This window comes from Myroides sp. 1354, from assembly GCF_030324495.1.
Classification (GTDB): domain Bacteria; phylum Bacteroidota; class Bacteroidia; order Flavobacteriales; family Flavobacteriaceae; genus Flavobacterium.
In genome coordinates, this window is record NZ_JACAGN010000004.1 from 1 (window position 1) to 115,343 (window position 115,343).

The 115,343-nt window shown below is 35.6% G+C and carries 98 protein-coding genes and 1 pseudogene; 75 read left to right on the forward strand and 24 right to left on the reverse strand.

The window, feature by feature from the left end; all coding sequences use genetic code 11:
• Positions 1–957: putative adhesin (locus HX004_RS05670; RefSeq protein ID WP_286441371.1), on the forward strand; the 957-nt coding region annotated here is incomplete at its 5' end.
• Positions 958–1,254: 297 nt separating this feature from the next.
• Here HX004_RS05670 and HX004_RS05675 read toward each other — a convergent pair.
• Positions 1,255–2,076 carry a DUF4197 domain-containing protein gene (locus tag HX004_RS05675; RefSeq protein WP_286441372.1) on the reverse strand — a complete coding sequence of 274 codons (822 nt, stop codon included), beginning with the start codon at positions 2,074–2,076 and terminating at the stop codon, positions 1,255–1,257.
• 27 nt (positions 2,077–2,103) lie between these two features.
• Complete coding sequence (locus tag HX004_RS05680) at positions 2,104–2,640, reverse strand: DUF7935 family protein (RefSeq protein ID WP_286441373.1); 537 nt, start codon at positions 2,638–2,640, stop codon at positions 2,104–2,106.
• Positions 2,641–2,760: 120 nt separating this feature from the next.
• Between HX004_RS05680 and HX004_RS05685 the strand changes: the two genes are divergently transcribed.
• From HX004_RS05685 to sucC, 3 genes are all read left to right on the forward strand, one after another.
• Complete coding sequence (locus HX004_RS05685) at positions 2,761–5,100, forward strand: ATP-dependent helicase (protein WP_286441374.1); 2,340 nt, start codon at positions 2,761–2,763, stop codon at positions 5,098–5,100.
• A 28-nt stretch (positions 5,101–5,128) separates the two neighbouring features.
• Positions 5,129–5,749 (forward strand): L-threonylcarbamoyladenylate synthase, encoded by a 621-nt coding sequence (locus HX004_RS05690; RefSeq protein ID WP_286441375.1) that lies wholly within the window; start codon positions 5,129–5,131, stop codon positions 5,747–5,749.
• A gap of 147 nt (positions 5,750–5,896) precedes the next feature.
• A complete protein-coding gene (gene sucC / locus HX004_RS05695) occupies positions 5,897–7,090 on the forward strand; it encodes an ADP-forming succinate--CoA ligase subunit beta (RefSeq protein WP_286441376.1) in 1,194 nt (397 codons plus the stop codon).
• Between the two features lie 399 nt (positions 7,091–7,489).
• On the opposite strand, the gene clpB is transcribed toward sucC, so the two are convergent.
• Positions 7,490–10,075, reverse strand: coding sequence for an ATP-dependent chaperone ClpB (gene clpB, locus HX004_RS05700; RefSeq protein WP_286441377.1), 2,586 nt, complete (start codon positions 10,073–10,075; stop codon positions 7,490–7,492).
• 159 nt (positions 10,076–10,234) lie between these two features.
• Between clpB and ytxJ the strand changes: the two genes are divergently transcribed.
• On the forward strand, positions 10,235–10,576 hold the full coding sequence (gene ytxJ, locus HX004_RS05705; protein WP_286441378.1) for a bacillithiol system redox-active protein YtxJ: 342 nt from the start codon (positions 10,235–10,237) through the stop codon (positions 10,574–10,576).
• Positions 10,577–10,777: 201 nt separating this feature from the next.
• Here the strand turns inward: ytxJ and HX004_RS05710 are convergent, their stop codons facing one another.
• Together HX004_RS05710 and HX004_RS05715 are read right to left on the reverse strand one after the other, a co-directional pair.
• The gene (locus HX004_RS05710; RefSeq protein ID WP_286441379.1) at positions 10,778–11,860 is read right to left on the reverse strand and encodes an alpha/beta hydrolase; all 1,083 of its coding nucleotides are present in this window, start codon (positions 11,858–11,860) and stop codon (positions 10,778–10,780) included.
• 72 nt (positions 11,861–11,932) lie between these two features.
• Positions 11,933–12,397, reverse strand: a complete 465-nt coding sequence (locus HX004_RS05715) for a GNAT family N-acetyltransferase (protein ID WP_286441380.1) — start codon at positions 12,395–12,397, stop codon at positions 11,933–11,935.
• Positions 12,398–12,508: 111 nt separating this feature from the next.
• Between HX004_RS05715 and HX004_RS05720 the strand changes: the two genes are divergently transcribed.
• The 7 genes from HX004_RS05720 (at position 12,509) to HX004_RS05750 (ending at position 24,598) form a co-directional block, all read left to right on the forward strand.
• Positions 12,509–14,284: an ABC transporter ATP-binding protein gene (locus HX004_RS05720; protein WP_286441381.1), complete on the forward strand. Its 1,776-nt coding sequence runs from the start codon at positions 12,509–12,511 to the stop codon at positions 14,282–14,284.
• A gap of 408 nt (positions 14,285–14,692) precedes the next feature.
• A complete protein-coding gene (locus HX004_RS05725) occupies positions 14,693–14,914 on the forward strand; it encodes a DUF2798 domain-containing protein (protein ID WP_286441382.1) in 222 nt (73 codons plus the stop codon).
• Between the two features lies 1 nt (position 14,915).
• Positions 14,916–15,563, forward strand: coding sequence for a 3,4-dihydroxy-2-butanone-4-phosphate synthase (ribB, locus tag HX004_RS05730; protein WP_286441383.1), 648 nt, complete (start codon positions 14,916–14,918; stop codon positions 15,561–15,563).
• A 5-nt stretch (positions 15,564–15,568) separates the two neighbouring features.
• Positions 15,569–16,132, forward strand: coding sequence for a Crp/Fnr family transcriptional regulator (locus tag HX004_RS05735; RefSeq protein WP_286441384.1), 564 nt, complete (start codon positions 15,569–15,571; stop codon positions 16,130–16,132).
• Positions 16,133–16,874: 742 nt separating this feature from the next.
• The gene (locus tag HX004_RS05740) at positions 16,875–21,254 is read left to right on the forward strand and encodes a phage tail-like protein (RefSeq protein ID WP_286441386.1); all 4,380 of its coding nucleotides are present in this window, start codon (positions 16,875–16,877) and stop codon (positions 21,252–21,254) included.
• Between the two features lie 67 nt (positions 21,255–21,321).
• Complete coding sequence (locus HX004_RS05745) at positions 21,322–22,968, forward strand: hypothetical protein (RefSeq protein ID WP_286441387.1); 1,647 nt, start codon at positions 21,322–21,324, stop codon at positions 22,966–22,968.
• Positions 22,969–23,044: 76 nt separating this feature from the next.
• Positions 23,045–24,598, forward strand: a complete 1,554-nt coding sequence (locus HX004_RS05750) for an L-type lectin family protein (RefSeq protein ID WP_286441388.1) — start codon at positions 23,045–23,047, stop codon at positions 24,596–24,598.
• A 120-nt stretch (positions 24,599–24,718) separates the two neighbouring features.
• Here HX004_RS05750 and HX004_RS05755 read toward each other — a convergent pair whose 3' ends face one another.
• On the reverse strand, positions 24,719–24,937 hold the full coding sequence (locus tag HX004_RS05755) for a putative signal transducing protein (RefSeq protein WP_286441389.1): 219 nt from the start codon (positions 24,935–24,937) through the stop codon (positions 24,719–24,721).
• Positions 24,938–25,076: 139 nt separating this feature from the next.
• On the opposite strand from HX004_RS05755, the gene HX004_RS05760 reads away from it, so the two are divergent.
• The 3 genes from HX004_RS05760 to HX004_RS05770 all read left to right on the forward strand — a co-directional run bounded on the left by HX004_RS05760 (position 25,077) and on the right by HX004_RS05770 (position 28,090).
• Complete coding sequence (locus HX004_RS05760; protein ID WP_286441390.1) at positions 25,077–26,099, forward strand: threonine aldolase family protein; 1,023 nt, start codon at positions 25,077–25,079, stop codon at positions 26,097–26,099.
• A 5-nt stretch (positions 26,100–26,104) separates the two neighbouring features.
• Positions 26,105–26,959: an HAD hydrolase family protein gene (locus HX004_RS05765; protein WP_286441391.1), complete on the forward strand. Its 855-nt coding sequence runs from the start codon at positions 26,105–26,107 to the stop codon at positions 26,957–26,959.
• A gap of 144 nt (positions 26,960–27,103) precedes the next feature.
• The gene (locus HX004_RS05770; RefSeq protein WP_286441392.1) at positions 27,104–28,090 is read left to right on the forward strand and encodes a fumarylacetoacetate hydrolase family protein; all 987 of its coding nucleotides are present in this window, start codon (positions 27,104–27,106) and stop codon (positions 28,088–28,090) included.
• Positions 28,091–28,267: 177 nt separating this feature from the next.
• Here the strand turns inward: HX004_RS05770 and HX004_RS05775 are convergent, their stop codons facing one another.
• Entirely contained in the window at positions 28,268–28,459 is a 192-nt protein-coding gene (locus tag HX004_RS05775; RefSeq protein ID WP_286441393.1) for a hypothetical protein, read from the reverse strand.
• 307 nt (positions 28,460–28,766) lie between these two features.
• Between HX004_RS05775 and HX004_RS05780 the strand changes: the two genes are divergently transcribed.
• The 7 genes from HX004_RS05780 (at position 28,767) to HX004_RS05810 (ending at position 33,074) form a co-directional block, all read left to right on the forward strand.
• Complete coding sequence (locus HX004_RS05780) at positions 28,767–29,342, forward strand: ATPase (protein WP_286441394.1); 576 nt, start codon at positions 28,767–28,769, stop codon at positions 29,340–29,342.
• A complete protein-coding gene (locus tag HX004_RS05785) occupies positions 29,339–29,524 on the forward strand; it encodes a hypothetical protein (protein ID WP_286441395.1) in 186 nt (61 codons plus the stop codon). Before HX004_RS05780 ends, HX004_RS05785 begins: the two co-directional genes overlap by 4 nt.
• 135 nt (positions 29,525–29,659) lie before the next feature.
• Positions 29,660–30,241, forward strand: a complete 582-nt coding sequence (locus tag HX004_RS05790; RefSeq protein WP_286441396.1) for a non-canonical purine NTP diphosphatase — start codon at positions 29,660–29,662, stop codon at positions 30,239–30,241.
• A gap of 250 nt (positions 30,242–30,491) precedes the next feature.
• Positions 30,492–31,079 (forward strand): peptide deformylase, encoded by a 588-nt coding sequence (gene def, locus HX004_RS05795; RefSeq protein ID WP_286441397.1) that lies wholly within the window; start codon positions 30,492–30,494, stop codon positions 31,077–31,079.
• 57 nt (positions 31,080–31,136) lie between these two features.
• Complete coding sequence (locus HX004_RS05800) at positions 31,137–31,550, forward strand: DUF5606 family protein (protein ID WP_286441398.1); 414 nt, start codon at positions 31,137–31,139, stop codon at positions 31,548–31,550.
• 71 nt (positions 31,551–31,621) lie between these two features.
• Positions 31,622–32,404, forward strand: coding sequence for a nucleoside triphosphate pyrophosphohydrolase (mazG, locus tag HX004_RS05805; protein WP_286441399.1), 783 nt, complete (start codon positions 31,622–31,624; stop codon positions 32,402–32,404).
• Between the two features lie 10 nt (positions 32,405–32,414).
• Complete coding sequence (locus tag HX004_RS05810) at positions 32,415–33,074, forward strand: hypothetical protein (protein ID WP_286441400.1); 660 nt, start codon at positions 32,415–32,417, stop codon at positions 33,072–33,074.
• A gap of 377 nt (positions 33,075–33,451) precedes the next feature.
• On the opposite strand, the gene HX004_RS05815 is transcribed toward HX004_RS05810, so the two are convergent.
• A complete protein-coding gene (locus tag HX004_RS05815; RefSeq protein ID WP_286441401.1) occupies positions 33,452–35,569 on the reverse strand; it encodes a TonB-dependent receptor domain-containing protein in 2,118 nt (705 codons plus the stop codon).
• Positions 35,570–35,854: 285 nt separating this feature from the next.
• Between HX004_RS05815 and bcp the strand changes: the two genes are divergently transcribed.
• The 8 genes from bcp to HX004_RS05855 all read left to right on the forward strand — a co-directional run bounded on the left by bcp (position 35,855) and on the right by HX004_RS05855 (position 43,326).
• Positions 35,855–36,310 carry a thioredoxin-dependent thiol peroxidase gene (gene bcp, locus HX004_RS05820; protein ID WP_286441402.1) on the forward strand — a complete coding sequence of 152 codons (456 nt, stop codon included), beginning with the start codon at positions 35,855–35,857 and terminating at the stop codon, positions 36,308–36,310.
• A 52-nt stretch (positions 36,311–36,362) separates the two neighbouring features.
• On the forward strand, positions 36,363–37,352 hold the full coding sequence (locus HX004_RS05825) for a DUF2157 domain-containing protein (RefSeq protein ID WP_286441403.1): 990 nt from the start codon (positions 36,363–36,365) through the stop codon (positions 37,350–37,352).
• A complete protein-coding gene (locus HX004_RS05830) occupies positions 37,342–38,445 on the forward strand; it encodes a DUF4401 domain-containing protein (protein WP_286441404.1) in 1,104 nt (367 codons plus the stop codon). Before HX004_RS05825 ends, HX004_RS05830 begins: the two co-directional genes overlap by 11 nt.
• A complete protein-coding gene (locus HX004_RS05835) occupies positions 38,435–38,941 on the forward strand; it encodes a GDYXXLXY domain-containing protein (protein ID WP_286441405.1) in 507 nt (168 codons plus the stop codon). The genes HX004_RS05830 and HX004_RS05835 overlap by 11 nt, the downstream gene beginning before the upstream one ends.
• A 185-nt stretch (positions 38,942–39,126) precedes the next feature.
• Entirely contained in the window at positions 39,127–39,588 is a 462-nt protein-coding gene (locus HX004_RS05840) for a copper resistance protein NlpE (RefSeq protein ID WP_286441406.1), read from the forward strand.
• Positions 39,589–40,683: 1,095 nt separating this feature from the next.
• Positions 40,684–41,595 carry a 1,4-dihydroxy-2-naphthoate octaprenyltransferase gene (gene menA, locus HX004_RS05845; protein WP_286441407.1) on the forward strand — a complete coding sequence of 304 codons (912 nt, stop codon included), beginning with the start codon at positions 40,684–40,686 and terminating at the stop codon, positions 41,593–41,595.
• A gap of 10 nt (positions 41,596–41,605) precedes the next feature.
• Positions 41,606–42,292, forward strand: coding sequence for a metal-dependent hydrolase (locus HX004_RS05850; protein ID WP_286441408.1), 687 nt, complete (start codon positions 41,606–41,608; stop codon positions 42,290–42,292).
• 5 nt (positions 42,293–42,297) lie between these two features.
• Complete coding sequence (locus HX004_RS05855; protein ID WP_286441409.1) at positions 42,298–43,326, forward strand: o-succinylbenzoate synthase; 1,029 nt, start codon at positions 42,298–42,300, stop codon at positions 43,324–43,326.
• A 69-nt stretch (positions 43,327–43,395) separates the two neighbouring features.
• On the opposite strand, the gene HX004_RS05860 is transcribed toward HX004_RS05855, so the two are convergent.
• From HX004_RS05860 to HX004_RS05880, 5 genes are all read right to left on the reverse strand, one after another.
• Positions 43,396–44,268: a helix-turn-helix domain-containing protein gene (locus tag HX004_RS05860; protein ID WP_286441410.1), complete on the reverse strand. Its 873-nt coding sequence runs from the start codon at positions 44,266–44,268 to the stop codon at positions 43,396–43,398.
• A 248-nt stretch (positions 44,269–44,516) separates the two neighbouring features.
• The gene (locus HX004_RS05865) at positions 44,517–46,310 is read right to left on the reverse strand and encodes an acyl-CoA dehydrogenase FadE (RefSeq protein WP_286441411.1); all 1,794 of its coding nucleotides are present in this window, start codon (positions 46,308–46,310) and stop codon (positions 44,517–44,519) included.
• Between the two features lie 28 nt (positions 46,311–46,338).
• Complete coding sequence (locus tag HX004_RS05870; protein WP_286441412.1) at positions 46,339–47,520, reverse strand: acetyl-CoA C-acyltransferase; 1,182 nt, start codon at positions 47,518–47,520, stop codon at positions 46,339–46,341.
• Between the two features lie 22 nt (positions 47,521–47,542).
• Positions 47,543–49,948, reverse strand: a complete 2,406-nt coding sequence (locus tag HX004_RS05875) for a 3-hydroxyacyl-CoA dehydrogenase/enoyl-CoA hydratase family protein (RefSeq protein ID WP_286441413.1) — start codon at positions 49,946–49,948, stop codon at positions 47,543–47,545.
• 42 nt (positions 49,949–49,990) lie between these two features.
• On the reverse strand, positions 49,991–50,431 hold the full coding sequence (locus HX004_RS05880; RefSeq protein ID WP_286441414.1) for a MarR family winged helix-turn-helix transcriptional regulator: 441 nt from the start codon (positions 50,429–50,431) through the stop codon (positions 49,991–49,993).
• A 277-nt stretch (positions 50,432–50,708) separates the two neighbouring features.
• Here HX004_RS05880 and HX004_RS05885 point away from each other — a divergent pair, with 277 nt between their 5' ends.
• From HX004_RS05885 to HX004_RS05935, 11 genes and pseudogenes are all read left to right on the forward strand, one after another.
• A complete protein-coding gene (locus HX004_RS05885) occupies positions 50,709–51,479 on the forward strand; it encodes a GNAT family N-acetyltransferase (protein WP_286441415.1) in 771 nt (256 codons plus the stop codon).
• 335 nt (positions 51,480–51,814) lie between these two features.
• Positions 51,815–53,155: a peptide-N-glycosidase F-related protein gene (locus tag HX004_RS05890; protein WP_286441416.1), complete on the forward strand. Its 1,341-nt coding sequence runs from the start codon at positions 51,815–51,817 to the stop codon at positions 53,153–53,155.
• 83 nt (positions 53,156–53,238) lie between these two features.
• The gene (locus HX004_RS05895; RefSeq protein WP_286441417.1) at positions 53,239–53,859 is read left to right on the forward strand and encodes an SCO family protein; all 621 of its coding nucleotides are present in this window, start codon (positions 53,239–53,241) and stop codon (positions 53,857–53,859) included.
• Position 53,860: 1 nt separating this feature from the next.
• Positions 53,861–54,238, forward strand: a complete 378-nt coding sequence (locus tag HX004_RS05900; RefSeq protein WP_286441418.1) for a hypothetical protein — start codon at positions 53,861–53,863, stop codon at positions 54,236–54,238.
• Between the two features lie 118 nt (positions 54,239–54,356).
• Entirely contained in the window at positions 54,357–55,223 is an 867-nt protein-coding gene (locus HX004_RS05905; RefSeq protein ID WP_286441419.1) for an AraC family transcriptional regulator, read from the forward strand.
• A gap of 226 nt (positions 55,224–55,449) precedes the next feature.
• Positions 55,450–56,868: a serine hydrolase domain-containing protein gene (locus HX004_RS05910; RefSeq protein WP_286441420.1), complete on the forward strand. Its 1,419-nt coding sequence runs from the start codon at positions 55,450–55,452 to the stop codon at positions 56,866–56,868.
• A gap of 222 nt (positions 56,869–57,090) precedes the next feature.
• On the forward strand, positions 57,091–57,876 hold the full coding sequence (locus HX004_RS05915; protein WP_286441421.1) for a hypothetical protein: 786 nt from the start codon (positions 57,091–57,093) through the stop codon (positions 57,874–57,876).
• Positions 57,864–58,832 (forward strand): hypothetical protein, encoded by a 969-nt coding sequence (locus tag HX004_RS05920; RefSeq protein WP_286441422.1) that lies wholly within the window; start codon positions 57,864–57,866, stop codon positions 58,830–58,832. The genes HX004_RS05915 and HX004_RS05920 overlap by 13 nt, the downstream gene beginning before the upstream one ends.
• Before the next feature lie 259 nt (positions 58,833–59,091).
• Entirely contained in the window at positions 59,092–60,045 is a 954-nt protein-coding gene (locus HX004_RS05925) for a Fic family protein (protein ID WP_286441423.1), read from the forward strand.
• 354 nt (positions 60,046–60,399) lie between these two features.
• The gene (locus tag HX004_RS05930; RefSeq protein ID WP_286441424.1) at positions 60,400–61,821 is read left to right on the forward strand and encodes a hypothetical protein; all 1,422 of its coding nucleotides are present in this window, start codon (positions 60,400–60,402) and stop codon (positions 61,819–61,821) included.
• Between the two features lie 18 nt (positions 61,822–61,839).
• Positions 61,840–61,992: pseudogene (locus tag HX004_RS05935) on the forward strand (REP-associated tyrosine transposase); the annotation flags it as partial.
• Positions 61,993–62,316: 324 nt separating this feature from the next.
• Here the strand turns inward: HX004_RS05935 and HX004_RS05940 are convergent.
• On the reverse strand, positions 62,317–62,421 hold the full coding sequence (locus HX004_RS05940; protein WP_286441425.1) for a 30S ribosomal protein THX: 105 nt from the start codon (positions 62,419–62,421) through the stop codon (positions 62,317–62,319).
• Between the two features lie 256 nt (positions 62,422–62,677).
• Between HX004_RS05940 and HX004_RS05945 the strand changes: the two genes are divergently transcribed.
• From HX004_RS05945 to capB, 5 genes are all read left to right on the forward strand, one after another.
• The gene (locus HX004_RS05945) at positions 62,678–64,663 is read left to right on the forward strand and encodes an alpha-ketoacid dehydrogenase subunit alpha/beta (protein WP_286441426.1); all 1,986 of its coding nucleotides are present in this window, start codon (positions 62,678–62,680) and stop codon (positions 64,661–64,663) included.
• A gap of 27 nt (positions 64,664–64,690) precedes the next feature.
• Positions 64,691–65,644 carry a phosphoribosylaminoimidazolesuccinocarboxamide synthase gene (locus tag HX004_RS05950; protein ID WP_286441427.1) on the forward strand — a complete coding sequence of 318 codons (954 nt, stop codon included), beginning with the start codon at positions 64,691–64,693 and terminating at the stop codon, positions 65,642–65,644.
• 14 nt (positions 65,645–65,658) lie between these two features.
• Complete coding sequence (locus HX004_RS05955; protein WP_286441428.1) at positions 65,659–66,294, forward strand: nitroreductase family protein; 636 nt, start codon at positions 65,659–65,661, stop codon at positions 66,292–66,294.
• 234 nt (positions 66,295–66,528) lie between these two features.
• Positions 66,529–68,934: an alpha-ketoacid dehydrogenase subunit alpha/beta gene (locus HX004_RS05960; protein ID WP_286441429.1), complete on the forward strand. Its 2,406-nt coding sequence runs from the start codon at positions 66,529–66,531 to the stop codon at positions 68,932–68,934.
• 233 nt (positions 68,935–69,167) lie between these two features.
• Entirely contained in the window at positions 69,168–70,427 is a 1,260-nt protein-coding gene (capB, locus tag HX004_RS05965; RefSeq protein ID WP_286441430.1) for a cysteate-C-fatty acyltransferase, read from the forward strand.
• 137 nt (positions 70,428–70,564) lie between these two features.
• On the opposite strand, the gene HX004_RS05970 is transcribed toward capB, so the two are convergent.
• Positions 70,565–71,095: a hypothetical protein gene (locus HX004_RS05970; protein ID WP_286441431.1), complete on the reverse strand. Its 531-nt coding sequence runs from the start codon at positions 71,093–71,095 to the stop codon at positions 70,565–70,567.
• A gap of 288 nt (positions 71,096–71,383) precedes the next feature.
• On the opposite strand from HX004_RS05970, the gene HX004_RS05975 reads away from it, so the two are divergent.
• Positions 71,384–71,872: a hypothetical protein gene (locus tag HX004_RS05975; protein WP_286441432.1), complete on the forward strand. Its 489-nt coding sequence runs from the start codon at positions 71,384–71,386 to the stop codon at positions 71,870–71,872.
• Between the two features lie 94 nt (positions 71,873–71,966).
• Here HX004_RS05975 and punC read toward each other — a convergent pair whose 3' ends face one another.
• Both punC and HX004_RS05985 read right to left on the reverse strand, forming a co-directional pair.
• A complete protein-coding gene (punC, locus tag HX004_RS05980; protein WP_286441434.1) occupies positions 71,967–73,142 on the reverse strand; it encodes a purine nucleoside transporter PunC in 1,176 nt (391 codons plus the stop codon).
• A 267-nt stretch (positions 73,143–73,409) separates the two neighbouring features.
• Entirely contained in the window at positions 73,410–74,501 is a 1,092-nt protein-coding gene (locus HX004_RS05985) for a M42 family metallopeptidase (RefSeq protein ID WP_286441435.1), read from the reverse strand.
• Positions 74,502–74,580: 79 nt separating this feature from the next.
• On the opposite strand from HX004_RS05985, the gene HX004_RS05990 reads away from it, so the two are divergent.
• The 12 genes from HX004_RS05990 to HX004_RS06045 all read left to right on the forward strand — a co-directional run bounded on the left by HX004_RS05990 (position 74,581) and on the right by HX004_RS06045 (position 87,831).
• Complete coding sequence (locus HX004_RS05990) at positions 74,581–75,276, forward strand: DUF4294 domain-containing protein (RefSeq protein WP_286441436.1); 696 nt, start codon at positions 74,581–74,583, stop codon at positions 75,274–75,276.
• A 47-nt stretch (positions 75,277–75,323) separates the two neighbouring features.
• Entirely contained in the window at positions 75,324–76,409 is a 1,086-nt protein-coding gene (gene dnaX, locus HX004_RS05995) for a DNA polymerase III subunit gamma/tau (protein ID WP_286441437.1), read from the forward strand.
• A 32-nt stretch (positions 76,410–76,441) separates the two neighbouring features.
• Entirely contained in the window at positions 76,442–77,251 is an 810-nt protein-coding gene (locus tag HX004_RS06000) for a DUF8439 domain-containing protein (protein ID WP_286441438.1), read from the forward strand.
• A 17-nt stretch (positions 77,252–77,268) separates the two neighbouring features.
• Entirely contained in the window at positions 77,269–78,099 is an 831-nt protein-coding gene (locus HX004_RS06005; protein WP_286441439.1) for a CvfB family protein, read from the forward strand.
• A gap of 663 nt (positions 78,100–78,762) precedes the next feature.
• A complete protein-coding gene (gene prpB / locus HX004_RS06010) occupies positions 78,763–79,656 on the forward strand; it encodes a methylisocitrate lyase (RefSeq protein ID WP_286441440.1) in 894 nt (297 codons plus the stop codon).
• A gap of 2 nt (positions 79,657–79,658) precedes the next feature.
• A complete protein-coding gene (gene prpC, locus HX004_RS06015) occupies positions 79,659–80,810 on the forward strand; it encodes a bifunctional 2-methylcitrate synthase/citrate synthase (RefSeq protein WP_286441441.1) in 1,152 nt (383 codons plus the stop codon).
• 28 nt (positions 80,811–80,838) lie between these two features.
• Positions 80,839–82,290 (forward strand): bifunctional 2-methylcitrate dehydratase/aconitate hydratase, encoded by a 1,452-nt coding sequence (locus HX004_RS06020; protein ID WP_286441442.1) that lies wholly within the window; start codon positions 80,839–80,841, stop codon positions 82,288–82,290.
• 85 nt (positions 82,291–82,375) lie between these two features.
• Positions 82,376–83,872 (forward strand): CoA-acylating methylmalonate-semialdehyde dehydrogenase, encoded by a 1,497-nt coding sequence (locus tag HX004_RS06025; RefSeq protein ID WP_286441443.1) that lies wholly within the window; start codon positions 82,376–82,378, stop codon positions 83,870–83,872.
• 12 nt (positions 83,873–83,884) lie between these two features.
• Positions 83,885–85,045 (forward strand): acyl-CoA dehydrogenase family protein, encoded by a 1,161-nt coding sequence (locus tag HX004_RS06030; RefSeq protein WP_286441444.1) that lies wholly within the window; start codon positions 83,885–83,887, stop codon positions 85,043–85,045.
• 6 nt (positions 85,046–85,051) lie between these two features.
• On the forward strand, positions 85,052–86,158 hold the full coding sequence (locus HX004_RS06035) for an enoyl-CoA hydratase/isomerase family protein (protein ID WP_286441445.1): 1,107 nt from the start codon (positions 85,052–85,054) through the stop codon (positions 86,156–86,158).
• A 6-nt stretch (positions 86,159–86,164) separates the two neighbouring features.
• Positions 86,165–87,046 carry a 3-hydroxyisobutyrate dehydrogenase gene (mmsB, locus tag HX004_RS06040; RefSeq protein ID WP_286441447.1) on the forward strand — a complete coding sequence of 294 codons (882 nt, stop codon included), beginning with the start codon at positions 86,165–86,167 and terminating at the stop codon, positions 87,044–87,046.
• The gene (locus HX004_RS06045; RefSeq protein ID WP_286441448.1) at positions 87,046–87,831 is read left to right on the forward strand and encodes an enoyl-CoA hydratase/isomerase family protein; all 786 of its coding nucleotides are present in this window, start codon (positions 87,046–87,048) and stop codon (positions 87,829–87,831) included. Before mmsB ends, HX004_RS06045 begins: the two co-directional genes overlap by 1 nt.
• 64 nt (positions 87,832–87,895) lie before the next feature.
• Here HX004_RS06045 and HX004_RS06050 read toward each other — a convergent pair whose 3' ends face one another.
• Entirely contained in the window at positions 87,896–88,882 is a 987-nt protein-coding gene (locus HX004_RS06050; RefSeq protein WP_286441449.1) for a diaminopimelate dehydrogenase, read from the reverse strand.
• Between the two features lie 381 nt (positions 88,883–89,263).
• Between HX004_RS06050 and HX004_RS06055 the strand changes: the two genes are divergently transcribed.
• The 3 genes from HX004_RS06055 to HX004_RS06065 all read left to right on the forward strand — a co-directional run bounded on the left by HX004_RS06055 (position 89,264) and on the right by HX004_RS06065 (position 92,052).
• Entirely contained in the window at positions 89,264–90,724 is a 1,461-nt protein-coding gene (locus HX004_RS06055) for a S41 family peptidase (RefSeq protein ID WP_286441450.1), read from the forward strand.
• Positions 90,725–90,829: 105 nt separating this feature from the next.
• Positions 90,830–91,396, forward strand: coding sequence for a Crp/Fnr family transcriptional regulator (locus HX004_RS06060; protein ID WP_286441451.1), 567 nt, complete (start codon positions 90,830–90,832; stop codon positions 91,394–91,396).
• A gap of 83 nt (positions 91,397–91,479) precedes the next feature.
• Positions 91,480–92,052 carry an NAD(P)H-dependent oxidoreductase gene (locus tag HX004_RS06065; protein ID WP_286441452.1) on the forward strand — a complete coding sequence of 191 codons (573 nt, stop codon included), beginning with the start codon at positions 91,480–91,482 and terminating at the stop codon, positions 92,050–92,052.
• Positions 92,053–92,374: 322 nt separating this feature from the next.
• Here the strand turns inward: HX004_RS06065 and HX004_RS06070 are convergent, their stop codons facing one another.
• The 4 genes from HX004_RS06070 to HX004_RS06085 form a co-directional block, all read right to left on the reverse strand.
• Positions 92,375–92,896 (reverse strand): DUF2589 domain-containing protein, encoded by a 522-nt coding sequence (locus HX004_RS06070; RefSeq protein ID WP_286441453.1) that lies wholly within the window; start codon positions 92,894–92,896, stop codon positions 92,375–92,377.
• Positions 92,893–93,090, reverse strand: coding sequence for a hypothetical protein (locus tag HX004_RS06075; RefSeq protein ID WP_286441454.1), 198 nt, complete (start codon positions 93,088–93,090; stop codon positions 92,893–92,895). Before HX004_RS06075 ends, HX004_RS06070 begins: the two co-directional genes overlap by 4 nt.
• Before the next feature lie 2 nt (positions 93,091–93,092).
• A complete protein-coding gene (locus HX004_RS06080; RefSeq protein ID WP_286441455.1) occupies positions 93,093–93,689 on the reverse strand; it encodes a DUF2589 domain-containing protein in 597 nt (198 codons plus the stop codon).
• Between the two features lie 116 nt (positions 93,690–93,805).
• Complete coding sequence (locus tag HX004_RS06085) at positions 93,806–94,453, reverse strand: DUF2589 domain-containing protein (protein WP_286441456.1); 648 nt, start codon at positions 94,451–94,453, stop codon at positions 93,806–93,808.
• Between the two features lie 397 nt (positions 94,454–94,850).
• On the opposite strand from HX004_RS06085, the gene HX004_RS06090 reads away from it, so the two are divergent.
• The 5 genes from HX004_RS06090 to HX004_RS06110 all read left to right on the forward strand — a co-directional run bounded on the left by HX004_RS06090 (position 94,851) and on the right by HX004_RS06110 (position 99,143).
• The gene (locus HX004_RS06090) at positions 94,851–95,507 is read left to right on the forward strand and encodes a response regulator transcription factor (RefSeq protein ID WP_286441457.1); all 657 of its coding nucleotides are present in this window, start codon (positions 94,851–94,853) and stop codon (positions 95,505–95,507) included.
• Positions 95,508–95,650: 143 nt separating this feature from the next.
• The gene (locus tag HX004_RS06095) at positions 95,651–96,193 is read left to right on the forward strand and encodes a chromate transporter (RefSeq protein WP_286441458.1); all 543 of its coding nucleotides are present in this window, start codon (positions 95,651–95,653) and stop codon (positions 96,191–96,193) included.
• A complete protein-coding gene (locus HX004_RS06100) occupies positions 96,190–96,738 on the forward strand; it encodes a chromate transporter (RefSeq protein ID WP_286441459.1) in 549 nt (182 codons plus the stop codon). The genes HX004_RS06095 and HX004_RS06100 overlap by 4 nt, the downstream gene beginning before the upstream one ends.
• A 245-nt stretch (positions 96,739–96,983) precedes the next feature.
• The gene (locus tag HX004_RS06105; RefSeq protein WP_286441460.1) at positions 96,984–97,796 is read left to right on the forward strand and encodes a helix-turn-helix domain-containing protein; all 813 of its coding nucleotides are present in this window, start codon (positions 96,984–96,986) and stop codon (positions 97,794–97,796) included.
• A 123-nt stretch (positions 97,797–97,919) separates the two neighbouring features.
• Positions 97,920–99,143: an NADH:flavin oxidoreductase gene (locus HX004_RS06110; RefSeq protein ID WP_286441461.1), complete on the forward strand. Its 1,224-nt coding sequence runs from the start codon at positions 97,920–97,922 to the stop codon at positions 99,141–99,143.
• A gap of 64 nt (positions 99,144–99,207) precedes the next feature.
• Here HX004_RS06110 and HX004_RS06115 read toward each other — a convergent pair whose 3' ends face one another.
• Positions 99,208–100,032 (reverse strand): helix-turn-helix domain-containing protein, encoded by an 825-nt coding sequence (locus HX004_RS06115; protein ID WP_286441462.1) that lies wholly within the window; start codon positions 100,030–100,032, stop codon positions 99,208–99,210.
• Positions 100,033–100,119: 87 nt separating this feature from the next.
• On the opposite strand from HX004_RS06115, the gene HX004_RS06120 reads away from it, so the two are divergent.
• The 5 genes from HX004_RS06120 to HX004_RS06140 all read left to right on the forward strand — a co-directional run bounded on the left by HX004_RS06120 (position 100,120) and on the right by HX004_RS06140 (position 104,344).
• A complete protein-coding gene (locus HX004_RS06120) occupies positions 100,120–100,725 on the forward strand; it encodes a GNAT family N-acetyltransferase (RefSeq protein WP_286441463.1) in 606 nt (201 codons plus the stop codon).
• Positions 100,726–100,822: 97 nt separating this feature from the next.
• Positions 100,823–102,718, forward strand: a complete 1,896-nt coding sequence (locus HX004_RS06125; protein ID WP_286441464.1) for an endonuclease MutS2 — start codon at positions 100,823–100,825, stop codon at positions 102,716–102,718.
• The gene (locus tag HX004_RS06130; RefSeq protein WP_286441465.1) at positions 102,708–103,232 is read left to right on the forward strand and encodes a GNAT family N-acetyltransferase; all 525 of its coding nucleotides are present in this window, start codon (positions 102,708–102,710) and stop codon (positions 103,230–103,232) included. The genes HX004_RS06125 and HX004_RS06130 overlap by 11 nt, the downstream gene beginning before the upstream one ends.
• 52 nt (positions 103,233–103,284) lie before the next feature.
• On the forward strand, positions 103,285–103,863 hold the full coding sequence (locus tag HX004_RS06135; RefSeq protein WP_286441466.1) for a Crp/Fnr family transcriptional regulator: 579 nt from the start codon (positions 103,285–103,287) through the stop codon (positions 103,861–103,863).
• A 58-nt stretch (positions 103,864–103,921) separates the two neighbouring features.
• Positions 103,922–104,344 (forward strand): GNAT family N-acetyltransferase, encoded by a 423-nt coding sequence (locus tag HX004_RS06140; RefSeq protein WP_286441467.1) that lies wholly within the window; start codon positions 103,922–103,924, stop codon positions 104,342–104,344.
• 45 nt (positions 104,345–104,389) lie between these two features.
• Here HX004_RS06140 and HX004_RS06145 read toward each other — a convergent pair whose 3' ends face one another.
• Positions 104,390–105,112 (reverse strand): FAD-binding oxidoreductase, encoded by a 723-nt coding sequence (locus tag HX004_RS06145; protein ID WP_286441468.1) that lies wholly within the window; start codon positions 105,110–105,112, stop codon positions 104,390–104,392.
• Positions 105,113–105,504: 392 nt separating this feature from the next.
• Between HX004_RS06145 and HX004_RS06150 the strand changes: the two genes are divergently transcribed.
• The 3 genes from HX004_RS06150 (at position 105,505) to HX004_RS06160 (ending at position 115,158) form a co-directional block, all read left to right on the forward strand.
• A complete protein-coding gene (locus tag HX004_RS06150) occupies positions 105,505–113,574 on the forward strand; it encodes a GEVED domain-containing protein (RefSeq protein ID WP_286441469.1) in 8,070 nt (2,689 codons plus the stop codon).
• 76 nt (positions 113,575–113,650) lie between these two features.
• Complete coding sequence (locus HX004_RS06155; protein ID WP_286441470.1) at positions 113,651–114,511, forward strand: outer membrane beta-barrel protein; 861 nt, start codon at positions 113,651–113,653, stop codon at positions 114,509–114,511.
• Positions 114,512–114,672: 161 nt separating this feature from the next.
• A complete protein-coding gene (locus tag HX004_RS06160; protein ID WP_286441471.1) occupies positions 114,673–115,158 on the forward strand; it encodes a lipocalin family protein in 486 nt (161 codons plus the stop codon).
• Positions 115,159–115,343 lie beyond the last annotated feature (185 nt).

Sequence of the window (115,343 nt, forward strand, 5' to 3'; positions counted from 1 at the left end):
TTGATGCGCTTTACCTGTCCTGATACGATGAGTCCCTTTGGAGCGGGTGGAATCAATGCTTACGCCTACTGTGTGGGAGATCCAATCAACTTAATTGATCCGACGGGACACTATGTCACTGGAGGCGTGTCTAGTATGGCCCTTGGTCGATATGGAGGAGCAACAGGGGGAATCATATTGGGATTGGTGGGAATTGTCACTTCTATTGCCACTTTTGGAGCTTCTGTGGCCGCCATGGGAGCGGTTGCTGCTAGTGTTGCTTTAACTCTTAGTTTAGCTGCAGAAGCAACGGGAATCGCGAGTCTTGCAATAGGAGATAAAGATCCAGAATTATCGGCGAATTTAGGTTGGGCTTCACTGGGATTGGGAATTGCGGGTAGTATAGGTGGCGCATATAAAAAGCCAGTAAAAGGATCATATAATTTGCCGAAGAACACGGATAAACTAGGTAATATTGCAGATAACCAAGTTCTTGGTTTTGAAAGTAAAGCAATGCTTTCCAATAATCAAAAAGTGTACATATTAGAAGCAAAAAAAAACTTGCATAATGATCAGGCAATAATTATGGGACATGGTGAAACTATAGTAGGTGATCACTTTACATCTACATCAACTGTTCATTTTTATGCAGATGTTGGTGAAGATCTTGTTACAAGCGATTTTTATAGATCTATAACAAATGCAAATGCTCCAATGATTTACCATACTTATTTACCGAATCAACCAATACCAAATATGAATATAGGTGGTTTTAGAATGTCGAATAATGAAGGATCTCTTTATTCTATGGATATGTCTAGGCTTTTAATAAAAAATATGATGGATTCTAATCTTAAAAAAGATTTATATTTATTAGAGTCGATGAATACTGTGACTCTTAGTCAGATGATGAGTAGTTTAGAACCAAATTATACGGATATATTTATTGCAGCTTGTCGTAGACCAGGAGTTGTTTAAATTTGTATTTTATCCTATTGTACATAGTGTGTATATTCAATTTTCTATAAGAATAGAAAAGTTTAGTGAAGAATAAAAAAAAGCGCATGGATTTGTTCCATGCACTTTTTTTTATCAACTAACCTTAACTATTTCTTTTATGAAATCAAATATTTATGAAGCAAATATCCTATTTCTTTGTGAATGATAAATTAAGACTAGGTTATGTTTATGTTGCTTTTTTACGACCTGATTTTTTTTCGTTTTATTCTTTTGTCAGAGTAGGACTACTCCTTAGCGAAAAAACAAATCTCAAGTTTATTTTCCAAAAAGATCCAAGATACTTTTTTTCTTTTCTGTCGTTTTTTCTGTTTTTTTCGTAGAATCGGTAGTGGTTTTCTTAGATGAGTTCGTAGAAGTTGTCGCTGTATTATCTTGTTTGCCGAAAACCTCTTTCAATAAGTTAGTTGAGCGAGAATTGTCTTCGTTTCCTCGAATTTTATTCTCTTCTACGGCAATCATTGTGAATACCCCATCCATTGTTTTTTCCGTTACATAATTGGTCAAATTCGGTTCAACAGGTGAAACTAAGGGCAGGCTGTTGTATTTGGTAAAAATACCTTCCCATACCTTAGTTGCTCCCACTTGAGATAAAGATTCCTCAATAATTGGAGCGAATTTACCCGCTAATTGTTTAGATGTCTTTTCTTTTAAGTATGTAGTCGCCGAGGATTGACCTCCTAATAGGATATTTTTTGCATCGTTAAACGTCAATTCTTTAATTGCTTGTACAAAGATAGGTGTAGCCTCTTTAACTGCGTCTTCTGCTGCTCTGTTTAATAGCTGTAATCCTTGATCTGCTACACTGCCCATCCCCATTGAGCGAAGTGTCTTATCTACCTTTTGTAATTCTTCGGGTAACATGATTTTTACCATTTCATTCTTAAAGAATCCATCGGGTTTTGCCAATTGACTTACTTGTTCTTGAATTCCCTTATCCAAAGCTTCTTTAAGCCCTTTTCCAATCTGATCTTGGGATAGATTTCCCAATACATTTCCCAATTTACTTTGTGCGTGAACCGTATATTGGGTTCCTAATACCCCTACCAATAAGCAGGCGCTAATTAAAATTCTTCTCATACCTTTTTAATTTGTTATTGAACTGATTTACTGTAAATTAGCTTTTGTCTCTTCTTTAATTGCTCGAAGTAAAATTTCCACTTTATTTTGGATTTTTACCGATTCATTCAACAAGAGGTTTTGATACAACATAGCTGAAGTTGCTTCTGGCAATTTAGCTGTTTGTTGAATCGTTGTGATAAGGGCGTTTTTGGTATGTACAACAATAGCCCATAGTTCGGGGGAAACATAGAGTTGTTGTGTTACATTGTATTCGTATTCTTGCTCCAAATGTTGGACCAACAAATGAGCATAAGCTTGAGCATCGGTGCTAAGAGGTTGAACCCTCAAAATTAATTTCTTTAAATCACTGCGTTCTGCATAGATAATCAATCGTTCACAGGCTTGTAATTTTAGCGCTTTGGTATCAATACCTGTTTCTTTATTTGAGAGCTGTGCGATGATGAAACGATCTCTTTGGGCTTGTTTTTCCAAGATCTTTTGAAAAAAGACATAAGCCAGTCCCGCTACGATAAACGCTGGGAGTACATACTGAAGTGAAGTAAGTAGAAAGTTGAGATTCATGTGAAATAAATTTCAACAAAAGTAAGAATTATTGCGAAAGATAAAAATGCTTTAATGACAACAAAACTTGCTATAAACTAATAGTAGTTGTAATTTTGGCTTTTTACGGTTTTAGACACTATGCAAAGTTATATTGATCAACTTAATGAAGCTCAAAGAGCACCTGTACTGCAGAAAGACGGTCCCATGATTGTGATTGCTGGAGCAGGTTCGGGAAAAACAAGAGTATTAACCTTGAGAATTGCTTATTTAATGCATCAAGGAGTGGATGCTTTTAATATTTTATCCTTAACTTTTACCAATAAAGCAGCGCGAGAAATGAAAAATCGCATCGCTCAGATTGTGGGAAGTAGTGAGGCTAAAAACCTTTGGATGGGAACGTTTCACTCAGTTTTCGCCCGCATATTGCGTTCCGAAGCAGATCATTTAGGGTATCCGAGTAACTTTTCTATTTACGATTCTCAAGATAGTCAGCGCTTAATTGGTCAAATTATCAAAGAGTTGCAATTAGATAAGGATATCTATAAACCCAAAGAAGTAGCGAGCCGTATTTCTACCTATAAGAATAACTTAGTTACAGTAAAGGCATATTTTAATGATGCCGAACTTCAAGAGGCAGATGCTATGAGTAAAAGACCGCGCATAGGGGAAATTTACGAGCATTATGTAGAACGTTGCTTTAAAGCGGGCGCGATGGATTTTGATGATTTGTTGTTGAAAACTAACGAATTATTAACTCGTTTTCCTGATGTGCTTGCTAAATACCAAGACCGATTCCGCTATATTTTAGTAGATGAGTATCAAGATACGAATAACTCTCAGTATCTAATTGTACGCGCTTTGTCAGATCGCTTTCAAAATATTTGTGTAGTAGGAGATGATGCCCAAAGTATTTACGCGTTCCGAGGAGCCAACATCAACAATATCTTAAACTTCCAAAAGGATTTTGACAATGTGCAAACCTATCGTTTGGAACAGAACTACCGCTCTTCTAAAAATATTGTAGAAGCTGCGAATACCATTATTGACAAGAATAAAGTCAAGCTAGAAAAAGTGGTTTGGACAGATAATGATTTTGGCCCCAAGATTAAAGTACACCGCTCACTAACGGATGGAGAAGAAGGACGTTTTGTAGCGTCAACTATTTTTGAAGAAAAAATGCAAAATCAAAAAAACAACAGTGATTTTGCTATTTTATACCGTACCAATGCACAATCACGTGCCATGGAGGATGCCTTGAGAAAAAGAGATATTCCCTACCGTATTTATGGGGGACTTTCTTTCTATCAACGCAAGGAAATTAAAGATGTATTGAGCTATTTGCGCTTGATTATCAATCCCAAAGATGAAGAAGCTTTGGTACGTGTAATTAATTACCCCGCTCGCGGAATTGGTGCAACTACACTAGATAAATTGACGATTGCCGCTAATCACTATAAGCGTTCAATCTTTGAAGTGATGAGTCATATTGATAAAATTGACTTGAAAATCACGGCAGGGACCAAGAATAAACTGACTGATTTTGTCAATATGGTCAAGGCTTTTCAAGCGTTGGAAGAAACCAAAGATGCCTATGAAATGGTGGAACACGTAGTGAAAAAGACGGGATTGGTACAAGAGCTACGCAAGGATACTACACCAGAGGGAATCACACGTATGGAAAATATTGAGGAGTTGCTCAATGGTATCAAAGATTTTATCGAAGGACAACGCGAAATTGACGGTGCTAGAGGTGCTTTATCTGAATTCTTAGAGGATGTGGCCTTGGCAACGGACTTAGATAAAGATACAGGAGATGATGATCGCGTGGCTTTGATGACGATTCACTTAGCTAAAGGGTTAGAGTTTCCTACAGTTTTCTGTGTGGGAATGGAAGAGGACTTGTTTCCAAGTGCGATGAGTAGTAGTACGCGAACAGAGTTAGAAGAGGAAAGAAGATTGTTTTATGTTGCCCTAACGCGTGCAGAACATCAAGCTTATTTGACTTATGCCCAATCGAGATACCGCTGGGGAAAACTTATCGACTGTGATCCATCTCGATTTATTCAAGAAATTGACGATCAATATCTTGAATTCTTGACGCCTGTAGAAACGAATTACCGTTATACACCCAAAATTGACGCTGATATCTTTGGCGATGTAGATAAAAGCAAATTGAGATTAGCAAAACCTGTCAATGGTACTCCGCCTGCTTATTTGAAAAACAATGAAGAACCCGTTTTAGATCGAAATATCCGAAAATTAAAACCTGTTAACTCAACTTCTACATCCAGTGGGAACGCAGATGCATCAAACAGTGGATTGGTCATTGGTCAACGCGTAATGCATGAGCGATTTGGACAGGGAGTTATCTTAAACCTTGAAGGAGTAGGGGCAGATCGCAAGGCGGAAATCAATTTCGATGTAGGGGGAATAAAAAAATTATTATTGCGATTTGCGAAGCTTCAAGTTTTAGCGTAAATTGTATAAAACAATAAAAACCAATACTATGGCACAGTTTGTAAAGATTTATCCAGAAAATCCAAATGAAAAAGAGATTAATAAGGTAGTGGATGTACTACGCGATGGAGGATTGATTATCTATCCAACTGATACCGTATATGGATTAGGTTGTGATATTACCAATACAAAAGCATTAGAGCGAATTGCTCGATTAAAAGGAATTAAATTAGATAAAGCGAACTTCTCTTTTATTTGCCATGATTTGAGTAATATCTCAGATTATATCAAGCAAATTGATACCGCTACATTTAAAATTCTCAAAAAAGCATTACCAGGTCCTTATACCTTTATTTTGCCTGGAAATAACAATCTTCCCAAAGAATTTAGAAAGAAAAAAACAGTGGGTATTCGCGTGCCGGACAATAATATTGCAAGAGAAATTGTGCGTAAACTCGGCAACCCTATCGTTTCCACTTCCATTTATGATGAAGATGAGATTTTAGAATATACAACAGATCCTGAATTGATTTTAGAGAAATGGAACAATACCGTAGATTTGATAATTGACGGGGGGTATGGTGATAATCAAGCATCTACCGTAATTGATTTGTCTGGATTTGAACCAGAAATCATCAGAGAAGGAAAAGGATCAATTGATATTTTCTAAATTATAGGAACAAAAATCAAATATTTTTTAAATTTAATAAAGTCAAATTCAAGAATAAATAGGACATATGTAGAATTAAATTAGGGAAATTAAAACCTAATTATTATTTTTGTATCTGTTTATTTTTAAAGCTAAACGTATTACACTATGAATTTACATGAATTTCAAGGTAAAGAAATATTAGCTAGCTACGGAGTTAGAGTACAACGTGGTTTAGTAGCTAACAACGCAGATGAAGCTGTTGAAAAAGCAAAACAACTTACAGAAGAAACTGGTACAAGTTGGTATGTAGTAAAAGCTCAAATCCATGCTGGGGGAAGAGGTAAAGGAGGAGGAGTAAAGTTAGCTAAGAACTTAGATGAAGTAAAAGAGCTAGCTGGAAAAATCATCGGAATGGACTTAATTACTCCACAAACTCCACCAGAGGGAAAAAGAGTAAATAGAGTATTAATCGCAGAAGATGTGTACTACCCAGGTGAAAGCGAAGTTAGCGAGTTCTACATGTCTGTATTATTAGACCGTGCTAAAGGTAGAAATATGATTATGTATTCTACTGAAGGTGGGATGGATATTGAAGAAGTTGCTGAGAAAACTCCACACTTAATCTTTAAAGAAGAAATCGATCCAGCTGTTGGATTGCAAGGTTTCCAAGCAAGAAGAATTGCATTCAACTTAGGTTTATCAGGAAATGCATTCAAAGAAATGGTTAAATTCGTTGACGCATTGTACAACGCTTACATGGGAAGTGATTCTTCTATGTTCGAAATTAACCCGGTATTAAAAACATCTGATGATAAAATTTTAGCTGTTGATGCTAAAGTAACAATCGATGACAACGCATTGTACAGACAAAAAGTATATGCTGAGTATAGAGATACAACAGAAGAGCGTCCAATCGAAGTTGAAGCTAAAGAAGCAGGATTAAACTATGTAGATTTAGATGGAACTGTTGGATGTATGGTTAACGGTGCTGGTTTAGCAATGGCTACGATGGACTTAATTAAATATGCAGGTTATGAACCGGCAAACTTCTTAGACGTAGGAGGAACAGCTGATGCTAAACGTGTTGAAATCGCGTTCCGTATCATCTTAAAAGATCCAAACGTAAAAGCTATCTTAATTAACATCTTCGGAGGAATCGTTCGTTGTGACCGTGTTGCTCAAGGGGTTGTAGATGCATACAAAAACATGGGAGACGATATTAAAGTGCCTATCATCGTTCGTTTACAAGGAACAAACGCTGAATTAGCAAAAGAATTAATCGACCAATCAGGTATGCCAATCTTATCAGCTGTAGCTTTCCAAGAAGCAGCAGATCAAGTGAAAGCAGCTTTATCATAAATGGTTAAGAGTGATGAGAAAAGAGTGAATTTTCTGATGAAAGAAATTTACATTCATTCATAAAAATTCTTACACTATCACAATACTATATAAAAAGCAGTAAACTTTCGTTTACTGCTTTTTTTGTTTTCAGTTATCGATAGATTTTCTTATTTAAGGACATTTGTTCTTCAATCGATCATCTGGCGAAAAAGCAATTGGCAAAAAAGCAATTTTTCCATCCATCGATATTTAATCATGCCATGGACCAATTGCCATTGGTCCCTACGTATCTCACCAAACAAACAAACAAACAAACAAACAACAAGCAGTCAAAAAAAAACCACCCCTACAAAGGAATGGTTTTTCTTCTATCGATAATTTACTGTCAACTGTTTACTGTTAACCGTTAACCCAATCTTACTTGTTTCTGAAAACTAACTCATCATTGAAAGAGTCAAGTAAAATCATACTTTCCGCTTTGACAGTACCTCCTAAGATTTCTTTCGATAATTTGTTTAGTACTTCTCGCTGAACGACTCTTTTTACAGGGCGTGCACCAAATTGTGGGTCAAATCCCTTGCGCGCTAAGAATTCTTTCGCTTCCTTCGTAGCTTCCAAGTGGATGTTTTGCTCATTTAGCATCTTCATAACTCCTTGCAATTGAATGTCTACAATTTGAAGGATGTTGTCTTGCGTCAATGGTGTAAACATGACCACTTCATCAATACGGTTTAAGAATTCTGGGCGAACGCTTTGTTTTAATACGTTCAGTACTTCTTCTTTTGCTTCTTCTGATGCTTGTTCAATATCGTTAATCTGTTCAAACTTTTCTTGGATAATGTGACTACCCATGTTAGACGTCATGATGATAATTGTATTTTTAAAGTCAGCCAAACGTCCTTTATTGTCAGTTAAACGTCCTTCATCCAATACTTGAAGAAGGATATTAAAGGTATCTGGATGCGCTTTTTCAATCTCATCTAAGAGTACTACTGAATACGGTTTTCTACGTACGGCTTCAGTCAATTGACCACCTTCGTCATAACCTACATATCCTGGAGGCGCTCCAACTAATCTGCTTACACTATGACGCTCAGAATACTCACTCATATCAATACGCGTCATTGCATTTTCATCGTCAAAGAGGTAAGTAGCTAATGCTTTAGCTAGCTCCGTTTTACCAACTCCAGTTGTTCCTAAGAACAAGAAGGAGCCAATCGGTTTCTTCGGATCTTGTAATCCAGCGCGACTTCTACGTACGGCGTCACTAATGGCTTCAATCGCTTCTTCTTGACCTACTACGCGTTTGTGTAGCTCGTCTTCTAAGTGCAAGAGTTTTTCTCTTTCACTTTGCAGCATTTTCGTTACAGGAACACCTGTCCATTTGGCAACTACTTCAGCAATATCATCACTGGTCACTTCCTCTTTAATTAAAGAATGCCCTTTTTGATTTTCCTCTAATTGAGCTTGCGCTTTTTCAAGTTCTTCTTGCGCTTGTTTGATTTTACCATAGCGCAACTCAGCAACTTTTCCATAATCTCCTTCGCGTTCTGCTTTTTCTGCTTCTAGTTTAAAGGTTTCGATCTCCTGTTTACAAGCCTGAACACGATCAACAACCTCTTTTTCCGATTGCCATTTGGTGAAAATTTCGTTTCGTTCTTCTTTTAAATTCGCTAATTCAAGCCCAAGAAGTTTTAATTTATCTTCGTCATTTTCGCGTTTAATCGCTTCAATTTCAATTTCTAATTGCATGATTCGACGATCTAAAACATCCAATTCCTCAGGTTTAGAGTTGATCTCCATGCGCAATTTAGCTGCAGCCTCGTCCATTAAATCAATCGCTTTATCTGGTAAGAAACGATTGGTAATATAGCGTTCAGATAAATTTACAGCTGCAATAATCGCCTCGTCTTTGATGCGTACTTTGTGGTGTGCTTCGTATTTTTCTTTAATACCACGCAAAATTGAAATCGCGCTTTCTGTATCTGGTTCGTCGACAATTACCTTTTGGAAACGGCGTTCGAGTGCTTTATCTTTTTCAAAATACTTTTGATATTCATCTAGGGTTGTTGCTCCAATAGAACGCAGCTCACCACGGGCTAGGGCTGGTTTTAAGATGTTAGCTGCATCCATAGCACCCTCACCACCACCAGCACCAACTAAGGTGTGAATCTCATCGATAAACAAGATAATTTGCCCTTCTGAAGTGGTTACTTCTTTTACTACCGACTTTAATCGCTCTTCAAATTCCCCTTTGTATTTGGCTCCCGCAATTAGCGCTCCCATGTCCAAAGAAAAGATTTGTTTGTCCTTTAGATTTTCCGGAACGTCTTGTTGTACAATACGATGGGCTAATCCCTCTGCAATTGCAGTTTTACCAACTCCAGGTTCTCCAATTAACATAGGGTTGTTTTTGGTGCGTCGACTCAAAATTTGCAACACACGTCGAATCTCTTCATCTCGACCAATAACCGGATCTAGTTTTCCTTCATAGGCCAATTTCGTTAGGTTGTTGGCGTATTTATTCAGTGAATTATAAGTTTCTTCCGCTGAAGCTGATGTTACACGAGCTCCATTGCGAATCTCTTGAATAGCCGCTTCCAATTGCTTTTCAGTCGCTCCTTGATCTTTCAACATTTGAGCTACTGTGCTTTTTGATTTGAAAATAGCTAATAGTAAATGCTCGATGGAAACATATTCATCTTTCATTTTGGTTGCAATAGCTTGAGCCTCTGTTAAAGCTGTAGCTGCATCTCTAGACAAGCCAATCTGTCCACCTTCTACTTTGGCAAAACGACTAATCGTTGCATCTAAAGCAGATTCAAAAGCAGATACATTGATGTTTAACTTCTTTAAAATAAATGGAGTAACGTTTTCGTCTACTTCCAAAATAGCTTTGAAGAGATGTTCGTTCTCTATTTGTTGTTGACCCAAACCTTGCACAATAACTTGTGCACGCTGTAGGGCCTCTTGTGATTTTATTGTAAAATTGTTCAAGTTCATTTTCTATTTTTTTTTGCGTTGTACTATACTTTTTACAAGATGTATTCCAATCTTAAATTTACGACTTTTTGTCCAAAATTATTTCTATATTTGTATGTAATGATGACAAAACGTCATTTATTGTAAGAAAATGATTCTTTTTAACTGAAAAAATGTCTTATGAATTGGATTGAATTAACAGAAACGTCAACTTTATCGGAGTTGGTTGCAAATACGTCAACTAAACCTTGTGTAATTTTTAAAAATAGTACCACTTGTTATATTAGCAAAATGGCCTTAAAAAATTTCGAACGCTCGTTTACGAATCCAACACAAGTAGACTGTTATATTGTGGATGTGAAAAAGGATCGCCTAGTTTCTTTAGATATTGCCGATCGATTTCAAGTACAACATGAGTCTCCTCAATTATTGATTGTGGCTGATGGCAAAGTGGTATTTCACACTTCACATGAGGGAATTGACGGTACTGAAACAGAAAAACTACTATTGAGATTATCCTAATAATACATAAAAAAAGTCTACATCAACGTGTAGACTTTTTTTGATACTTTGCTTATTAATTAGGAAACAACATTTTTATGAAAATAAGCAGTGGTGGGGACTTACTGTATCTCGTATATAAAAAGTAAATAACTCAAATCTAATAGGACTTTACAATATTTATTGGGTGAATCTCCTCAATCTTTGAGGGAATGTAACACACTAGCTGTTGGATATTTCTTGACGAATGTTACTTGTGGGGTATAGTTCCAAACAGTAGGCAATAAAGTACTCAACAAGAGCTGTATTCTTTTGTTTGGCATAGTAAGAAATGATGTATTTTAAATAAGCTTCATTCGGTTGAAAATCAAAGTGTAAGGATTTACTTAGCTTATCGTAAGTCGAGCGTACTAAGTCTGGATTTTGTTGAATTGTCTTGAAATTCAATGGATACTCCTCAAAAATATAACGCAACCCATCCAGGTTTCCTTTCATGGGAATGCTACCGTGATTTTCACCTTCGTATTGTTGAAAGCGATAATTTAAATTTTTTGAAATATGTTGAGTGAGATAGGTGTTAAATGATTGAATCGCACTGAAATGATCTTCTAAATGCCCTTTATTCTCGCTATTGCCAACTTGAGTTAGGAAGAGTTTTCGATGTAGAAAATCTTTATTTGGTTGAGCTTGATACGATTTTAGGATATAAGTATCATCCCACCAAATACTTGGGTCATGCACAATATAGGCTTGAAACATCGCAGTATAGTTCAATAAATTATTTAAAGCTGTAATCCCTCCAAAGGAATGTCCAATGAGAATAGCATAGTCGTTGGCTCTAAACGATTGATGCACAAATGGTTTTACTTCTTGTTCTAAGAATTGAAAAAAAGTGTCATTCCCACCAGATTCTCCTTTTATTTTCGCTTTTTGTTCCGCTGTCATGACCTTTTCATTACGCGTGGTGGGAGTTAAGTCTCTCGTGCGATTGGTATTGACAATACCTACGACTATCATCTCAGGAATAGCAGGATAAGGGTATTTGGACAGTTTTTCAATATAAGCCGTTAGATAATGGAAGTTACTTTCGCTATCCAAGAGGTAAATAACAGGATAGTATTGTGGTGTTAAACTACTATCAGTATAGGTGTTAGGTAGGTAGATTTGAATTTTTCGCTCTTCATTTAAAAGAGTAGAAGAAATGGTATACTCTTGACCAATAGTAATAGGAGTTTGCGCTGATAGAAAAGGGGTAGAGAGTAAAAAGATAAGTAGCCCTAAAAAACGCAGGAACGATAGTTTCATTCTTTTTTTAATTTGTTTTAAAAGGCAAAGATAATTGTTTATATTTATTCTAAATAAATAAAAATATAAATTCTAATCCAAACGATAGCGCATTGTTGTGTGCACAATTTCAAATTCTTGTTCGAGATAGAGTTGTAATGCTTTTGAATTTTGTTTTAGTACGAGTAGTTCAATATAGTCGACTTGTTTGAGTTTGGCCCAATCTTTTACCGCTTGAATAAGTTGTTTACCAATACCTCGATTGCGATAGGTTTCTTCTACATAAAGGTCTGCAAAGTTGAGATAACGATGAGGCACAAAGCACTCATAGGGAAGTGTTTGTTCAATAAAAAGTGAGGTCATGCCAATAATATGGTTTTGATCTAAGGCGAGAATGAACTCGCAATTATCATCTTCAATGGTTTCCTGTAAAAAGGATAGGTCAGGGAGATCTGCTTTGAAGGAATAGGGTTGGTGACGTTGTAAATCAGCAAATTGTTTTTGATACAACAGCTGAAGATCTTCTATATCTGCTAGAATTGCGGGACGAATAATCATTTTATTTATTTTGTTTAAATGTACAGTAAAAATTAGAAAACAGCAGAAACTCCTACTGATTTATTGACGCAAGTCAAGAAAAAACAAACAGGAGAATGATACCTTTGTCTCATGAATTTATATACCATATTAAAAAAAATAAAACCCTTTATACAGCCATATAGAGGATTAGTTATAGGAACGTTAGTATTAACAGCGATAGGCTCTATTGCCGTTCAGGTTAATGCTTTAGTACTGCGCTATTTGGTTGATGCCTTAACTGCAGTAGTAAACAAAGAACAAACACTACATTGGGGATTTCAGGTACTCTTGTGGAGTAGTGTCATTCTAATTGTCAAAGAAGTTGCCTTTAGCTGTGTACAATTCGGACAGCGTTATTTTGGAGAAAAACTGCGTATTTATACGTCCAGAGATATTTCTCAGTTGGTCGTAGAGCGCATTTTGACTTTTAAAATGGCTTTCTATACCTCAGAAGAAAATGACAGTGGGAAATTGCAAACGCGTATTGATCAGGGTATTAGTAGTATCACGCGTTTAGTTCAAAATTTCTTCATTGATATTTTACCGCTATTTGCCAATGCTTTTGTGGCTTTATTCTTTATTTATTCGGCTAATGTCTATATCGGCTTAGTGAGTACAGCGATGATTCCGCTATATTTCTATGTTAGCCAGAAACAAGCTAAAAAACTGAAGGGATTCAGAAGAAAAATGCGAAGTTATCGCGAGAACAAAAACAATGGAATTATTTCGTTAATTAACTCTATCACAGTGATTAAATCCTTTGTACGTGAACCTTTAGAGTCAAAAAAACACGAGGAAATCCAATACGATCTGACCGAAAATCAGTTGTATACGCGAAAAATGAGTTTTGTGTTTGATTCAGTAAAGAGTTTTATTGAGCAATTTGGTCTCGTGGTAATTATTCTTTTGACTACTTACTTTGTGTTAGAAGGACAGATGAGCGTAGGGATGATTATGTTTCACGTTTTGCTTTTCAATAACGTTACAGCGCCAATTCGCCAATTGCACCGTATCTATGATGATGTTAACGATGCAATGATTTACTCCGAAAGCTTCTTTGAAATTCTAGAAGCCAAAGAAGAGGAAGCATCAGGAAGCTATATTCCAACTAAAATAGAAGGTCGTATTGAATTGAAAAATGTATCTTTTAATTATCCCAATGGAACCAAAGCTTTGAAAGAAGTTTCTATGCTGATTGAACCCAATAAAACGACGGCTTTAGTGGGATTGAGTGGAGCGGGTAAAAGTACCGTTATCAATTTGTTGGATAAGTTTTATGAACCCAATCAAGGGCAAATTCTATTAGATGGAATCGATTTAAAAGAGTATGATACCAAAGAATTGCGTAAACACATCGGTTTAGTACTTCAAAAGAACCATATTTTTCAAGGGAGTATAGCAGAAAATATTCGCTATGGAGATGAAAATGCTACGTTAGAGCAAGTGATTGAAGCAGCTAAAAAAGCCTATATACACGAGCAAATTATGGATTTACCTCAAGGCTATGAAGCAGATGCTCGACTACTGTCCGGAGGGCAACAGCAGCGTATTGCTATTGCGCGTTTATTTTTAAAAGATCCGGCAATTATTTTCTTGGACGAACCAACGGCGAGTTTAGATGCCATTGCTACGGAACAAATTAAGCGCAGCTTGGATGCAATCAAAGAAAATAGAACAGTTATTATTGTTTCCCACAGTATTTCACAAATTATCGATGCCCATCATATTGTTGTGATGGAAAAAGGACAAGTAGTAGAAAGTGGGGTGCATGAAGCATTATATGAAAATAAATCGACGTATTACGATATATTCTCCGCTATGGCTAATAGTTTGAATCTTGAAAAAATCTCTCAAACACTGAGTTAGTTAACGGGTTATCAGTTAACGGTTTACTGAAAATAATCGGATATAAGAAAAGCTAATCCTTTGTAGGGTTAGCTTTTTTTGTTTGTTGTCCAGTGTTTGTTGAATATGAAACATTCTTAAATACGGTAACAGTTAACGGATTATAAATAGTTCGTTTTGGGTGAGTCCATTAAAAGCTTGTTTTTAATAGAGGTACTATGGACTCACCATGAAGGTACACTTGACTCATAGTAAAGATGACTACAATAAAGATTAACTGAGATTAGTTCCTGTTGTGATTGGTTGGCTGTAGTTGTTCATCGACAACCAACAAACAACAACCAACAAACAACTCACTCTTTTTTGACCTATATCAATGTTTTTCGATCTAGATAAGCTGAATTTTGTCTCAGTAAAAAAACATAAAATATGAATAGTAAATATTACAAGTACGTCAACACTTTATTTGTGGTAATCCCGATGACCTTAATTATGGCCTTTGTTGGATTGATTAGAAATTACGGTTTTCAAGAAGGATGGTTCTTTTTGTTTTTGAAAGCGTGGAGTGTGATGCTTCCCGTAGCCTATGCTTCTGCTTTCCTTATTATTCCAAGAGCAAGAAAATACGCAGAACAATTAATTAAAAAATAAAATGGAAGATAAATTACAAGAATTTGGAAAAAGCAGTCAAGAACGAGTAGAGCGAGCATTGAGTTTTCTAAAAGTAGGTAAAGGAGTTTTGTTGTTGGACGATAACGACAGAGAAAATGAAGCCGATGTGATTTTCTCTGCTCATTTGATGTCAGAACAAGACATGGCTTTATTGATTCGCTATTGTAGTGGTGTGATTTGCCTGTGTTTAACCAATGAAAAAGCAGATCATTTAGCTTTACCTTATATGGTAACAGAGAATACCAGTCAATTTCAAACCCCTTTTACCATAACGATTGAAGCAGCCAAAGGAGTTACAACAGGATTATCTGCAGCGGATCGTCTGACTACCGTTCGTGCAGCGAGCAATAAAAATGCTCTAGCAACAGATTTGTCAAGACCAGGTCATATTTTTCCGTTACGCGCTAAAAATGGAGGTGTTTTGGAGCGAAACGGACATACAGAAGGTAGTGTAGATTTGATGAAATTAGCAGGTTTACCACCAGAAGCTGTTTTATGTGAATTGATGAATGACGATGGAACCATGGCGCGACTGCCAGAAGCGATTGACTTCGCTTTGGAACACAAAATGACGGTGTTAACAATCGCAGATGTGGTGTATTATCGTACATTTGTTAGTGAAAAATAAGTGCAATGAAACAATTAATAGCCTATATTCAAGATCGAATTGACGTTACGGAAGCAGAGTTGGATCTAATCCTTTCATTTTTTAAATATGAAAAACTCAAGAAAGGCGCTCAGTTGAATGCGGGAATCGGACAAACCCAAAAGTTATATTTTGTTTGTCAGGGGTGCTTGCGCATTTTCTATATCAACGAAGCAGGTCAAGATACTACGCGTTTCTTTGCCTTTGAAAATCAATTCGCTACTACTTTAGTTAGTTTTATTCAAGGAAATAGCGCTGAAGAATATATGCAAGCACTAGAAGAAAGTGAAGTTTATGTAATTACACATCACCATTTTTACGAATTGTTAGAAGCGGTTCCTCAATGGGAAAAATTCTATAGAAAATACCTGGAATTTGCTTATATCAATAATACAAGTAGGTTATTTGCGATGGTGACCATGGATGCAGTTACCAGATATCAAGATTTGTTATATCAAAGCCCCCAAATCGTAAGGCGATTACCGAATAAAATTGTCGCTTCTTATTTGGGTGTTTCCCAAGAGACCTTGAGTCGAATTAAAGCAAAATAATTATTTTATACATTTAATTTCCAAGCTTACCATTGAGTCATCAGTGGTAAGCTTTTTTTTTATTCTCATTAAAAATATTGAAATAAAAAAATAAGCGCAAATAGCGAACTATTTTGAGAATTTTTTAAAAAAAGAGAATCAAAACTTTACAATTCCCATAAAGTACAGTTATTTATTTTAATTGTTAAAATTTACATTTTTTTAAAACTTTAAATGATAATAATTTCTTAAACTATTTTATGTAAAATATAAGATAAATCCTTTATATTTATTCCAATATTTTTAATATATGATATTTCTTTATTAAAAATAGCTGTATTATGTTTTTTATTTTAAAATTATATTCATTTTTCGTATGCTTTGTTTTTTAAGTTTTAAATGGAGTTATCTTGTGTAATTATGAAAAAATATAGAATGTAAGAAAAAAGAATATTTGTTAAAATAATAGTACGTGAATTAAAATAAATGATTTAAAATTTAACTAACAATCGCATATTGTAAAAATGGTGGTTTAGGATTTTTTTAAATAGAAAACTTTTATTTCAGTATAAAATGAAAATTATTGATTTTGAGTAAATTAAAAAAAGTAGAAGTACTTCTGAATTAAAAAAAAATAACATAAAATTTAAAAAGTATCTCATTTGGTATAATATTTGATTAATGTAATTATATTAGAAATAAAACAGCTTTTTAGTTGTTTTATTTCTGAAAATATATACATAATTGAAATAAATGGTAGTTTATGAAAAAAAATGTACTTTCAGTTGCGTTGTTGATGATGTCTGGTTTTACCTTCGCACAAGTAGGAATTGGAACAGCCAATCCAAATCCAGCTTCACTTTTGGATATTGAAGCAAAGCAAGGTAATTTTAAAGGTGTACTTATTCCGAGAATTCCTCTTATCTCTTTAGAGAATAATACGAATATGAATGGAGGAAAAACACCAAATAGCTTACTCGTTTTTAATACTACAAATACGGATGATTTAAAACCAGGTTATTACTATTGGTTTGAGAATCGTTGGGTTCGTCTAATCACTTCTACAGATGATTTTTTGAAAGATGTTGGGAAAAATGAAGAATTAGCAGTTAATCCTGTTGATGAAACGCTATTCTTACGCGATTCTAAAAATAATATAGTATCCGTGCCTTTGGCTGATGTCAATATCTTGACGACACTCGAATCTCATGGACAAGGAAAATATACGTATACTTCAGAAGATCAAACGCAAACAAGTATTGATGTTCCTGCAGATGTAATTCAGAATATCACTGCAATTCTGCAGAATGAAACGGTTATCAATGAGATTGTCCAAGCCATAACATTACATGCGAAAAGTATTAGTGGAGATGATATCATTGAAGTAAATGGTGGTGAAAAAGCGGTTTTAACTCAAACAACGTTAAAAGTAAAAGATAGTAGTATTACCACAGCCAAAATTAAACCAGGAAGTATCAAGCAATTATTAGTAACTGATGCTACTGGAGAAGTGAAGTGGGTTGCTGTAACAGATGACATTATCAAAGAAGCGGTACGTGCCAATGAGCGCATAACGGTTTTAGAAGATAATCAAAATGGAACATTCTCTTATTATAATGAAAATGCTATTGACCCTCAAACGGGAGTACCTATTCGCGATCGTGGAATCGTATTTGATGCCAATACGTTGAGAATTAAAGAAAGAGAAGGAATTGCAGAACGTGGTATTTACGATTTTTACGATGGAATGACTTCACTTGAAAATCCATTGATGACCATTAGTACGCGCGCAAATTCTATTTTTATAGACAACAGCAGTACCATTATTGAAGGAGATAACCTACAAAGTGTTATTGAAAATATCATCAATAAAATAGAGCTTGCTCAAACTAGACCTTCTCCTTTAACTGGGGATGGAATTTTAGTTAATGGAAATGCAAGTTTGGCTGGAGCTGTACTGAAAGATGTTCTGTTGACCATAGCTGATGGAGCAATTTCAGAACGCAAATTAGCTAATAATGCAGTTACAACTTATAAAATCAACGATAAAGCCGTTACTGCAGCTAAAATTGCACCAGGTTCGGATAAACATTTGTTGGTAACGAAAAATAATGAAGTACAGTGGATTCCAGTTACAGATGACATCATGAAGGAGATTGTTACGAAAAATGAAACCATTACGATTTTAGATCCTTCAGCCAACAATGGAACCTTTGTATACTATAACGAAGCTGATTTTGATGCAACAGGTACATTGATAGGACAGGGTGTATTGTTTGATGCTAATACGTTGACCATTGAAGATAATGGACAAGGGAAATATATTTTCCGTGATCAAAAAACGCAAACAGGAGCTCCTTTAGCGGAAATTGATATTGTGGGAACTGTAATTGAAAATATTACTGAAATCCTAGATAATCAAACTGTTGTTCAAGAAATTTATGAAAAAATTGCAGCTGAAGGAAAAGCATTAACCAATGAAGATGCTTCTATTTTAGTTGAAGGCGGTGATGCGGCAGTGTTGCATGCAACCAAGATATCAGTTGCTAATCAGGGAATTACACCAACTAAAATAGCCCCTGGAGGAGATAAATATATTTTAGTTACAAAAAATGGACAAGTAGAATGGGTACCAGCTACGGACCTAATTATCAAAGAAATTGTTGATCAGCATGAGAAGATTACGGTATTAACAGTAGATCAAAACCGTGGTACTTTTGTGTATTATAACGAAGAAAATGTAGATAGTAATGGTCAAATTACTGGTGCTGGGGTTGCCTTTGATGCCAATACATTGACTATCGGGGATAATGGTTCTGGGCAATACGTATTTCGAGATGGAAATACTAGAACTGGAGCCGCGTTAGCTGAAATTGATATTTTAGGTACTGTAATTGAAAATATTACAGAAATCTTAAGTAAAGAAGAAGTTCGAGAAGAGATTTTTGAGACTGTAGCGGCTCAAGGTAAAGATGTGATGTCTACGAATGGTTCTATTGCCATTGTGGGTGGTGAAAAAGCGGCACTAAAAGAGATGCAATTGACAATTGCTCCTGATGGAGTAACAACAATTACAATTGCTGCTGCGGCTGTAACCACAGATAAAATTGCTCCAGGAGCGAAAAAAGGACAGTTGTTAGTAACCAATGAAAATAGAGAAGTGCAATGGATGGATGCCTCTGATCCCGTAATCAAAGAGATCTTAAAAGGCAATCAAGCAGTGACCTATGTGGAAGATAATCAAGATGGAACATTTACGTACTTCAATGAAGCTTGTTTCGATAAAGATGGAAATTTAGTTTATCCAGAACATGCTATTACTTTTAATGCAAATACGCTACGAGTAGAAGAAGTGGCTGATAATCAAGGAAATGGAACGGGTGTGTTTCAGTTTTTTGATAAATCAAGTGATACTGATCCAATTAGTACAATTAATGTTACCGCTAGTGTAATTAGCAATATCGATCAAATTCTGCAAGACGTTCACGTTCAAAACTCCATTTATACTACGGTAGCAAACAAAGGAAAGTTACTACAAAGTACAGATGCTTCGTTAGCTATTACGGGAGGTGAAAAAGCAGTATTGGAAGGGGTTACTATTAATATTAAAGAGGAAGGAGTTCAAACCCAACACCTAGCGGATACTTCTGTTACAACGGCTAAGATTAATTCTGAAAGCGCTTTGAAAGGAACTTTACTCACTGCAGATGGTTTAGGAAAAGCGTATTTCCAACCTGCAGATGAGGCTGTTAGACCGGCTATGCAAGGAGATTTAGTAGGTGAAGCTGGAGTGATTAATATTTTAGGTGGTGGTGAGAATGTATTGTTTGGTGATCAAAATAAAAAGGTAACCATTGCCATTAACAAAGGTGGAGTAAAAGGCAAGCACATTGCTGCTGGAGCAGTTAAGAATATCAATATTGCCGATCAAACGATTGAAGCAACGAAACTTACTGCAGGAACTGGTGAGGCAAATCGCGTAGCCATGGCAAACGCGGCAGGGGAAGTGGTGTATCAAACTCTTTCTGCTGAAACCATGACGGAAAAAGGAGATATTACAACCGATCACATTATCACCGTATCAGATAACGGGGTTGGAAAAGTACTAGCCGATGTTACCATAGGTATCGCTAATAATTCCATTCCTGCAACAAAATTAAATGGAGGTGGTGCTAATGCTAATACAGTAGCAATGGTTGGAGCAAATGGCACAACGGTAACTTATGAACCAATTACACCTGCAAAAATTTCCAACAAAGGAAAAATCACAACCGATAATATTATTGTGGTTGATAATGGCGTAGACAAAGTATTGGGTGATTTAAAATTGAGTATTCAAAATCAAGGAATCACAACAACCCAATTGGCCAATGAAGCAGTTGGTACAGCACAAATAAAAAATCAATCCGTTACGATTGAGAAAATATCAGCTGAGGGAATTACAGCAGCGAGTATGCTTGTAACTCAAGGCAATGGCGTAGCGGAATGGGCAGAACTTGGAGATATTGTTAGTCAAACAGCAGGTGATTTAACAACAGATAGTATCATTCAAATCACTAGTGGTGATGGAGAAAAAGCCTTATTGAAAGATGTAACTTTAGGTATAGCGAATCAAAGTATCACCAGTGATAAATTAAGCTCAAAAATCAATGGTGTAAACAAGGGTGAAAATTATTTACTTGTAACAAACAATGCAGGAGGTTTTGATTATGTCCTAAAAGAAGCCGTACAAGCAGGTGGTGAAGATTTAGAACTGGGATCCGCTTTAGTATTTACAGAGGATACAACTGGATTGAATGCGGTGTTAGCTCCAACTAAAATTGATGTTGCTCCAGGTGGAATTGGAACAGACAAATTAGCAAATGGCGCTGTTACACCAGCAAAGATTACGGCTGAAAATGCAGCTGAAAATACAGTATTAACCGCTAATAACGATGGTACAGTGGCTTTTAAAGCCTTGAGTAATACCGCTTTTGAAGGACAAGGAGAAGACCTGACAACAGATGGATCAATTGTAGTAGCTGAAAATAACAAAGCCTTATTGGCAACGACAGCTATTTCCATTGCAGAAGCAGGCGTATCCAATAAACACATCCAAGATAAAGCAGTAACGCCAAGCAAAATTAACGCCAAGCAAAATTAACGCTATTGCAGGAACAGATAATGCTCCAACCGGAACGGTATTAACCGCTGATGGAAATGGAAATGCTATGTTCCAATCCTTTGAAGTATTGGCAACAACACAAGGAAAAGCTTTGTTAAGTGATCCTTCAATTTCAGTTTCACCAGCATCAAACAAAGCTGCTTTACAAGATCTTAGTATCAGTGTAACTAAAGGCGGTATTAAAAAAGAACATATCGCTACTCGCAATGTTACCTTAGATAAATTAAGTACAGATGATGCGGAATATGGATTGATTTTAGGTACCGATGGACAAGGCGGAGTTGAGTTAGTCAATATGGTGGATATGGTGGCCGAATCAGGTAAACGTCTAACAGGTGGTACGGGAATTTCCGTGACAGGTGTGAATGCTGGGCATGCTTTATTAGCAGAAGCAACGGTTAGTATTATCGATGAAGGAGTATCTGAAGCTAAATTAGGGGTGAATGCGGTAACGGAATTAAAAATTGCCGATAAAAATGTAACCGCAGCAAAATTGAGCTCTAAAGTAGGAAGCACGTTCACACGTAGTGGACATGTATTAACTTCTGATGGTAGAGGAGGAGTGTCTTTTGAAGCAGCAGCTGCAACAGAAGCAACGGGTAAAATTGACGGTGGAACTTCGCCAATTAGTGTGGTAAATGGAGATAATACCGTAGCACATGATGTCGAATTAAGCTTGAAACCAACTTCAATTGACGCATCTTATTTAGCCAATGGAGCAGTAACTACAAGCAAGATTGCAGAAGAAGCTGTAACGGCAACCAAAATTAAAACAGCCCAACTTCAAGATGGACACTTTACAACGGGAGCAGTAAAATCAAGAGCAATTGCTGATGGAGCAGTAATAGCAAGAACGATTGCCACTGGCGCTGTAGGTAATGCCGAACTAGCAACAAATGCAGTTACTGAAGAAAAAATAAAAACCAATGCTGTAACCTACGATAAAATTAAACCAGAGTCTATTTATGGCAATGTAGTAAAAGACAAAGGAATTACAGTAAGTAAAATTGATCCAGTAAATGCAACAACGGGACATGTCTTGACAGTGAAATCTAATGGAACAGTAGCATTTGAAGCACCAACTGGAGCAAGTATCACCAAAGGAAACTTAAATAGTAGTTCAACCATTGAAGTGACAAACGGAACAGAGGCTGTATTTAAAAATGTAGAGTTAAAAGTAAAAGGAGCATCAATCAAAAACGAACATATTGCTTACAATGCTATTGGATTCGAAGAACTAGAAGCAGATGCAATCTATGGTTCCGTAATTAAAGACGAAGGAGTATCCGCAGAAAAAATATCGTCCAAAGATGAAGATGACGATAACACACCTGCAGGATTTGTATTGACTTCAGATGGAACTGGAGGGGCTTCTTTCCAAAAAGCCGCGGGTGGAAATTCAGGATTTTTCTATTCCCCTTCTTTTGTGGTTGATGTGTATCCAGGTAGTCGAGGTGAAAAAAATGTGTATACTATTTACAAAGACCAATTCCAAGGAGCGATCTCTTCTCGTTCAGCAGCAAGTCTAACGATATATGAAGCGAATGAATTAGATTTCTTTATCCTGTATTATGATGAAGATGTATTTGAAAATGTATCTATTGGTCAAGATGGATTATTAAAGTATAGTGTTAAACGCGATGCAGAAGTAACTGCCGCTACTTTCTTCAATGTGGCCATGCAATTGAGATAAGACTAAATCAGAAGATTCCCTTCGTTTTTATGTATACTATAGAAACGAAGGAGTCTTAACTTTATGTAAGAAAAATATGAAATATACTATAGGAATATTACTTATTGGTTTATGGGCGTGTCAAGGGTTGTCAGCTCAAGAAATGAATAGAACATTTCCCTATCATGCCTCGTTGACTGGAACTTCTGCTCCCAATAATATTGTAGAACAAATTAAAAGTGGTGCACCAACAGGAAGCAATAGATATACCAGAGATGGGCTACAGTTGACTTATGATAATACCAAAAAAGCATTGAGCGGATTTTACCTCAAAGATTTAGAGGTACCAATGAATTATGCTATTGAAGTTGATTTTGAATTTGCAACATTGGATGGTAAAGAATACTATGGACATTATGGAGACGGAATTAGTCTTTTCTTATTTGATGCTAATGCTTCTTTTGATCTAGGAAGCTATGGTTCTGGACTAGGTTATGCGTACAACAGCTCAACAGGAAGTAGACAAGCGGGATTGAATGGTGCCTATTTAGGGGTAAGTTTAGATGTATATGGTGATTCAAGGGAAAGAATGAATTCGGTTAACAATAAGCGAGAAGGAATATCAGGTATTACTTTTCAACGAGAAGATAGTCATATAACGATTCGAGGTGGACAACATCAAAATGATCGATACAAAGGGTATCCTGTCATTTATACCCAACAAACAAATTGGGGAAATCAATCCAACGCTAATGCTGCTACTGCGAAGCTGGACTTTAATACAGGTGAATATGAAGAAGATTCTTATGCGCCAAGTTTACCCCATTTGCGAACGGAGTATGCTAACACATTGAGATTTTATAGGTTTAATTTTGTTTACAACCCCATTCACAGCGAATATGATGAAAGAGGAACTATGTTGCAATTCTATTTAAGAAATGATAGTGGAGTGATTCACGGAGGAAATTCAGAAGCTCTTTTCCTTCAAACTGAATTTCGTACCAAAGATGAAAATGGAAGTTTGTATACGTTTAAAGGAAAGAATATCGATTCATATAAAATTGGAATTGCTGGAACAACGGGAGATGCCACCGAAACTCATCTAGTCAAGAATGTTAATGTCCGATTGACTCATGCACCTGAAACCAAAGACAAGAAGGTACTTCTTTGCCTAACGGATGGAGGAGATGATCGCACGCGTTGGGCTAAATTAGAAAAACCATTTGACGGTTCTACGTTTTATGTTGGAGATCCTGGAGATCCTGGACGTCCTAAATCTGGAAATACGTACAATCACATTGATTTTGAATCGGTTCGTTTAGAAGATAAATATGGTTATCCTTTAAATTATAGGACAGAGGAACACACAACAACTTGGAGTCAAATTTACGATGAACCAGGGGTTGGTGAGTGGGATTTAACCTACAATGAATTTAGTGCTACTTTGTATTTCACACCTGCGAATCGAATCATGGAGGAAGGCGATTATGATGTTTATATTTCGGCAAAAAGTGTAGAAAAAAACGATGGCAGTCCTTTTGCATATGAAGATTATCGAAGTAGACCAACTAAGATAACGGTTCAAGCAAGGCATTGTAAATCGGTTGTCAATCCGAGTATGCCCATTCGAGTGGTAGAAGAAGAAGATTAAAAACAGAAAAAAAAGTAGTATGATCATTTCATACTACTTTTTTTTTATGGAACTTATCTTGACTTTTTTTAACCAATTAGAAAAAGTCAAAATGAGTTCTGGATACAATAAATTAAAAGTTTACTCTTCTAAACCATTTTCTTTTAACAAAGCCTCTGCCTTAGTTAAATCATTTTCCTCAACCAATACGTGAACGGCCTTGCCTAAAGTTCCATATCCTGCACTGCGTCCTGCTTCAATATCATCACGGATAATATAAGCTATGTTGTTTTCTTCTAATAAGTTGCGTACGGCTAAAACCATCACTTCACTACCTGCGAATAATTTCTTGTGATTCATATCCTTCTATTTTTACTTAAAAGTACACTTTTTAAATGGAAAAAAAGAAAGTATACCTATCTTTTTTAACAAACTTTTCGCTTGAAGTACCCTATTTTGGTGAGAAAGTTCTATTTTTACTTGATACAAGAACATCGCTATGTACAACCTCAAAATAGATTATGCAGAGGGAGCTCACCCTGCAATTTTAGATCAATTACTCGAAACAAACTTTATACAACAAAACGGATACGGCTTGGATGAATATACCGTACAAGCAAAGGCAATTTTACGTGCAAAAATGAACCAAGCGAAAGCTGAGATTTTCTTTGTATCAGGGGGAACGCAAGCCAATCTATTGGTGATTTCCTTTTTATTGCGACCGCATGAGGCTGTAATTAGTGCCAATACAGGGCATATTTATGCCAATGAAACAGGAGCAATTGAAGCAACAGGACACAAAGTAATTCCCATTGAAAGTAAAGACGGAAAGCTAACTCCAACGCAAATCAAGCAAACCCTAGCGACATTTCAACTGCGTCCTCATGTCGTAAAACCAAAAGTAGTTTATATTTCCAATACTACCGAAATCGGAACTGTATACACAGAAAGAGAACTACAAGACTTGTCTGCGCTTTGTAAAGCTGAAGGACTTCTCCTATTTATGGATGGTGCGCGTTTAGGTCATGCCCTGACAGCGCCAAATAACGATCTAAGTTTGGAGCGAATTGCGGAACTAGTTGACGTTTTCTATATTGGAGCAACTAAAAATGGCGCTTTATTTGGTGAAGCTATCATTTTTCCTAACCCACAATTGGCACTTGATTTTGATTATAACCTCAAACAAAAAGGTGCTCTTTTTGCAAAGGGAAGAGTATTAGGCATTCAATTCTTAGCACTGTTTGAAGAAGATTTATATTTTAAATTAGCTAAAGACGCTAATGAAATGGCTATGAAACTAGCCCAAGCATTCGAAGAGAAAGGCTATTCTTTTTTAGTTGAACCTTCTAGCAATCAAATCTTTCCGATTCTACCTATAGCATTGATTCAACGCCTACAAGAAAAATTCGATTTCTACGTATGGAAATCTATCAATGCAGAATATGCCGCGGTGCGTTTAATTACTTCTTGGACAACAGATGATTTAATGCTAGATGTTTTCATCGCTATGCTAAATGAATAACTAAAATGGAACACGTATTTATTACCGATTTAGATGGAACTCTACTCAATAATCAGGGCTATTTAAGCTATGATAGCGAACAAATACTCAACGAAATTAGTGTATCAACTCCTCACAAAATAGCGTTTGCCACAGCAAGAGGATTGACTAGTGCAGCTAAAGTGATACAGCATGTCGATTGGAATTTTCCCGTAATTTTAAACAATGGAGCCGTTATTTACGATTGGCCAACTCAACGCGTATTAGAAATTAAGGGAATTGAATCTCCACTTGTTCAATTGGCATTGGAATTGGCAACAGTCAAAGGCCTTTCGCCTTTGATTTTTACGTTAAATGAGCAGTTTGAAGAAGGGATTTTTTATCAGACTAATCCCAGTGCCGGATTACAGTATTTCATACAACTAAGACCCAATGACCCTCGTTTTATAGAAGTACCCGATTTAAAATTACAAACTTTAACTTGGAATACACAAGCTTTGGTGATGATGTTTATTGGCGACTATGATACCTTAGTGCCCTTAAAGTTGTATTTACAAGAACACTATAATGAAAATCTTAAGTGCTTATTGATGCAAGATCAATACATTCCCAATCACTTTGTATTAGAAGTGTCTAACGCTAATGCAACCAAAGAGAAAGCGATTGCGTATTTACAAGAACAATATAATATTAAAGGAGAACAATTGCATCTATTCGGGGATAATCTAAATGATCAAGGCATGCTGAAATTGGAAGCCAATACCTATGCTGTAGGTAATGCACATCCTGAAATTTTACAGTTGGCGCAGCATAGGATTCCAACAAACGAACAAGATGGAGTAGCTCAGACCATTAAACTCCTTGTAAATCAAATACTATAGAAAAAAGAGATAGACCGCTTGTGCACACAAAAGGAAATTATAGTATTCCCTATTTTTTTTATACCTTCGGCTTTTCTTTTTCCAATCCTATATTGGAGGCAGAAAATCAAGTAAACCAACAATAAAAACTAAAAACATAAATTCATGAAATTAGCTAGTATTAACAATGGCACAAGAGATGGTCAATTAGTCGTTGTTTCAAAAGACTTGTCAAAAGCAGTTGTAGTAACTGAAATTGCAGCTACAATGCAAGCAGCATTAGATCAATGGGCAACCAATGAACCACTTTTAAAAGAAGTGTATGACAACTTAAACGCAGGAAAGCTATCTAATACCATCGATTTTACAACAGCTAAAATAATGGCACCAATTCCACGTGCATACCACTGGGCGGATGGAAGTGCTTATGTAACACACGTTGAATTAGTTCGCAAAGCTAGAAACGCAGAATTACCAGAGTCATTCTGGACAGATCCATTGATGTATATGGGAGCATCTGATGCATTTATTGGTGCAACAGATGATATCTTAATCGAAAAAGAAGAGTGGGGAATTGACTTCGAATCAGAAGTAGCCGTTATTACTGATGACGTACCTCCAGGAGTAGATGCTCAAACTGCTTTGAAACACATTAAATTGGTTACGATTTTAAATGATGTTTCGTTGAGAAACTTAATCCCTGCAGAATTGGGTAAACAATTCGGATTCTATCAATCAAAACCATGGACTACTTTTGCTCCTGTAATGGTTACGTTAGATGAACTAGGAGAGGATTGGAAAGAAGGAAAATTGCATTTACCACTTCACTCAACGTTGAATGGTATTTTAGTAGGATCGCCAAATGCTGGAGTCGATATGACATTCAACTTCGGACAATTAGTAGCACACGCAGCTAAAACACGTTCGTTAATGGCTGGAACAGTAATCGGATCAGGAACAGTAGCTAACCAAGGTAGCCCATCTGGATCAAGCTGTTTAGCAGAAGTACGATGCCTTGAAACCATTAAAGATGGTAAGCCATCAACACCATTCATGCAATTCGGAGACCGCATCGAAATTGAAATGATGGATAAAGAAGGAAAAAGTATCTTTGGAAGAATCAACCAAGTAGTAAAAGAATACAAAAAATAAGAGTAAAAAAGGAGCGAATTTTCGCTCCTTTTTTTATGGGGAAAGGTTATCAGTTATCAGTTAATTTTCTGATTTAAGGATATATTTTCTTTAATCGATAATCTGGCAAAAAAGCAACTTGCAAAAAAGCGAAAAAGCAAATCTAAAGGTTATCGGTTATCAGAAATCAGTTTTTCTTTAATAGAGAATTTCTTCCACAAACAACGCACACCAAACACCAAACAACGCACACCAAACACCAAACAACGCATACCAAACACCAAACAACGCACACCAAACACCAAACAACGAACAACAATCAACTGAGCTCCCTATATCCACGTTTGAGTGTTTGTATTTTTCCGTTTCAGTTTGTTTTTTTAAAGCCATACTCAAAATAGCAGTACTATTGTACTAGGTTAAAACTTGTGAAGGAAAAAAAGTGAACGCCTATTTTTAGTAGAATATCTTTTTTGATATAAAATGGTTGAGTTAAAATTTTATTCGATATTCTTACCCTATAGAACGTTTATTTTCTTTTACTAGGTTAGTAATTGATAAGGTGAATGAGAAGAACAAACTTGTAATGAGTTTGTTCTTTTTTTATGCATTCATTTTTAGATATGGAGCGCTATTAGCCATGAAGCAGCGATTATATATTTTATATAAAGCTTAAAATATATTGTATATTTGTTAGATGAGTGATAAGAACTTATATATAATCGCTGGTTGTAATGGAGCAGGTAAGACTACTGCCTCCTTTTCTTTACTACCTGAAATTTTAGATTGTAAGGAATTTGTAAATGCAGATGAAATTGCTAAGGGTTTGTCACCTTTTCAACCAGATAAAGTCGCTGTTGAGGCAGGTCGAATTATGTTGAATAGAATAAATGATTTATTTAAGAGTCAAAAAAACTTTGCTTTTGAAACGACTTTGGCTACAAAAATATATAGAAACAAGATACTTAATGCAAAGGAAATGGGGTATCATTCAACCTTGTTGTTTTTTTGGTTAAGTAATATGGAATTAGCAAAGGAGAGAGTTAGAACAAGAGTTCTCGAAGGAGGGCATAATATAGCTGAAAATGTTATTGAGAGAAGATATTTAAATGGAATAAAAAACTTGTTTGAGATCTATTTAGACCTTGTAGATGAGGCTTTTATTTTTGACAATTCTCAGGGTGCTCCCATTTTAGTAGCAGAGAAAGTGTTTGGAAAGCAACTTAAGATTTTGGATAAACAGAGATTTAATGAATTAAAACGATATGTATGAAAACAGAGGCAAGAAATATAAAAAAAGCAAAGATTTTATCTGGACTTGAGCACGCATACAAAAAAATGATCGAGTTTAAGAAAGAAAAAAATAGTGAAATTGTCATTATTAAAGATCATAAAATAGTATATGTTAAACCTGAATCTATAGTTTTGAATGAGTTAGAAGAGGAAAATAAATAGAGTCATTAAAAATAAATAGAAGAACAAACTTATTATGAGTTTGTTCTTTTTTTTTAATTCAATTTTTCATCACTTATTTCGTTTTTCGTCTCTCCTAACTATTTTGTATTTTTGAGCAGATAAAAGACAAACACAATGAAACTCATATTTGCTTCAAACAACAAGAACAAGATTCAAGAAATCAAAAACCAAGTACCAGCATCAATAGAAATATTGAGTTTAGAAGATATAGGATGCATGGTAGATATACCCGAAACTGCGGATACTATCGAAGGAAATGCTTTATTAAAAGCTGATTATATCAAAAGACACTATGGATTTAATTGCTTTGCGGATGATTCAGGATTAGAAGTTGATGCGTTGCATGGAGCACCAGGTGTATATTCTGCAAGATACGCTGGAGAAGATAAAAACGATCAAGCAAACAATGCAAAATTGTTAAGTGAATTAGCTGATAAAACAGATAGAAAGGCTAATTTCAAGACCGTGATTGCGTTACATTACAATGGAGAACAACACTTGTTTACAGGTATTATTAAAGGAGAAATTCTAACAGCAGAACAAGGAGAGGGCGGATTCGGTTATGATCCTTTATTTCAAGCCGAAGGGATGACCCAATCCTTTGCAGAATTGAGCATACAGCAAAAAAATGCAGTAAGCCATAGAGGAAGGGCAGTAAGTCAACTCGTTGATTTCTTGAAAGACAAAGAAGAATAAAAGAAATAAAATATAAGAGCTTTCTATAAAATGAATTTTTTTTGTGTATAGCAATTATTAATGTTGTATGAATCAATTGATTAATTGCGTTTGTTTCTCTTTTTTCCTCGGGAAATCTCCTTAATAGAGTCTAAAAATAAGGAATAAAGACAGAAAGTTAAATCGAAAAAAGTTTTGTAGTCTGCAAGAATACTATAAATTTGACTAATTTTGCAATCGTTTAAATCAATAAAGATACAAAGGAACAACTATGATACTATCAATTGTTGGTTATGGAGATCCTGTCTTGCGTAAAGTAGGAGAAAACATAACAAAAGATTACCCCAATTTAGATGAATTAATTGCTAATATGTACGATACGATGTATTCAGCTAGTGGAGTAGGTTTAGCAGCTCCTCAAGTGGGATTACCAATTCGTTTATTTGTAGTTGATTGTGCGCCATTTGCAGAAATTGATGACAATACTCCGGAAGAAAAAGAGTTTTTAACGAACTATAAGAGAACGTTTATCAACGCTAAGATTATTAAAGAAGAAGGGGAAGAGTGGTCGTTTAATGAAGGGTGTTTAAGTATTCCAGATGTACACGAACCGGTGATTCGAAAAGAACAGATTACCATCGAATACTGCGATGAGAATTTTGTAAGTTATACCGAAACAATCAACGGATTAGCAGCACGTGTGATTCAACACGAGTACGATCACATTGAGGGAATTCTGTTTACAGACAAATTATCAAGCCTAAAAAAGAAATTAATCGCCAAGCGATTAAAGAATATTATGGAAGGTAAAGTGTTTACAGACTATAAAATGAGATTTGCCACTAAAAAAGGTAGATAAAAAATTGGAAATTAAGAAGTAATTAAGATATTTGTTACAAAAGAAAAATTTTAGAAAATGAGTTTAGAAAAAGTATTAGCTATTTCTGGTAAACCAGGATTATTTGAGTTAATTGTTCAAACACGCACAGGATTTATTGCAGAATCATTAGCTGACGGGAAAAGAAGTACAGTAGGATTAAAAAACAACGTTAGTTTATTATCTGAAATCTCAATATACACGCACGAAGGAGAAATTAAACTTTTTGACGTATTCAAAAATATTGCGGCAAAAGAAAATAATGGAGAGGCTATTTCTCACAAAGTTTCTGATCCAGAATTAGTGGCTTATTTCCAAGAAGTATTGCCTAACTACGATTCAGAGCGCGTATACAATTCAGATATTAAAAAAGTAATTAACTGGTATAATATCGTACAAAAAAGAGGATTAATTCAAGAAGCTTTCCAAGAAGCTGTTGAAGAAAACAAATAAGAAAAAAGAATAGATAAAAAGCTCGTTATACAACGAGCTTTTTTATTTTTACAAGAACTAATACAAATGCTATGCATACACAACAAGAAAAATTAGAAGCAGTTGGGCGATTGTTAACTATCATGGATGAATTGAGAGTACAATGTCCTTGGGATAAAAAACAAACGTTTGAATCTTTGCGTTCCTTAACGATTGAAGAAGTTTATGAGTTAGCAGATAGTATTTCGATCGGCGATGCAAGAGAAATGCAAGGTGAGCTTGGTGATTTGTTGATGCATATTGTTTTCTACGCTAAAATTGGAAGTGAAAAAGGCTTGTTTGATGTAAAAACTATAGCAGATGGTATTTGCGATAAATTGATTTACAGACATCCTCATATTTACGGTGATACGCAAGTAGCAAACGAACAAGAAGTACTTCAAAATTGGGAACAACTTAAATTAAAAGCAGGTAGAAAATCTGTATTAGAAGGTGTTCCAACTAGTTTGCCCGCTATTATTAAAGCCTTACGCATGCAAGAAAAAGCAAGCGGTATTGGTTTCGATTGGAGTAATAAAACGGATGTTTGGGCAAAAGTAGAAGAAGAAATTCAAGAGTTTAAAGCAGAAGAGGAAGTAGGGAATAAAGAATTAATGGAAAAAGAATTTGGCGATATACTCTTCTCTTTGGTTAATTATGCCCGTTTTGTCGGTATAGATCCAGAACATGCCTTAAGTCAGACCAACCAAAAGTTTATGACGCGTTTTCAAACAATGGAAACACTCATTCGAGAAGAAAGTAAGGATTTACCTCAAATGAATCTAGAAGAAATGGATGTATATTGGGAGAAAGCAAAAAAAATGACGCAAAAATAAAAAATACAGTATGAAAAAGAAAAACCTTCGTTGGACAAGATGGATCTTGGGAACCATCATCGTCTTGTGTTCCTTTGTTTCCTACGGACAACGCATTCAACAGGATATTTTTGACGACTTAGTTTATAAAGCAGATCACTATAAGGCGAAGCTAAAGAAAAATATCTTTGATGATTTGACCTTTACAGACTCCAATAACAACTCCCTTACGTTTAATAAAGCTTATTTGGAAAAGAAAATGGGACCGAATTACAATGAGGTTGATGTTAAATCCATGTTTTTTCAAGATTTAGTGATGGATTATATGCAAATCAGTGGATATGAGGCGAATTATACCATTGATATACTAGGAAAATTGACGATTACAGATAATCAAGGTAAAAAATTAACTGCCAAAGAAGATATCTTCGGTGCACTTCAGATTAAAAGTGAAACAAAGAAAAATAATTGGAATATCACAACAACATTATCTGGAGATTTAGAATACAAAGGAGCGAACCAATCTGCTACATTAACAAAAAATACTGCGGGAAATAGAGTATATATCGATAGTAATAAGACAAAGATAGAATTACCTATAGGTGTTTGGGAAAGCTTAGTAAAGAAGCATAAAACTGAATATCACGCATTTGCCTCTATCATAGAACAATTTCTAGTGCAAATAATGTAATGTAAGTGTTGATTATTCGTTGTTTTAAAGTGAAATTTCTTTACAATTTGTTAAAGTAAAGATTGTATTCTCGTTTTGAAGGTTTTGTTTGAATAATTCGTGAAAACGATTGTAAGATTTTGACATTCAAAAAATTTGAGCTACTTTGCAGACCAAAATAAAACGAAAGTTCCCCACTTCAAGAAGACGTCTTTTTCGATAAAAGGATTTTGAAGGGATCTTAAAAATAAACAACAACATTAGTTGGAAATCAAATAAGACAAGTAGCCACGTCTAGATTTTATGGTAAAAAAAGCCAACTCATTGAGTTGGCTTTTTCAGTTTTTGGGAAAGTGTGAATCTAAGTAAGGGCGTCCATGTATCAATTTAAAATTCAACTACCACTTATAGTTAAAAGATAACGTTGCAATACGGCTATCCAAATCGTATTTCTGTTTTAGTTTTGAATCAAAATTATCACCTATAATTGTAAAGTTATTGGTCTTTAATACATCAGTTAAAGCAAATTTTATACTGCCCTTATCATTGAATACACTTTTTGAAGCACCCAGTGATAAATCAAAGTAAGCGTCTCTTTTATATAAGCCAATGTTGGATTTTGAATAATATTGAGCATTGATTTCCGCTTTGATTCCTTTGGAAAACGTAAAACTATTTTGGGCGTTCAGCGTATAAGCAACTTGCTTGCTGTCAATCACTGTTTCTTGATAAGTCCCTTTGTATCGGTTGTTGAATAGATTAAGCAAAGTACTTAAACTCCAAAAATCAGTAGGATTAATTGTGGCTGTAAGTGATGCTCCATAATGATAAGATTTACTTAAGTTTTCTAAGGTCTTAACCATAATAGTTTGATTCTCCTCATAGCTATAAACTTGCGTCATGACATCCTGAGTTTGGCTATAGTAAAGGGTACCAATTAAATACTTACTCCAGCTGTAACCCAATTCAGTTGCATGTGTAATTTCAGGTCGTAGATGCACATTTCCTTGCCAATAGTTGAATGGATCATTGTAAAATCGGAAAGGATTGAGATCAAAATGACTAGGTCTGTTAATGCGTTTGCTATACGAAGCATAAAATTGATGGGCTTGATCCGTTTCATATTTTATGGAAGCACTGGGAAAGAATTTATTGTAATCTGTTTGGTGTTTTTCTGCTGTCGTTTTTTGATGAATCGTACGGTCTGTGTATTCATTGCGCACTCCCATCTGGAATTCCCAATGATCTAAACTCACTTTGTAATTAGCGTAAGCAGCATGTATATGTTCTTTATACTCGTAGTGATTTGTTGTTACAGGATCTATAACCCACTGATTGTTTTCCTCTACTTCATATACAGAAGGGTTGTCGTTGGATTTAACCGTGGATTTCCAACCCGTCTCTAAGGTGTGATTCTCCCAAAGAGGAATCGTAAAATCAAACTTCCCATTAAAAACACGCAAAGTGGAGGGGATTTTTCCTCTTCGATTAGCATAAGCATCCGACGAAGTTACAAGTGTTTCTTGTAATTGTGTTTGAAGCGATCTAAACTTAGATTGCTCGTATTCTATATCAAAATCCAAACGCGTTCCCTCTTCTGCGAACTGATGTGTTCCATGTACACTATAGGTATAGTCGTACCAATGTTCATCGTTGTAGTTATCTGTGGCAATGGAGGAAGATAAGGTTGAAACTGGGGCGTAAACCTCGCTAATTCCTTTGGATTTATTTTCATAACGACCTATTTTAGCATCCAATAAAAATCCAAGAGAAGTTCTCGTGTTAAATTGATAATCCGTTCCCCATTTAAAATTGTTAGATGTTAAGGGCTCACTAGTTTTATATCGCTGAGAAGTATGTCGAAGAGGAATAAAAGTTGAAGAATCGAAAAAGTCCTGATTAAAAGTTTTGCGTTCTTCTTCTCCTCTAAAGGTGTAGCTATAGTCAGTAAAAGTACTCCATCCTTTGTGATTGTAATTGATGTTAAGCCCAATATTCATGCGGTTTTTTCGCCCACGTCCTACACTTGTATATACACTGCCATTTAATCCCTCAAGCACGCTTTTCTTCAATACAATGTTGATAATACCCGCATTACCTGTGGCATCGTATTTGGCTGAGGGATTGGCAATGATTTCAATATTTTTAACTGCACTAGAGGTAGTCGATCGCAAGAGATTGGCTAATTCTTTTGAAGATAAAGAACTGAGTTTTCCGTTAATCATTACACTCACTCCTTTTTTTCCTCTAAGGGATAATTCTCCTTCTTGAGAGACCACCACACCAGGTGTGCGACCGAGTACTTCTAGGATAGTGCTTCCTTCAGATAGGGCACTATGCTCAACGTTAAATACCATTTTATCTGCCTTTTGCTGAAAAGTAGGTTTGTTGACGCGGATCACAACTTCTCCAAGATCAGTCGGTAATCCTTGATAAAGACTATCTAAGTGAACTTCTGTCTGTGCAAAAAGTGATAAACTACAGCAAGATATAAGAACAATATAAATGCGATTCATAAATAATAGGGGTTGATTTAAAGTCTTTAATTTCTTATTTAGACTTATTAAAAATAAAATAGATTGAACGCAAATATAGAATTATTTAGAATCATTTTAAGTAAATAACTTAATTTTTTATAAGTAATTGATTTTTAGTTGTAAAGTAAAATTATTTGAAAGAAAAGAGAAGGAATAAGTGAACAAATAGTTTCAGAATGCTAGATAAAAAGGAACAAATGAAGGAAAATGATTGGGCTAACTAAAAAAAAAGTAATTTTACTATTCACAAAAAATTAAATTAAAATGACACATTTAAAAGTTGGTGATCAAGCGCCAAATTTTGTTGGTATAGATCAAGCAGGAGTAAAGCATCAGTTGAGTGATTATAAAGGAAAAAAACTAGTGGTCTTTTTTTACCCTAAAGCAAGTACACCAGGTTGCACTTGGGAAGCGTGTAACTTAAGGGATAATTATCAGGAATTGAAAGATCAAGGTTTTGAATTACTAGGAGTAAGTGCTGATTCTGCAGCAAGACAACAGAAGTTTATCGATAAAAATAAGTTGCCTTTTCCTTTATTAGCAGATGAGAGTAAAGAAGTATTAAACGCATTTGGCGTTTGGGGACCTAAAAAATTCATGGGAAGAACCTATGATGGGATTCATCGTATGACTTTTGTAATCAATGAAGAAGGAGTATTGACTCAGATTATTGAAAAAGTCAAAACCAAAGATCACGCAGCTCAAATTTTAGCTTCTTAAGCTTTAGGGCGTATTAGGCGCTCTTTATTTTTTTGGGGAAAATAAATTGGATATGAAAGAAAAAGAAAAGAAAATAACAAAGCATGAGTTGTTCTTGCTTCAAGAGCATTCATCTATAGATAAGCAACAGTTTCAAGCGTTGTATCAAACCTACGGTTTGGCCTCGGCTCAACAGTGGAAGGAGTTTGGGTATTACGCTTTATTGATTTGCGGAATTGTTTTTTTAGTTAGTGGTATTGTATTCTTTTTTGCCTTTAACTGGGATCAGATGGCTGTTAGTGTTAAGTTTGCACTTATTGGATTGGGAATTCTGTTAAGTGCATATGGAGCGATGACTTCTCGTGTGACAGAAAATATCAATAAAATTAGTTTAGTAGCCACTTCAGTACTCCTAGGCGTATTACTCGCTGTTTTTGGACAAACCTATCAAACAGGAGCGAATGCTTATGATTTGTTTTTGACGTGGTTACTGATTGTTATACCCCTAACCCTCGTTAGTCAATCGACCTATCAGTGGTTGTTTTTTAGTATTTTAGCGAATACTACACTGATATTGGCCTTAGTACAAGTGTTACAAGTTGAATCTGTATTTTTGGGCATCATTTATTTGGTCTTGACCAATCTTGTACTACTAGCACTTCCTCAACTTAAACCCTTGCATCCAACTTTTCAAATAGGCAACTTATACAAACAAACACAGTCTATTGTCGTTTATGTCTTAGCAACTGCAGGTTTTGGATTTTGGATTTTTAGTCAAAGATCTCAAGATCGAGCAGTGGAATTAGAAGGGGCTCTTTGGACTTTAATTCTTTCTCTTATTTTGATTGGAGGTGGTTTGGCTTTGGGATGGAAACAAAAGCAGATTTACTTGTTTTCTTATGCTCTGATTGCAGCAGTAAGCTGTGGGTTAATGGTTTGGATGAGGATGTTTGAAGATGCAGCAGAAGGACTTTTAGTTTATATGTTATATGCTGTTGGGGCTATCTTTTTTATTATCAAGTTAGTGTCTAAGAAATCAAAAGAATGGAAGTATGAAGACTAATACATGGAAAGACTTGCTTCCTCGACTTGAAGAGCAAGGGGTTATTGTGGATGAGCAATTGGAAAATCGTATACAAGAAGAAAATGCTATTAAGTATGTCTTCTTAAAAGTGGTTGCTATCCTGGGAAGCTTATTGGCTATGGGATTTTTCTTTGGCTTTTTATTTCTAACTATTGGAGATTCTCTCGGATATGTAAGCTTTTTATTTTTTGGGATTATGCTCTATGGTATAAGTCTCTTAGGTAATAAGAAAACAGAGCCCGCCTTAAGAGACGGTGTATTTGTAGCAACTTATATCAGTGCATTTGTTTGTGTATTAGCCGCCTGTTTCGATATTGGATGGAGAGAAACCAACAATCTTATTGTTGTGATTGTCCTCAGTTTAGCTGGATTTATTTTGTTTAAAAGTAAGATTATTCAATTCTTATCAGTGATTGGAGTCTATTATGGTTTAGTTTACTATTTAGGATTGATACATTTAGGCTATGGTGGCCTACTTTTATTCTGGTTGGTTTTGGCTGGACTTTATCTGCTATTTGACAAAGAGGTAGAAATCAAAACAACACATTCATTTTGGTCACAAAAATACACAGCCGTTGTACATGCCTTTTTTCTTATCCTAATCTTGGAACTTATTCAAGATAATATCAGTTTAATTGATCCAACTAATTGGATCAATCATTCGAGATATTTCGACTATAACGAAGTGATGCATCGTATTTATTTAGCTATTGTAGGCTTGCTATTAATCGCTTTAACCTATGTTACCGTGAAACAAATTGAGCGAAAAGTTGTGATTCAAAAGCGAATGATTAGTATTGGTGTAAGTAGCTTGTTTATCTTGGGAATTGCCTTTTTTATGCACGGATTTGGAATGCCTTTAGCAGTTAGTCTTTTCTTGTTGTTTTGGTCTTATCAATTCCGCTTCCACAAAGGAATCGTACTAGCAATTTTTACCCTGCTCTTATCTTTACTCTCTTATTATTACTATTTGAGTGTGAGTTTATTAGTGAAGTCCATTATCCTTATGGGATGTGGTCTATTCTTTTTAGCATTATTTATAATTTATAATCGATTGAATCGTGAAGAATAAAAGAAATATTGTCCTTGTAATTACCTTAGTATTATTCGCTGGTTTTTTCCTGCGTGCGGTCTTGCAAAAAGAAAAGATAATCCAAGAGGGAGCACTCGTTTTATTGCCTTTGGCTCCTGTAGATCCTCGTTCGCTAATGCAAGGAGATTATATGCAGTTGAATTATGCCATAAATAATGAATTGCGTGAAACAAACTTGAATAGAGATGAAATTCGCAAGCGAGGGTATGTAATATTGACCCTAGATGAGCAACATAGAGGTGCTTTTAAGGCAATTTATTCAGACTTGCCTCAACTAGAAGGGGAAAACGAAATCGCGGTGAAATACTTCAATTGGGATGGGTTTGATTTAGCTGTTGGAGCTGAGAGTTACTTTTTTCAAGAAGGAAAAGATACGTTGTATGAACAGGCTAAATTTGGTGGATTAAAAGTAGATGCGAAGGGGAATAGTGTTTTAATAGGTCTGTATAAAGAGAATTTAGAACGCATAGAGTAAGGGATAAATGGGACTATTAATTTTCTTGGAAATCAAGTAAAAGTGAGATGAAATCTAAAAGAATGAATAATCAATAATAGTTTTATTGCATTGAGAATCATTTGTTTGTTTTTTAATATAAAACAAAAGGAAATATTGAAAAAGTTTTGTAAATTTGATTTACATTAATAATAAAAAATGTCACGATGAAAAGAAAGTATTTCGCTGTATTAACAGTTGTAGCAATGAGTGTTTTAACACTAACAAGTTGTAAAAAAGAAGTAAAAGAAGGAACAGAACCAACAATTGTGGAAGAGGTAGCTCCAACAGAAGGAATGGCTGATAATTCAAAGACTTCATTAGATTGGGCAGGAACTTACAAGGGAACGATTCCATGTGCGGATTGTCCAGGTATCGATGAAACAATCGAAATTAAAGCGGATGGAACATTCAAATTAGTAGACCATTATCAAGAAAGAAAAGACGGACATTTTGAAGAAGAAGGTAAATACGAATGGGATGCTACAGGAAATAAAATCATCCTTACTTTAAAAGATGGAAGTAAAAAACAAGTAGCAGTACACGAAGGAAGTTTATTGCTTTTAGATCAAGAAGGAAATGTAATTACAGGAAATTTAGCTGAAAATTACCGTTTGAAAAAACAATAAGATAAAGGTTAAATTTGAAAATAACAAAGGATGAGAATGGATGTTCTCATCCTTTTTTTTTGCATTGATTTTAAGGATTTATAGGGTGAATTCAATCCCGAGATAAGGAAATAGTATCCCAGTAAATGGAGTGTAAAATTGCGTAGTGAAGAGCGAGCGAGATAGAGGTGATTCAAAGAAAGAACAAAGAAAACTCCTCCTTTATTTGTATTCATTTTGGATATTTAAAAGAAGAGAGGAAGATTAAAATATAAGCGGAAAACAAAAATAGCAGGCAAAAAAAAAGTAGAAAAATGAAGAAGTAAATCACCTTTTTTTAAAGCATAAAAAGAGTATAAGATGAAAAGAGCAAGCTTGTTTTTGAATGTAAAATAGAGAAATAAATGTAGATTATGAGCAATTGGTTTGAACGTGAGGAGGAATGAAAATGAAGCGAAAAGCAATTTTTACAGGAAGTGAACCAAAGTTAAGGCAGAGTGACAGAAGGAGATTAAACAAGAATACAGAAGTGTTAAATACAAATTGTGTCTTTCTTTTTTTAATCGTAACTTTTTCACTTCAACAAGAGTAAAGAAGAACCTAAGCTTTGGTTTTATTAGTGTTTTAAGGTTTTTTTAATATATAACTTTTAGTTATGGATTAAAATATTTAAGTGTAATTTATTTGTTTTTAATTAGTTGCGTTTATTATATTAAAGTAACAATGTAAGTTGAATTTGTTTTACTTGAAGTGTGAACCTAATGGGTAAAAAATAAATGAGCAGTTCGTTTTATTCTAAGTTTAATTCGTTAGGTGCACTTATTTAAAGTTAAGCTTTAATAGTTTTTGCAAGAAATTAGGAGAGATACTTCGACGTGATAAAGCAAATAAATACAAGGCATGTCTTCCATATATTCCAGGACTGATTCTTTCATCTATTTAATCTAGAGCCCTTCATTTGTGTTTTAGTCTTAGTTTTTAAAGGCCGCTGAAAGACTAGAAAAAGAGAAATAATTAGAGAATCAAAACGAAACACAAGGTTGTATTTGCTTTGTTTTATCCTTAATTTTGCGCAACTGGACAATGGGATTTGTTGTCCGTTGAAAGTTTATACCTATGTCTAAAATTAAAACTTGGGTTTCTGCAGCGCGTTTGCGCACGTTACCTTTATCCATATCAGGAATTATTGTAGGAACCGCTTGTGCATTTCCTTTTTATGCAACTCACGATAACTTTTACCTCATCTTTTTATTTGCCATTATCACGACGTTGTTGTTTCAAATTTTATCCAATTTTGCCAACGACTATGGTGATGGTGTTAAGGGCACTGATAATGAAAATAGAGTAGGGCCACAACGCGCTTTACAAAGTGGTTTATTGACTAGAGCAGAATTAAAAAGAGGAATTATTTTGACCGCAGGTCTTTCCCTTGTTTCGGCTTTAATTCTCATTTACTTTTCCTTTGGAAAGGATCATTTTTTTACCTCTCTTTTTTTCTTTGTTTTGGGAATTAGTTGTGTAGCTGCAGCCATCAAATATACTGTAGGTCAATCGGCTTATGGGTATCGCGGACTCGGAGACTTGTTTGTATTTATCTTCTTTGGATTAGTGAGTGTCATGGGGTGTTTTTACCTCTATGGACAAACAATCAATCCTTGGATCATCTTACCTGCAGTTGCCGTAGGTAATTTGAGTATTGCAGTTTTGAATATTAATAATATGCGCGATTTGGATGCGGATAAAGTGGTAGGTAAAAATACACTTGCTGTTAAATTAGGACGCGAAAAAGCCAAACGCTATCATTATTTTATCATTATATTCGCTTTAGTTGCTTTTATTATTTATGGGATTTACAGCGAAAAACCGTGGCTGAATTTTGCTTTTGTAATCGCGTATTTCCCTTTAATCAAACATTTGATATTCGTTAAAAATAATACCGATCCAAGAGCACTAGATAGTCAAATGAAAATTGTCGCCTTGAGCACTTTTTTGGTTTCTGTACTTTTTTCCTTAGCTTTAATCTTATAAAATAAAAATTATGAACATAACGTATTACGGTCATGCTTGTTTGGGCATTCAGATTGAAGATATTCACTTAATTGTCGATCCTTTTATTACTGGAAACCCGCTTCCTGCAGCAAAGGAAATCAATGTAAATGAACTGAAAGCAGATTATATTCTTTTGACACACGCACATGGAGATCATATTGCGGATGTGGAATTAATCGCTCAAAATAATCCTGAAGCTATTATTATCTCTAATGCTGAGATTGCTGGACATTATGAAGCCAAAGGATTTAATGCGCATCCAATGAACCACGGTGGAAGCTGGCAATTTGATTTCGGCAAAGTGAAATATACTCCAGCGATTCACTCAAGTTCATTCCCAGATGGAAGTTATGGCGGACAACCTGGAGGGTTCGTTATTGAAAGTAAAAATAAAAATATCTATATCGCAGGAGATACCTCATTGACGATGGATATGAAATTAATTCCCTTGTTTACGGATTTGGACTTAGCTATTTTGCCAATCGGAAGTAATTTTACAATGGGTATTGACGAGGCAGTTATCGCAGCTGATTTTGTAAATTGCGATAAAGTCATGGGATACCATTTTGATACTTTTGGCTATATTGAAATTGATCACGAGGAAGCGAAACGAAAATTTTTCGAAAAAGGAAAAGACTTGATGTTGTTGGCCATCGGTGAAAGTTTAACTTGGTAAGAAAGATGAAAGCAACGTACGAAAAGCATATACTTCAATTTAAGAGACCTTCGGGTACCTCGAGAGGTGTAATGACGGAAAAAGAAACTTGGTTGCTTAAAATAGAGGAAAACGATAAAATCGGGATAGGAGAGTGCGGGATACTGCGCTCTCTTAGTTTTGATGATCGTCCTGACTATGAAGCCAAGTTACAATGGGTAGTCGAACATATTCATTTGGGAGCAGAGGTTCTTTGGGAAGCACTTCGCGATTGGCCATCGATTCAATTTGGCGTAGAACAAGCTTTTTTATCTTTAGCTAGTGATCATCCCTTTGTTCTTTTTCCCTCTGCCTTTGTTCAAGGGAAACAAGCCATCTCCATCAATGGTTTAATTTGGATGGGAGAGGAAACTTTCATGAAAGAGCAAATAGACGAAAAGCTTGCTCAAGGATTTACTTGCGTAAAATTAAAAATCGGTGCGATTGATTTTGAGGCAGAGCTAAATTTATTACACTATATTCGACAGCATTATACCGTGAATCAAATTGAGCTAAGGGTAGATGCTAACGGAGGATTTACAGTTGCTGATGCTCCAACGAAATTGAAGCGATTAGCACAATTGGATATTCACAGCATTGAACAACCAATTAAACAACATCAGATTGTTGAAATGGCGGCTCTTTGTCAAACAACAGCTTTGCCAATTGCTTTGGATGAAGAATTAATTGGTGTGACCGCTTATGCAGATAAAGTGGCGCTGCTCCAAGTTATTCGACCGCAGTATATTATCTTAAAACCTAGTTTAGTTGGTGGTTTTAAAGGAAGTCAAGAGTGGATCGAAATCGCCGAACAACTGCAGATCAACTGGTGGGTTACTTCCGCATTAGAGAGCAATATTGGTCTCAATGCAATTGCTCAATGGACGTTTACTTTAAATAACCCAATGCCTCAAGGATTGGGAACAGGAGCCTTGTATACTAATAATTTTGATTCTCCTTTGGTCGTAAAAGATGGGAAACTTTGGTATGATACTATGAGGAATTGGGAGTTGTAGGGGGGATTGTTGTTGGTTGATTATTGTTCAAACAACGAACAACTCTCAACAAACAAAAAAAGCAACTAGCTATTTTCTTCTATATTCATCTGGTCCAATACCCATGTGTTTTTTAAAGAATCTTGAAAAGTAAGAATTATCTTTAAAATTCAATTGATACGCAATCTCGCTAGCCGATAAATCCGTGTGAATGAGTAATCGCTTACATTCTCTTAGAATGCGATCGCGAATCATGTCACCTGCGGATTTCTGTTTGATTTTCTGACACAGTGCATTTAGATAGTTGGGTGTGATATGGAGTACTTTTGCATATTCTTTCGGAAACCGATATTCATAGAAATGCTTGTCAATCAATGACTCGAAGGATTTGATTAATTCTTTATTTTTTGTAGAATTAAAATTGGCAAAAGACGTTTGTTCTACTTCTTTTTTGCACAGCAAAAGCACTTCCAAGAGGTAAGTTCGTATCAAATTGATGAATTCTCCATCCTCTGTTTCATAAGCAGTGAGCATGCGTTCTATAGCAGTTCGTATAATTGTTTTTAATTCATCATCGAGTTCTAATACGTTGTGCTTCGTAAATCGATTAAAAAAAGGCAAGTCGTGTATAAAAAGATGGTCAGAAACGAATTGGGTGATAAAACTCGGTGTAAAACTCAATATATAGCCTTGAATGGATGTATCATAATTCCAGCGATAATGTTGCCATGTATTTAAAAAAATAATGTCTCCAGCTTTTACTTCATAAGTTTGTAAGTCAATATAGTGTAGGCCTGTGCCTTTTGTGATGAGGATAAGTTGAAAAAAGTCATTCTTCTGCATATGAGTCATAGTATAATTGTCTTCAAGCTGTAAGACATGCTGTAACTTCATGGCAATAAATTCTCTTCGTTCTCCTTTGATATTAAATAGTCCTTGTTTATTTAAGTACGCATTGTGCATTTTTTCAATTTTAAATAATATGCTAAAGATAAATTTATTGTTTTAAATAAATGGTTTTATTATTTATTTTAGTATTTATTTATAAAAAATTCACGAAATGAAATAAAATAATAAGAATTAAATATTTGATAAGTGAAAGATAAGTGTGTTTTTTTATGCTTATTATACTTAATCAAAAAGACCGCCCTTTCGAACGAACGAAAGAAGCGGTCTTTTTTTTAACAAACTAAACCAATCGTTTGTTTTCTTTAGAAAACATATTCGTTAGCTTCTATTGCTTTTTGTGCAATAGATTCGCGTAATGCATTTACATTAGGTAGATTTACATATTTTGTAAATCGTCTTAATCCCATCAACATGATGCGTTGTTCATCCCCTTCTGCAAAAGAAGCAATTCCTTCTTTTCCTTTTTGTGCAACAATGTCCACGGCATGGTACAAGTATAATTGCGCCATGGCAATCTCTTCTTTGATGTTTTGTTCTCCTTTGCTTTTCGCTAATTTTTCTGTTCTTAAGATTGCACTTTCTGCCATGTAGATTTCAATCATCATATCTGCAGCAGCCATCATAAGTGCTTGGTGTTTCTCTAAATCAGGACCAAATTTTTGTACGGCACTACCAGCTACCATTAAAAAGGCTTTTTTCAGTTTTTCAATCATTTCCTTTTCTTCTGTAAACAATTCAGTATAGTCTGGGGTATCAAAACTAGGGATACTCATTAACTCATCGGCTACTTGCATAGCTGGAGTCAATAAATCCACATGCCCTTTCATTGCTTTTTTGATTAACATTCCAACAGCCAACATGCGGTTGATCTCGTTGGTTCCTTCGTAAATACGAGAAATACGAGCATCTCTCCATGCACTTTCCATCGGCGTATCTTCAGAGAATCCCATTCCTCCAAAAATTTGAATTCCTTCATCTGTACAAGCTTGTACATCTTCCGAAACGGCTACTTTTAGGATAGAACATTCAATAGCGAATTCTTCAACTCCTTTTAATTCTGCTTCTTGGTGTGTATTTCCTTCGGCAATACGTTGGTTAATTCGCTTTTCAATACTTCCTGCAGCACGGTATGAAGCTGATTCTCCTACGTAAGCATTGGTTACCATTTCAGCAATTTTGGTGCGGATAGCTCCAAAAGAAGAAATAGGTACTTTGAACTGAATGCGTTCGTTGGCGTATTTAATAGCCTCTGTAATTAAACGACGTTGAGAATCTAAACAAGCAGCTGCTAGTTTAATACGCCCTACGTTTAATGCATTCATGGCGATTTTGAATCCATTACCACGTTCAGATAACATATTTTCAACAGGCACTTTTGTATTGTTGAAAAACACTTGACGAGTAGAGGAAGCTCTAATTCCTAATTTGTGTTCTTCTTCACCAAGAGAAATTCCATTGGAAGGATCATTTTCAACAATAAATCCTGTAATATTTTTATCATCCTCTATACGAGCAAAAACAATAAATAAATTACAGAATCCCGCATTAGAAATCCACATTTTTTGTCCTGTGATATTGTAGTATTTGCCATCTTCAGATAAAACAGCTTTGGTTTTACCTGAGTTTGCATCCGAACCTGCATCTGGTTCAGTCAAGCAGTAAGCCCCAAACCACTCGCCACTCGCTAGTTTAGGAACGTATTTTTTCTTTTGTTCTTCATTTCCATATAAGGTAATAGGCATCGTTCCAATCCCTGTATGTGCACCAAAAGCAGTAGAGAAGGAGCCTGTAGCCCCGGAGATATAATCACAAACGAGCATGGTTGAAACAAATCCCATTTCCAATCCACCATAAGCTTCAGGAACAGCAACTCCTAAAAGTCCTAATTCTCCAGCCTTCTGCATGCATTCTTTCGTGAAAGCATAGTCTTTGTTTTCAAATCTATTTTTGTGCGGCCAAATTTCTTTGTCGATAAATTCCTTTACCGAATCGCGCATCATGATTTGCTCTTCTGAAAAATCTTCAGGAGTAAAGATATTTTCGCTAAGTGTTTCTTTTATTAAGTATTGACCTCCTCTTGTTATAGCTGTATTCATGGTTAATTTTTTTATGGTTAATAGTTGGTTATAGCAATTCGTAAATTCCAGCAGCTCCTTGTCCTGTTCCCACACACATGGTTACCATTCCATATTTTGAGCCTCTGCGTTTCATTTCATCAAACAATTGAACCGAAAGTTTTGCACCTGTACACCCAAGAGGATGCCCTAAAGCGATAGCTCCACCGTTAACATTGACGATATCAGGGTTAATACCCAATTCTCGAATAACGGCTAAGGATTGAGAGGCAAAAGCTTCATTTAATTCAATTAAATCAATATCCTTCAATTGTAGTCCTGCTTGTTTTAGTGCTTTTGGAATCGCCTTGATAGGGCCAATTCCCATAATTCTAGGTTCAACCCCTGCAGCAGCATAGTTTACCATGCGTGCAATCGGTTCAATATTGAGTTCTTTGACCATTTCTTCAGACATGACCATAACAAAAGCAGCACCATCACTCATTTGAGAAGAATTTCCTGCAGTTACAGATCCGTCTGCAGCAAATACAGGTCTTAATTTAGATAAAGCCTCTACTGATGTTCCCATACGCGGTCCTTCATCTTGAGTAACCGTATACGATTTGCTTTCTCGTTTTCCTTTTTCGTTAACAAATACTTCCTCTACGGTAATCGGAACAATTTGATCGGCAAATTTTCCATCTGCTTGCGCTTGTAACGCTTTCATATGCGATTGGTAAGCAAATTCATCTTGATCCGCACGGGAAACATTGAATTGATTTGCAACCGCTTCTGCTGTTAATCCCATTCCCCAGTAGTAATCTTCGTGTCCTGCCTTTGCTACTCCATAATCAGGAGTTGGTTTATATCCACCCATCGGAATATAGCTCATGCTTTCCGCACCACCTGCGATGATACAATCAGCCATTCCTGCTTGAATTTTAGCGACCGCCATACCGATAGTTTCAATTCCAGAGGCACAATATCTATTGACCGTTACTCCTGGAACATCGTCTACTTTTAATCCCATCAAAGAGATTAAACGCCCCATATTTAACCCTTGTTCCGCTTCAGGCATTGCATTTCCTACCATGACATCATCAATGCGAGATTTGTCAAATTCAGGAAGTGCATTCATTAAGTATTCTATGGTTTCTGCTGCTAACTCATCGGGTCTTTTAAAGCGAAAAACACCACGAGGAGCTTTACCTACAGCTGTTCTATATCCTTTTACTATATATGCAGTTTTCATGTTTCTGTGATTAGTTGGTTAATTAGTTTCTCAAAGGTTTACCTGTTTTTAGCATATGTTGAATACGCTCTAAGGTTTTGCGCTCTCCACATAGCGAAAGGAAGGCCTCTCTTTCTAGGTCAAGTAAGTATTGTTCTGATACTAAAGTTGCCTCAGATAAGTCTCCTCCAGCCATTACATAGGCTAATTTATTGGCAATTTTGTGATCGTGCTCTGAAATATACTTACCAGCCATCATACTATCTGTTCCAACGTAGAACATACCCAAAGCTTGACGACCTAATACTTTGATATCTTTGCGTTTCACTGGTTGCGTATAACCCGCTTGAGCCATAACCAAGGCTTCGCGTTTAGCCTGCGCAATTTGTAGGTCTTTGTTTACGACCACCAAGTCTTTTCCTCTTTGAAGAATATTATAATCATAAGCCTCTTCAGCAGAAGTGGCTACTTTCGCCATTCCAATCGTTAAGAAATGCTCTTGAAGCGTATTCAATTCAACGTCGTTTTTGCGGTATAAATCCGAAGCGCGAACCGTCATCTCTTTTGATCCACCACCGCCAGGGATTAAACCTACACCAAACTCTACCAAACCAATATAAGTTTCGGCAGCCGCCACTACTTTATCTGCGTGTAAGCTCAACTCACATCCACCTCCAAAGGTCATTCCGTGGGGTGCAGCCACAACTGGAATAGCAGAATAACGCATTTTCATCATCGTATCTTGGAACATTTTAATTGCGATATTCAATTCATCCCAATCTTGTTCTGCAGCCATCATGAAAATCATCATCAAATTGGCTCCAACCGAGAAGTTTGAACCTTGATTTCCAACAACTAACCCTTCGAAATCTTGTTCGGCAATTTCAACAGCCTTATTTAATCCAGCTAAAACCCCACCGCCAATGGTATTCATTTTCGAGTGAAATTCTAAGTTTACAATGCCATCACCTAAATCGAGTAGGGTAGCTTCGCTATTGCCCCATACCTTATTGGTGTTGCGAATATTGTTCAAGATGATAAAAGCGTCTTGACCTGGGATAGCGTCAAATGTTTTCGCTTCTTGGTTGTAAAACAGTTTTCTTCCATTTTCAATTTTGTAGAAGCTCGTTGCTCCCGAAGCAGCTAGGTCTTTTACCCATTGAGCAACTTGATACCCTTCTTTCTCAACTAAGTCGATTCCCTTCTGAAGCCCCAATACATCCCAAGTTTCAAAAGGACCGTATTTCCAAGCATAACCCGTACGCATGGCATCGTCAATTGAAAATAAAGTATCTGTAATTTCAGGTACGCGTTGTGAAACATAAGCGAATAGAGAAGCAAAGTGCTTGCGCATTAGCGTTCCCGCTTTTCCAGGATCAGCCAATAATACCGACCATTTTGCCTTTGTACCCCCCGCTTGATTAGCTGTTTCAATAGCTTCAATCTTCGCGCGTTCTAAAGGTCTGTAGGTTAATGTATTTAAATCAAGGGCAAAGCGATTGGTTTTTCCTTCTTTGTCTACCTCTTTATAATAGAATCCCTTTTTGGATTTATCACCTAAAAATTTGTTTTCAAGCAAGAAATTCAAAGCAGCATTGTCTTTTACCTCTTGAATCATGGCATCTGCTGGGCAGTTTTGCTTTAGTCCCATCGTTACGTTGATTGCCGTATCCAATCCTACTAAATCCCCCAATTTGAAGGTTCCTGTTTTAGGACGTCCTAAGAAAGATCCCGTTAAAGTATCGGCTTCTTCAATGGTAAGTCCAATCTCTTGGGTGAGTTGCATCACCATTGCCATAGAATATACCCCAATTCTATTTCCAATAAAACCAGGAGTATCTTTACATAAAACCGGAGTTTTACCTAAATATAAACGGGCGTAGTCTTGGAAAAAAGAAACAACTGCTGGAGCCGTTTGAGGGCCTGGAATAATCTCAAATAAAGGCAAATAACGCGGTGGGTTAAAGAAGTGTGTCCCGCAAAAATGGTGTTGAAAATCCTCAGAGCGACCCTCAACGAGTAGTTTCATGGGAATTCCAGATGTATTTGAAGTAATTAAAGTGCCTGGTTTTCTGTATTTCTCGATGTTTTCAAAAACAGATTTTTTTATGTCTAGTCGCTCAATAACAACCTCAATAATCCAATCTACGTCTTTGATTTTCGATAAATCATCGGCTAAGTTTCCTACCGTAATACGATCCGCAAAACGAGGCGTATAAATAGGAGCCGGTTTTGATTTTAGTGCATTGCTTAAATGCGTTTGTGCAATTTTATTTCGAACCGCACGATCATTTAAGGTTAACCCCTTTTTCTCTTCTTCAGGAGTTAAAGCATTGGGAACAATATCCATTAACAATACCTCAACACCAATATTGGCAAAATGGCATGCAATAGCTGATCCCATAACACCTGAACCAATTACAGCCACTTTTTTAATTCTTCTTTTCATATGTTTATATAATTCCTATGGTTAATACTTTGTTTTGTTCACTTACTTCTTCGAGTCGAAGATTGCTTTGTCGGCAATCAATTGATTAATCGTTTCCGTTACAGCAATGAAGTTGGCAATCTGCTCTTCTGTCAAATGTTTGCAAATGGCTTCGTTGAATCGCTTGACTTTTTCCTTAGAAAGCTCTCTTTTTTCAAGGCCTAAAGGCGTAAGTTTTATGATAACCCCTCGACCATCGTGAGGATTTTTCTCTCTAGTGATTAATCCTTTTTCCTCCATTTTTTTCAGTGTACGAGTCAAACTCGTCGCTTCCATTCCCATGTTAGGACCTAATAGAGTAGAAGGGGTACCGTTTTTATCAATACTCAACAGAGCAAAAGCTAAAGACATGGTTGCGTCGTATTTAGCAGCTTCTTCGTTATACATCCTAGCTACTGCTTGCCAAGTTGCTCGTAAAGTATAGTCTATTGTTTTGTCCTTCATTTCAAGTTGGTTAAACTCAAATATAAGAAAAAAATAATATGCACGCATACTATTGGGTGAATTTTTTTTGAAGTTGTTGCTTTACTTCTCTAAATAAAATCCCCAAAGTGTTTAAGTTCTTCTAAATTAGTGAATTATTTTAAAACAGAAAAGCAAAGAAGTTTAAGCTTTGGTTAAGAAAAAGCAGAAAGAAGGAAAAGAGCAGCGGATTGGGGAAGAAAGAGTATCTTTGGGCTGTTTAATAAAAATGAATTAATCCTAGGCAATTTTTAAAATCATGGACAGAGATACAAGCCACTTTTCTTTCATAAGAACATCGAAAACCTATTTACCTCAATATGATGTATTATTAGAAAAAGTATACGCTTATAGTGAGTGGCCTACGTTTATCCTACAAGATAAAGCAAATATTAAATACTGGGAAGACCTGTATGTTGAATTTCCGCTGTATCAGTTTTTTTTAGTGGATGGACAAGAAGTAGTTGGAAATGGAAATTGCGTGCCTTTGAGTTTAACAGCAGCCGAATTGAATAATTTGCCAGCAGAGGGATGGGATTGGGCATTAGAACGCGCTTTTTTAGATAGACAAGCAGGAAAAACCCCTAATGTTTTATGTGCCTTACAGATTGGAGTTAATCCAGCTTATCAAGGGAGAGGTATTAGCAATACACTAGTGCGCTTTATGAAAGCCATTGCGAAGGAACAGCAAGTAGATTCGTTTATCTTACCTATTCGACCAAATCGAAAACATCAGTATCCTCTTCAGCAAATGGAAGAATATATCACATGGAAAAACGAGGAGGGATGGCCTTTTGATCCTTGGATACGCACCCATTGTAAAAATGGCGCTACCCTTGTTAAAGTATGTACTAAAGCCATGTTAGTAGAAGGTAGTGTACAAGAATGGGAGCAATGGACCAATCGATCGTTCCAAAGTTCTGGAAATTACGTTATTGATTTTGCGTTAAATCCCATAGAAATAGATATAGAAAAAAATATAGGACGTTATATTGAACCCAATGTTTGGATGAAATACGCGCTGGATTAACGAGGCAGAAGTGCCGAAATAAGCCCACAAAAAGTACATTCTTTTTGTGGGCTTTTTTTATACCCATAAACGACAGGAGGTTCGGTCGGAGAAGTGTGAAAATAAAAGAACGATGAGACTTGTTTATGTCTTTGATTTAATATAATTTTAAGTTAATTTTTAAAGAATTGATTTGCTTATTAATTGAGCCTCTTCTTTTAGGTGGATGCTGAAATTATGGTGAAGGAGCTGAGAAGGAGAAAAAGCAGAAAGAGTATGAAAGGCTTTTGGATAGGAGAGGTAACAGAAAATCAAAAGCAAAATAAACATAAACCAATCTATTAATTTATAAATCAATGAAGAAAAAACTACCCTTGTTGAGCTTGCTAGCCACCTGTTTGATTAGTACACTGAGTATTGCACAAGAGAATACACGTATCATGACCATTTTTGATAAGATTGTTTTTTACGATGGCTATGCAGCAACCTCTGAAGAAGCAACACCTCCAGGTATTATGCGTTTAAACAATGCACTTTACGCCAAAAAAATGACGACTGTAGAGCGTCAATCCATTTTATCAACCCTAGAACTAGAAGTAACAATAGGTGCTCTTTGCGACAATTATGACCGCATTGGCGGTGTTTTTCTTTCTTTGGTACCTCAGGGAGAGCCCATGACAACACAAAACAAAAAAACCATTGAAATTGGGCGTTTTATAACTCCTTTTATGAATAAGAATAGACAACCTACTACAGTGCCTTATGTCTTTGACTTAAACCATTTGGTTCCTTTATTTAAAGATCCATCCTTTGCTGCCTATGATGTTTGGATTGAATTCAATGTGTTTGGCGTTCCTTATGCTGCTAATAATGAAGTACAGGGCTGTGCAGGGCGATCTGATGTATTTGAAGGAACCCTAAAATTGAAATCAAAAGATACGGGAAATGCTTTTGATACCTTTTTCTTATTGCCTTTGGCCAGCAGAGATTCGTTTAATAATTACAATGCAACAGATGTTCCAGGGACGACAACAAAAATCTATCAATTTGAGGTGGAAGAAAACCTCAATGAATCGTTTTTTCATTTAATTACTTCCAATCATGGAGCGAATGCAGGAGGAGAGGAGTACATCCGTCGTACGCATCAGGTTTATTTAGATGGAGCATTAATTTCAACTTATATACCAGGGGGAAAATCATGTGAACCTTATCGTCAGTACAATACCCAAGGCAATGGAATTTACGGTTCACGACCAAAAAGTGAAGCGGATTGGACGAGTTGGAACAACTGGTGCCCAGGGGATGTGATTCCCAATAGAATCCTTCCCCTTGCCAATCTTCAAAAAGGAACTCACGAATTTAAAATTACTGTACCTGACGCGCGTTTTAATGAAGGCCAAGGTGATTTCCCATTGTCCCTCTACTTTTTTGCTAAAGGGATGAACGGTGTACTTGCTACAGAGAAATTTGAGCAAGTAACCTATCAGATTTATCCAAATCCAACCACAGACGTTGTGTATGTTCATTCACCCAATGAAGTCAAAGAAGTAGTGGTCTATACGATGAGTGGAAGCAAAGTACTCGAAGCTAAAAATACCAGTACAATCAATTGTAAATCGCTAACTGCAGGAAATTATATCTTTTCGATTGTATTTGACAATGGAATAAAAACCACGGAAAAGATTGTAAAGAAATAGAAGGCGATTGTTTATTCAATCCCATTCGTTAAAAGCACTGTTTGATTAGACAGTGCTTTGTTATTTTTAGTACTTTTGCTTTTATGAAACGAGTATTCCTTTTTCTTGTTGTTTCTTTTTTTGTGGCTTGCTCCAAAGAAGCAAAGCCCTTACCTTATTTGGGAAATCACACAGAAAAAGTCACTGCAGCAGGTGAGCGAAAAGAAGTGTATTATCAAATTCCTTCTTTTTCCTTGCTGAATCAAGATAGTCTTGTGGTTTCCAATCAAACACTAGCTGGAAAGATTTACATTACCGATTTTATCTTTTTACAATGTCCGACGATTTGCCCTAAGATGAATCTTGAGATGAAAAGAGTGTATGATGCTTATCAAACGCAAGAAGACGTCTTATTTGTTTCCCATACTATTGATCCAAAAAACGACAGCATTCCTGTATTAAAAGCTTATAGTGAGTCTATAGGGGTTCAAGCTCCAAAATGGCAGTTTCTCCATGGTGATGAGCAGGTGATTCACCAATTAGCTCAAAGTTATTTTATGCAAGCTTATCAAGAGAATAATGCTCCTGGGGGATATGCGCATAGTGGTGGTTTTTTATTAATTGACGGGAATCAGCATATTCGCGGGGTTTACGATGGAACGAATACCGCCGATGTTGATCGATTAATTCAGGATATCAGTCAATTGTTACAAGAAAAAAAATAAAATGAAAAAGCAGCTTTTACTTCTTTTATTGCTTTCTTTTATTTACCAAAATACCTCGAGTTTTTGGATTCTAACCTCATTCTATATCAATCAAGAATACATTGCTGACAATATCTGTATCAATCGCTTTGATGCTATTCCAATCTGTTATGGGAGTTGTTATCTTCAAAGTGAATTATCCGAAGATTCAGATAAAAAAATGGAGCTTCCTCAATTAAAAATGAAGGAAGTACAACCTTTATTCAGCCAATCCATGGCGTATGAACCCTATGTGGTTCACGCTATTCTTTTAGAACATATTCCTTATCCAAGTTATGTAAATACCTTGGAAATCATCCCTTTTGTTTCTGCTGTTTTTCAACCTCCAGAATGGGTTTAACTACCTAGAATGTAATTAATCACAGTCTTTTCTACCGATTGAATGAAGCAATTCTTCAAACCTAGGTAGTGATAATCACTGTGGTGTAGAGTAAAGTTAAACCAGAAAAAACAACTGTATGCAAGCGACAAAAATACCCGTTTGCACAATGGGTTTATTTCATACAACACTCGATTTATGGATGGATAATCTCGAAGGATTACTCCAAAAATACCCCGTATTATCTGTGCCACATACGCATTCCTTTTACTTGATTTTGTGCATTGAAAAAGGAGGAGGATCTCTTGTTGTAGATCAAGATAAGATTTGTTTTGAATCCAATCAGGTCTTGATTATTAAACCCCATTGTATCAACGCCATTACCTTGAAAGAAGGCAGTATAGGAACCGTTATAGGGTTTACAACTGATTTCTTTTCCCTTCGATACAACACCAATGTATTGCACCAGTTTCCTTATTTTAACGAAGGAAACCAAACCGCTTTTCACATCCCTCAAGATTCAGTAAAAAGTATGCAATTTCTCTTGTGGCAAATGTTAGCGGAATATAGAACACAAAAGAAAGCCACTCAAAAGGTCTTGCGTTCGTATTTAAATATTTTGTTGATTGAATTGGATCGCATGTATGTGCCTCAACATACGGTGAAAGTGCACAATGCCGTGCATGAAAAAATACAGAAATATCAAGTGCTTATTGAACAGCATTTTAAAACCCATAAAATGCCATCAGAGTATGCGGATATGTTGCACATCAGTACCAATTACCTCAATAAGATTTGCCGTACTATACTAGGACAAACATCGGGTAATTTGATTAAACAACACATCATCTTAGAAGCCAAGCGCTTGTTGAGTTATACTACGCATTCCATTAGTGAAATAGCGAATGAATTGGGGTTTGAACACGCTTCTTATTTTGTGACTATTTTTAAAAAGGCTACAAACCAAACACCTGAGCAATACAGAAAAAATCAATGGATTGCCTAGGTTAATAGCGAAAGGCGTTTACGATATCGCCTTTCGCTTATACAGGCTAAAATTGTGAGGTTATGTGAATTTCAATAAACAAGGAATAATTTATGTAGTTAAGATTGCACTAAACAAACAACAGTCTATTTTTAAATTCTCATCAAAAACACTTTCATTTTGTTAAAAGTATCAAGGATTCATTTCTAATTGACTACCTTTAATTTTTATAAAGTAAAAAGATATTATGTTCAAGCGTTTGCTATTGCTTTTTTGTTTTTTAGGAGGTTTTCTGACTATACAAGCACAGAATCGAGTAGAGCAGGTGATGGAAATCTTCATGGAAGATTACAATACCAGCAATTACGATCAATTTTATCATCGTTTTTCTGAGTCCCTTCAAAGTAGGGTTCCTTTTAATACAGTAGAAGCTTTTTTTGATGAGATGAAACAAAACTTAGGGTCGATTATCAATATCGAATACTATGGATTGAATGACGATCAAACTCCGCTATTTAAAACACAATTTGAAAAAGATACCGCTATTGTCAATTTCGCCTTTGATGAAGAGTCGAATATTGTTGGTTTTCGCATTTTAGATTATGTCAATCAAGATGATTTACGCCAAGGATTAATTGAGAAATCACTGGAGGATATCATTTTAGATAATGCCAATCATTTACCTGAACAAGGAGAAATAGCCTTGGCTATTATTAAAGGAGATCAAGTGCATTATTATGGATTGAAGAAGAAGTCTAAATTGATTCGCGATGTCGATAACAAAAGAGGATTATTTGCCTTGGGAACCTTTACTTCCATCTTCACCAATACGATTTTAGCACAAGCAGATGTAGAAGGCAAAGTAAAGTTGTGGGAAGACATCAACGCATACTATCCACAGCCATTTAAAGATACGCTGTCCTTTTCTTTTTCTTCTTTAGCCAATGGAAGCGCCATGTTGCCCTTCTTTCCCAAAATCACCTTGGTAGGAGAGGATTTGGTAACCAATAAAAAGAAGAGAAAAGAACAAGAAACCAGTATAGGTAATCCGTCGATTGCAAATTATTTAGCCCAAGATATCGAATTAGATACCCTCAAAGTACGAGGTCGTTTCTCTATCTTTGGTAGTAGTGTTTTAGGAGATGCTTTGGCTCGTGTATACCATAAACCTTATACAGACTTGTTTAAAACGCATATCGTAGACCAATATAACTTACCATCCACCCAGTTGATTAAATCGAGAAGGACTAAGACAGTGGAATCCATTGGCAAGGTTGATTTAGGATTAGACAATAAAGCGAGTTATATGGATATCTTCTTGCCTTCCACGCAAGGATATTCCACGATAGAAGACTTGTCTACCTATATTCAGGCCTATTTTGATCCCAAAAATAAAGAATTAGCCCTGATGCAGAAGCCAACCTATATGATTACTCCAGATGATTGGATTAGTTTAGGATGGCGATTAAACTTCTTTGGAGATAAGGAATCTCTCTATTTTCATCGAGGTATAGATGTGGCTTATTCCAATTTTGTCAGTTTTAGTCCAGAGCGAAAAGAAGGCGTTATCGTATTAGCCAATAGCTCAATGGACGATATGGTTCAATTGGTTGAGAATTTGAGCTTTCAAATTTGGTCCAAACTGGTCTTAGAAGATAAAGAATAGAAGAAAAGGATGGCGAGTAGTCATCCTTTTTTTGTGGATTAATTACATCGTATAAATGATTGAAAATAAAGATATAGTTTGCAATAGCATAAAGTAAAGAGAAAAGAAGACTGATTTTTGCTTGGTATACAAATAATTATATATTTTCGTTAACTTTTTATTAGTATTTATTTTGCTATTTTTAACTTTATTGAAACCAATATGATGTTTAAAAAACTACTTATGCTATCAGCATTAGCCTTATTGCCCTATACCTTAGTGGCACAAGAAGAACACGATGAATATGAATTGCGTGGAAACGAAAAAATGGGGTGGATTATCAACAAAGAAGGAAAGAAAATCGAAGGGGTTGTCAAATTAGTCGGAACAGATCAAACCCCTTGGGAAAATCAATTAAAAGTAAAGTTTATTGCTTTTGATGAGATTAACAAAGAGAAGAAAAGACAAAAATTTAAAACACTAAAAACAGATGAGTTAAAGGGGTATGCCGCTTATGATGGAGAGGTGTTGCGCGAATTTGAATTGATAAAATATAAAAATATTCGAGAATCTTCTGCTTCAGATGGAAGTGGAGTTTCTGGAAAGATTAAGTTGATTAAAAACTTATCAACTTCCGAGTATATGGTGGAAGTAGTTGTACCTGGTGCAGTTAAAGTTTATCGTTTATATGGATTGCCTTCTTCTGTTGCTATTGGCAATGCTGAAGTGAGAGAAAGAGAGCAAGATATTAAGTATATTATCGAATCGCCAACTATTTTGGTTGTAAAAAATGGTGGAAAAATTGAAGAGTTAAATAGCAGCGATTTTAAGAAGCTAACAGAAGATTGTTCTTATGTACGCACAAAAATGCTAAATAACGAATACGCTAGTTATAATCCAGAAAAAGAAGAAAAGAAGAAATCTAAATTAGGCGCTTTGCTGAAGAATGAGTTCGAGTTAAACGGAGCTAAGATTCAACGTATGGCTTTAGAAATTCTACCAGACTACAATGAAAATTGTGGCAAATAAGAAAACAAAAAAGAAAACGCGATGATTTTTATTTCATCGCGTTTTTATTTCTAAAAGTATTATTTTTAAAAAAAGAACAAGTTTTATTATCAAGTAAAATGAAAATAACCTTTTCCCTTATTCCCATTCTTTTTCTTTTCTTATTTATAGGAATAATGCCTCGCAGTTATGCTCAAACACCAAAAGAAATTGAACTTCCTTTAGCTTTTGCACGATTCATAGGAATCAAGGTTTGTGATTCCTACACAATAAGCTATTTTATTAAGGAAGATATAGAGGGTAAACCCGTGTACAATAATGGTATATTGGTGAAAAAGGCAGATAAGAATAAAACTTTTTTGAATATGCGGACTTATCCACTATTTGATATAAAATTAGATAATGATACTTTAATGATAGAACGTATTTCTAAGATTGATTCTATTTATAAAAAGAAAGGTACTGAAGTAGTTATAAATATTAATGAATCTACTAGTGAAAATGGTTATACTATTTATCCTAAATGGAAAAATTATAGTATTAGAGATACAATTTGGAATAAAACTATACACAAGTCTGTACAAGGTGTGTCTACTAAAAATGAGAAAAAAGGTCAAATTATAGAGGATGATGTCATAGTTACTAGATATACTTATGATGTTAATCAGGATTTAATAAAACAAGATACAATAGCGTTTAAAAGTCCTTTCATCAAATCATACTTTGGTGAAGATGTAAAAGTAAATACGTATTCCAATAATACTATTTCTTTTAGCTATCGTTTAAAAAGAGATGAAACAGATGTAGAAACAACATATCTTGTATCGTGTACTTTAGATCGTAATAGTAATTTACAGTCATTTACTATATTTCGTTATCATGTAAGTAGGAGTACAATTTATGAAGATAGTATTTTTAAAATTTTTCATACAGAAGATTATCAATTTGTAGGTAATGCTGTTTTTTTATGTAATTAGAGTATGAGTTTGTATTTAACTCCAATCTTGCGAATTTAATAGTGATTATTTCAGTTGATACTTCGAGTGTAATCCATGGTTAGAATACGTTTACTGTAAATATTAAGTTGAACGAGAGTAAAGCACGGATTGCACTCGAGGCTTTAGCCGAATTGAGTGAAGTTAAATTCGCGCCTCCGTTTCTTCCTAATTTGATATGATTAGGTATCACGGATGAATTAAATGTTTAACTTTGTGATAGTATCAAATGATAGTATCAATGAAGCCACCTTATGAAATAACAGCAACAATCTTAAAGTATATTTCTTCCATTTCAGAAAAAATTGGAGCAGTTAATGCAAAGTATATCATCAAAACAAATCCAACGTTAAGAAAAGAAAACCAAATTAAAACGATTCATTCTTCTCTTCGCATTGAAGGGAATACCCTAACCGAAGAACAAATAACTGCTATATTAGAAAATAAAAGAGTGGTTGGTCCAGAAAAAGATATTTTGGAAGTTTTAAATGCGTTGGAGGTCTATAAGAATGTAAACAACTTAAATCCCCAAAAAGAAAGCGATTTTTTAAAAGCACATCAATTGCCTTTAAAAAAACTAATCGATAAACCTGGAAAATACAGAAATCAAGGAGTTGGAATTGTAAAAGGTTCAAAAGTGGAGCACATTGCTCCGCCATTTGAGCGGGTGCCGTTTCTAATGCAAGATTTATTTGAGTATTTGAAGGATCAAACTGAATTAACACTAATTAAAAGTTGTGTGTTCCATTATGAGATGGAATTTATTCATCCTTTTTTGGATGGCAATGGAAGAATGGGGCGATTATGGCAAACACTAATTCTTATGCAAGAGTATGCTGTTTTTGAATTTTTGCCTTTTGAGACTTTGATCTCAAAAAATCAAGAGGCCTATTACAGAGCATTATCTCTATCAGATAAGGAAGGTCAATCAACTGCGTTTATTGAGTATATGTTGAGCATTATTGATCATTCGCTAGCGGAACTATTAGATAATTCAGCTAAGAAACTAACAGAAACAGATCGAATTACATTGTTTCTAGAAAGTAACAAGAATGAATTTATGCGAAAAGATTATTTAAACTTTTTTAAGGATATCTCTTCAGCAACGGCAAGTCGAGATTTAAAAAAAGCTGTTGAAGATAAATTACTCACAAAAGAGGGAGATAAAAAGATAACAACCTATAAAAAACGATAAGGCGGTGTACCTTTAAAAAAGAAGGGAGGGAATATTACTCTAAATCTTGCGAATCTGATTTAGTTTTATTCGGTTGAAGCCTCGAGTGCAATCCGTGCGTTAGATTTTTAGATTTAACAAGTATAAAGGCGTGGATTGTAAATCCGCGCCATCGAATTAAAACAAAAACTGATTATATTCTTTTTTTTTATTTCTATTTTAATAAAAATAATCAAAAATCAAATTTTAATTAGGTTGTTTTGGTGGTTATGGTTAAGTTTGAGTAGAAGGTTGTTCGCGAATTTTACTTTTGTTTTAAGGTCTAATTTAACAAGAACCTAGAATATGTAATTTGTTTAAAATCCGCTGATAAGAATGAAAGGGTATTGTATCGCTTGTTTGCTTCTACTGTTTCATGTTTGTAGTATCTCTTGGGGACAAGTACCTCCTTATCAGCATACGAAAACATTGTTATTGCGTGAACGATTAAAAACGAATTATTACCAGAAGAGTCCTATTAGAACAGAAGAATGGATGAGATCCTATAAACGGGAAGATATACCAATGTTTACCCTATTTGCTTATGATTCTATTTCTGATTTTGATATGGAAAGTAAATTACAGCGTTTTTATTATAGAAAATACTGCAGTTTTACAGCTCCAAAAGGAGTAAGAAAAATAACCTATTATCTAGGAAATAGCTGGATTGACTCGATCCAAGAGAGCACACATGTGTTTTTTTTTAATCGTAAAACTCAACGTTTAGAAAAAGAAATTCAATACGATAAAAATGATTTTAATTTACAATCCTACGATCAAGTAAAAAAGAGAGAATACAAGTATCAATACGAAGAAACGAAGGAAGAAATTACGGTTACAAAGTTTGAAAACACCAAAAATGGTTTACTATTTCTTAGTCAATATGTTTACTCCAAGGATAAAAGTAGATTATTAAGAAATAAATTTAAAACCCTTGATTATCAGTTAGATTTGTTACGACAGCATATTGATACAACTGTTTTGAATAAGAATGTAGAATTTAAGTATGATGAGTACAATAAACTCAGAGAGATTGTTTATCAAGGGAGTATTGATTATGAATCTGGATTTAATTTTAAAAAGGAGAATTTTACTTGGGATTTTAGCACATATGATGATTACACACATGGATGGTCTAAGAAGGAGAATTGGCTTTCTTTTATGAATAATGATGAAGAAGAAGGAGAATCTATTTTGTTTCCTACAAATCTTGATTTAAAATTTATTAATGGTTATAGTTTTTCATACGAGGACAAGGGAAATAAAGAAATATTGAATCCTGCTGAACAAAGTCTGACGGTGCGTATGCAACACTCGAGTAATATTTATAATTCTTTTATACAAGAGATAGATAAGTATCAAAATACGAAAAGTAGTCAGTATTACTTAGATCATAAGATTTTACTATTTGATGAATCTATTCATCTTAGTAATGCTTATATGGTCAGCAATTATCATTTAAGTTTCTCTAATCAACCCATGTGGAATATTACAGATAATACTCCAATGGAATATGTTTTCCTAACGAAAAGAGAACTAAAAAATCAATATAGTTTGCTTTATATTCAAAAAAACATACCATTAATGCCTCCGCTTGTACATAATTGGTTTTGGAATAAGGATTATTTTTCGACATTTAAGGCTTGGCAAGACTTGAAGAATGAAGAATATATAGTAGAGCTAAAATCAAAAAAAGGATTGAATGAAATTTACTTAATTCACAATAATGTAAAACGTCCTTTAATAACAATTAATTAAAATTTTAGTATGTCATTTAATTCTTTTATAAAAGAGAAGATAAATTATATTCATCAAAATCCTGTAAAAGAAAAAGTTGTTTTAAAAGCAGAAGATTATTATTTCAGTTCGGCTCGTAATTACGCAGGTTTAGAATATGAAATTGAAGTTGAGCTCTTGTTTATGAGATAGATGAAGGCACGGATTGCACTCGAGGCATCGGCCGAATTGAACGTAGTTAAATCCGCGCCATCGGTAAAGTTGTTTTAAAAGCAGAAGATTATTATTTCAGTTCGGCTCGTAATTACGCAGGTTTAGAATATGAAATCGAAGTTGAGCTATTGTTTATGGGATAGATGAAGGCACGGATTGCACTCGAGGCATCGGCCGAATTGAACGTAGTTAAATCCGCGCCATCGGTTTCAGTTAATGCCTCAAGTGCAATCCGTGCTATCGAGATAAAGAAAAACAAAGCGGATGTCTTTTTTAAGACATCCGCTTTGTTTTTTCTATTCATTATCCTTTAGAAGAAGTAGGTTTACTAACCTTTCTCGGTCTTTTTCGTCCATATGATTTATTTACAATCTTTCCTCTTCTTGTTTTTAAATCTCCTTTTCCCATAATAAAAAATTAAAGTTTAACATTCGATTCTCCAAGATACGAATTATAATCCAAAGGATAAGTTTTAAGAAGCTAAAAGTATAAGAATCAGTTGTTTTGTTTCTTTTTGTCAGTGTAACGTGCAAAATAGAAGTAGGAGTAAAGAAGGAAATGACTTCCTAGGAAAAGGAGGTGAAAATTTAGTGGCAAAATGTTGTGCAAATTAGTTTGTAGAGTTGCTATTTAAGCCTTATTTTAGTGCCCTTTAAAACCAATTATGAAACATATAGATTATAACCGAAAAGACCTATCAGATCAAACGTTAGTTGAGCTGTATAAAAGGCTATTGAAACCAAGAATGATTGAAGAAAAGATGCTTATTTTAATCCGTCAAGGAAAAGTGTCGAAATGGTTTTCTGGAATTGGGCAAGAAGCAATATCGGTAGGTATTGTAGCTGCTTTAGAGAACGATGAGTATGTGTTGCCTATGCACCGTAATTTAAGTGTTTTTACCTCTAGAGATATTCCGTTGTATCGTTTGTTTTCACAATGGCAAGGAAAAGGAGAAGGTTTTACAAAAGGAAGAGATCGCTCGTTCCACTTCGGTACACAAGAGTTTAATATCGTAGGGATGATTTCGCATTTAGGTCCACAATTAGGTGTGGCAGACGGAATCGCCTTAGCACATAAATTGCGTGAAGAAAAGAAAATTACCGCTGTATTTACAGGAGAAGGCGCAACTTCAGAAGGCGATTTTCACGAAGCCTTAAACGTAGCTTCCGTTTGGGATTTACCCGTGTTATTCGTGATTGAGAATAACGGATATGGTTTATCAACACCAACAAACGAACAATACCGTTGTGAGCATTTAGCTGATCGCGGTATTGGATATGGAATGGAAAGCCACATCATCGATGGAAATGACATCTTAGAAGTATATACAAAGATTGATGCATTGGCAAAATCAATGCGCGAAAACCCACGTCCAGTATTAGTGGAGTTCTTGACTTTTAGAAGAAGAGGACACGAAGAGGCGAGTGGTACGAAATACGTTCCACAAGAGCTAATGGACATGTGGGAGAAGAAAGATCCAGTTGAAAATTACCGTGCTTACTTAAAAGAAATCGGTGTATTAACGGATGCTTTAGATGAGGAAATTAGAGCAGCATTCAAAAAAGAAATCGATACGGATTGGAAACGCACCCAAGAAGAGGAGCCAATCCAAGCGAATCTTGAAACAGAAATGAACGATATGTACGCGCCATTTCACTACGAACACGTAGAAGCAAGTGGGGAGATGAAGAACATTCGTTTAATTGATGCAATCTCAGAAGGATTAAAACAGTCGTTCGAGAAACATCCAGAGTTAATCATCATGGGACAAGATATTGCCGAATATGGAGGAGCGTTTAAAGTAACCGACGGATTCGTAGAGCAATTTGGCAAAGGACGTATTCGCAATACGCCAATTTGTGAGAGTTCAATCGTTTCTGCGGCCATGGGATATTCAATCAATGGAGGAAAGGCAATTATGGAAATGCAATTTGCCGATTTCGTTTCGACTGGATTCAACCCCATTGTAAACTATTTAGCAAAAGTACACTACCGTTGGAATGAAAAAGCCGATGTAGTGGTGCGTATGCCATGTGGAGGAGGAACACAAGCTGGGCCTTTTCACTCGCAAACCAATGAAGCTTGGTTTACAAAAACACCAGGATTAAAAGTGGTTTATCCTGCATTCCCAGTAGATGCAAAAGGATTGATGAATACTGCAATTAACGATCCTAACCCGGTTATTTTCTTTGAGCACAAACAATTGTACAGAAGTATTTACCAGGATGTACCGAGCAACTACTATACCATTCCATTTGGTCAAGCGGCTTTAATAAAAGAAGGATCAGACGTAACGATTGTGTCTTTTGGAGCGGGAGTTCACTGGGCATTAGAAACCTTGGAGAAACACCCAGAGATTAAAGCAGATTTAATTGATTTGCGTACCTTACAACCGTTAGATACAGAAACTGTATATAAATCAGTAAAGAAAACAAATAAAGTTATAATTTTGCAAGAAGACACTCTATTTGGAGGTATTGCAAGTGACCTATCAGCAATGATTATGGAAAACTGTTTTGAACACTTAGACGCACCAGTAAAACGCGTAGGAAGTATCGAAACAGCCATCCCATTTGTGAAAGCTTTAGAAGATCAATATTTGCCAAAAGGTAGATTTGAAGCAGCGCTATTGGATTTATTAGCGTACTAAACAGAAAGAACTACACAACATACATATATGAGTAACACAATCACACAGACTAATTTTAAATTTCCAAACCAAAAAAGTGTGTACCACGGAAAAGTAAGAGAAGTTTACACCATTGCAGACCAAGTTTTAGTTATGGTAGCAACGGATCGTTTATCTGCTTTTGACGTGATTATGCCTAAGGGGATTCCTTACAAAGGACAAATATTGAATCAAATTGCAACGCGATTCATGCAGATGACTGAAGATATCGTGCCAAACTGGCTGATGGCTAGTCCTGATCCCAATGTTGCAGTAGGACATATTTGCGAGCCTTTTAAAGTAGAAATGGTAATTCGAGGCTATTTAGCAGGACATGCGGCTAGAGAATACAAAGAAGGAAAACGAGTTTTGTGTGGTGTTGCACTGCCTGAAGGGTTAAAAGAAAACGACAAATTGCCACAGCCCATTATTACGCCTTCAACAAAAGAAGAGTTAGGGTTACACGATGAGGATATTTCTAGAGAAGATATTTTGGCGCGTGGTATTGTTTCGGAAGAAGACTACCTTGTTTTGGAACAGTATACAAGAGCCTTATATCAAAGGGGAAGTGAAATTGCCGCACAGAGAGGATTGATTTTAGTCGATACAAAATATGAATTTGGGAAGACCAAAGAAGGAAAAATTGTATTGATTGACGAGATTCACACCCCAGATTCTTCGCGTTATTTCTATGCAGAAGGATACGAAGAACGTCAAGCAAAAGAAGAACCTCAAAAGCAGTTGTCAAAAGAATTCGTGAGACAATGGTTGATTAGTCACGGTTTCCAAGGAAAAGAAGGCCAACAAGTACCTGAAATGTCCGACGAATACATTCAAACCATTTCAGAACGCTATATTGAGTTGTATGAACATATTTTAGGAGAGCCCTTTGTAAAAGCAGATGTTTCGAATATCGAACAGCGAATTGAAACGAATGTAGTGGCTTTTTTGTCTAAAATTTAAAAAGAATAAAGACCATGACATTATTAGATAATTTAAAGTGGCGTTATGCTACAAAACGCTACAATAGCGCAGTTAAGTTAGAAGATGACAAAGTGATGCAAATTGTAGAGGCCGCTCGTTTAGCGCCGACTTCATCTGGATTACAGCCTTTTGAAATGGTTTTAATTAAAAATCAAGAAGTAAAAGAGCAGTTATTTCCAATAGCAATGAATCAGATGCAGATTAAAGAATGTTCACATCTGTTGATTTTTGCCGCTTGGGACAGTTATACAGAAGAGCGTATTGATGCTGTTTTTGACAATATGGAAGCAATCAGAGCTTTGCCAAAAGGAGAAATGAATGATTTCAAAAATAGCATTAAAGCTAATTTTAAAGGTCAAACTCCAGAACAACAGTTTCAACATGCTGCTCGACAAGCGTATATCGCTTTTGGAATGGCGATTGCCGCTGCGGCTGAATTAAAAATTGACGCCTCTCCAATGGAAGGGTTTCACAATGATCAATTGGACGCATTTTTAGGATTAGATAAAAAAGGATTAAAGAGTGTTACAATCTTAGCACTTGGAGAAAGAGATCCAGAAAATGATTGGTTGATGCCAATGAAAAAAGTTAGATTTCCACTAGCATCAATGCTTACGGTAATAGAATAACAAAAAAAGCCCCTGTTTGTAGAAATAGGGGCTTTTTTTATGCTACATTGTTGAGGATTTAGTAATCAAAAGCTTTTTTTTAAGATAGGATTTTTATATTCTCATTTTTTTTACTCTTTTAGCGTGTAAAGTTTAAAGGATTAGTGTGGGAATTCACAATAATCCTTGGGTTTAAATTAGCTTTTTTGTTTGGATTATTTTATATTCGTATCCTGTAAAATATTAGATTACGCGATGAGTCAAAATAAAAAAAACACAGCACTTTCTTTTGAAGATTTCAAGAAAGAGGTTATTCAAGATTATACAATTGCAAAGATCAGTAGAGAATGTAGTTTACTAGGTCGTCGTGAAGTTTTAACTGGGAAAGCTAAGTTTGGGATATTTGGAGATGGAAAAGAAGTACCACAATTGGCGATGGCTAAAGCTTTTCAAAATGGAGACTTTCGATCAGGGTACTACCGCGATCAAACCTTCATGATGGCAATTGGTCAGTTAAATATCCAACAGTTTTTTGCTGGTTTATTCGGTGATGCCAATATTGAAAATGATCCGATGTCAGGTGGACGCCAAATGGGTGGACACTTTGCTACACATAGTTTGGATGAAAATGGGAACTGGAAGAAGTTGACAGAACAAAAGAACTCAAGTGGTGATATATCTCCAACAGCTGGGCAAATGCCTCGTTTATTAGGGTTAGCGCAAGCTTCAAAATACTATAGAGCGATTCCAGATGCGGATAAAAATCAACAATTTTCTGTTAGCGGAAATGAAGTAGCTTGGGGAACGATTGGGAATGCTTCTACTTCAGAAGGGTTGTTCTTTGAAACAATCAATGCAGCCGGAGTATTACAAGTACCTATGGTAATGAGTGTTTGGGATGATCAATATGGAATCTCAGTTCACGCCAAATATCAAACAACAAAAGAAAATATTTCTGAAATATTAAAAGGTTTCCAACGCGATGAACATGGAAATGGATACGAGATTTTACGCGTAAAAGGATGGGATTATCCAACCTTAGTTGAGACTTATGCTAAAGCATCTCAAATCGCTAGAGAAGAGCATGTTCCGGTATTGATTCACGTACAAGAATTAACACAACCACAAGGACATTCAACTTCGGGATCTCATGAGCGTTACAAGAGCAAAGAGCGCTTAGCTTGGGAAGCAGAACAAGATTGTATCTTGCAAATGAGAAATTGGATGATTGAAGCCAATATCGCTACTGCTGAAGAGTTAGACGTACTAGATAAAGACTTGAAAAAACAAGTATTAGACGGTAAGAAAGAAGCTTGGAAAAACTACTTAGATCCAATTATTGCAGAGCGCAATGAATTAGTAGCTGTTTTACAACAAGTTGCTGCTCAAAGCCCAAATAAAGTATTTATTGAAAAGCACATTGCTGATTTACAAGAATTAAAAGAACCAATTCGCCGTGATGTACTAACTACAGCACGTAAAGTATTGCGTTTGATTATTCAAGAAGGAAGCAAAGGTCTTTTACTTCAATTTATTGAAAAATATTACGCAGCTGTACAACCAAAATACAGTTCTCACTTGTTCTCTGTTTCAGATCAAAAAGCAGAAGCAATTAAAGAAGTAGTTCCAACCTATGATGCAGATGCAGAAGAGGTAGATGCTCGTGTAATTTTACGTGATAACTTTGATTATATTTTAGAACATCACAAAAACGTAACTGTTTTTGGTGAAGATTCAGGAAATATTGGAGATGTTAACCAAGGGTTGGAAGGGCTACAAGAAAAACACGGAGAAGAACGCGTTACCGATACAGGAATTCGCGAAGCAACAATTTTAGGACAAGGAATTGGTATGGCCATGCGTGGTTTACGTCCAATTGCTGAAATTCAATATTTAGACTATTTGTTGTATGCAATTCAAATTATGAGCGATGATTTAGCTACTTTACAATACCGTACAGTAGGACGTCAAAAAGCACCGTTAATTGTGCGTACACGTGGACATCGTCTGGAAGGAATTTGGCATTCAGGATCTCCAATGGGGATGATTATCAATGCAATCCGAGGAATGCACGTATTAGTTCCTAGAGATATGACAAAAGCAGCTGGTTTCTATAATACACTATTAGAAAGTGATGAACCAGCCTTGTTAATTGAGTGTTTGAATGGATATCGCTTGAAAGAAAAAATGCCAAACAACATCGGTCAATTCAAAACGCCAATTGGGGTTGTTGAAACAATCAAAACAGGTAGTGATTTGACAATTGTATCGTATGGATCAACGTTGCGCATTGTAGAACAGGCGGCTAAAGAACTATTGGAAGTTGGAATTGATGTGGAAATCATCGATGCTCAATCGCTATTGCCATTTGATATCAATCAAGATGTAGTGAAGAGTTTGGCTAAAACCAATCGCTTGTTGGTTGTAGATGAAGATGTACCAGGTGGAGCATCTGCTTATCTATTACAGCAAATTTTAGAAGTGCAGAAAGGATACCGTCATTTGGATAGTGAACCTCAAACGTTGACATCTAAAGCACATAGACCTGCTTATGGAACCGATGGAGATTATTTTAGTAAACCATCAGTAGAAGATGTATTCGAAAAAGTATATGAATTAATGCATGAAGTAAACCCAACAAAGTTTCCTAAACTGTATTAAAAAGAAAACAAAAACCTCTCAAATTGAGAGGTTTTTGTTTATTTGATAATTTTAATTTATAAATTGTGTGTTTCTAAACTATTTTTTTATTTTGTAGATTACAAAATTCTTGTAGTTTTAGGGGAAATGAGAATATTAAATAATCTATAATTGAAGAAATTCTCTCTAATTTATTATGAAAGCATACAAAATATGAGTAATTTTGCAATTGTTTTTTTAAACATAGTTATATTATGGTAAATGATTTATTTGACAGAATACAAAAGAATAAAGGACCATTAGGAAAATGGGCGTCTCAAGCTGAAGGATATTATGTTTTCCCTAAACTTGAAGGACCTTTATCAAATCGTATGATGTTTCATGGAAAAGAAGTAATCAATTGGAGTATCAATGATTACTTAGGGTTGGCAAATCATCCAGAAGTACGAAAAGTAGATGCTGAAGCTGCTGCTGAATATGGTGCGGCTTATCCAATGGGAGCTCGTATGATGTCTGGGCACACTACAGTACACGAACAACTTCAAGATGAGTTGGCTGCTTTTGTACAAAAAGAAGCTGCTTATTTACTAAACTTCGGTTACCAAGGAATGGTGTCTATTATTGACGCTTTAGTAACGAAGAATGACGTAATTGTTTACGATGTTGATTCACATGCTTGTATTATTGATGGTGTGCGTTTACACATGGGAAAACGCTTTACATATAAACACAATGACATCGAGAGTTTTGAAAAAAACTTAGAACGTGCAACTAAAATGGCTGAAACTACTGGTGGAGGTATTTTGGTAATCACAGAAGGTGTATTTGGAATGCGTGGGCAACAAGGAAAGTTGAAAGAAATCGTTGCTTTAAAAGAAAAATATAACTTTAGATTATTAGTAGATGATGCTCATGGTTTTGGTACTTTAGGTGCTACAGGAGCAGGAGCAGGAGAAGAGCAAGGATGTCAAGACGGTATTGACGTTTACTTTTCTACATTTGCAAAATCAATGGCTAGTATCGGAGCATTCGTTGCCGCTGATAAAGACATTATTGATTATTTAAAATACAACCTTCGTTCTCAAATGTTTGCGAAATCATTACCGATGATTTTTACAAAAGGAGCATTGAAACGTTTGGACTTATTGCGTACACAACCCGAACTTAAAGGGAAGTTGTGGGAAAACGTAAATGCATTGCAAAATGGACTAAAGGATAGAGGATTCAATATTGGAGATACTAACACTTGTGTGACGCCAGTTTACCTAGAAGGAAGTATTCCTGAAGCAATGGTGATGGTAAATGATTTACGTGAAAATTACAATATTTTCTTGTCTATTGTTGTTTATCCAGTTATTCCAAAGGGAATTATCTTATTGAGAATGATTCCTACAGCAACACATACAATGGAAGATATTAATGAAACTTTAGCGGCTTATGAAGCAATACGCGAGAAGTTAGAAAATGGAACATATAAGCGCATTGCTGCTGAAACAACAGTAGATGTGTCTTAAAAAATAAACAAAAAAAGCTCGAAACATTGTTTCGAGCTTTTTTTATATAAACACTACAGATGAATAGCATTCGTTTTTGGGCAGTACTAGTTTATTTAAAATAGACGATCAGTAAATAGACAAATTAAATAATTTCACTAAGTTCTTAGCTTTAAAATGAACAGTTCCACTTCTTTAATTTTTCCAATCCAGTAGGCTATTCCTTCTTCATTGGTAATTACCTCTTTTTTTCTATTCGGTCGAATTACGCCATACTTTTGCCAATTGCGTTGTTCGTCCTTTATTTTATCTTGTTTTGTTTCTGGCTCTATACGCGATCGCCAAAAAAGCAACTCCTTTTGGTAGTTTTGGATTATTTCTTCAAAATAATGCAATAAGGTCATACGGTCTTTAGGAATGTAGCCTGGACCACTACAACCGCAAGAATGCCAAGTAATTCCAACTTCATACAAATCTTTAATGTGTTGCCAAGCTTTGTTATTTCCTTTCTTAGGAGCTTCAAAATCCTTGCCCATATTCGCCATTAAATTACCACATTGAGGACATTTAGCTTCTGAATCGATCTTGTTCCCTTTTTTAATGTCTACCCACAATCGACGTTTAAATGTTTTCTGACATTCAAAGCAGACATAATGTGGTTTGTAAGCTGTCATTGCATATCTACACATAAGAATCTCATTTTAGACGGTTGTTAAATTCTTCATTAATACTGAACAACTATTTTTCTTAAACAAAACTAGTGAAAGCACTTAAATAAATAAGTGTAGTCTTGTTTTTTATTCTTATCAATGTATTTTATATAATTTGAATGCTATTTGAGTAAAAAATAGTTGTAAAACATCTTTGAACCTTATTTTTACTTATATTTGTTAACATAATTAAGTAAATTTTAATTAAAAATAAAAACGGATATACGTTTTATGTTATTCAAAGCGTTATAGTTAGAAATAAAAAAGATGAAAAGGATATTATTACTATTGTTGATGGGGATAAGTGTTGCTTTCGTGCAATGCAAACAAGATAAAAAGGAAAATTCTATTTCGGAAGTTGTGGATAATGATCATATTAAACTGTATAAAGTTACTGCAGTACCTTATGAAAAAAAAGAGGGGTATTTGTTAAAGAATCAACCCGAAAAAAAAGGCGTTCGCCATGTTAAAATTACGAATCAAGCCCAATTTGCTACGCTCTTTGATCCAAACAAAGCGATTAAAGAGGTTGGTTCAATTGACTTTTCCAAATCTTTCGTTTTGGCTCTAGTTGGAATTCCCAGTACGTTAGAAACGGATTTCTCTATTATTAGTTTAAAGGAGAAAGAAGACTTTATTGAATTGACCTATTGCCTTGAAGAAGAGGAAAAAGAGCTAGCTAAAGCAGTATATCCTTATGCTATTTTGGTGATAGACAAAAAGTACAATAAAGATATTCGATTTTTGATTGAATAATTAAAAATTGATTTTATATAAATCCAAGAGTACTATACATAACAAAGAGCGCTTCCCATACGAAGCGCTTTTTGTTATGTATAGATAGTTAATTTTATTTCTTTGTCCAACGATAGGCCAAAAAAGCAAAGGGAATGGTTCCTACCATGACCAAAGCTGTTGATAGTAAGGCATTTTGTGAAAATAAAGATACAATTGCACTGGCAATAAAACACATCCCTAATTGAATGGTATTTTGCAAAGCTGCCGCTTTTCCAGAATTTTCTGGGAATAATTTTAATGCTTCAGCTACAACGATAGGGTAACAAGCACCATTGGCCAATGCCATAAAACAGAATGGAATTAATAAACTTGTTAGAGTAGGTGTAGTGAAGACGGCTAAAAAGGCCGTAATAACAATAGCAATTGAAAATAAGAACACAAAGTAAGCGACTAATTTTGTTCCTTCTACTTTAGAAGATAAGGTTCGATAGCCAAATCCACCAATTAAAAAGGCAATGGTTTGCGGTACAAAACTAAAGCCAATTTCTCCTTCACTATACCCCATTTCTTTTAAAAAGAAAGGTGATCCCGTCAACCAAGCGAAGAAAGCAGCCGAACAAAAGGCATAAATCATCACGTTGCCCACATAGGCTTTGGACTGTAATAGCGTCCAATAAGCAAGTGGTTTTACTTGGGATTTCTCTTTTGGTGTCGCGTCTTTTGTTTCTTTCTTACCTTGAAGGGTTAAAGTGTAAAACATTAAAACAACAGCGATTGCCGCTAGTGTAATAAAGATGGATCGCCAACCAAAATGCTCAAGTAAATAAACTCCTAACAACGGAGCTAAGGCAGGTGATAACGCAACTAAAGGCATAATCGTAGCAAAAACGCGATTGGTTTCTGCTTTGGGATAACGCTCGATAACTAAGGCTTGCCAACTTACTGCAGCAGCACAAACGCCAATCGCTTGTATTAAGCGTAAAATTAAGAATGCAGTTACATTAGAAGTAAAATAAATCGCTAAGGAAGAGAGTGTAAAAATACACAATCCCATTAAAATTGTTTTGGGTTTACCTACTTTGTCCGAAATCGGTCCCCATATGAGTTGAGCAATCGCATAGCCGGCTAAGAATAAACTTAAGGTTGCGCTAATATTGCTCTTGGTTGTATCTAAATCAATGCGCATTTGCTCAAAAGCTGGCAAATACATATCGGTTGCTAAAAATCCAATGATACTTAATCCCGTTAGATAGACGAGAAAGAAAAAGTTGTTTTTATTTTGTGGCATGTACTTAAAAAATTTGAAGCTGCAAAGATAGGATTTTTTGTGAAGTTTGTGCTTTGTGAGGTCTGTGCTTTGTGAGGTCTGTGCTTTGTGAGGTCTGTGCTTTGTGAGGTCTGTGCTTTGTAGGGAATTTTAACTTCACAAAGAGCAAAGAGCAAAGAGCAAAGAACAAAGAACAAAGAACAAAGAGCAAAAAAAAACCACTCCTACAAAGGAATGGTTTGTCTATTATGGATGATTTTCTGTCAACTGTTCACTGATAACCGATAACTATTTAAAATAAGAAAACGTTTCGCCGTTTTCAATTTTCAATAACGTGTGGTAGATCAATTGAATGGTGTGTTCAACGTCTTGTCTGTGAATCATTTCCACTGTGGTGTGCATATAGCGCAAAGGCAAAGAGATTAACGCAGAAGCAACACCGCCATTGCTATAAGCAAAGGCATCCGTATCCGTTCCTGTTACGCGTGATAAGGCGTTGCGTTGGAAGGGAATTTGATTGCTCTCTGCCGTTTGTTCAATAAGGGTGCGTAAATTATTTTGTACTGCAGGAGCATAAGCAATTACAGGGCCTTTGCCAATCGTATTATCACCTTCAATATTCTTATCGACCATTGGGGTATTAGAATCGTGGCAAACATCTGTTACAATAGCAACATTGGGCTTAATGGTTTGTGTAATCATTTCAGCACCGCGTAATCCTACTTCCTCTTGTACTGCATTGACAATATATAATCCGAAAGACAATTCTTTCTTATTTTCTTTTAATAAACGAGCTACTTCAGCAATCATAAAACCACCAATTCGGTTGTCTAATGCTCTACATACCCAACGTTTGTTGTTTAATACAGTAAATGTATCAGGATAGGTAATCACACAGCCAATGTGGATGCCTAGATTTAATACCTCTTGTTTGCTGTCGCATCCCACATCAATAAAGTTGGTTTCTATTTTTGGAGATTCTTCCTTTCCAGCTCTATTTCTAATGTGGATGGCAGGCCAGCCAAATACACCTTCCACAATTCCCTTGGGTGTGTGAATATTCACGCGTTTAGAAGGAGCAATCATATGGTCGCTTCCTCCGTTGCGAACTACGTGGATAAATCCGTCTTCCGTAATGTGTTTTACATACCAAGAAATCTCGTCTGCGTGTCCTTCAATCACTACTTTATAGGGTGCTTCTGGATTTATCACCCCCACAGCATTGCCATAGGTATCTGTGATAAAGGTATCCACATAAGGCTCTAAATAATTCATCCAAAGCTTTTGTCCTACATGCTCATGCCCAGTTGGAGAAGCATTATTTAAGTAGGTCTCTAAAAAATGTAAGGAGTCCTGATTTAATATTGTATTTTTATCCATGATTATTTTTTACACGAATGTACTGATTCGCTTGGAAATACTCAATCTAATTCTTTACATTTGGTTATATTTTTTACCTATGAAAAAGCTGTATTTCTATTTTATTGTTCTCTTTAGTATAGCCTCCACTCAAGCACAAGAGAAGGAGTTAAAGACTGTACCTAGTTTGGTGCCGATGATAGAAATAGAAGACGATACCCTAAAGTATAGTATTCCAGAGATTTACATTGGGTCAAATGCAAAAGAAGACCAGTATCGTCAAGAAATGAATATCTTGCGCAATCGCATTCGCAGAGTGTATCCCTATGCCCGTGCTACAGCTGAAAACCTAATGATTCTCAACGAGAATTTAGAGAAATTAGAAACAAATAAACAGAAGCGACAATATATTAAACGCTCACAAAAGTATTTAGAAAGTCAATTTAAAGACAAGTTAAAAAAATTATCGCGTAAGGATGGAAAGATTTTGTTGAAATTAATTCACCGAGAAACAGGAGAAACGACCTTTAAATTAATTAAAGAATTTAGAAGTGGATGGACTGCTTTTTGGTCTAATGCAACAGCGAGAACCTTTGATTTAGATTTGAAATCTGAGTATCATCCCGATAGTGATTTACAAGATTTTTATATTGAAACCCAACTACAGTACTTATTTTATACGTATCAATTGGAGCGAAGCAAAGGTAAGGAGAACATGAGTTTCAATGCGTTGAGAAAAATGTGGGAAATAAAAATTTCAGAAGAAGAGTTTTTTCCACTGGAATTGAGGGAATAGTTTTGGCTTTCTAAAAATTAAGCTACCTTTGCAATAATAGTGATTTTATGGAACAATTTATCGTATCAGCAAGAAAGTATAGACCACAAACTTTTCAAGAAGTTGTAGGACAACAAGCCATTACCAATACCTTAGTAAATGCTATAGAGAGCAATCACTTGGCACAGGCATTGTTGTTTACAGGTCCAAGAGGAGTTGGAAAAACTACTTGTGCTCGTATTTTGGCTCGTAAGATTAATCAAGTGGGATATGATGATCCTACAGAAGATTTTACCTTTAATGTATTTGAGCTAGATGCCGCATCGAATAACTCTGTTGATGATATTCGAAATCTAATAGATCAAGTGCGTATACCTCCTCAAACGGGCAAATACAAAGTATACATTATTGACGAGGTTCACATGCTGTCAACTGCAGCTTTTAATGCTTTTTTAAAAACATTAGAAGAACCACCACGTCATGCTATTTTTATTTTAGCTACTACAGAGAAACACAAAATTATACCAACGATCTTATCTCGTTGTCAAATCTTTGATTTTAAAAGAATTACCATTGCTGATGCTGCAGATCACTTGGCTTTAGTTGCTAATAGTCAGGGGATTACTTATGAAAGTGATGCCTTGCGTATTATTGCGCAAAAAGCGGATGGTGCGATGCGTGATGCTTTGTCTATTTTTGATCGCGTGGTTTCTTACTGCGGAAAGAACTTGACAAGACAAGCAGTTGCAGAGAATCTGAATGTCCTTGATTTTGAGTATTATATCAAAGTGACGGATTTGATTCTAGCCAATAATATTCCCGCTTTGTTGACTTCTTTCGATACTATTTTAGCGAAGGGATTTGATGCTCAACACTTTATTGCTGGATTAGCTTCTCATTTTAGAAACCTTATGGTTTGTAAAACACCAGAAACCGCTACTCTTTTAGAAGTAGGGGAGCACGGAAGACAATTATTTAACGAACAAGCGCAAAAAGCTAGCGTTGGTTTATTGTTAGAAGCAATTGACTTGGCAAATGAGGCGGATCTAAAGTATAAAGCCAGCCAAAATCAGCGTTTATTGGTTGAATTGTGTTTAATGAAATTAGCGTCTTTATCTTACGAAGGCGAAAAAAAAAAGATAAATCTTTCATAATTCCTGCCCAAGCGCTCAGTTCGATTGAACCCATGGAAGCGGTAGTATTGCCGACAGCTTCAGTTCAACCTGTTGTTAACCCGTTTTTTGATAAATCGGTGGAGCAAAATATAGGGCAAAATGTCGAAGCAGCGACAAAGATTGAGTCAGTAGAGTCGAGCATAGAGCAAGTTGCTACAGCCACAACCATCGTGGAATCAGTGGAATCAACGTTGGTATCCCAAGAAATTCTAGTGAATCAAGAGCACATGCTAGACATTCAAAATGAAGTGTTGCCTGTAGAGGAAGCAGTTATAGCAGTTGCATCAGAAGTGGAGCAGCTAGAAGCACCAGCACTGTTTGTTGTGGATCCCATTCCATCTCCAGTAACTGTAGAAAAGAAAGTTTCAGCACTTTCTCTTTCTAGTATTCGCGCACGTAAGGAAATGGAATCTTCCCTGGAGAAAAAAGTGGTTAATCCCGATGATTTACCAAAAGAGCCTTTTACAGCAGAACAATTCATGGAAGAGTGGAGCAAATACGCCGATAAATTAGCCAGATCTGGGTTTATGTTAATGTCTTCCCTTATGGGGATGGTTCCTCCTGTAATCCACGGAACTTCAGTTTCTTTAGAAATGCCCAATGAAGGATCTAAACTAAGCTTTGATGAGAATAAGTTTGATTTGGTGAACTACTTGCGCAAAAAACTGAGTAACTATGATTTGGAGATCGAAATCAAAGTGAATGAAGAAGTAAAAATTCAAAAAAGAGTACTAGATAAAGATGATAAATTAGTTCGTTTTATTGAACTAAATCCTGCCATGCAGTATATGAAAGAAATCTTTGATTTAGAATTTAAATAGTAGTAAAACTATCGTTTATGATTAAAATTGGAAATGACAATACGCTAAAAGTAGCTAGAAAGACGAGCATTGGTTTATATTTAACCGATGGTGAGACGGATATTCTATTGCCTAATAAATACGTACCTAAAAATATAGAAGTAGAAGATGAAATCGTAGTATTCGTATACTTGGATCAAGAGGAAAGACCAGTTGCAACTACATTGGAACCTTATATTTACATCAATGAATTTGCTTTGTTAAAAGTGAGTTTTACCAATAAGTTTGGTGCGTTTTTAGATATGGGATTAGAAAAAGATTTGTTTGTTCCTTTTGCAGAACAAGCGCGTCCGATGAAAGAAGGGAATTACTACTTAGTATACATGCAGTTGGATGAAAAGTCCAATCGTTTAGTTGGCTCGAGTCGATTGAATCAGTTCTTAAACAATGATAATATTACAGTAAATATTGGAGATGAAGTAGAATTGGTTGTTTCTCATATTACTGATTTGGGGATTAATGTTATCATTAATGAGCAACACAAAGGGTTGATGTACAAGAATGAGGTCTTTGAAGATTTGCGTACAGGAGATCGCATTGTGGGATATATTAAGAATATACGTCCTGATGGGAAAATAGATGTTTCAAGAACGCGTGTAGGTGTAGAGGCAATCTCTGATGGTTCCGAGCAAGTACTCGCAGCTTTAGTGGAGAACAATGGTTTCCTAGGGCTTTCAGACAGCAGCCACCCAGAAGATATTCGCACCGTACTCAATATGAGTAAAAAAATGTTTAAGAAGGCGATTGGTGGACTGTATAAGGATAAAAAAATTACGATTACTGAAAAGGGTATTTTTCTAGTAAAATAGAGCATAAGTTAAAGACGGAAAATTTCCGTCTTTTTTTATTTAGGGATACATCACAACATGATGTATCCCTTTTTTTGTCTTGTAAAGGCAGCGAATCATTTGTTCTTTTCTTTAAAGTTTGAGGGAATCATGAGTAGGCTCTCGTTTGGTCAAAAAATTAACATTAAAATTTTATTTAGAGGGTTCATAATAAGATAAAAATCAGTATATTGAGAAATGAAAAAAAAGTCTATAGCAAAAAAACAAATAAAGGCGAAGGCTTGTAAATACTGGTGTTCTTTAAGTAATCTTTGAAAAATAAGGTTTTTGTTTTTCAAAAAAAAACAGATTTTAAAAAAGGATTCATCTGGTCAGAAAAAAATATTTTTATTTGAAATCCGCATTTTTAGCCCTTGTGGATTGTCATTTCTTCTTAATAAAGGGTTAATTTAATCCTCGTTTTGCCTATTTCATAGTATTTAACTTTTATTTGGGTGATTTTATTTTATGGAAATTTAGATATAAAAAAATTTTCAATAAAAATATTCATATATTTATCAAATATAAGTATTTCGTCAGCCGTTGAGGCTAGAAAGGCTGTGGCTATTCGGTCCTTTAGAAGAAGTGTGCATTATGACGAATTACGACTTACACTCAACATGTAGATTATTAACAACCATAAGAATGAACAAAACAAACAATTTCAAATCTCCAGGATTACTTTTCAGGGAGGCAATGAAGAAGGAAAGTCCCCTCCAAATTGTTGGTGCAATTAATGCTAATCACGCTTTATTAGCACAACAAGCAGGATTTAATGCTATTTATTTATCAGGAGGCGGTGTTGCTGCGGGATCATTAGGCGTACCAGATTTGGGAATTACCACGTTAGAGGACGTTTTAATCGATGTACAACGCATTACCAATATATGTGATTTACCCTTAATGGTAGACGTCGATACAGGATTTGGTCCTTCGGCATTTAACGTTGCAAGAACAGTTAAATCATTAATTAAAGCGGGGGCAGCTGCCTTGCATATTGAAGATCAAGTAGGAGCGAAGCGCTGTGGACACCGTCCAGGAAAAGAAGTAGTGAGCATGCAAGAAATGGTAGATCGTATTAAATCTGCTGTAGATGCTCGAACAGATGAAAATTTCGTTATTGGTGCTCGTACGGATGCCTTTGCTAATGAAGGCTTAGAAAGTACACTAGAGCGCGCAATTGCTTATAAAGAAGCTGGTGCAGATTTTATTTTTGCGGAAGCCGTACCAGATTTGAGTTTTTACCAAAAATTTGTTGATGCAACAGGGATTCCAGTATTGGCGAATATTACCGAATTCGGAATGATTAAAATGTATACAGTTGAAGAGTTAAAAGCAGCTGGAGTAGGACTTGTTCTTTATCCGCTTTCTGCTTTCCGCGCTGCAAATAAAGCAGCTTTGAATGTATACAACCACATTCGTCAAGAAGGTACACAAGCTAATGTATTGGATACGATGCAAACGCGTGAAGAGTTATACAGTAGTATCAACTATCACGATTACGAACAAAAATTAAACAACCTATTTAAAAAACAATAAGCATGTCAAATAACGAAACAAGCTTCAAACCAAAGAAAAGTGTTGCGCTATCTGGAGTTGCAGCTGGTAATACAGCTTTGTGTAGCGTAGGAAAAAGCGGAAATGATTTATACTACAGAGGATATAATATATTAGATTTAGCTGAAAAAGCAGAATTTGAAGAAGTTGCTTACCTTTTGATTTATGGCCATTTGCCTAATGAAGCTCAACTAAAAAATTACAAAGCAAAATTAAAATCACTGCGTGGATTACCAAAATCTGTGCGCAGTATTCTAAAAAATATTCCTGCAGCTGCTCATCCTATGGACGTAATGCGTTCAATGGTATCAGCGATTGGAACCATTCAACCAGAGAAAGACGATCACAATACAGCAGGAGCTAGAGATATTGCTGATAAATTATTAGCTTCTTTTAGTTCAGGATTATTGTATTGGTATCACTATACGCACAATGGAAAAGAAATCGAAGTAGAAACAGATGACGATACAATCGGTGGACATTTCTTACATTTATTACACGGGAAAAAACCTTCAGAATCATGGGTAAAAGCCATGCAAGTATCTTTAATTTTATATGCTGAGCACGAATTCAATGCTTCTACATTTACTAGTCGCGTGATTGCAGGAACAAACTCTGATTTCTATTCTTGTGTAACAGGAGCAATTGGCGCTTTACGTGGACCAAAACACGGAGGAGCTAATGAGGTTGCTTTTGAAATTCAAAGTCGTTATAACACACCTGATGAAGCAGAAGCAGATATCAGAAAACGCGTGGAGAACAAAGAGGTTATTATTGGCTTTGGTCACCCCGTATATACCATTTCAGATCCAAGAAATATTGTAATTAAAAAAGTAGCCGAGCAATTGTCACAAGAAGCAGGTGATATGTTATTATACAATATTGCAGAGCGCTTAGAAAGCGTGATGTGGGAAGAAAAGAAAATGTTCCCTAACTTAGATTGGTTCTCAGCCGTATCTTACCACCAAATGGGTGTTCCTACTTTGATGTTTACTCCTCTTTTCGTAATCTCTCGTATTACTGGATGGAGTGCTCATATCATGGAACAACGTCAAGATGGAAAAATTATTCGTCCTAGTGCAAATTACACTGGACCGGATAACCAAGAATTTGTTACAATCAAAAACAGAAAATAATTTAATAACTAAAAAATAAGAATTTAAAATGTCATTACACATTTCAAACGAAAGACCACAACCAGATCAGGTATTAGTGGACATTGCGGATTACGTATTAAACTATGAGATTAAAAATGATTTGGCATGGAAAACAGCACACTACTGTCTACTAGACACGATTGGATGTGGGTTAGAGGCTTTAACATACCCTGCATGTACTAAATTATTAGGACCTGTAGTAAAAGGAACAATCGTTCCAAACGGAGCTAAAGTACCTGGAACACAATTTCAGTTAGACCCAATTCAAGCGGCTTTTAACATTGGAACAATTGTGCGTTGGTTAGACTTTAACGATACTTGGTTAGCAGCAGAGTGGGGACACCCTTCAGATAACTTAGGAGGTATTTTAGCTACTGCAGATTGGTTGTCAAGAACGAATATTGCAGAAGGAAAAGCACCTTTAAAAATGAAACAAGTTTTAGAAGCAATGATTATGGCACACGAAGTGCAAGGAGTAATGGCTTTAGAAAACTCGTTTAACCGCGTTGGATTAGACCACGTATTATTAGTGAAATTAGCTTCTACTGCAGTTGTAGGTAAGTTAATCGGCTTAACTCGTGATGAATTGATCAATGCAATTTCATTGGCTTTTGTTGACGGACAAGCTTTGAGAACGTATCGTCATGCTCCAAATACAGGAAGCCGTAAATCATGGGCTGCTGGAGATGCTACTTCTCGTGCAGTGCGTTTAGCTTTAATGGCTAAAACAGGAGAAATGGGTTATCCATCTGTATTAACAGCTAAAACTTGGGGATTCTATGACGTTTCTTTCAAAGGAAATGCATTTAAATTCCAACGTGATTATTCTTCTTATGTAATGGAGAATGTATTGTTCAAAATCTCTTTCCCTGCTGAGTTCCACTCTCAAACTGCAGTTGAAGCAGCGATGACTTTACACGGAAAATTAAAAGAATTAGGAAAATCAACAGAGGATATTAAAAAGATTACGATTCGCACACACGAAGCAGCTATTCGTATTATCGATAAAAAAGGTCCATTAGACAACCCAGCTGACCGTGACCACTGTATCCAATATATGATTGCTGTGCCTTTAATCTACGGAAGATTAACAGCTGCAGATTATGAAGATAATATTGCTTCTGATGCAAGAATCGACGTATTACGCGATAAAATGGAATGTGTAGAAGATGTTCAGTTCACAAAAGATTACCACGATCCAGAAAAACGTTCTATCGCTAATGCATTGACTATTACATTCAATGACGGTTCATCTATTGATGAAGTAGTAGTTGAATATCCAATTGGACACAAACGCAGAAGAGAAGAAGGTATTCCTGAATTAATCAAAAAATACAAAATTAACTTGGCGCGTGTTTACCCAGAAAAACAACAACGCGTAGTAATGGAAAACTCTTTAGATTACAACACTTTAGTGAATCTAAATGTAAATGAGTTTGTTGACTTACTAGTTATCTAAGCTTATAAAGAAAGACAAGAGTTGATTGTAAAATCAACTCTTGTTCCTTAAGCAACCACCCAACCCCCAATAAATTATGACAACTATGACACAAAAAATAAACCTATATATAAACGGAGCGTTTACAGCAAGTACTGCTACAGCTTATTTACCAGTTGAAAACCCAGCAACACAAGAAATTATTGCAGAAGTTCCCTTAACAACATTATCAGAAATTGATCAAGCTATTGCTTTAGCAGGAGAAGCATTTAAAACCTGGAAAGAAGTAGCTACGCCTGAACGCGCAAGATTATTTTTGAAATATCAACATTTATTAAAAGAGCACCAAAAAGAAATCGCAGAAATATTAGCAACTGAAAATGGAAAAACGTTTGCTGATGCGATGGGAGATGTTTGGAGAGGTATTGAAGTTGTGGAGCACGCTTGTTCTATTCCAACTTTAATGATGGGAGAAACAGTTGAAAACGTAGCTCGTGCAGTAGATACTTATAGTTATATTCAACCCTTAGGAGTTTGTGCGGGAATTACACCCTTCAACTTCCCTGCGATGATCCCATTGTGGATGTTCCCAATGGCAATTGCCTGTGGTAATACTTTTATTTTAAAACCATCAGAGCAAGCACCAATGACAGCGATGAAATTAGCTGAATTATTCCAACAAGCAGGATTCCCTAAAGGTGTTTTAAATATTGTTCACGGATCTAAAGATCAAGTGAATCACATTTTAAACCACGAGGATATCCGCGCGATTTCATTTGTTGGATCTGTACCAGTAGCAGAACATGTGTATCGTACTGGAACACACAATTTAAAACGCGTACAAGCATTCGGTGGAGCAAAAAATCATATGGTGGTAATGCCAGATGCAAATAAACAACAAGTAATCAACAATTTAGTTGGGGCATCATGTGGAGCAGCTGGTCAGCGTTGTATGGCTATTAGTGTAGCTGTATTAGTAGGAGAAGCACAAAATTGGGTAAATGAGATTAAAGAGGCATTGAGCACAATCAAACCAGGTGTTTGGTCTGACGATGCAGCGGCTTATGGGCCACTAATCAACAAACAAGCCAAAGAAAAAGTATTGCGTTTGATTAAAAGCGGATACGACCAAGGAGCAGAAGTATTATTAGATGGAAGCGATTGCGTTGTACCAGGGTATGAAAAAGGATATTTTGTAGGACCAACCTTGTTCAATAAAGTAACAACAGATATGGATATCTACAAAGAAGAAATTTTTGGACCTGCTTTATTATTAGTAACTGCAGATACTTTAGATGAGGCAATTCAAATCATCAATGACAACCCTTATGGAAATGGTACGTCAATTTTTACAAATTCAGGAGCAGCCGCTCGTAAGTTTCAACATGAGATTCAAGTCGGACAAATTGGAGTAAACCTTCCAATTCCAGTGCCATTACCTTTCTTCTCATTCACAGGATGGCGTAAATCATTCTTTGGAGATTTACACTCTTATGGTAAACAAGGGGTGCGCTTTTATACAGAAACCAAAACCATCACAGCACGTTGGTTTGAGGAAGATGTACCTGGAGGAAATGTAAATATGACGATTAATTTAAAATAAGGAGGGGATAGAATGCAATTTAATTTAGATGAAAATCAATTAGCATTTCAAGATGCGGCAAGGAGTTTTGCAGAAAAAGAATTAGCTCCTTATGCCTCAGATTGGGATGCCAATAAAACATTTCCACGTGAGGCCATTCAAAAAGCTGGAGAACAAGGTTTTTGTGGCGTTTATACACGTGAAGAGGTTGGAGGACTAGGTTTTTCAAGATTGGATGCTGCTATTATTTTTGAAGAGTTAGCAGCGGCTTGTCCTTCTACAACCGCCTATATTACCATTCACAACATGGTAACATGGATGATTGATACTTACGGAAAAGAAACGGTTCGTCAGGCTATTTGTCCAGAACTCGCTTCTGGTCTTAAGTTGGGATCTTATTGTTTAACTGAGCCTGATTCAGGTTCTGATGCAGCAAGTTTAAAAACAACGGCTGTAAAACAAGGAGATAAATACATCCTAAATGGAACAAAAGCTTTTATATCAGGAGCAGGTGAAAGTGATTATCTTGTGGTAATGGCTCGTACAGGAGAAGCTGGGCCTAAGGGAATCAGTGCTTTTGTTGTACCTGCAGATGCGAAGGGAATTAGTTTCGGAGAAAAAGAAAAGAAACTAGGATGGAATACACAACCTACGCGTTTTATCTTTTTAGATCAAGTTGAAATTCCAGCTGAAAACCTTTTAGGAAAAGAAGGCGACGGTTTTAAAATTGCTTTAAAAGGATTAGATGGAGGGCGTATTAACGTGGGTATTTGCTCAGTTGGCGCTGCTCAAGGAGCTTTAAATCTAGCACAGCGTTATATGCATGAACGCATGCAGTTTGGTAAGTCATTGGCCCAATTTCAATCGTTGCAATTTAAAATTGCTGATATGGTAACTGAATTGGTAGCGGCTCGTCAAATGGTGTATTTAGCGGCATTTAAGTTAGATTCAAAAGACGCTAATGCAACAACGTATTGTGCAATGGCTAAGCGCTTAGCTACAGATAACAGCTTTACAGTATGTAATGATGCTCTACAGCTATTAGGAGGATATGGATGTACACAAGATTTTCCAGTAGAGCGCTTAATGCGCGATGCACGCGTTCACCAAATCGTAGAAGGAACCAATGAAATTATGAAATTGGTAATATCGAGAAGAATATTAGAAGAAGGTGCAACTGCTGAAATACGTTAATAAGACATGAGTTTAATACTAACAGAAATAAAGAATAAAGTAGGTTTCATTACGTTGAATTCAGAAGCAACGTTGAATTCGTTAAACCTGGAGATGATAGAAGCTTTAACTGCGACTATGGCTTCGTGGAAGAATTCGAGTGAAGTTGCTTGTATCTTTATTCAAGGAGCAGGAGAAAAGGCGCTTTGTGCGGGTGGAGACGTTAGACAATTGTACGACAATATTATTGCACAGCGTACAGTAGATGCAGCTAAAGTACCACAAGGTTGTTTTGATTTTTTTTCCAAAGAATATGCCTTAAACTACGAAATTCACACCTATCCGAAACCTATCATAGTATGGGGACACGGAATCGTAATGGGAGGTGGAATTGGAGTAATGGTTGGAGCTTCGCATCGCATTGTAACGGAAAGAAGTAAACTAGCCATGCCTGAAATTACCATCGGTTTGTTTCCAGATGTAGGAGCTACTTGGTTTCTAAATCGCATGCCTTCTGCCTATGGAATTTATTTAGGATTAACAGGGGCTCGTTTAGATGCAGCAGATTGTCGTTTCTTAGGATTGGCTGATTACTATATGGAATCAACTGCTAAGCAAGCGGTGGTAGATGCATTAGTACAGGCTAATTGGTCAACAGATATAGGCAATCAAATTGATGGAATTTTAGCAGATCTTGCGAAAAATTATACCATTGGTATTTCTCAAGCAGAGGTGCACCAATCGTTTATCACGCAATTTGAAGCGGTTGAAACGGTAGATGAATTTCGCTCTATCTTAGTCAATTGTCCTGAAAAAGACAGTTGGATTGAAACAGGAATGCAAAGTTTTAGTAAAGGATCTCCGAGTTCAGCACATATTATTTTCAAGCAGTTACAAAACGGAAAAGAATATAGCTTGGAGCAGGTATTTCAAACAGAATTAAACCTCGCTTGTCAATGTTGTATTCACCCTGATTTTGCAGAAGGTGTACGTGCTTTATTGGTAGATAAAGATCAATCTCCTAAATGGCAACCTGCTACTTTAGAAGAAGTTACGTCTGATTGGGTAGAGAGTTACTTTAAGCCTCTTTGGACGAAAGAAAATGACGTATTAAAGAATTTAGGTAAAAACTAAAAGAGTATGGCAAAAATAGCTTTTATAGGCTTAGGAAATATGGGTGGTCCAATGGCTGCCAACCTAGTTAAAAAAGGACATCAAGTAACGGGATTTGATTTAAGTGAAGTTGCTTTAAATCAATTGATTGCTCAAGGAGGAACAGTTGCTAAATCAGCATTAGAAGTAGCAAAGGGAGCCGAAGTAGTTGTTTCCATGTTGCCTTCAGGTAAACACGTAGCAGATTTGTATACTGTAGAATTTATGGCTCAATTACAGCCTAATGCAGTATTGATTGACAGTAGTACAATTGATGCAGTCACGGCTCGTACAGTTGCAGCATTAGCTGCGACACAAGGACATGCTATGATTGATGCACCTGTATCTGGTGGAACTGCCGGAGCACAAGCGGGAACCTTAACCTTTATCGTAGGGGGAGCAGCTCCAGATTTTGAGCGTGCAAAACCTATTTTAGAAGGAATGGGGCAGAATATCTTTTATGCTGGAGAATCAGGAGCAGGGCAAGTGGCTAAAATTTGCAACAATATGTTGTTGGCCATTCACATGATTGGTACATCTGAAGCTATTAATCTAGGAGTTCGCCACGGATTAGATCCTAAAGTATTGAGTGAAATTATGCAAAAAAGTTCTGGCAGAAACTGGTCTTTAGAGGTGTATAATCCTTATCCGGGTGTAGCAGAGAATACTCCTGCTTCAAAAGGATATGCAGGTGGTTTTGCAGTTGATTTGATGACTAAGGATTTAGGATTAGCAGCAGAAGCAAGCTTAGATACAAAAAGTTCAACACCTTTGGGAAGTACAGCTCTAAATTTATACAGAATGTGGAGCGAAGCTGGAAATGGCAAGTTCGATTTTTCGAGTATTATTAAATTTTTAAACCAACAATAATGATGAATTTTGAGACTTTAATTTACCAACAAGAGGGGTATATTGGCACATTGACGATTAATCGTCCCAATGCGCTAAATGCGTTGAATGCAACGGTATTGACGGAATTAAAATCATTTGCAGAACAAGTAAAAAACAAAGGTGATATTCGCGCTTTGATTATTACAGGTTCGGGAGAAAAGGCTTTTGTTGCTGGTGCAGATATTAAAGCCATGCAAAGTATGACGCCTCAAGAAGCGACAGATTTTTCATATATGGCTCAAGCAGCATTCAATGCCATTGAAGCCTTGCCCTTCGCAGTTATTGCAGCTGTAAATGGCTTTGCTTTAGGAGGAGGATGTGAGTTGGCCTTATCTTGTGATATCATTTTAGCAAGTGAAAAAGCGAAATTTGGTTTACCAGAAGCTACTTTAGGTTTATTGCCATGTTTTGGTGGAACTCAGCGTTTGCCACGTGCAATTGGTTTATATAAAGCAAAAGAGATGGTATTTACGGGAGATTTCTATACTGCAACAGCTTGTGAAGCAATGGGATTTGTCAATCGCGTAATTGCACCAGAAGAATTGTTGAACCAAGCTTATGCAATGGCAAAAACAATTGCTTCAAGAGGTCCAATTGCGGTTGCTAAAGCGAAAGTATCGATGCATACAGGCTTTGATCTTTCTTTAGCCGAAGGATTAAAACAAGAAGGTGCTTTATTTGGTCAGTTGTTTACTACAGCCGATCAAAAAGAGGGAATTGGAGCTTTTGTTGAAAAAAGAATCCCAGACTTTAAAGGAAATTAAATACTTTTAATTCAAATAATAAGGGCGTACTGTTTCTAGTACGCCCTTACTTTTTATAAATAAACTACAAAAGTTCTTTTCTCAATTGTTCCGCAGATTTGGGAGATAAATAGCCCAGTGGAATATCATAAACGGTTTTCGCTCCACTATGTCCTTGCTTGGCCATTCTGGCTATTGCACGACTAAAAGCTACTAAAACAGAGGCAGTAAATTCAGGATTACTTTCTAATTTAAGACTAAATTCCATATGCTGTTGATGCCCATTACCCGTTTCTCCAGATCGCAAAACAAAACCGCCATGTGGCATGGCACTGTGATTCAGCTTTAATTCCTCTTCCGAAATAAAGTGAACCGTTGTATCATAAGGTTCAAAGTAATTGGGCATGGTCTTGATTTCTTGTTCAATTTGTCGTTGATCAGCCCCTTCTTCTGCTACAACATAACAAATACGTTGGTGTTTTTCAGCAGCAGTAAATACAGGATTATGACCTGCGCGAACTTGCTCTAAGGCCTGTTCAATAGGCAAGGTATATTGTACTCCATTCTTAACTCCTTCTAAACGACGTATTGCATCCGAATGTCCCTGACTTAACCCTTTACCCCAAAAGGTATAGGTTTCTCCCTGTGGTAAAATCGATTCTCCTAACAAACGCAACATCGAAAACAAACCTGGATCCCAACCCGTTGATATTAAACTCAAGGTTTGATTTGCTTGAGTACATTGCTCTACTTTTGCAAAGTAAGCCGGAATCTCTCCGTGGTTATCAAAACTATCTACGGTATTAAAATGAGTTGCTATTTGAATGACTTGTTCTGGTAAATCTGTTGATGAACCTCCACATAAAATCATAACGTCTATTTTAGTTTTATAATCCAGTACACTAGCTAAAGAAACTACTTTAGTTGTTGTGTCTAAAGATTCAGGCGAACGTCTCGTAAAAATGGCAACAAGTTCTAAATCGGCATTTTGTGCAATTGCACGTTCTACACCTTTTCCTAAGTTACCATAACCTACAATACCTATGCGAATAGGGGTTGTTGAATGTATCATACTTCTGTTGTTTTTTTGCAATACCTGTATATTGCATTCAAAACCGCCAAAAGTACTCAAAAGTTAGAAAGAACTAAAATCTGTTTTCTATTTCTTTGGCTTTTTCCTAGACCATCCATTTACTTTTACAAAAAAGGTTTTTGTAAGGGCAACGCATCTGTTTAGGAGTTTTTAGTTGTATTTTGATTTGTATTTTGATTTGTATTTTGATTTGTATTTTTTTGCATTGAATCAAGTAGTGAATAATTCTTTATATTGAGCTATTTGTATTCTTTTTGTTTTTCAATTTTATTTTTATTAGAAAAAAATAAAGACAAGTTGCTTTGTTGTTTTTCTAATTTTTTATATTTGTATTTTTTAATAATAAAATGATTTTAAAAGATGAAAATTGATAAAACAATATTATTTATTTGTTTACTATTCAGTTTATTTGGTTTTTCTCAAAATCCTTCTAAAGAAATAACGAAAGATGAATACCTTGCTGATTTTGATTTTATGGTGCGAATCATAAAAGAGCAACATCCAAATCCTTTTCGATTTATTACAGAGAAAACATTTGATAATGAGGCGGCTATATTGCGAAAGAAACTCGAAAATGATCCGACTTATATTAATTTTCATCGCTTTAATCCTTTGACATTAATCCGTGATGCACATGTAAATTTAGTTCCAGATGCATTTGTTTTTGAAAGTGTAACGAAAACGATGCGCTTCTTTCCTTTTGCCACTACAGTTTATGACAATCGTGTATTTGTCAATCAATATACCAAAGCGATTCCAATAGGAGCAGAAATAATTAGTGTTAATCAACAGCCTGTCAACGATATATTGGCTCAAGTAGCCGATAGAGTTGATGGAGATATTGTAGCATCAACACAAAAGAATTTTAGTCTAGCTGTATCTTGTCAGTTTCCTACAGCTGAATTTTTTACCTTGACGTATAAGGAAGGTTCCTCAAAGCAGGTGAAAAGTATTAGAGTGAAATCAGTCAATTATGAAAAATACGATTACAACAACAATAAAACAGTTTTGCCTTTTACTCTTTTAGCTTATACCTCAGGTATATATGGATATGAACTAGATGAGAATACGTATATTTTAAGTATTAAATCCTTTAATCTTTCGGAAGAATATGCTTATTATATTTTGAATAATTTATTTACAAGCATTAAAGAAAAGGGAATAAAATATCTTGTTTTGGATCTTCGCGATAATTTAGGAGGATCCTTGTCCAATATTCCTTTGTTTTATTCTTTTATTAGTCGAGAAAAGAACTTTAAAAATATTTATAAATATGCGACTAAAGTTCCCTCAATTAACGTAAAGGAAAATTTAGTAGATGACAATAATAAACTTGCCAATGCAAGTGACATTATTAGTTTAAATAACTTCATGAAGCAGCGATTTGACCTGAATGAGGCGGATGGATTTTACTATGGTAATAATCGTTTGGATGAGTATTACGTTGAAAATTATCCTCAAGATAAAAATGCATTTACGGGAGAGGTTGTTCTCTTGCAAAATAACAATACAGTATCAGCAGCGGCATATTTTACCTATATGTTTCAAATCAATCAACGTGGATTAATTGTCGGGCAGGAGACAGGAAGTTGTAGTAACTTTACGACAGCAGCTTGGTTTTTGAACTATAAATTACCTCATACAGAATCGATTGTTGCCTTGCCAAGAAGTGAGCTTTTTTTTAATACAACAGCAAATAAAGACTGTACGTGTAGAGGAGTAAGACCGGATTATAGCATTACGGCTGATCAATTTCAAGAAGGTTTACAAGCGATCGAAGATGCTGAGATGAATCTAGCTCTGCGTTTGATTAAAAAATAAAGATTGTACCTTCGTTTAATTGTATAAAGGCTCAAATTTCTTGGCCTTTTTAGTCGTTAACTGAAGCTATATAAAATGTATTTTTGCTTTTTAAAAGGTTCTGGTATGCTTACTTTTTTTCTTAAAGCGTTTGATTTATTTACCACAGAAGAGATTGCTACTGTGGTTTCTTTATTTAAACCGCGTACGTTGGTTAAACATGATTTTCTAATTCGAGAGGGAGAGAGCTGTGAAGAAATTGCCTTTGTAGAATCGGGTTTGTTTCGTTCGTATTATACGACAGATGAAGGAAATGAATTAACGTATTGCTTTCGTTTTCCCAATGATTTAATCGGTGCGTATTCTGCGTTTATCACAGGAGGAAAAAGTGTGGAGCATATACAGGCGATTGCACCTGCAATGCTATGGGTAATTCAAAAAAAAGATTTAGACTTCTTAGCTTGTCACTTGCCTCAATGGAATACTTTTTTAAAGCGAATTGCCGAACAGCAATATTTAGAATTGGAACAACGCGTCATGCAGTTGCAAAGAGAAACTGCACAACAACGTTATAAAAATTTACTTTTGAATCACCCTAACTTTATTCAATTGATTCCCTTGCAGTATTTGGCTTCTTATTTGGGAATTACGCAACGGCATTTAAGTAGAATTAGAAAAGAAATTGCGTTTTAGACATTTGTCTGGTATTTGAAGATTAGGGCTCTTGTACCTTTGATGCTACCTAAAAAGGAAGGAATTCCTAAAAAAGTTCTAGCATGAAAAAAATAGTCATTTTAAATGGACATCCGAACCCAACTTCTTTCAATGCGGGTTTGGTAGAAGCTTACGTCAAAGGAGCTAAAGCAAAAGGCGCTGTTGTAAGAAGTATAACTATAGCTGACTTGGTGTTTGATTCTAATTTGCGTTTTGGCTATCAAAAGCGAATGGAGTTAGAACCTGATTTAGTTCAAGCGATTCAGGATATACAATGGGCCGATCATTTGGTTTGGATTCATCCAGTATGGTGGGGGGGATTACCTGCCTTGTTGAAGGGGTTTATTGATCGCACCTTTTTACCTGGTATTACCTATCAGTATAGAAAAAATAGTATGTTGTGGGATAAATTGTTGAAAGGAAAAACAGCCCATATCATTACGACATTGGATCAACCGGGGTGGTATTATCGTTTGATCTATGGAAGACCTAGTGTAAATCAATTAAAAAAATCAACACTTCAATTTTGTGGTGTTTCTAAAGTAGAAGTTACTTATATTGGAATTGTAAGGCATTCAACAGAGATGAAACGAGAAAAGTGGTTGAAAAAAGTAGAGAAGCTAGCAAAACGCTGAAGCCTATCGTCTTTATACACGATAAACAATACGTGATTTGAAAATTAAAATCTTTTTTTAATCACGTATTGTTAGCGTAGTTTTTTCCGTTTGACTTGTATTCCATTGTAATAGGCTATCAACCAGGTTAGATTGCCTATGATTTCATCTGGAATTTGTTTTTTGTATTTGGGATAGCACTTAATTAGAAAGACAAATGAGGCATCCAATGGATGATTTGGTATGTCTTTGTATGATTCTACTTGTTTCAGAACGATGTTCCATTGTATAAGATGCGGACTTAAACATTCCAGCTGTAATACTTCCATATGTCTAAGGGTGTTTACGTAATTTGTCTTTTGAGATAGTTCTCATAACACTCATTAATAAGCTTTAATCCTTCTGGTGTGTCTTGGGGATTAAATTTAATTTTGAGTTTGCTTTTTTTTGTTTTAGGCGCTTTTCTAAATAAAGTAGCTTTGGGTTTATCAAAATACAGTTGTACTTCGTCTTCAATGACTGCGACATGGAATTCAACGGCAAAGGTTGCTTTTTGTATCCCGTACATATTCAAAGGAATTAATGAGAGTAAGGGTACTTCAATAGGATCTTTTGATATTGCAAAAGACTCTTCACTTTTGGTGTCAAGTGAAGGTGACTGGGGGTAATTTAATGCGACAGTTTTGGCAATTAATTTTTTTTTGATTGCCATTTGTCCCTTGGTATCCGTTGTTTCGATCTCTTCTTCTATAAAATAGGTGTCGAATAGTGCTAGATTTTTTGCTATTAGTTGTTCGTTGGAGCTTGTAATGGCAGTTTGAACAGCTTGAACAAATTTTTTAAGACTTAGCGGTTTTTTCTTCATTTGTTTTCTGTTTTTTGTGTGGATTGATAACGCTCAACTGCTTCTTTGACAAGGGCTGTACTATCAGTAGATAATCCAATTAATGCACTACATTGGAAACAACGAAATTTAGTACCTGATATTAATTGCATGACCTCTAACGCAACTGCTGAACTACAGTTTGGACAGGCGATGATGATTGTTTGTCTTTGCATAATTATTTGGGATTAAAAGGTTGTATATTTTTGCTATATAATTCTAGAATACTCAGTACGCCTAATGGAAGTGGGAGATTACCTGCTTGGATATTGATTTTCAATGAACGCTGATTGGATTTTCTATATTTTTCATAGGGATTCATGTCCGGGCTACCATTAGATATTTTGCCGTTCAATTGGGCTTTTCTTTCAATAATATCGTTGGTTGTATTGACATAACTCGTAATAGAAGTAATATCCAAGTTGAAGGCAATTGTAATTTTCTGAATCGCTATAGAATTGAGTGGAGCGATTGAGATTAAAGGAACTTGGAATATTATGCCTTGTTGATTAAGTTCTTGATCCAAGGTACTCTTTTGAGTCCATACCATATTGATCATTTTAGGTTGATACACTTGTTCCTTTAAAGGGAATTGTGCATTATCTTTCTTTTTTATTTTGATAAAATACTGATTGAGTAGGGCAAAGGTCTGTCCATTGAGCATTAACGTATTGGCTTTGGAAAGCGCAATTAAGGGAGCAGAAATAATAGACTCAATATTCAATTCTGAATCTTGAATTCTATTGTATTTTGAGGAGGTATTGATTCGCTTCATGTCATGTCATTTTTGAAATAGATGCTGCTTGAATCAGTATCCATTAAGTTTATGGTTCAGTAAGACTACCTGTTTTGACTGGTATTTTTATTTGCTTTTTTTTGTTCATCTTCATTCTATTGTAAAGGTTTGTTAGAGTTGGAATTACTTTGAGTAGGAATCAAATCAATTGATTTAGTAAAAATATCAATCAGAGTTGAAACTCCAGGAGGGAGAGGAAGTTGATTGGCTTGAACATTTACCGTGTATTTCGCAGAATTACTCTTGAGATAATGTGTATTTGTTCGATTCGTTCTAGCAGCATCATAACTTACTTTTCCATGGATAACTGCTGAGAATAATCCAAAACCAATTTTTGCTTCCAACGTAGCTTCTGCAGTCTTTTTTTCCGTTTTTTCCTTTGAGGTTTCCTCACTAAAACTCGAATTGACTTCCATATCAAACTGAATATTGACATGATCTACTGCTAATGCATTTAAGGGTATAACCGTCAATAATGGAAGATAAAAAATAGTAGTAAATTGTTCAACAGATTGATCTTCTTTGATCCACGTTCTCTGGAGTTCCATCTTAATTGTAATGGGTTGATAAACAGGATCTACTTCGGTTCCTTTTTTCACAAAGCAAGTATCTAATAAGAATCTTGTTTGCGTAATGGCCATTTTTGCATTCGCCTCTGCCGTAGCATTTAATGGTCCACCTATCAAAGCATCCAAGGGTAAACCCGAGAATTGCTGAGAAATTGATACTAAATTTGTACGCATAATTATTATTTTTAAGTTTAGAGTAAAAATAACTTTCAAAAAACTATTTTTTTAGAGTGAAAACCCCCTAGTTTCAAAGGGAAAAGCCTTTTTATTTACCTTCTCTTTTTCTCTCGTAATTCTCTTATCGTTTCCTCTTAATTTTTTCAGTAGGATGGATTAGGTTATTTATTTGAAGAAATCAAAAGAAAATAACGAGTAGTTTCAATCCAAAATATTATCCTTCTTGATCTTTACTCTTTTCTTACTTATGGCTTACTATTTGCTTAGGATTGATAAGTGGATCATCAAAAAATAGATCTACATGTTCAAGGTTCACTAATCTTCACCTTAGATTCAAATGAAAAGAGGGAATCCTTCCGGTTCCCTTGAACCAACGTAATTCCAATGATACAGCATGAAACACAAGATTACCCTCGTGGAAAATGACACCCTAATTCTCGAATTAATCACTGATTATTTGAATGCTTCAGAACATTTTGAGGTAAACTATTCCTTTGAGAATGGTGCAAGTTTCTATGCCTCTTTTTCTGCTGTTTGTAAGAATACAGATTTAATTATTATGGATTTTCAATTGGGAGATACGACAGCCGAACAAGTACTTGCTTTAATTCAATTGGAGCAAATTGCTATTCCTGTACTTGTTTTAACTTCTAATTACAACCAATCCTTGGTGGGGTATATGATTAAATTGGGTGTTGCTTGTTATTTGCCCAAGCACATTAAACTAACTGATTTTATTCGCATTGTCAAAGAAGTGTTGAGCAAAGGTCATTATATCAGTAAAGAACAATTTCCATATTTGAAAGATTCTATTTATGATAGCTCCAGTGAGTTAACCATCAAAAAATACAATATTTCAAAAAGGGAATTGGATATTATCTATTTACTTGCCCAACAATGTACTGCTAAAGAAATAGGGGAACGTCTGTTTATAGCTCCTAAAACAGTAGAGAATTACAAGAATATACTTTTTGTAAAAACGGGAACTAAGAATATTGTAGGGTTGGTACTATGGGCGATTCAACAAAGAATTCTTTTTCTTGATTTATAGCAATAGGTAAAATTAAAAGCAGCTTAAATAGGTTGTTAAAAATCAATTTTCAAGAAATTAATCTGTTGTTTATTCGTTCAAAAATAATGAAATGATTATCTTGCTAGTTCTACTTTCTATCCTATAAATAAACTTAAAAAACCATGCTATTTAAGCTTTTCTTTCTCTTCACTAAAATTGGTATTTTTACAATTGGTGGAGGATATGCTGTAATTCCTTTGATAGAAAAAGAAATTATCAGTCGATCTTGGTTAACCTATAATGAATTTTATGAACTTCTAGCTATAACAGAATCTCTACCTGGTGTTTTTGCAACGAATATAGCTGCCTTAGTTGGATTTAAGATCGGAGGGATAAAGGGAGGAATTTTAGCAGCACTTGGTACTATAATAGCCCCTTTTGTTATCGTTCTTTTAGTAGCGGTTTTCTTTAATCGCTTTCAAGATAATGTTTATGTTGCTAAGGCTTTTAAGGGATTACGTCCTGTTGTGGTTGCATTAATCGCCGCACCTTGTTATACGGCTATCCAAATCAATAAAATGACTATAAAGAGCTTGCTTTTACCTCTTATCGCCTTGCTATTGATGTGGGGAGCAAATGTATCTCCAATTTGGATTATTCTTGGCGGATGTTTAGGAGGAATTTTATACCATAGTTGGCGCAATAAATCAATACATAAAGCATGATTTTTTATCAATTATTTTGGGTGTTTATTAAAATAGGGACTTTTGGCTTTGGCGGAGGATATGCCATGCTTTCTCTTATTCAAGAAGAAGTAGTTGAAAAGCACCATTGGATTTCTAAAGGTGAGTTTACAAATTTGGTTGCCGTTTCTCAAATGACACCTGGACCTATTGGAATTAATACTGCAACTTATGTTGGGTATGCTGCACTAATTAATAATGGTTATCCTGTTTACATCGCTTTATTGGGATCTGCGCTAACAACAATTGCTCTTTGTTTACCTGCTTTTATTATGATTGGGTTTATTTCCTATTTTTATTTTAAGTTTAGAACTAATAAATTTTTTTCTTATGCGATTGCAGGAATTAAACCGCTTGGAATATCTTTAATTGCCTTAGCAGCACTGTCTTTAACCAATAAAGAAAACTTCCCAGACTATTATAGCCCCTTTTTATTTTTAGCAGCATTAGTCTGTTCGATTCGCTTTAAAATACATCCTATTCTTATTTTATTTGGAGCTGCAGTTGTAGGCCTTGTATTATATTAATACATACTGAAAAGAGCGTTGTTTCGAGTTCTTGCCTTTTTTAAATTGGATGAATAATGTAAAATAGGGAACATAACTTTTCTGTTGTTATTTTGTGCGGTATAAACCTAGGACAGTAGTCTAATTCATTAGTTCTTACACATTTTGCAGTTTGTACTTATAATTAGTTCTTTTTCTTTTTCTTTTTCTTTTGATAGAAAGCAGATTAAATAGCGTATCTTGAGTAAGCGTAAAATTAAGGTAATATGAAAAGGATTTCCGTTTTTCAAAACCATAAACAACCCGATGTATTAATCGAAGAGGGGTATTTTACTATTTTATTCATCGAAAAAGGGTTTCTCAAATTTTGGTTGGAAACTTGTGAGATTACAGCAAATCAAGGAGATCTCATTATCAATACACCTAGCGCTGTACAAAAGCTTTCCTATATTAGTGAAGATTGCCAAGTAATAGGATTAAAATACTCCTTAGACTATCTCAAAGAAATCAAAACGCTAAATAACTTTCATAAAACATTTGCTTCTTTTGAGTATCAATACCTTCCCATATGGAACTTAACGAAAGAAGAGCAGGATATCCTGACAGGTTTATTTCGAAAGTTAAAGCAAAGAGCAGAAAAACAAAGAGCTCATTTGTTTGCCCATCAATTGTTTAATTTGACTTTTACGGAATTGATTTTAGAGTTGATTGACATGGGTAGCAAACAAGATAAAACGGTGTTTCAGAATTATAATCGGGCCGAGTATCTGGCTTTGCAATTTTTGATTTTAGCACGAGATGCTTATAAAGAACAAACCAAATTGGAGTATTATGCTACTCAATTGGCAGTATCTATTAAATACCTTTCCGAGACTTTAAAAAGCATCACAGGAAAAACAGCGAAAGAGATTCTGATTGAATTGCGCATGGGGCAAGCCAAATTACTCTTGTCTACCAGTGATTTAGATATTACAGAAATTGCCTATGAGTTGTCTTATGATTCGGTTTCTTCTTTTTCTAGATCTTTCAAGCAAATTGAAGGAATTTCACCAAAAGAATATAGAGATTCTTATTTATAGGTGTTTTTGACAACGATAGTCGTGATTATCCTATTTTATTAAGTGAAGTTCATGCATACCTTTAGTATATAAGTTTAAAGCTCAGGTAGTTTGTAGCTCAAGAGCTTTACTAAAAATGAAATTATGTATAGAAAGGATAAGAATTTAACTGTAGAAACTATTTTTCAACCCGTTCAATTGGGGCCAATCACTTTGCGAAATCCCATTATTAAAGCTGCTACAAGTGAAGGGCGAAGCCCAGAAGGTAAAGTTACACAGGCTCTAATTGACTTTCATCGCGGATTTATAGTAGGGGGAATTGGCATGACAACTTTGGCTTATTGTGCTATTTCAAAAGAGGGATTTGCTGCACCTGGAGAAATTTTAATGATAAAAGAAAATATCCAAGGATTGCGAAAATTTACAGAGGCAATGCATGAAGCAGGAGGGAAGGCCTCAGCACAATTGGGTCATGCTGGACCTGTGGCTACAAAGAAAATTACAGGTGTGCGTCCTGTTGCTCCTTCGCGTTTTTTTAATTTAACAAGTATGCAATTGTGTAGTGCTATTACGCAAAGTGAAATGAAACAAATCAAAATCCAATTTGCCGATGCTGCAGAAGTAGCTGTAAAATCAGGCTTTGATGCTATCGAACTTCACTTTGGTCACTTGTATTTAGTTTCCTCCTTTTTTAGTCCTTGGTTAAATAAGAGAACCGATGAATATGGAGGATCAATTGAAAATAGAACTCGCTTTGCTAAAGAAATTTTATTAGCAGTAAAGGAACGCGTGCAGAATCAGTTGGCCATTATCGTAAAACTCTCGATGGACGACGGTATTAAGGGGTCAATCTGGCTAGAAGAATCTACCGAAACAGCTAGAATTCTTGATGAAACGGGTGTAGTTGATGCTTTTGAGTTAACTATGGGATCCTCTGTATCGAATCAAATGTACTTATTTAGAGGAGAAACAGATATTGACGGAATGGCAGCTACACAAAAGGGAATGATGAAGTTAGGGGTAAAATGGTTTGGAAAACGCATTTTAGGAGAATATCCATATCGCGATTTATATATGCTTGAATCTGCTCGTCAATTTCAAACCACAGTTAAAAACGCAAAATTAATTTTACTCGGTGGAATTAATACTTTTGAACATATTGTAACCGCTGTAGAGGAAGGGTTCCCTATGGTTGCAATAGGAAGAGCTCTCTTACGTGAACCTGATATGATTCAAAAAATGAAAGATAATCCAACTAAATCAGGGTTGTGTATTCATTGTAACAAGTGTATGTTCTCAGTGTACTCAACAACCAACTGTATATTTATGAAGAATTATGCCACTACAACTCAAGTGGCATTTGTTTAACTTTTCTTATCATAACTCGAATCGGGCGACACTTTTTATAGGGTCGTCCGATTCACTTTTATATCTAAGATCTCCTATACTCACTCATAGAAATTCCCATTTCTCTTCTAAAATATCGCCCCATATAAGAAGGGTCATCAAAATGAAGTTCGGTAGCAATTTGTCCTATACTTTTCTTTGTCGTTCGAAGTAGCGTTTTTAATTCTAAAATAACTTGACGATTGATTAAGTCTTTGGGATGATCATTGAGATATAGCTTTGAAATTTGAGCAAGATAAAAAGGGGTAATATGTAATTTATCTGCATAAAAAGCTACCTCTCTATGCGTTTTCGCATGATGTCCAATGAGGTCCCAAAATTTCCAACATAATTCCTCTTTTCTACTAAATTTTCTTTGTTTATAAGCCCCTTGTTCACTCATGTAATCTGCCATGCGAAAAAATAAATTCTGGAAGTGATTTTTGACTATTTGTCTTTGATAAACGGTGCTATGGGATAAGATATACAGCATTTGGTTATCCCAATATTGGAGTTGTTTTTTGTCTACTTTATTCAGCTTATGTAACGGATAATCATGGATAAACCCAAATAATTGAGGAGGTAAATCATAAGCAATCTCACTTGCTAACGTTCGATCAATAGCATAACATTGCGCTTTAAAATCCAGGGATTTATATTGAATTAAAGCAATTGTGTCGCTAGACAGTACTGCAATTGTATCCTTAGTAAAGTGATATTCTTTAAAATTAAGTATAAAAGTAGCTTCTCCTTCTAATCCAAGTAAAAGTACAAGATAAGACAATTTTAGAGGGTATCCCAATTGATTTTCTGCTGTTGTTTGACCAAAGCTCATTCCAATAGTTGTCGTTTGAAATGCGGATATCTTCATATTTTGTTTTGATTATGACGTAAATATACTTTATATTTTATTGTACTACATTTTTTTGTTGTCAAAAGTACTTAAACTACTTAAGTTATGCCATACTTAGAATGGTTGGCATCTTCTACTTTTGTTCTAGTAATTAATAAAGATAAAAAAATGAAATTTACAACAGATCGTTTAATTCTCAGAGCTTGGGAATTATCAGATGCAGAAGATTTATTTCGATATGCTAAAGACGAAAATATAGGTCCGGTAGCAGGTTGGCCGGCACATACGAGCGTAGAAGAAAGTAAAAGTATTATTGAATCTGTATTTTCTAGGCCAGAAATTTATGCGGTGGCTATTAAAGAAAACAATCGAGCGATTGGTTGTATTGGCTTATTAATAGGAGAAGATAGTAATTTTCCAATTAGCAATAAAGAAGGAGAAGTAGCTTATTGGCTAGGTGTACCTTTTTGGGGGCAGGGATTAATACCTGAAGCACTTGAAGTTATTATTCAACATAGTTTTGAAACGCTTGAGTTAGAAACACTTTGGTGCGGGTTCTTTGAAGGAAATGAAAAATCCAAGAAGGCACAAGAAAAATGTGGATTTCAACACTCTCATATTGTTGAAAATCAATACAATCAATTCATGAATGATTATAGAGTAGAGTACATCAGTCGTTTGAATAGGAGTGACTGGAAATCAAGGGGATAATCAAGAAGGAAACTTATATAGAATTCGAATATGATATGAGTTTCCTTTTCATTTTCTCTGTTTTATACTAATTATTAAACTAAACAAATACTTCAAGATGATATTTCCATCGAACTACGAAGAAAAATGTGGTTTTACGGCCATTCGCATACTGCTTAAAGAGTTGTGTTTAGGCTCTTTGGGCATAGAAAAAATAAATGAAATAAAAATACAAACTGATTTTAAATCTCTTAGCTATCAATTAGAGCAGGTAAAAGAATGTCAAGTATTGTTGACAAAAGAACATCGTTTTCCTTGGACACCCTATACTGATACACGTTTGATTATCCAGCAAATAACTGAAGATTTGACGAGTTGGCTTACTGTCGAGGAACTATTAGCCATATTGCAAACCCTCAGAGAAGGAAAACAGTTCTATCAATTGGCAACACAAGACGACAACGAAGGTTATCTATATCCCAAAATTGCACATCTTGCTACTCATTATGAACCCTTAGATCAATTGACCGAAGAAATAACTCAGTTGATGGATCATCAAGGGCAAATTCGCGATAGTGCATCGAAGGAATTGGCTTCTATACGCAAAGAAAAAACACAGCTGAAGCAAGCGATTCAAAGAACGTTTGATTCACTGTGGCGCAAAGCACAAGCAGCAGGATTAATTGATGCAGAAACACCTACAAGTGAGCGAGATGGACGCATGTTAATTCCTATTGCAGCTTCTTTTAAGCGTCGAATGAAAGGGGTCATTCACGACGAATCACGTTCGGGAAGAACAGTTTTTATTGAGCCTGAAGAACTCGTCAGTGAAAATACCCGCCTTTTTGTTTTAGAACAAGAAGAAAGAAGAGAAATAGTTCGTCTTTTGCTTCTGGTAACAAATAGTATTCGACAAAGTGAAATCCGTTTGTATCAATTATATACGTTTATTGGAACATTTGATTTTATTCGTGCTAAAGCTTTAATGGCATTAAAAATTGGAGGTATATTACCTGTTGTGGTTAACAAGCCTACAATTCACTGGAATGATGCTTATCATCCAATATTAGCTTTGCGTTTAAAAGAAGAAGGACAAGTCCTAACTCCACTAAAAATAAAATTAGAAGAAGATAATCGCATTTTAGTTGTTTCAGGTGCTAATTCAGGGGGCAAATCAGTGACTTTGAAAACAGTAGCCTTGTTGCAGTATATGCTACAATGTGGCTTATTGATTCCCGTGCATCCAACCTCTACAATTGGAATTTTTGAGCATTTGTTTCTGGATATTGGAGATGGACAAAGTATGGAAAATAATCTGAGTACCTATACTTCACATCTAAGTACCATGCAATTTTTTTTAAAGCATGCGAATGCTCGAACCCTTATTCTCATTGACGAATTTGGAGGAGGAACTGAACCCGAATTAGGAGGTGCTATTGCAGAAAGTATTTTAGAACAATTAAATAAACAAGCTTGTTATGGGTTGATCACCACGCATTTTTATAATCTTAAAGATTTCGCACAACGAACAAAGGGGGTGCAAAATGGAGCAATGCTATATGATTTTATGTCCATGAAACCTTTATATCATTTGTCTCAAGGACATCCAGGTAGTTCTTACGCTTTAGATGTAGCACGTAGAATTGGATTGGCAGAAGAAATTCTACATAATGCCTCTCAAAAAATTGATGGGAATTATTTAAGAATAGAAAAAGAATTACAAGAAGTTGTAGCCTTGAAAGTAGCCGCTCTTCAACAAGAAGAAAACAAAGAAGAAATAGAAAATTCTTCCTTACAAAAGGAATCTCCTTTTGGGGACAGTCAGTATATAAAACCAAAAGAGAAGGAAGAAAGAAAAGTGCAAATAGGAGATATTGTTGTACTTAAGCAAAATAAGAAGGAAGGAGTTCTAATAGACATTAAGGGAAAAAAAGCAAAAGTATTAATCGAAAATATGAAATTTACGCTTAATTTAGAGGAATTAGTATTTATTGAGAAATTAGATGATAATTAGACCAGAAAGAGAAGGAGATTTTACAGCTATTCACGAAGTCGTTCGACTTGCTTTTGAAACGGAAGAAATGAGTGATCACCAGGAGCATATTTTAGTTGAGCGTTTACGTCAAACGGAAGATTTTATAACTGAATTATCTTTAGTTTGCGAAATGGATCAGCGTATTGTTGGATATATTTTATTTTCTAGTATTAAGATTGTTGGCCATCAAAAAGAAACGCAATCGTTAGCTTTGGCTCCTGTAGCGGTTTTACCCGCATATCAGCATCGTGGTATAGGATCAAAACTGATTGAAATAGGTCATAAACAAGCCTTACAATTGGGATTCACCTCTGTTGTGGTTTTAGGACATGCCAATTACTATCCTAAGTTTGGCTATCAGAAGGCGAGTAACTTTGGTATTCACTTACCTTTTGATGTGCCTGATGAAAATTGCATGGTTGTTGAACTTGAAGAGCATGCGCTACAACATTGTAGTGGAGTTGTTCACTATCCAGAGGCTTTTACAATCTAATAAAAGAAAGTGCCTTGGGCCCTTTTTAGTTTACCTTCCTAATTAAATAAAGATGCTATTAGAGAAATTGTTGCTTGAATTCAGAGTTCCGCTTGAAACATTTACAACGAAAGAATTTGAGCTATTTGATACTTTTTTTGAAAAAAAACAAATTAAAAAAAATGCATTTTTAGTTCGCGAGGGGGAAGTAGAAACACATAGTTACTTTATTTACAATGGAATAATGCGTTGTTGGGTGTTGGATCAGAAAGGAGTAGAGCAAACCTTCTGGTTTTGTAGACCTGGAACGTTCTCCATGTCAAATATCTCGTTTACCCTCAACCAAAGTTCTACTTTTTATGTACAAGCTTTAGTTGATTGTGAGGTTTACTGCATTGATAAAGAGAAGATTATTAAATTGTATCAAACTATTCCTACTTTAAAAGCTGTTTTCGAGAATCTAACTGCTATTTTACTCAATCGATTATTAGAGCGACAAGTACAGATGATTAAATACACACCTGAGCAATATTATTTAGAATTAGTGGCATCGTATGGGGTATTACTTAATTATATTCCCCTCAAAGATATCGCCTCTTATTTGGGTATTACTCCTCAGGCCTTAAGTCGAATACGCAAACGCATTTTTTAACTTAAGTTCAGTGTTTTTGTTTTAAAAGACCTGAATTTTGTAGCCTAAATAAGTAATGATGATACGACAAATTAATACAAGGGACTACCCACGCTTGTTGGAGATTTGGGAAAGTGCTGTTTTGGCAACCCACAATTTTTTAAAAGAAGAGGATTTTACCTATTATAAAGAAAATCTACCAAACTATTTTTCTTTTGTGTCTCTATGGGGATATGAAAAAGAAGGTCGTTTGGTTGGTTTTATAGGATTAGCTGAAAATAGTTTAGAAATGTTATTTATTGATGCAACTATTCGAGGGAAGGGAATTGGAAAAAAATTAACTGAATTTGCTATTCAAGAACAAGGAGTAACCCAAGTAGAAGTCAATGAGCAAAATGATCAAGCTGTTGGCTTTTATCAACACATAGGGTTCAAAATTGTCAATAGAAATGAACTAGATTCACAAGGTAAATCTTATCCGATTCTACAAATGTCCTTATAAAAATTCTAATTCAGGTAGAATAAATCTAAACCATTTATTCTACCTTTATAATCCCTCAAGGCCCTCGATCCAATACCCGCGGGTATACACCTTACTCGTTGTTTTATCTTTAATTACTTTTCTAAAGATTTGTATGGATTTGGCATTACCTGTTAAGAGAAAGACAGCATCTTTCCATTTTATTGATTCGATTGGTTCAAGTGTTCCAATCGTTTTTTCATTTCTAAACATTTTGTTTTTGGAAAAAACCAAGGTATGTTCAAATCCCAGTTGTGCTGGAATTAATTGATTTTCTTCATCGAGTTCAAAAAGAAAGAGAAATTCGGCGTTCATCTGTTTCCATTTTTGTAATAGAGAAATTCCCAATCCAAGGGAAGTTTCATCACCAAAGAAAATAAACTTGGCGGTTGGTACATCTAAATAGTTGCTGTTTGCACGTAGACTATTCATACTTATTTTATCCCCTATAGTCAATTGATTCATATACGTTTGCCCACTACCTTTATACTTGTGCCTATATACGATAAATTCTAGACACCCTTTTACTTTATCTAAAGTAGAAACGGTATATTTTCTTGTTTGTATATAATTGAGTTTAAAACTGACATAAGAACCACTTTCAAATGGAAGCTTTTGAAATTGACCTTTTAACCTAATTTTCTTAAGCGAAGGAGAGAGAACCTCAATATCGACTACTTCTGCTTGAGGAACTTTAAGGGGGGCAATATCCAGAAAATCTAGGATTTTTCTAACGGTATTTGATAACATTTATTTTTTTTACAAACATAGTCTAGAATAAGAAGATATGAAGAGGAGTAAAAGCTGTAGTGAATGGACAAAACACAGTTTTTTTTAAGCAAAAAAAATAATATTTTCGATTATATTTTGTTTTTATTAACATAAATCAATTTTAACTAAATTTCACCTCATTCGGTTAAAGTATTTTCTTCGATTATTTAGATAAATTTCTGAATCAATTCCATTATAATTACTATATTGGTGCTTATTTGAAAATAGTTGAAAAATAAGAAGAAACACCTAGCGTTATTTTTACTAAAAAAACCTTATTTTGTTTTGATAAAATTAACAGTTTCAAATAAAATCAAGCATAATTTATATGCACAGTATACCAACTAAACGAAGTAACCAAATAAACGATTATGAATAAAAAACTACTTTTAAAGTTCTTTTTGATCTTCATGCTTTTATCGGCTCAACTAACGAAAGGACAGAATTATACTCCTTTGGTTGTTACCTCCGGTTTCAATGAAGATGTTATTGCAGAGGATAGACCTGCGTCTACCCATACGACAGCCGCTGTTGATGCAACAAGCTCTGGTGCTAATAATGCTTTTATGAGTATTAATTACCCTAGTGCAACCGTAGGTCTTCCTGCGAATGGATTAATTACTACCATTGCAACAGCAACGCCAGGACTAACGTTCCAATTGGCTGCGTATAATCAAAATAATAGTTTAAAGATTAATGCGAATAATGGTACAGGTACTTTAGCGGTTCAAACAACGAGTAACTTAAGTAAGTTATATATTTTAGCTACTTCTGGGAGTTCGCCGTCAACTTTTACTGGAACCATTACGTTTACAGACGCAACAACGCAAACATTTGCTTCTCAGTCTGTTCCAGATTGGTACGACCAAGGCACGCCAGCAATTGCGATTCGTGGAATTGGAAGGGTACCGCGTACAGGTACTGAAAATCCGGACAATAACACGACTAATCCCAAATTGTTTCAAGTTGTTATTGCTATTGATTTAGCCAATCAAAATAAGGTAATTCAGAAAGTTGATTTTACAAAAACGAGTTCAACGAGTGGATTCTTAAATATTTTTGCTTTATCTGGAGAAATAACACCAACCTGTTTACCTCCTAATGGATTGGGAATTCAAAACTTGACTGCCACAAGTGTGGACCTTATTTGGACTAGTGGAGGAGTGAACAATTTTGATATTAAATGGGGAACTAGAGGATTTAACGTTGCTTCGGCAGGAACTTTAGTCACTGGTTTTACCAATGGAGGAACACTATCTAATTTAACAGCAGATACAAATTACGATTACTATGTACGTCGTGATTGTGGAGCTACTGATGGAGTAAGTGCATGGGCAGGGCCTTTCCAATTTAGAACGGGTTATTGTATCCCTACTGGATCTTCTAATAATTCAGATGAAATTAGAAATTTCACCTTGGGTAGTTTAAATAATAGTTCTACAGCTTCAGATGGAGTAAATGGATATAAGGATTATTCTGGCACAGTGGCACCTGCACAGCTGCAAGCAGGAGTAGCGTATATAGCTTCTTTGACGAGTGGACCAGGATCTGGTACACATGGTGCGGCTATTTGGATTGATTACAACAATAATCTTGCATTTGATGCAAATGAAAAAATAGCTGTCATTGGAAATACAATTGGAGCAAGTGCTACCGTCAATTTTCCAAGTTATACAATTCCAGAAACAATGGCTCCAGGCATCTATCGCTTGAGAGTTCAGTATCATCACAATAAAACAGGGGCAGATTTAGATCCTTGTGCGGCATCGAGTCAATATTCAGAAATTGAAGATTATGCTGTGCAAATTCTTCCGCCACCCCCTTGTGCATTACCTAGTTTATTAACTGCAACTAATTTGACGTTTCAAAGTGCAGATTTAGCTTGGAATAGCTTGGGAACAACCTTTGATATCAAATGGGGGCCAAGAGGCTTTGCTGTTGAAACGGCAGGAACTTTAGTCACTGGTTTTGCCAATGGAAGTACACTATCTAACTTAACAGCAGATACGAATTACGATTATTATGTACGTCGTGATTGTGGTACAGATGGGGTAACTGCATGGGTAGGGCCTTACCCTTTTAGAACGGGCTATTGTATTCCTACAGGTTCGTCAAATAACGCAGATGAAATCAGAAACTTTACGTTGAGTAATTTGAGCAATAGTTCAGATCCAAGTGAAGGTGTAGCTGGTTATAAAGATTATTCTGCAACAGTTGCTCCTGCACAGTTAGAAGTAGGAGGATCATATATGGCATTCTTAACCAGTGGTACAGGAAGTGGGAATCACGGTGCTGCTATCTGGATTGATTACAATAATGATTTAGTATTTGATGCAAACGAAAAAGTTGCGGTAATAGGAAATACTATTACTGCAAATGCTACAGTTAATTTTCCTGAATTTACAGTACCTACTACAGTACAACCAGGTATTTATCGATTAAGAGTACAATATCAACACAACAAAGCTGGAGCAGATTTAGATTCATGTACTGCTTCATCTGCAAATGCTGAGATTGAAGATTACGCGGTTCAAATCTTACCTGCAGGTACTTGTGCAAGACCTTCCGCTTTAGGTGTTTCGAATGAAACGGCTACAAGTGCAAATCTTCATTGGACAAGTTCGGGTACAACTTTTGACATCAAATGGGGACCTAGAGGATTTGATGTATTAACAGCGGGTACTTTAGTTACAGGATTTGCTAATCAAGGTACATTATCTGGATTAACACCTGGGACCTATTATGCTTATTATGTACGTCAAAATTGTGGTGGAACTAATGGAGTAAGTTCATGGGTAGGTCCATTTATATTTAATACGACCTTATATTGTATACCTACTGGATCTTCTAATAATTCGGATGAAATTAGAAATTTTACTTTAGGTAATTTAAATAATAGTTCTACAGCTTCAGATGGTGTAGCTGGTTATAAAGATTATTCGGCTATTGTTGCACCAGCACAATTGCAAGCAGGAGCTTCTCATGTGGCCTCTTTGACTAGTGGTCCTGGAACTGGAAATCATGGAGCGGCTATTTGGATTGACTATAATCAGAATGGTATATTTGATGCGAACGAAAAGGTAGCTGTTATTGGTAATACAATTACCCCAAATGCAACAGTTAGTTTTCCAAGTTTTATTATACCTGAAACAGTAGTTCCCGGTCTTTATCGCCTGAGAGTTCAATACCATACAGGTAAAAATGGAGAGGATTTAAATCCATGTACGGCAACATCAATTTATTCTGAAACAGAAGATTATGCCGTTCAAATTTTACCACCGCCTGCTTGTCCTTTACCAAGTGAATTGCAAGCAGATAATATGACATTTGTAAGCGCAGATTTATCTTGGACAAGTTCAGGAACAAGCTTTGATATCAAATGGGGAGCTAGAGGTTTTGCTGTTGAAACAGCGGGAACGTTAGTAAGTGGATTTGCCAATGGTGGAACTTTAACTGGATTAACTGGAGATACGAATTACGATTATTACGTTCGCCGCAATTGTGGTACAGATGGTGTAACCGCATGGGTGGGGCCTTATGCTTTTAGAACAGGCTATTGTATTCCTGCAGGCTCAGCAAATAACGCAGATGAGATTAGAAACTTTACGTTGAGTAATTTGTATAATAATTCAGAACCAAATGAAGGTGTGGCGGGATATAAAGATTATTCTGCAACGGTTGCTCCTGCACAATTAGAAGCTGGAGGATCTTATACAGCTTCTTTAACCAGTGGTACAGGGAGTGGAAATCACGGTGCAGCAATCTGGATTGATTACAATAATAATTTAGTATTCGATGCAAATGAAAAAGTTGCGGTAATCGGGAATACCATTACTGCAAATGCAACTGTTAATTTCCCTGAATTTACAGTACCAGCTACGGTACAACCCGGAATTTATCGATTGAGAGTTCAATATCAACACAATAAAGCTGGAGCAGATTTAGATCCATGTACTGCTGCATCTGTAAATGCTGAGATTGAAGATTATGCCGTTCAAATTTTACCTGTAGGTACTTGTGAAAGACCTTCTGCTTTAGGTGTTTCAAATGAGACGGCTACAAGTGCAGATCTTCATTGGACTAGCTCAGGTACAGCTTTTGATATCAAATGGGGACCTAGAGGATTTGATGTATTAACAGCAGGTACTTTGGTTACAGGATTTGCTAATCAAGGTACACTTTCAGGATTAGCCATTGATACACCTTATGATTACTTTGTACGTCAAGATTGTGGTGGAACTAATGGAGTAAGTTCATGGGTAGGTCCTTTTAGATTTAACACATTAGCTTATTGTGTTCCAACGGGTTCTTCTAATAATTCGGATGAAATTCGCAATTTTAAACTTGGAAATTTAAATAATAACTCTGCGGCTTCTGAGGGGACAAGTGGATATATGAACTATGCTAATACAGTAGCTCCTGCACAATTACAAGCGGGTAGTTCTTATATAGCTTCTTTAACGAGTGGATCAGGAAGTGGTACGCATGGAGCTGCGATTTGGATTGACTTCAATCAAAATGTGGTATTTGATGCAAATGAAAAAGTAGCTGTAATTGCCAATACAATTAGTGCGAGCTCTACGGTGAACTTCCCAGAATTTACTGTACCTGTTACTACTACACCAGGTATTTATCGTTTACGTGTGCAATACCATCATGCGAAAAATGGAGCTGATTTGAACCCATGTTCAACAACGTCTAGTTATTCGGAAACAGAAGATTATGCAGTTGAGATTTTACCACCGCCTTCTTGTTATTTCCCATCCAATTTTGAAGTAACACAAATAGGTAAAACAACAGCTAGATTAACCTGGGGATTACCTCTAGTTGGTCATACAACGAATGTACAATACAAAGTAGAATTGCGCACATCTGGTTTACCTGGAGAAGCTACTGGTTTAGTTAATACTTTTACAACGACTGATTTGTTTTTACTATTAACCGGTTTAAATACTGAAACAGAATACACTGTTTATGTGCAGACTGTATGTTCTCCTACAGAACACAGTGATTGGAGTTCACCAAAAGTATTCAAAACCTTGTGTAATTATCCTGATTATGAATTTGTAACAAATGAGGAAGACCTAACTTTTTGTGGCTCTCGTGATGTTACTTTGGAAGTAGCTACAGAAGGAATTGTCAATTGGTATAATTCAAGTAGTGCGACTACTCCTATACATGTAGGTAATAGTTATACAACGAATGTTGCTGCAAGTACTTCTCTTTGGTATGAAGTAACTTCTATTGGAACATCAGATATTAGTACAGGACCATTAAATGCGGCAGCTGTAGGTACATCTCAAGATGCTTGGACGACTAGTACTTGGGATGTAAACTTCACAATTTTAGAAGCTACAACTTTGAAGACCATTGATATTTATCCCTATACAAACGGAGCTACGGGTAGTATGGTATTCAAACAAACGGGAACAACAGGTTCTGCAACAGTTGGAACAATCAATTATACCACAGTAGGAACAGGAGGAACGGTTAAACAAGAAGTTCCGATTAATCTTCAATTAGCCCCAGGGACTTATAAAATATCAAATAGTTTACCGTCAGGTGGAATTCGAAGAAATACAAGTAGAGCATCTTATCCTTATACTTCAAGAGTTGCTTCTATTACAGGTAATAGCTATGACTCAGCGTATTATATGGGCTATTACAACTGGGTTTTTGCAACAGGTTGTAAATCAGTAAGAGAGGAAGTTTTGGTTACGGTTATACCGAATCAAGTAATTACCAATGCTACAGTACATGTAGATGCCACAGAAGGTGCTACTTTAAATATTGTTTCAGATGCTTCAGCTTTTACTATAGAATATGGACTAACTGGCTTTGAAAGAGGACAAGGTCATACAGTAACAGATGTTGAAAATCCGTATGTATTTAGCAGTTTACGCGCCCATACCACTTATGATGTTTATATTCAAGCACAACCTTGTGGGACTTGGTATGGTCCTGTAACATTTATTACGTTAGAAGCAACAGATAGACAGGTAATTACAGCTGATGATCTTGTTAAAACTTACGGTGATACTGCCTTTACACATGGAGAATCAGACAGTGGACTACCTTTGTCTTATACCATTGAAAATCCACAAGTAGCGGCATTTGAAAATGGGCAATTCGTTATTAAGGCAGCAGGAACAACTCGAATTACTGCCAAACAAGAGGGGGATTTTCAATATCTACCTGCTGAAAATGTAACCTTTACGCTAACGGTTAATAAAGCCATGTTAACAGTTACTGCAGATCATGATCAGCATAAAGAATATGGAGATGAAGACCCAACACTTACGTATACTGTTGAAGGATTTAAATATGATGATGACGCAAGTATAGTAGTGAATGGAATTAGCAGAGAATCTGGAGAAGGTCTTGGAATCTATCCAATTGAACGAGCGAATTTATATGCAGGTCCTAATTACAACATCACCTTTATTGGAGCCACTTTTGAAATTACAACAGCAACCTTATATGTGTCTGCCAATGCCTTGACAAAAGTCTATGGAGATGCAGATCCAATATTAACCTATACACTAAGAGGAGTAAAATTTAATGATACACCAGTTGTAGGAGGTCAGTTGGCACGTGTTACAGGAGAAAATGTAGGAGTTTATACTGTAAATCAAGGAAGCTTGCATCTATTAAATGTAAACTATACTTTAGTTTATGAACAAAATGATTTCAGCATTACGCCTGCAATTTTAACGATTCAACCAACGGTGGGAATGTCAAAAATATATGGAGCCATCGATCCAGTATTTACCTTTACTGCTACAGGTTTTAAATTTAATGATACGACTGAAACCACAGTGCGTGGAACGATATCGAGAACTATTGGTGAAAATGTTGGTTTATATTCATATGAACAAGGCAGTCTAAATACGGTATCAGGTAATTATACCTTCCTCGTACTTAATGATAGTAAGTTTGAAATTAAACCTGCCTCCATTACCGTTCGCGTAAATCAAAATCAAAGTAAAACATTTGGTCAAACTGATCCATTATTAACCTATACAGTAGAAGGTTTACGACGCGGTGAACAACCGTTGCAAGTTATGTCTGGACGTTTAACCCGTCAACCAGGAGAGGCAATTGGATTGTACCGCATTCAACTGGGAACTTTAACTTCAAGAACAAATTATGTGATTGATACATTTGTATCTGCTGATTTTGAAATTGTTAGCGGTGCTATTACAGGATTGTCTTTACCATCGCGTACTTTCATCTATGATGGAACAGTGAAATCACTTACAGTACAAGGGAATGTACCAGCTGATGCAGTGATTACATATACAAACAATGAGAAAATAGCTGTAGGACAATATCAGGTAACTGCTCATGTTGATTTTGGTGTAAACTATGAGCCTATCAATTTACAAGGAATTTTAACTATTGAGAAAGGAGATCAAATCATTGATTTTGAAGCGCCAGCTCAAGTGATGTTAGAAGAGTTGCCTACGTTACAATTAACAGCAACAGCTAGTTCGTCATTAGCCGTTTCGTATAGTATTGATTTTGTAGAGGATCGTGAAGTAGCAACTGTTAGTGAATCTGGATTTGTAAACTTCTTGCGTACAGGTTTTGTAACGATTACGGCCCGTCAAGCTGGAAATGAGAATTACAATGCCGCGGTGCCGGTATCTCGTACCATTGAAGTGGTAAGTAAAAATGTAGATATCCTCGATTTAATTGTAGATGGGGTATCCTATGGTAGAGTTGAAAAAGAGGTATATGTAGTGATTGGTTGCGAATCGAAACAGAACAGTGTTGCTATTGAAGTTAAAACGATGGAAGGAACGATTGTTTCCCCAGGAAAACACTTTGTTTTAGCTCTTCCAGAATACGGAAGATATGAGCAAATCATCAAAGTTGAATCTGTATATGGTACAACTGAAACTTACAAAGTCATTGTAGACAAGCGTATTCCGGCAGATAAAATTGTTTATCAAAAATACAATAATGTACTCTTGGCAAATAATAATAAACAAACCAATGGAGGATATATTTTTACTTCATATGAATGGTTTAAAAACGGAGAAGCGATAGCTACAGGACAAGCTTATTCTGCAGGGAATAATGTTGGAGATGCCTTAGAGGTTGGGGCAACTTATCACGTTGAACTTACTTTACATGACGGTAAGAAAATCACGAGTTGTCCAATTTACATTAAAGAACCAACGAAAAATGAGTTAAGTGTTTATCCAAATCCAGTGAAGAAGAATCAAATACTGAATGTTCGACTAGATCAAGATCAACAACAATCAACAACGTATGTGATTTATGATGTAAAAGGACAGCTGATCCAAAGTGGAGAATTTCACGGTGAAAGCGCAGGTATAAACCTCCCTACGACAGTAGCTTCAGGTTCTTATTTCTTAGTATTGAAAACATTGAATGGAGAACAAAGCGTTCAGTTTATCGTTAAAGAATAATCTATTTACTTTCCACAGAGTAAGGTTCTTATTTAGAACCTTACTCCTTTGGAAGTAGGTCTTAAAAACTGTAAAAATGAAAAAATATAATCGCCTTATTATTCTAGGACTTCTCCTCGGAGGTTCTTATCAAGCAACGGCCCAATACAGTCCGTATTATTATTCCAAACATGAAGTAGGCGTAAGTGTGAAAGCAGGAGTAATGAAAGGCTATGGAGATCTTCCCAATCAATTTTCAAGTGATTTGAAATTTAATACTGCAATGGGTTTGCAATATGATTATTTCTTACATAGAAAATGGAGTGTAGGTATAGGGGCTCAGTATGCAATGCAAACCGTGGATTACAATGCCTCAAACTTACAAGGGAAATATGAACAGATGGATATAGAAAATGAGAAATTCATTTTTAGTTTTGAAGGTAAAAGTTATAAAGAAGAATGGAAAGTCAATCAACTTACTATTCCTTTAACTATTCAATATATTGGAGAAGGGGAAACAGCATTGTATGCCCGTACAGGAGTACAATTATCTTTGGTCATGAGCAGTAAATCAACCCTTTCTTGGAACCAATTAAAAACAGAAGGATATTTTCCTCAGTATAATTTAGTTTTAGAAGGACCTACATTTGCTGGTTTTGGTTCTTACGATCAAGTGGAGTATAAACCTGATTTAGATTTAAAAGATCGCTGGGCATGGATTGCCGAAGTGGGGGTTAGACACAACTTAAAAGAAAACCAGCAGTTGTATGTAGGGGCTTATTTCGATTTGGGATTAAATAATCAAAAGCCCTCAGTGAGTCAGACAAAAGAACAACTAATTGGCTATACGACCAATCCTCTAGAACCATTAGAATACAATAGTATTCAACAAAGTTCTAAAGCCGTTTTTAAAAATTATAGTGTAGGCATCCAACTTCGCTACGGTTTGGGACTTTAATTAGCATGTAGAGTATATAAAAAAAGGTAAAAATAGAATAACAATTCTGCTTTACCTTTTAAACTCACTCTCAATTTTATAGAAACCAGAATTGTATTTAGCTAAAAAACAGTCTTGTTTTATTTAAAAATTAATATAAATTAGTATAAAATTATTTAGATATGAAAAAAACACTACTAATAGCGGCTTTTGTTGCATTGGGAATTGGAACAATTAGTTGTTCTAGTGATGATTCTAATTCTCACAATTATAAAAAAGACATTCAAGGAGAGTGGGTCGAAGTAGAAACGCTTTATTTAAATGAAGATAGAAAAGTGATTGCAAGAGAAGAAGCTACAGATAATGATGGATGTGGTTTTGATGAAGTTGAGTTTAACAATACTACATTCTTTAGTCGATCACCTTTTAAGTTGTCAGAAGAGGCTAATTGTCAAGTAGATATTGAAGAAAGTACGTATACCTTATCAGAGCGCACTATTACATTTACTATTGTTGATGGGGAAGAAATTGAATTTAAAAAAAGTACGATTATTAACGTTGATGATTCAACATTAACCATTGAATACAACGCAGGGCCAGATGATTTTGTTGAGGGAGTAACTTATGTACAAACCAAACATAAGAAGAAGGGAAGTACAGTTAATTAATATAAGAGTTTGACTCTTATAAGTTCAGATAAAAATGTATTGAAAATCACATCAATACTTTAGCAAAAAAGAGGGTATGATATCCTCTTTTTATTTTATATAAAAAAAAGAGTAACTCAAAAGGTTACTCTTTTTTATGTTTTAGAAAATAATCCTTGTTTATTTTAAGTATAGAAAACAGAACT

Bases quoted from the DNA above. Each gene is read 5' to 3' on its own strand.
- HX004_RS06055 (WP_286441450.1), top strand. From the start codon at position 89,264: ATGAAAATTGATAAAACAATATTATTTATTTGTTTACTATTCAGTTTA.
- prpB (WP_286441440.1), top strand. From the start codon at position 78,763: ATGAACAAAACAAACAATTTCAAATCTCCAGGATTACTTTTCAGGGAG.
- HX004_RS06150 (WP_286441469.1), top strand. From the start codon at position 105,505: ATGAATAAAAAACTACTTTTAAAGTTCTTTTTGATCTTCATGCTTTTA.
- HX004_RS06090 (WP_286441457.1), top strand. From the start codon at position 94,851: ATGAAACACAAGATTACCCTCGTGGAAAATGACACCCTAATTCTCGAA.
- HX004_RS05890 (WP_286441416.1), top strand. From the start codon at position 51,815: ATGAAGAAAAAACTACCCTTGTTGAGCTTGCTAGCCACCTGTTTGATT.
- HX004_RS05840 (WP_286441406.1), top strand. From the start codon at position 39,127: ATGAAAAGAAAGTATTTCGCTGTATTAACAGTTGTAGCAATGAGTGTT.
- HX004_RS05870 (WP_286441412.1), bottom strand. From the start codon at position 47,520: ATGAAAACTGCATATATAGTAAAAGGATATAGAACAGCTGTAGGTAAA.
- HX004_RS05780 (WP_286441394.1), top strand. From the start codon at position 28,767: ATGAGTGATAAGAACTTATATATAATCGCTGGTTGTAATGGAGCAGGT.
- HX004_RS06060 (WP_286441451.1), top strand. From the start codon at position 90,830: ATGCTTACTTTTTTTCTTAAAGCGTTTGATTTATTTACCACAGAAGAG.
- ytxJ (WP_286441378.1), top strand. From the start codon at position 10,235: ATGAATTGGATTGAATTAACAGAAACGTCAACTTTATCGGAGTTGGTT.
- HX004_RS06020 (WP_286441442.1), top strand. From the start codon at position 80,839: ATGTCATTACACATTTCAAACGAAAGACCACAACCAGATCAGGTATTA.
- HX004_RS05860 (WP_286441410.1), bottom strand. From the start codon at position 44,268: ATGCACAATGCGTACTTAAATAAACAAGGACTATTTAATATCAAAGGA.
- HX004_RS05690 (WP_286441375.1), top strand. From the start codon at position 5,129: ATGGCACAGTTTGTAAAGATTTATCCAGAAAATCCAAATGAAAAAGAG.
- HX004_RS05680 (WP_286441373.1), bottom strand. From the start codon at position 2,640: ATGAATCTCAACTTTCTACTTACTTCACTTCAGTATGTACTCCCAGCG.
- prpC (WP_286441441.1), top strand. From the start codon at position 79,659: ATGTCAAATAACGAAACAAGCTTCAAACCAAAGAAAAGTGTTGCGCTA.
- HX004_RS05755 (WP_286441389.1), bottom strand. From the start codon at position 24,937: ATGAATCACAAGAAATTATTCGCAGGTAGTGAAGTGATGGTTTTAGCC.
- HX004_RS05830 (WP_286441404.1), top strand. From the start codon at position 37,342: ATGAAGACTAATACATGGAAAGACTTGCTTCCTCGACTTGAAGAGCAA.
- HX004_RS05880 (WP_286441414.1), bottom strand. From the start codon at position 50,431: ATGAAGGACAAAACAATAGACTATACTTTACGAGCAACTTGGCAAGCA.
- HX004_RS05675 (WP_286441372.1), bottom strand. From the start codon at position 2,076: ATGAGAAGAATTTTAATTAGCGCCTGCTTATTGGTAGGGGTATTAGGA.
- mazG (WP_286441399.1), top strand. From the start codon at position 31,622: ATGCATACACAACAAGAAAAATTAGAAGCAGTTGGGCGATTGTTAACT.
- HX004_RS05885 (WP_286441415.1), top strand. From the start codon at position 50,709: ATGGACAGAGATACAAGCCACTTTTCTTTCATAAGAACATCGAAAACC.
- HX004_RS06050 (WP_286441449.1), bottom strand. From the start codon at position 88,882: ATGATACATTCAACAACCCCTATTCGCATAGGTATTGTAGGTTATGGT.
- HX004_RS05985 (WP_286441435.1), bottom strand. From the start codon at position 74,501: ATGGATAAAAATACAATATTAAATCAGGACTCCTTACATTTTTTAGAG.
- HX004_RS06160 (WP_286441471.1), top strand. From the start codon at position 114,673: ATGAAAAAAACACTACTAATAGCGGCTTTTGTTGCATTGGGAATTGGA.
- HX004_RS05720 (WP_286441381.1), top strand. From the start codon at position 12,509: ATGAATTTATATACCATATTAAAAAAAATAAAACCCTTTATACAGCCA.
- HX004_RS06030 (WP_286441444.1), top strand. From the start codon at position 83,885: ATGCAATTTAATTTAGATGAAAATCAATTAGCATTTCAAGATGCGGCA.
- HX004_RS05855 (WP_286441409.1), top strand. From the start codon at position 42,298: ATGAAAGCAACGTACGAAAAGCATATACTTCAATTTAAGAGACCTTCG.
- HX004_RS05760 (WP_286441390.1), top strand. From the start codon at position 25,077: ATGTACAACCTCAAAATAGATTATGCAGAGGGAGCTCACCCTGCAATT.
- HX004_RS05810 (WP_286441400.1), top strand. From the start codon at position 32,415: ATGAAAAAGAAAAACCTTCGTTGGACAAGATGGATCTTGGGAACCATC.
- HX004_RS06080 (WP_286441455.1), bottom strand. From the start codon at position 93,689: ATGAAGCGAATCAATACCTCCTCAAAATACAATAGAATTCAAGATTCA.
- HX004_RS06145 (WP_286441468.1), bottom strand. From the start codon at position 105,112: ATGTTATCAAATACCGTTAGAAAAATCCTAGATTTTCTGGATATTGCC.
- HX004_RS06075 (WP_286441454.1), bottom strand. From the start codon at position 93,090: ATGCAAAGACAAACAATCATCATCGCCTGTCCAAACTGTAGTTCAGCA.
- HX004_RS05865 (WP_286441411.1), bottom strand. From the start codon at position 46,310: ATGAATACAGCTATAACAAGAGGAGGTCAATACTTAATAAAAGAAACA.
- mmsB (WP_286441447.1), top strand. From the start codon at position 86,165: ATGGCAAAAATAGCTTTTATAGGCTTAGGAAATATGGGTGGTCCAATG.
- clpB (WP_286441377.1), bottom strand. From the start codon at position 10,075: ATGAACTTGAACAATTTTACAATAAAATCACAAGAGGCCCTACAGCGT.
- HX004_RS05850 (WP_286441408.1), top strand. From the start codon at position 41,606: ATGAACATAACGTATTACGGTCATGCTTGTTTGGGCATTCAGATTGAA.
- HX004_RS06140 (WP_286441467.1), top strand. From the start codon at position 103,922: ATGATACGACAAATTAATACAAGGGACTACCCACGCTTGTTGGAGATT.
- HX004_RS06100 (WP_286441459.1), top strand. From the start codon at position 96,190: ATGATTTTTTATCAATTATTTTGGGTGTTTATTAAAATAGGGACTTTT.
- HX004_RS06095 (WP_286441458.1), top strand. From the start codon at position 95,651: ATGCTATTTAAGCTTTTCTTTCTCTTCACTAAAATTGGTATTTTTACA.
- HX004_RS05970 (WP_286441431.1), bottom strand. From the start codon at position 71,095: ATGTGTAGATATGCAATGACAGCTTACAAACCACATTATGTCTGCTTT.
- HX004_RS05915 (WP_286441421.1), top strand. From the start codon at position 57,091: ATGCTATCAGCATTAGCCTTATTGCCCTATACCTTAGTGGCACAAGAA.
- punC (WP_286441434.1), bottom strand. From the start codon at position 73,142: ATGCCACAAAATAAAAACAACTTTTTCTTTCTCGTCTATCTAACGGGA.
- HX004_RS06105 (WP_286441460.1), top strand. From the start codon at position 96,984: ATGAAAAGGATTTCCGTTTTTCAAAACCATAAACAACCCGATGTATTA.
- HX004_RS05790 (WP_286441396.1), top strand. From the start codon at position 29,660: ATGAAACTCATATTTGCTTCAAACAACAAGAACAAGATTCAAGAAATC.
- HX004_RS05710 (WP_286441379.1), bottom strand. From the start codon at position 11,860: ATGAAACTATCGTTCCTGCGTTTTTTAGGGCTACTTATCTTTTTACTC.
- dnaX (WP_286441437.1), top strand. From the start codon at position 75,324: ATGGAACAATTTATCGTATCAGCAAGAAAGTATAGACCACAAACTTTT.
- HX004_RS06070 (WP_286441453.1), bottom strand. From the start codon at position 92,896: ATGAAGAAAAAACCGCTAAGTCTTAAAAAATTTGTTCAAGCTGTTCAA.
- HX004_RS05925 (WP_286441423.1), top strand. From the start codon at position 59,092: ATGAAGCCACCTTATGAAATAACAGCAACAATCTTAAAGTATATTTCT.
- HX004_RS05975 (WP_286441432.1), top strand. From the start codon at position 71,384: ATGAAAAGGATATTATTACTATTGTTGATGGGGATAAGTGTTGCTTTC.
- HX004_RS05955 (WP_286441428.1), top strand. From the start codon at position 65,659: ATGACATTATTAGATAATTTAAAGTGGCGTTATGCTACAAAACGCTAC.
- HX004_RS05735 (WP_286441384.1), top strand. From the start codon at position 15,569: ATGAAACAATTAATAGCCTATATTCAAGATCGAATTGACGTTACGGAA.
- HX004_RS05905 (WP_286441419.1), top strand. From the start codon at position 54,357: ATGCAAGCGACAAAAATACCCGTTTGCACAATGGGTTTATTTCATACA.
- HX004_RS05800 (WP_286441398.1), top strand. From the start codon at position 31,137: ATGAGTTTAGAAAAAGTATTAGCTATTTCTGGTAAACCAGGATTATTT.
- HX004_RS06025 (WP_286441443.1), top strand. From the start codon at position 82,376: ATGACACAAAAAATAAACCTATATATAAACGGAGCGTTTACAGCAAGT.
- HX004_RS05910 (WP_286441420.1), top strand. From the start codon at position 55,450: ATGTTCAAGCGTTTGCTATTGCTTTTTTGTTTTTTAGGAGGTTTTCTG.
- def (WP_286441397.1), top strand. From the start codon at position 30,492: ATGATACTATCAATTGTTGGTTATGGAGATCCTGTCTTGCGTAAAGTA.
- HX004_RS05775 (WP_286441393.1), bottom strand. From the start codon at position 28,459: ATGGCTTTAAAAAAACAAACTGAAACGGAAAAATACAAACACTCAAAC.
- HX004_RS06135 (WP_286441466.1), top strand. From the start codon at position 103,285: ATGCTATTAGAGAAATTGTTGCTTGAATTCAGAGTTCCGCTTGAAACA.
- HX004_RS06045 (WP_286441448.1), top strand. From the start codon at position 87,046: ATGATGAATTTTGAGACTTTAATTTACCAACAAGAGGGGTATATTGGC.
- HX004_RS06120 (WP_286441463.1), top strand. From the start codon at position 100,120: ATGCCATACTTAGAATGGTTGGCATCTTCTACTTTTGTTCTAGTAATT.
- HX004_RS06125 (WP_286441464.1), top strand. From the start codon at position 100,823: ATGATATTTCCATCGAACTACGAAGAAAAATGTGGTTTTACGGCCATT.
- HX004_RS06115 (WP_286441462.1), bottom strand. From the start codon at position 100,032: ATGAAGATATCCGCATTTCAAACGACAACTATTGGAATGAGCTTTGGT.
- HX004_RS05900 (WP_286441418.1), top strand. From the start codon at position 53,861: ATGAAAAAGCAGCTTTTACTTCTTTTATTGCTTTCTTTTATTTACCAA.
- HX004_RS05930 (WP_286441424.1), top strand. From the start codon at position 60,400: ATGAAAGGGTATTGTATCGCTTGTTTGCTTCTACTGTTTCATGTTTGT.
- HX004_RS05745 (WP_286441387.1), top strand. From the start codon at position 21,322: ATGTTCCAATCCTTTGAAGTATTGGCAACAACACAAGGAAAAGCTTTG.
- HX004_RS05950 (WP_286441427.1), top strand. From the start codon at position 64,691: ATGAGTAACACAATCACACAGACTAATTTTAAATTTCCAAACCAAAAA.
- HX004_RS05750 (WP_286441388.1), top strand. From the start codon at position 23,045: ATGAAATATACTATAGGAATATTACTTATTGGTTTATGGGCGTGTCAA.
- HX004_RS06005 (WP_286441439.1), top strand. From the start codon at position 77,269: ATGATTAAAATTGGAAATGACAATACGCTAAAAGTAGCTAGAAAGACG.
- bcp (WP_286441402.1), top strand. From the start codon at position 35,855: ATGACACATTTAAAAGTTGGTGATCAAGCGCCAAATTTTGTTGGTATA.
- ribB (WP_286441383.1), top strand. From the start codon at position 14,916: ATGGAAGATAAATTACAAGAATTTGGAAAAAGCAGTCAAGAACGAGTA.
- HX004_RS05815 (WP_286441401.1), bottom strand. From the start codon at position 35,569: ATGAATCGCATTTATATTGTTCTTATATCTTGCTGTAGTTTATCACTT.
- menA (WP_286441407.1), top strand. From the start codon at position 40,684: ATGTCTAAAATTAAAACTTGGGTTTCTGCAGCGCGTTTGCGCACGTTA.
- HX004_RS06130 (WP_286441465.1), top strand. From the start codon at position 102,708: ATGATAATTAGACCAGAAAGAGAAGGAGATTTTACAGCTATTCACGAA.
- HX004_RS05725 (WP_286441382.1), top strand. From the start codon at position 14,693: ATGAATAGTAAATATTACAAGTACGTCAACACTTTATTTGTGGTAATC.
- capB (WP_286441430.1), top strand. From the start codon at position 69,168: ATGGTAAATGATTTATTTGACAGAATACAAAAGAATAAAGGACCATTA.
- sucC (WP_286441376.1), top strand. From the start codon at position 5,897: ATGAATTTACATGAATTTCAAGGTAAAGAAATATTAGCTAGCTACGGA.
- HX004_RS05990 (WP_286441436.1), top strand. From the start codon at position 74,581: ATGAAAAAGCTGTATTTCTATTTTATTGTTCTCTTTAGTATAGCCTCC.
- HX004_RS06110 (WP_286441461.1), top strand. From the start codon at position 97,920: ATGTATAGAAAGGATAAGAATTTAACTGTAGAAACTATTTTTCAACCC.
- HX004_RS05945 (WP_286441426.1), top strand. From the start codon at position 62,678: ATGAAACATATAGATTATAACCGAAAAGACCTATCAGATCAAACGTTA.
- HX004_RS06155 (WP_286441470.1), top strand. From the start codon at position 113,651: ATGAAAAAATATAATCGCCTTATTATTCTAGGACTTCTCCTCGGAGGT.
- HX004_RS05825 (WP_286441403.1), top strand. From the start codon at position 36,363: ATGAAAGAAAAAGAAAAGAAAATAACAAAGCATGAGTTGTTCTTGCTT.
- HX004_RS05875 (WP_286441413.1), bottom strand. From the start codon at position 49,948: ATGAAAAGAAGAATTAAAAAAGTGGCTGTAATTGGTTCAGGTGTTATG.
- HX004_RS05765 (WP_286441391.1), top strand. From the start codon at position 26,105: ATGGAACACGTATTTATTACCGATTTAGATGGAACTCTACTCAATAAT.
- HX004_RS06035 (WP_286441445.1), top strand. From the start codon at position 85,052: ATGAGTTTAATACTAACAGAAATAAAGAATAAAGTAGGTTTCATTACG.
- HX004_RS05770 (WP_286441392.1), top strand. From the start codon at position 27,104: ATGAAATTAGCTAGTATTAACAATGGCACAAGAGATGGTCAATTAGTC.
- HX004_RS05895 (WP_286441417.1), top strand. From the start codon at position 53,239: ATGAAACGAGTATTCCTTTTTCTTGTTGTTTCTTTTTTTGTGGCTTGC.
- HX004_RS06085 (WP_286441456.1), bottom strand. From the start codon at position 94,453: ATGCGTACAAATTTAGTATCAATTTCTCAGCAATTCTCGGGTTTACCC.
- HX004_RS05685 (WP_286441374.1), top strand. From the start codon at position 2,761: ATGCAAAGTTATATTGATCAACTTAATGAAGCTCAAAGAGCACCTGTA.
- HX004_RS06000 (WP_286441438.1), top strand. From the start codon at position 76,442: ATGGAAGCGGTAGTATTGCCGACAGCTTCAGTTCAACCTGTTGTTAAC.
- HX004_RS05960 (WP_286441429.1), top strand. From the start codon at position 66,529: ATGAGTCAAAATAAAAAAAACACAGCACTTTCTTTTGAAGATTTCAAG.
- HX004_RS05785 (WP_286441395.1), top strand. From the start codon at position 29,339: ATGAAAACAGAGGCAAGAAATATAAAAAAAGCAAAGATTTTATCTGGA.
- HX004_RS05715 (WP_286441380.1), bottom strand. From the start codon at position 12,397: ATGATTATTCGTCCCGCAATTCTAGCAGATATAGAAGATCTTCAGCTG.
- HX004_RS06065 (WP_286441452.1), top strand. From the start codon at position 91,480: ATGAAAAAAATAGTCATTTTAAATGGACATCCGAACCCAACTTCTTTC.
- HX004_RS05740 (WP_286441386.1), top strand. From the start codon at position 16,875: ATGAAAAAAAATGTACTTTCAGTTGCGTTGTTGATGATGTCTGGTTTT.
- HX004_RS05940 (WP_286441425.1), bottom strand. From the start codon at position 62,421: ATGGGAAAAGGAGATTTAAAAACAAGAAGAGGAAAGATTGTAAATAAA.